This is a genomic window from Devosia sp. YR412, from assembly GCF_900110945.1.
Lineage (GTDB): Bacteria > Pseudomonadota > Alphaproteobacteria > Rhizobiales > Devosiaceae > Devosia.
Genome location: NZ_FOFL01000005.1, coordinates 1 through 115343 on the forward strand (window position 1 = coordinate 1; position 115343 = coordinate 115343).

The window sequence follows — 115343 nt, forward strand, 5'->3', positions numbered from 1 at the left end:
CGTGGGTTCACGCCCGGGCCGTCGGTATGCGAGGTTATGCCGGCCGCCTGACGCGGTTCATAAAACCGGACGTCCCGAGGCGGTAATCGTCTCACTATTCAAATCTCAAGAGGCGAAAGCCGTCTCGGGATCCGCTTCGCAGCTGTTCTGCGCAGCAGATGAAAGGCTCCGGTGGAGCCTTTCAAAGCAAGAAGGCCATGAGAGCTACGCTCGAATGGCAAATGAAACCCGCATCCAGGCGGCGCCTTGGCACGCCTCTTGCCTTTGCGGTCCTCTTCCCCTATATGCGCCATGCGTTCGACTGCGTGTCGGCGCGATTTCACACACGAGGCAGGCGTTTCCGAGCAATTGGAACACCATCCGGTGGCGGGCGACCGTCGCAATGCATCGTGGAGGCATCAACCGGTAAACAGGAGCAGCCATCATGGCACTGCCCGATTTTTCTATGCGTCAACTGCTCGAAGCAGGCGTTCACTTTGGTCACCAGAAGCACCGCTGGAACCCCAAGATGGAGCGCTATATTTTCGGCGTTCGCAATGACATCCATATTCTTGATCTCAGCCAGACCGTGCCGGCCCTCAGCCGCGCGCTGCAGCTGATCTCCGACACCGTTGCTGACGGTGGCCGCGTGCTGTTCGTTGGCACCAAGCGCCAGGCCGCTCCGCTGGTTGCCGAGGCTGCCAAGCAGTCCGCCCAGTATTTCGTCAACTCCCGTTGGCTCGGCGGCACGCTGACCAACTGGCAGACCATTTCGAACTCGATCTCGCGTCTCCGCACGCTGGAATCGATGAGCGAAGACGATCTCGCGCTGCGCACCAAGAAGGAGCGCCTGATGATGAGCCGCGAGCAGGAACGCCTTGAGCGTGACCTCGGCGGCATCAAGGACATGGGCAACCTGCCGTCCCTGCTGTTCGTCATCGACACCAACAAGGAAGCCAATGCGATCAAGGAAGCCCGTCGTCTGGGCATCCCGGTCATCGCCATCGTCGACACCAATTGCGATCCCGACACTGTCGATTACGCAATCCCCGGCAATGACGACGCTTCGCGCGCTCTGGAACTCTATGTGTCGCTGGTCTCCAAGGCTGCGATCGACGGCATCGGCCGTTCGTCCTCGGCTCTCGGTGCTGACCTCGGCGCCCAGGACCGTGCTCCGGCCGAAGACCTGCCGGCTGAAGACGCCGCAGCTCCAGTCGCCAACTAAGTCCGTCACACGGATTTCGTTCTGATCTGAAACCATGCGGCCCCAAGGGTGGGGTCGCCGAAAGGTATTATCATGGTTGAAATTACTGCAGGCCTGGTCAAGCAGCTCCGCGACTCGACTGGCGTCGGGATGATGGACTGCAAGAAGGCCCTGGCCGAGACCAATGGCGACATGGAAGCAGCGGTCGACTGGCTGCGCACCCGTGGCCTGGCCAAGGCTGCCAAGAAGGCTGACCGCGTTGCCGCCGAAGGCCTCGTTGGCGTCGCAACCGCCGGCACCAAGGCTTCGGTCGTCGAAGTGAACTCTGAAACCGACTTCGTTGCCCGCAACGAGCAGTTCCAGAACATCGTCAGCGCCATTGCCAAGCTCTCGCTCGATGCCGACAGCGATGTCGTCAAGCTCGGCGAAATGCCGTTCCCCGGTTCGGGCCATTCGGTTTCGGCCGAGCTGACCGAAGCGATCGCCAAGATCGGCGAGAACATGAGCCTGCGCCGCACCGAGACCGTTTCGGTCTCCGATGGCGTGGTGGAAAGCTATGTCCACAATGCCGTCAAGGCTGGCCTGGGCAAGATTGGCATTCTCGTCGCTCTCGAATCGACCGGCGACAAGGCTGCCCTGTCGGCTCTCGGCAAGCAGCTGGCCATGCACATCGCAGCGACCAACCCGCTGTCGATCGACCCCGAAGACCTCGACCAGGCCGTCGTTGCTCGCGAACGCGCGATCATCCTCGAGCAGGTCAAGGAATCCGGCAAGTCGGCCGAGATCGCTGAAAAGATGGTCGACGGCCGCATGCGCAAGTACTTCGAAGAAGTCACCCTGCTGGCCCAGACCTTCGTGATCGATGGCGAGACCAAGGTCCGCGATGCGATCAAGAATGCCGAAAAGGACGCAGGCGCCCCGATCAAGCTGACCAAGTTCGTGCGCTATGCGCTCGGCGAGGGCATTGAAAAGGTCGAGACCGACTTCGCCGCCGAAGTCGCTGCCACCGCTGGCGTTAAGAAGTAATCTCGTTTCGTCTTTGCGGGCGGGCCCACGGGCCCGTTCGCCGCTCTCCCCGTCAGAGCGCTTTCAGCAAAAGTGGTACCGGTTTTGCGGTTCGAAAGCGCGCCTTCCGGCGCCTTGATTTGGCCGGGATCGAGCGCAAAACCCTGCCGTAGTTTTAATTCCACCGGTGTAACGCCTTCTGTTGAGGGGCGTTTTGCCATAGGGTCTGCCCGGTTTCCGGATTCGGACCCGCGCGTCATTGTCCAGTAAAGGGGTTTGCCGATGGCACCTGCCTATAAACGCATTCTCCTCAAGGTTTCGGGCGAGGCGCTGGCAGGAGACAACTCCTTCGGAATTGAACCGGCATTCCTGCAGGGCATTGCCAAGCAGATCGCCGATGTCGCCAATACCGGCGTGCAGATCGCCATCGTGGTCGGCGGCGGCAATATCTTCCGCGGCATGGCCGGCGCTGCCGAGGGTACCGACCGCGTCACCGCCGACCTGATGGGTATGCTGGGCACCATGATCAATGCCCTCGCCCTGTCCAATGCCATTTCCCGCCAGGGCGCCAAGTGCAAGCCCTATAGCGCCGCTTCCATGCCATCGGTTGCCGACACCTTTACCGCTCGCGACGCCAAGCTGGCGCTGGAAGACGGTTTCGTTGTCGTGCTCGGCGGCGGCACCGGCAACCCGTTCTTTACCACCGATACCGCCTCCACCTTGCGCGCCATCGAGCTGGAATGCGACGTGGTGCTCAAGGGCACCAAGGTCGACGGCGTCTATTCCGAAGACCCGATGAAGAATCCGAATGCCACCCGCTATGACTTCGTCAGCTATGACGAAGTCATCGGCAAGAATTTGCGCGTCATGGATACCGCGGCATTTGCCCTTGCCCGCGACAACGCCATGCCGATAATCGTATATGCGCTAGATGACGCAGCCGGTCTCTCCGGCGTTTTGGCCGGCTCCACCCGGTCGACCCGCGTCGGCAAGCAGAACTAGCCTGGAAGGACGACCAATGGCCTATGATCTCGCAGACCTGAAAACCCGCATGCAGAAGTCCATCACGTCGCTGCGCGACGAATTGGGCGGCCTGCGGACCGGCCGGGCCAGCGCAAGCCTCCTGGAGCCCGTGTCGGTGGAAGCCTATGGCTCCCGCACCCCGCTCAGCCAGCTGGCCACGGTGACCGTACCCGAGCCGCGCATGCTGAGTGTCCAGGTCTGGGATCGTTCCTTGGCCAACGCCGTCGAAAAGGCCATCCGCGACAGCGGTCTCGGCCTCAACCCGATGGGCGAGGGCCAGATCATCCGCGTCCCGCTGCCCGAGCTTAACGAGCAGCGCCGCAAGGAACTCGCCAAGGTCGCGCACAACTATGCCGAGGCTGCCCGCGTTGCCGTGCGCCACATCCGTCGCGATGGCATGGACGATCTCAAGAAAGCCCAGAAGGATGGCCTCAGCGAGGACGATGCCCGCGTGCAGTCGGATCTCGTACAGAAGGCCACCGATGCGGCCGTGACCGAGATCGATCACCTGGCGGCCGCCAAAGAAGCTGAAATCCTGCAGGTCTAAGTCGGCTGAACTGCGCCGGGAGGGCGTAGATGTCCATTGATCAAGCCATGAATGTCGACGTTGCGCAGCGCCCGCGCTTGCGCATTCCGTCGCATCTTGGCGTGATCATGGATGGCAATGGCCGTTGGGCCAAGGCCCGCGGCAAGCGCCGCACCGAAGGCCATATCGAGGGCGTCAAAGCCCTGCGCAATCTCGTCGAATATTGCATCAACTACGGCGTCGGCCATGTGACGGTGTTCAGCTTCTCCTCCGAGAACTGGACCCGGCCCAAGGACGAGATTTCCTTCATCTTCAATCTCCTCCGCCGCTTTGTTGCTTCCGATCTGCAAAAGCTGATCCGCAACAATGTCCGCGTCCGCATCATCGGCAGCCGCGACGGGCTGGAGCCCAGCCTGATCAGGCTGATCGATGATGTCGAAGCCAAGACCGAGGCTAATTCTGGCCTCGTGCTGGTCGTCGCCTTCAACTATGGCGCCAAGGCTGAAATCGCCGATGCCACGCGCCATCTGGCGCGCGAAGTCGCTGCCGGACGCCTGTCGCCGGAAGACATCACCGAGGAGCGCATTTCCGCCGCCCTCTATACGGCTGGCATGCCTGATCCGGACCTGATCATCCGCACCAGCGGCGAGCAGCGCATCTCCAATTTCCTGCTCTGGCAGGCAGCCTATGCCGAATTCGTCTTCCTCGACGAGAACTGGCCCGATTTCAACGAGGCCAGCTTCGTGCGGGTGCTCGAGACCTTTGCCCAACGCGATCGACGCTTCGGCGGCATCGAGGCGGCGCAATCTTGAGCGATCCGGGCCACCCCGTTCCAGACACCACACCCAATCGCCGCCGAAGCTGGGCCGATCTCGGGCCCCGCCTTCTCTCCGCCGCCGTGCTGATCGCCCTGACGGTTAGCGCGCTCTATATTGGCGGCTATGTCTTTGCTGCCGTGGTCGGCGCGGTGTTTGCCGGCGCCTACCGCGAGTGGGAAACCATGGTCACCCGCGCGCCGCTTACCCCCGGCGGCTGGCTGCTGATCGGCCTCGTTGCCGTCTCAGGCCTGATCTATCCGATGTTCGGCCCGCTGGGCACGCTGTCCGCCATTGCTCTGGCTGCCATCGTGGCCATTGCCATGCGCGGCGAGGCAGCGCCGTGGCGCGTGCTGGGCCTTGTCATCTATGGCGCCATCATCATTGCGGCTCTGGCCATGCGCGGCGACAGCATGGCGGGTGTTCTCGCCGGCGCCTATCTCGGAACGGTGGTCTGGATGACCGATTCTGCCGCCTTCTTCACCGGCCGCCAGATCGGCGGCGAAAAGCTGGCGCCCGATATCTCGCCCTCCAAAACCTGGTCCGGCGCCGCCGGTGGGCTGGCGCTAGGGACCGGGGCAGGGCTGGTGCTGTGGATCATTGCAACGGATTCGCCTTGGTGGATCGGCCTGCTGCTCTCCGCGACGATCAGCCTGCTTGGCCAATTGGGCGATCTGGCCGAAAGTGCCATCAAGCGGCATTTCCGCATCAAGGACAGCGGCGATCTCATCCCCGGCCATGGCGGCCTGATGGATCGTCTCGACAGCCTTACATTCGGCATCTTGCTGGTGCTGCTGGTCGGCGCCTGGCACGCCGGATTTGGTGCCGTCGCCGAAGGCCTGCTCTACTGGTAAGACGCTGCCGCGCCTGCCCAATCTAGGAAGACCATGTTCGATTTCATCTATTGGATTCTGTCCTATGTCGTGCCATTCTTGGCCGTCCTGACGGTTATCGTCTTCGTCCACGAAATGGGCCACTACCTTGTCGCCCGCTGGAATGGCGTCGCCATCCAGGCCTTCTCTATCGGCTTCGGTCGCGAGATTTTCGGCTGGAATGACAATCACGGCACCCGCTGGAAGCTCTCGGCCATTCCGCTCGGCGGCTATGTCCGCTTCGTCGGCGACATGAATGCCGCCAGCGTGCCGGATCCGGATGCCGTGGCCAATGTCGATCCGGCGCTGGCGCCACATCTCTTCGCCAACAAGAATGTCTGGCAACGCATCTCGGTCGTCGCCGCAGGCCCGCTGGCCAATGTGCTGCTGACCTTTCTCATCCTCTACGCGCTACTGCTCGGCTATGGCCGCTACACCATCCCGCCCGTCGTCGGCGAGGTGATCACCGGATCGGTCGCCGAAGCGTCGGGCCTGCAGCCGGGCGACGTCATCGTCTCGGTGGACGGCTATGTCGTGCGCGGTTTCGAGGATTTCCAGCGCATGGTCGCCACCAGCCCGGCGCGGCAGGTGACGGTGGGAATCGAACGCGGTGCCGAAGCCCAGACGCTGACTATGGTGCCCGACGTTGCCGAGGTGGAAGACCGTTTCGGCAATATGCAGAAGATCGGCAGAATCGGCGTCAGCCGCAACGTCGCCGACGGCGATGTGACTATCTACCGGCCCGGTCCGATCGAAGCCATCGGCATGACCGTGGAAGAGATTCGCTTCATCATTCAGCGCACCGGTGCCTTCCTCGGTGATTTCTTCGTCGGCCGCGGCGATGTCGAGCAACTGGGCGGCCCGGTCAAGGTCGCCAGGGTTTCCGGGGAAGTCGCGACCCTGGGCATCGTGGCGCTGATCAATCTGACTGCGCTGCTGTCGCTAAATATCGGAATTTTCAATCTATTGCCGGTACCTATGCTCGACGGCGGCCACCTTCTGTACTATCTGGTGGAAGCTGTCAGAGGGCGTCCGCTCAGCATGAAGGTGCAGGAAATTGGGTTTCGCTTCGGCTTTGCCCTGGTCATGGCCTTGATGGTTTTCACGCTCTTTAACGATACGATCTTTGCGTATTTTGGAATCCTGCGTTAAGGCGCAGTTAACCTTGGTTCGTAAGGTGTTGCAGGAATACAAGGGCACCAAGCTTTTGCTAACCGCGTCAGGTCTTACGGCTTGTCGTTGGTTAAAAAGGCGGTAAAACGGTGCAATGGAGTTAGCTTGGGGGAGCGCTGTGCATGGCGATTCCCTTGGCCTGGTCGCAGAAGGCAATAATAATATGATCCATCCCACTAAGCTGATGCGTGGCGCTGTTTTGGCGCTTGCCATTATGGGTGCGGCGCCGCTCGCAGGTTCCAGCATTCCGCTCATCGGCGTTGTGACGGCTCAGGCCCAGGAGCAGCTCGTTGGTTCGGTGCTCTTCGAGGGCAACCGGCGTTTCTCCGACTCCCAGCTTCTCGCCATGGTCGATATCTCGGCCTCCGGCATTTTCACCCAGCAGCGTCTGGCCTCGGATATCGAAAGCATCCGTCAGGCCTATGATCGCGACGGGTTCCTCACCGTTTCCGTAACCTCGCGCACCGAGCAGACCGCCGATGGTCGTGTTCGCGTCGTCTTCGTGGTCAACGAAGGTAATCGCGCCGGTGTGGCCGGCATCAATTTCACCGGCAACAATGCCATGGGTACCAACAGCCTGAAGAGCGCCATGCTCACCAAGGAAACCGGTATCCTGAGCTGGCTGCTCAAGGACGATGGCTACGACGAGCAGAAGCTTGCCGTCGATCGCGAACGCGTCCGTCTCTACTACGCAAACCGCGGCTATCCTGATGCTCAGGTGACCTCGGTTGGCGAGTATGACGCTGCCAAGAACGCCTACTTCATCAACTTCACCATCAATGAAGGCCAGAAGTACGAATTCGGCAATGTCGGCATCGAGACCAGCATCAACGGCCTGAACACCGAAGCCCTCAAGGGCTCCGTGCGCACCGGCGACGGTCGCAACTATTCGGCTGCCGATCTGCAGAAGTCGATCGAGGACATGGCTTACGAAGCCACCGTCCAGGGCTATTCCTTCGCCGACGTGCGCGCTCGCCTCGACCGCGATGTCACCAATGGCACGTTCAACGTGACCTACTTGGTTGACGAAGGTGCGCGCCTCTATGTCGAGCGCATCAACATCACCGGCAATACCAAGACCCGCGACTTCGTGATCCGTCGTGAGCTGGAGTTCGCTGAAGGCGACCCCTTCAACCGTTCGCTGGTCATCCGTGGTCGCAAGAACATCGACAATCTCGGTTTCTTCTCCGCCGTCAACGTCACCACTGTGCAGGGCTCTTCGGCCGACAAGGTTGTGATCAACGTTGCCGTCACCGAAACCTCGACCGGTGAGTATGGTGCCACGGCCGGTTACTCGACCGCCGACGGTATCCTGGGTGAAATCTCGCTGACCGAACGGAACTTCCTGGGTCGTGGCCAGTATCTGCGCGCTGCCATCGGTGCCTCGCAGGCCGGCCGTACCTTCGACTTCTCCTTCACCGAGCCCCGCTTCATGGGTCTCAAGGTTGCCGCGGGCGTCGACGTCTACCATCGCATCGCCGACGAAACGACCTCGAGCATCTATGGCTCGCAGTCCACCGGTGGCCAGCTCCGTGCCGGCGTTCCGATCACCAGTGCTCTGTCTACCACGCTGTTCGTGGGTGCCGAGCGCAAGGTCATCAAGGACACTGACGCGCCGTTCTCGACCCTCGTCACCAATGGCCAGGAATTCTACAAGGCTTTTGGCGGCTACACCCTGACCTGGAACGGTCTTGACGATGTCAAGAAGCCGACCGAAGGCCTCTACGCAACCTTCACCCAGCAGTACATCGGCTGGGATCACAGCCTGATCAAGTCGGAAGCCCGTGCTCGCTATTACGTGCCGGTCATCCAGGACAGCGGCATGGTCGCCAGCCTTCGTGGCCAGGCCGGCGTCGTCAACGACCTGAGCGGCAATGGCGTCAGCACCGTGGAAGCCTTTGTCCCCGGCGCTGCCCTGATCCGTGGCTTCGAAGGTGGCGGTCTTGGCCCGCGCATCCAGAACGGCCAGTATCTCGGCGCCGTTGCTTATGCTGGTGTCTCGGCTGAACTGATGTTCCCGATCCCCGGCCTGCCGGAAAGCTACGGCCTGTCCGGCGCTCTGTGGGCCGACGCGGCCTGGATCGACGGTACCAACGTGCCGCGCCTGGGTGCCAATACGGTTGACCCGAACAGCGTCGACGTCCCATGGCGCACTTCGATCGGTGCCTCGCTGATCTGGGACTCGCCGTTTGGCCCGCTGCGTGGCGACGTTGCCCACGTGCTGAACAAGTCGACGGCAGACCGTACTCAGGTCTTCCAGATCACGATGCAGAGCTTGTTCTAGTCACTACGGCGTGAGACAGTTCTATGAGCCGCGGGGCGGTAGCGCCGCGGCTCAATTCTTTTTAAGTGACACTTATGGTCGATACCCGTTTCCATCGCTTCGCCGGTCCGCATACGGTCGGCAGCATTCTCGCTGCGCTCAAGCGGGACGACCTTCTGGCTGGTCTTGTCGGCGCCGAATTGTCGATCTCGGGCGCCAGCGAGCTTGAACTGGCCGGGGCAGGCGACCTGGCCCTCGCGGCCCATACCAATTACATTGAAGAACTCCGTTCGACCTCCGCCGGCGCCGTCATCGTGCTGCCCGCTTTGCGTGACGTGGTCCCCGCTGGCAGCCTGGCCATTGTCAGCGACAAGCCGCATTACCTGTTTTCCGAAATTCTAGATCACCTCTATCCGTCCAACACCCGCGCCGTGATCAGCGGCGGCCGTGACGACCTTGGCGCGCCGATCGTCGAGCGCGAGGTGGTCATCGGCGCCAATGTGGTGATTGGACCCGGCGTTGAGATCGGCCGCGGCACGTTGATCGGCGCCAATACCGTCATCGGCGCTGGCGTCACCATCGGCCGCAACAGCACCATCGCCGCCAATTGCACTATCGACTGCGCCCATCTCGGCAATGAAGTCGTGATCCATTCCGGCGTCCGCATCGGCACCGAGGGTTTTGGCTGGCTCGACTACGGCCAGTCCAACCGCAAGGTGCCCCAGCTTGGTCGCGTGCTGATCCAGGATCGCGTCGAGATCGGCGCCAATTCGACCATTGACCGCGGGGCTCTCGGCGACACGGTGATTGGTGAAGGCACCAAGATCGATAACCTCGTGCAGATCGGCCATAACTGCAAGATTGGCCGCAATTGCCTGATCGTCGCCATGTGCGGCTTGGCCGGATCGACCACGCTGGGTGATGGTGTCGTGCTGGCCGGCAATGTCGGCACCTCCGGTCACCTGACCATCGGCGCTGGCTCGCTGGTGCATGGCCGTTCTGCGGTCACCAAGGATTGGCCGCCGGGCAGCAAACTTGCCGGTGCGCCGGCACAGGATATAAGAGATTTTTGGCGAGAACTCGCCACAATGCGTAAACTTTCCAAGGGGGACAAGCGGGGATGACCGACAGCGCACCAGCGAGCACCGAGCTCACGGCAATGAACATTGCCGAGATTCTGAAGAGCCTGCCGCACCGCTATCCGTTCCTGATGATCGACAAGATCATCAAGATCGATGGCGACGAAACTGCCGTTGGCATCAAGAATGTCACCTTCAACGAACCGATCTTCCAGGGCCACTTCCCGGAAAACCCGATTTTCCCAGGCGTGCTGATCATCGAAGGCATGGCCCAGACGGCCGGCGCCATCGTCATCAAGCATGACTCCGGCGGCGGCAAGAAGAACATCGTGCTGATGCTCGGCGTCGACAAGGCGAAATTCCGCAAGCCGGCCGGTCCGGGCGACGTGATCGAATTCCACATCGCCAAGATCCAGCGGCGCCGCAATGTTGGGCGCTATGAGGCCAAGGCCATCGTGGACGGGAAGATCATTGCCGAGGCGGAAATCACCGCCATGATCGTCGAGGCCACAGCGTGAGCTCTGCCGAGGTCCACCCGACAGCCATCGTTGCCCCTGGCGCCAGCCTGGGCAATGGCGTCAAGATCGGTCCCTATTGCATCGTCGGCGGCAATGTCGTGCTGCATGACAATGTCGAGCTGGTCTCCCATGTCTCGATCGACGGGCATACCGAGATCGGCGCAGGCACGCAGATCTATCCCTTCGCCTCTATCGGCCACAAGCCGCAGGATCTGAAATACCATGGCGAGGCCTCGCGGCTGGTGATCGGCGAGCGCTGCACCATCCGGGAATCGGTGACCATCAATCCCGGCACCGAGAATGGCGGCATGCTGACCAAGATCGGCAATGATTGCCTGATCATGGCCAGCGCCCATGTCGCGCATGACGCGATCCTCGGCAACAATGTCATCATGGCCAACTATGTCGGCATCGCGGGTCATTGCCACATTGGCGACAACGTGATTTTCGGCGGCACCTGTGTGGTGCACCAGTTCACCCGCATCGGCGCCCATGCCTTCATCGGCGCGCAGTCCATGGTCGATGGCGATGTCATTCCCTATGGCATGGCGATCGGCAATCGTGCCACGCTGACCGGTCTCAACCTGATCGGCCTCAAGCGTCGCGGCTTTGATCGCGAAGCGATCCACCAACTGCGCGCGGCCTATCGGCAGATCTTTGCCAGCGAAGGCACCTTACGCGAGCGCGTCGAGGATGCGGCCGACCTGTTCAAGGATCAGCCTCTGGTGCAGGAAGTCGTGGCCTTTATCGCCGCAGCCTCCGACCGCCCGATCCTGTTGCCGCGCAACGGCAGCAGCACGCCCGAATAGATGAGCGACCCGGCCGAGCGGCTGAAGATGTTCATTCTCGCCGGCGAGCCATCTGGCGATCGCATCGCCGCTGACCTGATCCGCCGGCTTAAGCTGCGCGTGCCGCTCGCCTTAATCGGCGTCGGCGGGCGTGAGCTGGCCGACGAGGGGCTGAAGTCGCTATTCCCGATGAGCGATCTGTCGGTGATGGGCGTCAACGACGTCCTGCTGCGCCTGCCGCTGCTGCTGTGGCGCGTCGAACAGACTGCCCGCACCATACGCAAGGCCAAGCCCGATATCGTCGTGCTGGTCGATTCCCAGGATTTTTCCAAGCTGGTCGCCAAACGGCTGAAGCAGATGCGCTTCGCGGGCAAGCTGATCCTCTATGTCGCACCCTCGGTCTGGGCCCGGGCGCCGCAGCGCGCCGCCAAGCTCAAGCCACTGTTCGAAGAAGTGCTCGCCGTGCTGCCCTTCGAGCCGGCCGTCATGCAGCGCCTTGATGGCCCGCCAACCTATTATGTCGGCCATCCCGCCCTCAATGAACGCTTGGCCCGCCCGGCCGTCGAGCGCGGCCCGGTCGTCCTGATGCCCGGCAGCCGCGACGGCGAGCTGCGCCGCCATTTGCCGCTGTTCCGCCAGCTGGCCGAACAGATCGCTGGCAACCCAGCCGTGCACGGTTTCGTCATTCCCACTTTGCCCGCCCTCAAGGAGCGCATCGAGCGCGCCGTGGCCGATTGGCCGGTGCCGGCACAAGTCGTCGCTGACCGCGCCGCGCGCACCACGCTCTACCGCGACGCCTTACTTGCCGTCGTCGTCTCCGGCACAGCCACGCTGGAGCTGGGCCTGGCCCAGGTCCCGATGGTCGTCAGCTACGTCCTCGACACGCCGCAGGCGCGCGTCTTCGAAAAGCTTGGCCGTCCAGTCGTGTCATTGCCCAATATCGTGTTGGGCCGCAGCGTAGTGCCCGAGCTAGTGCAAGCTACGCCAGACCTCCAAGCGCTCGTGGCCGCCGTCGAAACGCTGCTCAACAGCAAAAAAGCTCGCCAGGACCAGATCGAGGCCTTTGGCAAGCTTTCGGAATTGATGGAGCATGGCGCCGAGGGCCATCTCCGTCAGGACCCGGCTGACCGGGTCCTAACGCATTGGAATCAGCGGGCGGTAAGCGCTTCGTAGTCGCGAGCCGGCGATCCGTCATAGAGCTGGCGCGGACGGCCAATCTTCTTCTGCGGATCGGCGATCATTTCCTTCCACTGGCTGATCCAGCCAACGGTGCGGGCGACCGAGAACAGCACGGTGAACATCGAGGTCGGGAAGCCGATCGCCTCGAGAATGATGCCCGAGTAGAAGTCGACGTTCGGATACAGCTTGCGCTCAACGAAATAGGGGTCTTCCAGCGCGATCTTTTCGAGTTCCTGGGCAACTTGCAGCGTCGGGTTATTGTGCACGCCCAACAGGTCGAGCACTTCCTTGGCGGTTTTCTGCATCACGGTCGCGCGCGGGTCGAAGTTCTTGTAGACGCGGTGACCAAAGCCCATCAGCTTGAAGCTGTCGGACTTGTCCTTGGCGCGGGCGATATACTCTGGAATGCGGTCGACGGTGCCGATTTCCTTGAGCATGTTGAGCGCCGCTTCATTGGCGCCGCCATGAGCCGGGCCCCAAAGGCAAGCCACGCCGGCCGCGATACAGGCGAACGGATTGGCATCGGACGAACCGGCGAGGCGCACCGTGGACGTGGAAGCGTTCTGCTCGTGATCGGCATGCAGGGTGAAAATCAGGTCCATGGCCTTCGCAATGGTGGGATTCACCTGATAATTTTCGGCCGGAACCGAGAAGCACATGTGCAGGAAATTTGACGCATAATCGAGGTCATTGCGTGGATAGACGAAGGGCTGGCCCACTGAGTACTTGTAGGCCATGGCAGCGATCGTCGGCATCTTGGCGATCATGCGGATCGAGGCGATCTCGCGCTGTTGCGGATCGGTGATGTCGGTCGAGTCGTGGTAGAAGGCGGCCATGGCGCCGACCACGCCGGTCATGATGGCCATCGGATGCGCATCGCGACGGAAGCCACGGTAGAAATAGTGCATCTGCTCATGCACCATGGTGTGGCGCGTCACCAATTCCTCGAACTCTGCCAGCTGCGTCTTGTTCGGCAGTTCGCCGTAGAGCAGCAGGTAGCAGACTTCGATATAGGTGCTCTTTTCGGAGAGCTGGTCGATAGGATAGCCACGATACAGCAGCTGGCCCTTGTCGCCGTCAATATAGGTGATGGCACTGTCGCAGGCCGCAGTCGAGGTAAAGCCGGGGTCGTAGGTGAACATTCCGGTCTTGGCGTAGAGCGATCGGATATCGATCACGTCCGGCCCTATGGAACCCGACAACACCGGAAATTCGTGCGTCTGGTCCCCGATGACGAGTTTGGCGACTTTATCGGTCATTGAGCTCTCCTCGAGGGCCCCTTGCCAGACCGCGCGGATGCGGTCGCCGGGGCCAAAAACTGGGCAGTCATAGCTGCTTCGGACAGGTATCGCTTTTGCCGGCCCGAAGCAACCAAAGGGTAAGCAAGGCTTACCCTCCTTTTAGCACTAGACAGTGACGGTTTGATCTTCCAGACGCGCCATGCTCTCGTCGCGGCCGATCAGCACCATTACCTCGAAAATGCCAGGCGAAACGGTACGGCCGGTCAACGCTGCGCGCAGCGGCTGCGCCAGCTTGCCGAGCTTCAGCCCCTTGGTCTCGGCGAGTGTGCGCATGGCGCCGTCGATCGCCGGCACCGACCATTCATTGAGCCCGCGCAGAACTTCGGCCATATCCTTGAGCACGGCCCTTGTGTCCGTGGTCAACAGCGCCGATGCGGCAGCATCGATGGTCAGCGGACGCGTCGCATAGATGAACTGGGCCAGGTCGATCAGCTCCAGTACGGTCTTGGCGCGCGGCTGCAACTCGGGCAAGGCGGTGAGCACCGTGTCCTTGTTGGCAGTCAGGCCATCGACGTCGACCTGGCGGCCAACTTCGGCCGACGTCGCCAGCATCACGTCATAGAGATAATCCGGCTTGGCTTCGCGGATATAGTGGCCGTTGATATTCTCGAGCTTGACGAAATCGAAGCGTGCCGCGCCCTTATTCAGCCCATCCAGGCTGAACCATTCGACCATCTGCTCGGTCGAAAAGATCTCGTCATCACCATGGCTCCAGCCAAGCCGCGCCAGATAATTGCGCACAGCTTCAGGCAGATAGCCCATCTGGCGATAGGCTTCCACACCCAGCGCGCCGTGGCGCTTGGAAAGCTTGGCGCCATCGGGGCCATGGATCAGGGGGATATGCGCCATCTCCGGCACGGTCCAGCCCATGGCATTGTAGATGACGATCTGGCGGGCAGCATTGGTCAGGTGATCGTCGCCGCGGATGATATGGGTGACGCCCATGTCGTGATCGTCCACCACCACGGCATGCATATAAGTCGGGGTGCCGTCCGAGCGCAGGATGATGAAATCATCGAGGTTCTCGGTCTTGAACACCACCTTGCCCTGCACATGGTCGTCGACGACGATGTCGCCGGTGAGCGGCGCCTTGATGCGGACCACCGGCGATACACCCTCGGGGGCCTCGCTCTGGTCGCGATCGCGCCAATAACCGTTGTAGCGCGGGGGCTTACCCGCAGCGCGAGCCTCTTCGCGCATCTGGTCGAGCTCGGCCGGCGAGCAATAGCAATAATAGGCATGGCCCATTTTCACCAGCTCATGGGCCACTTCGGCATGGCGTGCGGCGCGGCCGAATTGCGAAATTGGCTCGCCATCCCAGGTCAGGCCGAGCCACTTGAGGCCATCGACCAGCGCTACGACGGCCGCTTCGGTGGAGCGTTCGCGATCGGTATCCTCGATGCGCAACAGCATTTTGCCGCCCTTGTTCTGAGCATAAGCCCATGAAAACAAAGCGGTTCTGGCGCCACCAATATGGAGGTAGCCGGTGGGTGAGGGGGCGAAGCGGGTGACGACCTGGGACATGAGACCGGAATGCTTGGAGGATCTGTTGGGCGTGTGTAGCATAGAGCCGCACGAGCGCAAGGGCGGGGGCTGGAGCGGTGCTGGGCGCGGAGACACGCGAGCGCAGGATTGGCACGGAGGTTGTGCCGCTGAGCCCGGCTTTGCCTCACGCTATCGCGTTGAAACCGCTGGCCTTTCCCAAGCTCGACCTCGCCGACGTGGTGACCTCCCGGCGGATGTTCGTGCTGCTGCCCTTTGGCATGATCGCTGGATTGATCGCCTATGCCGGCCTGCCGTTCGAGCCGGAAGGCTGGGCCTTAGCCGCTGTAGCAACGACCCTGCTAATCGCAATCTTGGGGCTGCAAACCACCAGTTTGCTTGCGGTTTGCAGCCTGCTTTCGTCCATTTGGCTTGGTTTCTGCCTGCTGCCGCTGCATGGCCTGTGGTTTGGCACCACGATGATGGCACGACCGGCTTTCGGATATTACGAAGCTCGGGTCGAAGAGATCATTTCAGCAACGGACGAAGCGCGGCGGATCGTCGTTTCCGGTATCACGCCGGTTACCGATGATCGTCCGGTTTTGATAGCCAAGGCCCGTCTCGTGGTGCCGCCCAATCCGCCGCTGGCGCCGGGCGACTTCATCCGCGGGCAGATGCGGCTGGCGCCGGTGCCGGGACCGATCCTGCCCGGGGCCTTCGATAGCCAGTTCCACGCCTATTTTGCCGGTATCGGTGCCTATGGCAATGTGACGGGCGACTTCAGCCGCGTTGCTGAGGGCGGGGCGTTGGACGCCACGCGCGCCGTGGAGGGGCTGCGCATGGCGATCGGCAGCCGGATCGATGCGGTACTGGACGGGTCGTCGGCGGCTATCGGCCGGGCCATGGTGGTGGGCGACCAGAGCCTGATCGATGACGAGACCCGCGAGGTGATGGCGGCGTCGGGACTGGCGCATATCTATTCCATCTCGGGGCTGCATCTCTCCATCGTCGCGGGCGGCATGTTCTTCCTGTTGCGGCTTGGGCTGGCCTCGCTCCCCGGCGTGGCGAGCCGCTGGCCGGTCAAGAAGATCGCGGCGATCGGTGGCATTATCGCCGCTATGGCCTATCTGCTACTGGCGGGAGGCTTGGCGAATGTGCCAGCGCTGCGCTCGACTATCATGCTGGGGCTAATCTTTGGGGCGGTCATAGCGGGAAGGCGGGCTCTGACCATGCGCAATGTCGCCATTGCGGCACTGGCCATCATTCTGATCGACCCGGCTAGCGTGTTTCGCGCCAGCTTCCAATTGTCCTTTGCCGCCGTGGTGGCGCTGATCGGGATTTATGAAATCCCGCGCCGGGCGCCGGAGGGCGAGCGGACCTGGGGGCGGCGGCTATGGGATACGGTCTGGGCGACGGCGGCCACCAGCTTTATCGCCGGCACCGCCACGCTGCTGTTTTCGGCCTATCACTTCCAGCAGACGGCGCCGCTCGGCGTGCTGGGCAATGTGCTGGTGCTGCCGGTGGTCAGCTTGGTCATCATGCCTTTTGCCGTACTCTCGGTCCTCGCCATGCCGTTCGGCATGGAAGCGCCGTTCATCCGGGTGATGGGCTGGGGCATTGATCGCATGGTGGACGGCGCGACACTGGTCGCTGGCTGGAGCGAGGGGTGGACCGGTAACCCGTTGCTGACCAGTTCGGCGCTGCTCATCGGCCTTGGCGCGCTGGCGTGGTTTGCCTTCGTCAATTCATGGTGGCGGCTGGCCGGACCGATCGTGGCCTTGCCGCTGATCCTGCTGGTCGGCCTCGACCAGCGGCCGGACATACTGATTGCCGATACCACGCAGGCCGTGGCGATGCGGACGGACGCAGGCATGGGCCTGATCAGCGGCAAGGTCGGCAGCTTTGCCGTCGATGTCTGGGGCGAGCATTATCAGGAGGTGATCGCTGCGGAGGTGCCCGGCATGCGCTGCGATGAGCTGGGCTGTATTGCGCAGACCAGTCAATTCTCGGTGGCAATAGTCCGCAATGCGGCAGCCTTTGCCGAGGATTGCGGGAGGCACGATCTGATCATCGCCCGGGTGCGGGCTCCGAATACATGCGCCGGCCAGGTGATCGACGCCGATGATCTGGCATCCGGCGGCGTGCATTGGCTGCGCTGGGACGAAACGGCGGCGCGGTTCGAAATCCGCGCCGCCATTCCCAATCTCACGCGCCCGTGGCGAGTTTCGCCACGGTAACGCCGGCAGCCGCCATGTCGCCCGTGCCTAGCACATAGCCGGCTTCGTCCGCGGCAGGCACCAGCGTTGCCGGCCCGGCGCCGTAGTTCACATAGATGCGGAAACCATTGCGGGTGCGGCAACGCACGCCGGCGGGCAGGGTGATGGTCGGCAGATCGGTCTCGGCGATCAGGTAATCGACGACGCGCTGGACCAGCGCCTTGGTGCCGCTGGCGCCGAGGTAGAACAGCTTGCCCTGGTTGACCAGTACCGGCCAGCTATCGACATCCTCGATGACCACGTTGGCCCGAGTCTCCAGCCGCTCGCGCCAGTGATGCACCGCGCCGCTGCCCTTGACCTCCACCTCCTGCGAGGGATCGACGCTGTCGATCCGCATCACCTTCACGTCGAGCAGATTGCTTGGCAGGTCGGGCGCGAGGCCGGTGGGAATCGAGAAATTCTGCGTCTTGGAGCCCGAACGCGGGCCAATCAGCAGATGGCCCTCAAAATCGGCAATAGCCGTGCGCAAATCATCATTCCAGGCAAACAGCGCCGGGATGGCGACAATGTCATAGCCGGCAAAGCTCGTGGTGCTGGGCGGCAGCACGTCGATGTCGACGCCATGCTTACGGAAGGCGGCGTAAAGCGCGCGGACATGGGCGCCATGGCTAAAGCCCTTGGCCTGCGGCTGGATCTCCCAGGCCCATTCGCTCTGATAGTCATAGACCACGGCGACGCGGCCCTTGGTGGCCTGGCCATCGAGATCAATGCCCTTGAGCTCCTCGGCGACCTGCATGGCCTCGTGATAGGCCGGCGCCGGTTCACTGTCGGGCCGCAACAGGCCGGCATGCATCTGTTCCTGCGCAAAGGGTGCCTGGCGCCAGCGGAAATAGGTCACCACCTCAGCGCCATGGGCAAAGGCTTCCCAGGCCCAGAGACGGGCCATGCCGGGCAGGGGATCTGGATTGAACTGCGCCCAGTTCACCGGACCGGGCTGCTGCTCCATGATCCACCAGCGGCCATGGCCGACGGCGCGATAGAGATCGTGGTGGAAGGCAGCATTGTCCGGATCGCCCTGGCGCATGTACTGGCGCTTGAGCTCGTCGGATTCATTGCTGACCGCCAGATGGCCGAGCGGATAGCTGTCCCAGGAGGCGATATCGAGCGTCTTGGCCACATCGTAGTGATCGAAGTCGCTGGTTCGGCTCATGAAGTTGTGAATCACTGGGAGGTCCGGCCGGACTTGCTTCAGGATATCGAACTGCACCGCGTTGAATGCGGCAACTTGATCCGAGGCATAGCGCCGGAAATCCAGCACATGCGCCGGGGCGGCTTCGGTGACCAGAAGGTTCGGCAGCTCGACCTGATCGAAGCGATTGTATTCCATCGACCAGAACACATTGCCCCAGGCCTGGTTCAGCGCATCGACCGAGCCATATTTGTCCTGCAGCCAAAGCTGGAAGCCCTGCTTGGCGGCCGGCGAATAGGAATAGGTCGTGTCGTGGCAGCCATATTCATTGTCGGTCTGCCAGGCGCCGAGCGCCGGATGCTGGCCGACGGCTTCGGCCAGCAGGCGGGTGATGCGGCCGGCTTCCTCACGATAGGGCAGGTGGCTGAAATCATAGTGACGGCGTGAGCCAAAGCCCTTGCGCTGGCCATGAATATCCACGGCCAGCATGTCTGGGTGTTTGTCGACCATCCAGCGGGGCGGTGTCGCCGTGGGCGTGCCGACCACGACTTGGATGCCATGGCGATGGAACACATCCATCGCCCGTATGATCCAATCGAAATGCATTTCCCCGGGCGTCGGCTCAAAGCGCGACCAGGCGAATTCGCCGATGCGCACCCAGGTGATGCCAACCTCGGCCATGCGCGACGCATCGCGCTCCCACCAGTCCTCGGGCCAATGTTCGGGATAATAGCAGACGCCGAGGGCTGGTGCGGTCATGGCAAGTCTCAGAGGGTGATGAGCGTTTCAGGCTGGCCGGCGATGTCGAGATCCACAACGAACAAACTGCCTGCATGTTTTTCAGATGCAAGCTGTATGTCGGTGAGATTCTTGGCAGCCGTGGTGATGAAAAGGGTCTTCAAATCCGGTCCGCCAAAGGCAGGGCAGGTGACCTGGCTGACTGGAACTTCGACGATCCGGTCGATGGAGCCGTCCGGCGCATGGCGCACCACGCAGGAGCCGCCCCATTTGGCGTTCCAGAGATAGCCCTCGCTATCGACAACCGCACCATCGGGATAGCCGCGGCCTTCGGAGACGTCGGCAAACACCGTCCACTCGCCAACCGGTAGGCCGGTGGCGGGATCGGTTGCCACCTGCATGATCTTCTTGGTCGGCGTGTCGGTCCAGTAAGCAATCTTGCCATCAGGCGAGAAGCAGGTGGCATTGGGCACCCTGGCGCCGGTTTTTAGCGTGGTCAGCTCACCAGCGCGATAGTGATAGAGCGCGCCGATCGGGCCCTCTTCCTCAGTGCGATCCATGGTGCCGATCCAGAAGGCTCCGGAGGGATGCACGCGGCTGTCATTGCCACGCGTTCCCGGCTTGTCGGCCTCGATCTCGTTGATCCGGTTCATGCCGCCGGTGCCGATATCGAAATGCTTGAGGCCAGTGTCGGTAAGCAGGGCCAAGGTGTCGTTGTCGACGATGGCGGCGGCCGAGACGATCTCGTTGAACAGCCAGCTATCGACCACTTCGCCCTTGTCGGTGACGGCAAACAGCGTCTGCTCGTTGATGTCGAAGAAGAACAGCTGCTGGCGGCCGGGATGCCAGATCGGGCCTTCGCCGAGCTGGCACTGCGAATCGAGCAGGAGACGGGCGGTCTGGCTCATCGGGCTTTTCCTGCGTCATAGGCGGCGACGGCAGTCTTGGCGCGTTCGGCCACGTCGGCGGCACTCATGCCCGGCTTGTAGATATAAGTACCGAGGCCAAAGCCGGTGCAGCCGACGTCGAAATAGTCGTTGAAATTGTCCGGATTGGCGCCGCCCACGGCATAGATCGGCAGCTCGGGCGGCAGCACCGCCTTGATCGCCTTGATGCCCTTGGGGCCGAGCACTTCTGCCGGGAAGAATTTCAGCCCCGTCGCGCCGGCCTTGATGGCGCGGAAGCAGTCGCTTGGGGTGAAGACGCCGGGATAGGACAGCATCTGCAGCCGGACGGTTTCCTCGATCACCTGCTTGTTGGTGTCGGGCGAGACGACGAACGTGCCGCCGGCATCGGACACGGCCCAGACCTGCTTCTTGGTCAGCACGGTGCCGGCCCCGATGGCCGCCTGTTCGCTCAAGGAATTGGAAGCCAGCGCAATGGAGGTCAAGGCGTCGGGCGAATTGAGCGGCACTTCGATCATGGTGATGCCGGCGGCGATCAGCGCCTGGCAGACATCGACGGTTTCGGGCGGAGTGATGCCACGCAGGATGGCGATGATGTGGCGGTGTTCCATAGGGTCTACTCCGGTCTAGACGGCAAAGCTGCGCGCGGCCTTGAGGCCGGCGAGCACGATTTCGGTGGCATCCTGGGGGGCGCCGCTGGCGGCGGCCATGGCCAGCACCTGCGCATAGAGTGCGCAGAGGGCCGGCGCGCCGATCAATGGCACAGGCGCCTCGCCGATCAGATGACGGTTGCTGCCCACTTCGGTGCCGATCAACAGGCCGGAGAGAAAGCCGGCGCACCAGTCGGGCTGGCGGCCCGAGAGCAGCGACGAGGCGCGGACCTGGAACAGCGTGCCGAGCAATTGCTCGGGATGGGCGAGGCCCGCTTCGGCGCCGGCCACAAAGCCTTCGGCACGGCCGGGGCCATCGAGATCGCCACCCAGTGAATGGCGCAGCACGGAATGGGTGCGCAGCAGTTCGAACATTTCCCCGGTCATCGCCGTGGAAAAATGCTCGATGCGGGTGCCCGAGAGCTGGGCCCATTTTGAATGGGTGCCGGGCATGCAGACCATGCCGGAATAGTTTGGATGCAGCGCTGCCAGACCCAGCAACTGGGTTTCCTCGCCGCGCATCACATTGTCGGCGCCGGCCTTCTGGCAAACGCCGGGCAGGATCGACGCGCGAATGGCGCTGTCGCCCATGTCTGGATGCACCGCGCCTTCAAGCAGGCCGCGCAGATCGGTCGGGGCTTCGAGATAGGGGGCTTCAAGCCAGCCCTGGCGGGCGCCGGCCATGCCGCAAATCAGAACCTCCAGCGGGCCGGAGCGGTTTGCCGTCACACCCTCGAGCAATTCGGCCAGCGCTGCGGGAAACTCCTCGCGCGTCAGCTTGCCCATGCCTTTGGGCGATGCCTTTTCGAACACCGCTGCACCATCGGGGCCAATGCCCCAGCCGCGGAGGTTGGATGTCCCCCAGTCCACGGCAACCCAATCAACGCTCTCAGTCACGAAAAAATCCTCACCGCGCAGTCTGTCGCGGCGGACCCTAATGGCTGGCTTGCGTTTCAGCCAGTACGATTCTGTGGTCAGCGCGGTGGCGCACACCTGCGCCTATCACCGGATTTGGTCCCCTCGTTTGGTAAGATTTTCAGCGCGTTGAGGAAGGTCCTTGGTGGCAAATTCATCACGGCCTTCATTTGTATGATTTTTTCTTGCGAAGGGCATTCACAGCGGCTGTTTGCATGTTAGAACGACTCCAAACGCGGGCACGCGCACGCGGTCTCAAGAGGAACATCACATGACGGCAGACAACGCCGGTTCGGCCCCCAAGAAACTGCGTTCGCGCGCCTGGTTCGACAATCCGGACAATCCGGACATGACCGCGCTCTATCTCGAGCGCTACATGAATTTCGGCGTGTCGCGCGAAGAGCTGCAGTCGGATAAGCCGATCATCGGCATTGCCCAGACCGGCTCGGACCTCAGCCCCTGCAACCGTCATCACATCGTCCTGGCCGAGCGCGTGCGTGAAGGCATCCGTGAAGCCGGTGGCATTGCCATCGAATTCCCGGTGCATCCGATCCAAGAAACCGGCAAGCGCCCGACCGCCGGCCTTGACCGTAACCTGGCCTATCTTGGCCTGGTGGAAGTGCTCTATGGCTATCCGTTGGATGGCGTGGTGCTCACCATCGGCTGCGACAAGACCACTCCGGCCATGCTGATGGGTGCGGCGACGGTGAATATTCCGGCGATCGCGCTGTCGGTTGGGCCCATGCTGAATGGCTGGCACAAGGGCGAGCGCACCGGTTCGGGTACGATCGTCTGGAAGGCGCGCCAGATGATGGCGGCCGGCGAAATCGACTATGCCCAGTTCATCGAACTGGTGGCGTCGTCGGCTCCCTCGACCGGCTATTGCAACACCATGGGCACCGCCACCACGATGAACTCGCTGGCCGAGTCGCTGGGCATGCAGCTGCCGGGTTCGGCCGCCATTCCGGCGCCCTATCGCGACCGTCAGGAAATGGCCTATCGCACCGGCAAGCGCATCGTCGACATGGTGCATGAGGACCTGAGGCCCTCGGACATCCTGACCAAGGACAATTTCATCAACACCATCGTCGTCAATTCGGCGATCGGTGGCTCGACCAATGCGCCGATCCATATCCAGGCCATCGCCAAGCATATCGGTGTGGAACTCGAACTGCAGGACTTCCAGACCCATGGCCACAAGGTGCCGCTGCTGGTCAACCTGCAGCCGGCCGGCGAATATCTGGGCGAAGACTATTACCATGCCGGCGGCGTGCCGGCCGTGGTCAACGAGCTGATGAGCCAGGGCCTGATCCGCGAGAACGCGCCGACGGTCAACGGCAAGACCATTGGCGAGAACTGCCGCAACACGACGATCCAGGACGACAAGGTCATCCGCCGCTTCGACAATCCGCTCAAGACCGATGCGGGCTTCCTCGTGCTGCGCGGCAACCTGTTCGACAATGCCATCATGAAGACCAGCGTGATCTCCACCGAGTTCCGCGATCGATACCTCAACAACCCGGCTAGCCCCGGCGCCTTCGAGGGCAAGGCCGTGGTGTTCGATGGTCCTGAGGATTATCACCACCGGATCGACGATCCCTCGCTCGAGATCGACGAAAACACCCTGCTGTTCATGCGCGGTGCTGGCCCGATCGGCTATCCGGGCGCGGCGGAAGTGGTCAACATGCGGCCACCGGCTTACCTGATCAAGAAGGGCATCCATGCGCTGGCCTGCATCGGTGACGGTCGCCAGTCCGGCACTTCGGGTTCGCCCTCGATCCTCAACGCTTCCCCGGAAGCGGCAGCGGGCGGCAATCTCGCTATCCTCAAGACCGGCGATCGCGTGCGTATCGACCTCAACCTCGGCCAGGCCAATATCCTGATCTCGGACGAGGAAATCGCTACCCGTCGCGCGGCCCTGGAAGCCTCGGGCGGCTACAAGTTCCCCAAGCACCAGACCCCTTGGCAGGAAATCCAGCGCGGTATCGTCGGCCAGCTCGGCGACGGCGCTATCCTCAAGCCCGCCGAAAAGTACCAGCGCATCGCCCAGACCAATGGCATTCCGCGCGACAACCATTGATCGGCAACGATCTTGTTACGAAAGGCCCGCCCCCTGGCGGGCCTTTTTGTTTGTCGGATTGGTCGGATGCCAAAGGCCAAAAGAAAAGGCCACCGCGACGGATCGCGGTGGCCTTAACCGAGCAGCGCCGAAGCGCGCTCGCCAGTTCTAGAAAGACTAGAGCAGGGTCAGGTTGGTTGCCGATTCCTTGCCGTCGCGGCCGGTCTCGAGCTCGTAGGTCACCTTGTCGTTTTCGTACAGGCCCTGCAGGCCCGAACGCTGAACGGCGGAGATGTGGACGAAGGCATCCTTGCCGCCATTTTCAGGCGAAATGAAGCCGAAGCCCTTGGTGGTGTTGAAGAACTTAACGGTGCCGGTGATCAGGGCCATGATAGTATCCTTTTGCTCGAAACGAGCGGTTATCCAGTGGCAACACGCCAAAGGGACATAACGTTCGCATGGTCGAGAAGGAAGCCACGGTCCGGCGAACCGGCATTAGGCAGCCGACTTAGGCTGAAAACGTATGAGACATATGTGGCACGGAACGAAGCCGTCTGCAAGGTCTTGTCTAGCAATGACTTTTGCGTTCTGCCCCGACGCCAAGGAAAGTCATTGCGAACACTGGCAAAAAGTCCGCTCCGGCAAGCAAGTGCGGGTGGAAGCGTCCAGCTCAAAACACAACGGCCCTGCTGCGGGTAAGCGCAACAGAGCCGGGCATGGAGGACTGACAGTAACGTTCAGTATTTCCGTAACAGGCCGACCAGACGGCCCTGCACCTTGACGCGGTCTGGCGGGAAGATACGGGTCTCATAGGCCGGATTGGCGGCTTCCAGCGCTACCGTATTGCCCTTGCGGCGCAGGCGCTTGAGGGTGGCTTCTTCGTCATCGACCAAGGCCACGATGATCTCGCCTGTGGAGGCCTGATCCTGCTTCTTGATGAGAACCGTGTCGCCATCGAAAATGCCGGCATCGATCATCGAGTCGCCGCGCACTTCGAGCGCATAATGCTCGCCAGCCCCCAGCATTTCGGGCGGCACCATGATGGTGTGGGAATGGGTCTGGATCGCCTCGATCGGCGTACCGGCGGCGATGCGACCCATGACCGGAATGGAGATCGGCCGCGCATAATCTTCCTGCACCGTCATCGCCCGCGACACCGGCGCCGCAACCTTGCCGAGACTGCCTTCGATCACCGATGGCTCAAAGCGCGCCTTGCGGCCGCCAAGCGAGGGGTTCATCGAATCGGGGAGCTTCACCACTTCCAGCGCCCGCGCCCGATTGGGCAGGCGGCGGATGAAGCCGCGCTCTTCCAGCGCCGTGATCAGGCGGTGAATGCCCGACTTGGATGCCAGGTCGAGCGCATCCTTCATTTCGTCAAATGATGGCGGGATGCCGCTTTCCTTCATCCGTTCGTGGATGAACATCAGCAGCTCGTGTTGTTTGCGCGTGAGCATGGGCCCCTCGGGGAGAGAATCGGAACGTAGGCAGAACGACCATACGTGTTCTAGTTATGTTCTGCAATATCCCTGCGCAAATTCACAGTATTGGCGCTGTCAGCGCTCAAAAGTGGTCGAGCGGAATGGCTTCCACAATGCTGCCCATGGCTTGGCCGGGGTCGTGTTCGGGCTGGACGATCAACATGTCGGCCTGGGCTAGCGACGAGGTATGGCCGCTATCGGTCTGCGATATCGCCAGGAGCTGCGGGCCGGTCGGCGTGTGCAGCAGTTGCGCGCGCATGAAGTGGCGGCGGGCGGTATTGGGCGGCGTCGGTGCGGCGAGAGGCAGGCGCCAGAGCGCGGGTTCTGGATAGCCGAGCCATTTCCGCAGGGCCGGGCGGATGAACACCATGGCGGTGACCATGGCCGAAACCGGATTGCCGGGCAGACCGAACACCAGCGTCCTGCCGCGCGTGCCGAACATCAGCGGCTTGCCGGGGCGCATGTTGATCTTCCAGAAATCGAGCGTCACGCCGAGATCGAGCAGGATGTCCTGGACGATGTCGTGATCGCCGACGCTGGCGCCGCCGGTGGTGATGACGATGTCCGGGGCGCTGGCAAAGACCTCGTCCAGCTTGGCCCTTAGGTCTTCGCGCGTGTCGCGGGCGATGCCGTGATCCACAACGCTTTCTGCATAAGGAATCAGCATTGGACGGAGGCCAAAGCTGTTGGAGGCGACGATCTGGTCAGCGCCCAGCGACGAGCCGGGCAGTACCAGTTCATCGCCGGTCGCCAAGAGGCTGACGCGCGGGCGCCTGGCCACTTCCAGCGTCGCAGCATTGGCGGCGGCGGCAACGGCGAGTTGCATTGGCGCCAGACGGACACCGGGCTCGATCAGCGACTGCCCGCGGGCAAAATCATTGCCCAAGGGGCGGATGCTATGGCCGAGCCGGGCAGGGGTGGTAAAGGAGACAAAGTCGCCATCGGCAATGGCTTCTTCCTGCATGATCACCGTATCGGCGCCTGACGGTACGGGCGCCCCGGTAAAGATGCGCACGGCCTCGCCAGAGCCAAGCGTGCCGGAAAAGCCGGCGCCGGCCTGCGACATGCCGACGAGCTTTAGCCGCTGGCCGTCCACGACATCGCTTGCACGCATGGCATAGCCGTCCATGGCGCTGGCATTGAAGGGCGGCTGGTCATGGGTGGCAATAACGAGCTTGAGCAGCACGCGGCCGGCCGCATCAGAAAGCGTCACAGTTTCCGACATCGGCGCGGGCACGCGCTTGAGGATCGCAGCAATGGCGTCATCGACGGGAAGCAGGCTCACCGGGAAAAATCGCCGGACTTGCCGCCGGATTTTTCCAGCAGACAGATATCGGTAATGGTCATGGCGCGGTCGATGGCCTTGGCCATGTCATAGAGCGTCAGGGCCGCCGTCGACGCTGCGACCAGCGCTTCCATCTCTACGCCGGTCTGGCCGGTGGTCTCGGCAAGTGCCTGGATCAGAATAGCGGCGTCGCCATCACCCTCGATCTCGACGCTGACCTTGGTCAGCGGAATTGGATGGCACAGCGGGATCAGCTCGGCGGTCTTCTTGGCCGCCATGATGCCTGCAATACGGGCCACGGCCAGCGCATCGCCCTTTTTCAACCCGCCACCGAGAATCGTGCTGATCGTCTCCGGCTTACCGAGAATTCTGGCCTGCGCCACGGCTCGCCGACGGGTAACCGCTTTGTCACCGATATCGACGATATGGGCCTCGCCCCGCTCGTTGAGGTGGGTGAGGCCGCCCGTCATCAGCGCACCGTCTCGGCGGCACCCATCAGCAGCGCGCGGGTGGCGGCCGCGACGTCGTCCTGGCGCATCAGCGATTCACCGACGAGGAAGGTGCCGATATTGGCGCGCTGGTCCAGCATCACGACATGGTCGTGGTTGACGATGCCGCTCTCGCTGACCAGCAACGTGCCCGCGGGCACACCGATAGCGAGGTTGACCGACGTTTCGAGCGTCGTCTCGAAGGTGCGCAGGTTGCGGTTGTTGATGCCGATGAAGGGCGCGCCCAGCGCCAGCGCACGGTCGAGCTCGAGCTGGTCATGCACTTCCACCAGCGCATCCATGCCCCATTCCTCGGCGGCATCGAGCAGGTAGCGGGCGACGTCGTCGCCGACGGCGGCAAGGATGATCAGAATGCAATCGGCGCCCCAGGCGCGGGCTTCGGCGACCTGATAGGTCTCGAACAGAAAGTCCTTGCGCAGCACCGGCAGGTTGGTCGCGGCGCGGGCCTCGATCAGATAGCTGGGCGACCCCTGAAAGCTTGGACGGTCGGTGAGGACAGAAAGACAGGCAGCACCGGCCGATTCATAGGCGCGGGCGATTTCGGCCGGGTTGAAGTCGGCGCGGATCAGGCCCTTGGAGGGGCTGGCCTTCTTCACCTCGGCAATCAGCGCATATTTGCCGGCGGCGCGCTTGGCCTTGATGGATTTGACGAAACCGCGTGGCGCGGGCTGGTCATGCGCCTGGGCCACCACTTCGGCCCAGGGCCGCATGGCCTTGGCGGCAGCGATTTCCTCGCGCTTATAGGCTTCGATCTGCTGGAGAATATCGCTCATCAATCGCGTCCGTTCGATACCGCCACGAGACGGGCGAGTGTCTGTTTGGCCTTCCCGGTGTCGATGGTGTCGCGCGCCAGGGCAATGCCGTCTTCGATGGTTGTGACCTTGTCGGCCACCAGGAGCGCCGCGCCAGCATTGAGCAGCACGGTCTCACGATAGGCGCCCGGCGCCCCATCAAACAATGCGACGATAGCCGCAGCATTGTCGGACGGCTCGCCGCCGAGCAGGTCTTTCGGATCGGTCAGCTTGAGGCCGACCTGTTCGGGATGTAGTTCGAAGCTGCGCAGATCGCCATTGGCAATCTGGGCAACGAAATTGGGCCCCGATGTCGAGAGCTCGTCGAGACCTTCGCTGGAATGGACCACCCAAGCCTTGATGGCGCGGTTTGCGAGCAGCGCCGCGGCGACCGGCTCGACCCATTGCTGGGAATAGACGCCGAGCAAGTAACGGCGGACGCCGGCCGGGTTGGACTGCGGGCCGAGCAGGTTGAACAGGGTGCGGACACCCATTTCGCTGCGCGCCGGGCCGACATGGCGCATGGCGGGGTGGTGGCTGGGCGCGAACATGAAGCCGATGCCGGCATCGGCAATGGTCTTGCCGATCTGTTCGGGCGTCAGGTCGAGCTTGACGCCGAGGGCTTCAAGCGCCTGCGAGGAGCCTGACTTGGAGGACAGTGCCTTGTTGCCATGCTTGGCTACCGGCACGCCGGCTGCCGCCACGACGATCGCCGTGGCCGTCGAAATATTGAGGCTGCCGATCCCGTCGCCGCCGGTGCCGACGATGTCGATGGCATCTTCCGGCGCGACGACCGGCACCATCTGCTCGCGCAGGATCGAAACGGCGGCGGCAATCTCGCCGACGCTTTCACCCTTGATGCGCATGCCCATCAGGAAGGCGCCGATCTGGCTCGGCGTGGCTTCGCCGGCCATGATGATGCGCATGACCGAGCGCATTTCCTCGCCGGTGAGATCCTTGCGGTCGGCGATCTTGTTGAGAGCCTGCTTGATATCCATCACGCGGCCTTCCGGGCGTTGAAGTCGCGGGCGATGTTGAGGAAATTCTGCAAGAGGGCGTGGCCGTTTTCCGAGGCAATGCTCTCGGGATGGAACTGCACGCCATGTACCGGCAGGGTCTTGTGCTGCATTCCCATGATCAGGCCGTCATCGGTCGTTGCTGTCACTTCCAGAACAGTTGGAAGCGTATCCTGCTGCACGATCAGCGAATGATAGCGCGTCGCCTCGAAATCATTGTTGAGGCCACGGAACAGGCCCTGGCCACTGTGGCGGATCTTGGAGGTCTTGCCATGCATCAGATGCGGTGCCCGGATGACATCGCCGCCCATGGCCTGGCCGATGGCCTGATGGCCGAGGCAGACGCCGAGGATTGGCGTGGTCGCGGCAAACCGCTCGATCAGGCCGAGGCAGATGCCGGCCTCATTGGGCGTCGCCGGGCCGGGCGACAGCAGCACGGCCTCGGGGGCCATGGCGGCCACTTCGTCGAGGGTGATCTTGTCATTGCGCACGACGGTAATGTCGGCGCCCAACTCGCCCAGGAAATGGACGAGATTGTAGGTAAAGCTGTCGTAGTTATCGATGACGAGCGTGCGGGTCATATCTGGCTCCAGCGCTTCTATGGGGCAACGGGTTCGGTGTTCAGAACCACGTCCGCCATCGATGTTGATTGGTGATCTGCGCCATCATTGCCCGATCCTCGCCTCGCCGGCATAGCGTAGCGCTTCCTCGGCGGCGCTGAAAAGGGCGCGGGCCTTGTTTTCGCATTCCATATGCTCGAGCGCCGGTACCGAGTCGGCAACAATGCCGGCGCCGGCCTGGGCATAGAGCTTGCCATCTTTCACAATGGCGGTGCGCAGCACGATGCAGGTGTCCATCGTGCCATCGGCGCTGAAATAGCCGACGCAGCCGCCATAGATGCCGCGCTTGGATTTTTCCAGCTCGTCGATGATCTCCATCGCCCGCACCTTTGGGGCGCCGGACACCGTGCCGGCCGGAAAGCCGGCCGAGAGGGCGTCGACGAAGTCATATTTCGGGTCGAGCACGCCGACCACATTGGAGACAATGTGCATGACGTGGGAATAATATTCGAGGAAGAACTTGTCGGTCACCTTGACCGTGCCGGTCTTGGCGACGCGGCCGACGTCGTTGCGGCCGAGGTCGAGCAGCATCAGGTGTTCGGCCAGTTCCTTGGGGTCTGACAGCAGTTCAGCCGCCAGTTCCTGGTCCCGCGTCGGCGTCGCGCCGCGTTTGCGGGTGCCGGCGATCGGCCGAATGGTGACTTCACCATCCTGTACCCGGACGAGGATTTCCGGTGAAGACCCGGCAACGGCAAAATCGCCGAAGTCGAGGAAATACATGTACGGGCTGGGATTGGTCCGGCGCAGCGCGCGATAGAGCGCGGTCGGGGGCAGGGTGAACTCAGCCTCGAAACGCTGGCTCAGCACGACCTGGAAAATGTCGCCGGCCGTGATGTAATCCTTGGCCTTTGCCACCATGCCGAAATACTCGTCTTTCGACGTGTTGCTGGTGATGGCAATGGAAGCGAGGTCGGGCAGGGCGGGTGTTGCCGGCATGGCCTGGCTGAGCCGGGCAATGGCATCGTCGATGCGGGCTTCGGCGGCTTCATAGGCCTGGCGGCCGGAGACGCCGTCGCGGACATAGACCGGGGCGGTGAGATAAAGTTCGTCCTTGAGCGTATCGAAGATCGCCAAGAGCGACGGGCGCATCAGCACGGCTTCGGGGGTCTGCAGATGGTCCGGATTGCTGTCGGGCAGCACTTCCATATAGCGAACCATTTCATAGCCAAGATAGCCATAGATGCCGGCCGATTGCGGCGGCAGTCCGGTCGGCACGTCGATCTTGCTGTCGGCGACCAGATTGCGCAAGGCATCGAGCGGCAGCTCGGCGACGGGCTCGAATGCCGTGTCGTCGATATGGGCAGAGCGGTTGATCGAAGCGGTGCCGCGTTCGACCTTGAGGATCACGTCGGGCTGGGTGCCGATGATCGAATAGCGGCCGCGGATGGCGCCGTCCTGCACCGATTCGAGCAGGTAGGTGTTCTTCCGACCTGCTGCGAGTTTCAGATAGGTGCCGACCGGCGTTTCCAGATCCGCCACGATGCGACGCCATACGATCTGCGACTTTCCAGCGTCATATTGCTCGGAGAAGCGCTGAAAGACGTCGTCGGCCATCGTGTGGTGTCCAGTTTTGGAGGTGGGCGGCCTGTGGTTACAGGCCGGTATTGAGTGCCAGCGCGTCGCTGAGCGCCTGCTGGTTGATGCGGAGGCCGGCATCGTCGCGCACTGCGGTGACGAAGTCGCCATAGATGCCGATGCGCTGCTCGTTTTCGAGACTGTCATTGGCCGGCTTGGCCAGCGGGCCTTCGGCAGCGGTTACGCCGGTCACCTGGAAGACGATGAAGGTACCATCCTGTGCCACCACCGAACCGTGGTGATCGGCGCCACCGGCAAAGGCGGCCGAAGCGACGGCAGCGTCGACCGTGCCGTCCTCGGAGCCGAAGCGGGTGAAGGGCGGGCTGATCTGCGGGAAGACCGTATAGGAAAGCGCCACATCGGCAATCGCCTCACCGGCATCGAGACGGCTGACCGCCTCGGCCTGGGCAGCAAGGATGGCGTTGTTGGTACGCTCGGTGGTGAGAGCGGTGACGACCTCGTCGCGCACTTCGTCCAGCGTCTGGTCGCGGGCCGGCTCGATCGCATTGAGGTCGAACCACAGGTTGCCATTGCCGGCCAGGGTAATGGCCGGCGTCAGCGCGCCTTCGGTGGCGCGGAGGATCGCCTGCGTCACGCGGGGCTGATCTTCCGGCGTCAGGTCCGGGATTACGCTGAGTTCGGCGCCGCTGGCGGTGACATTAGCTTCATAAAGGTCGAGGTTGAAGCGGGCAGCGATTTCGCTCAGCGGGCGGAATGCGGCACGCAGCTCTTCGATCTGGTCCTGCACTTCGGCCAGTTCGGTCCGCGCTGCGGCGAGGCCAAGGTTCTGGATGATCTGATCGCGCGAGGCTTCGAGCGTCGGCTCGCCGCCACCTTCCACGGCCGAAACATGCACGGCGCGCTGGCCGCCAATGCCCGGGATGATGACAAAGCCACCCTGCGCAACGCCAAAGGCAGCGGTCGCGAGATTGGTATCTGTGATCTGTGCCTGGGTCAGGCTGCCGAGATCGGTCGCGGTCAGGCCGGCGTCGGCGACAAGGGTTTCGAACGGCGTGCCGGCGGTCAGGCCGGCCTGGAAGGCGGCAACCTGTTCGTCATTGAGCACGACCTGCTGGATGGTACGACGCTCGGCCTGCACCAGGTTGGCCTTGGTGCGCTCGAATTCGGCGGCAACCTCGTCATCGGTGAAGGTCTTGCTGGCAGCGAGGTCCGCGGCGGTGAGGCGCAGCATCTGCACAGTGCGCGTCTCGACGGTGCGGAACTCGGCTTGATGCTCGGTCAGGTAAGCGGCTAGTTCCTCTTCGGTCGGCGCCGCCGGGGTCTCGATATTGGTCTCGCCCAGCACGAAATAGTCGATGGTGCGCTGGTCGGCAGAATAGCGATTGACCAGGCTCGACGCCGTTTCCGGCAGCTTGGTGTCGCCAAAGAGGCTGAGGATCAGCTGCTGGCGCTTGGCCGCTTCGCTCTGGTCCTCGAAATATTCAGCCTCGGTCAAGCCGCTGGCCTGCAGCACCTGGTTGAAGCTCGAAGCGTCGAACACGCCCAGCGCATTCTGGAACGACGGATCGGCACGCAGCATCTTGCTGAGCTGATCTTCGGAAACGCCGAGACCGAAATTGTCGGCCACCTGATCGAGCGCCGCATCCTGCGCCAGGTTCTGCAGCACCATCGAGGGCACGCCCAGGTTGACGGCTTCCTCGGCAGTCGGGAACGAGCCGATCTGCTGGGCGACCTGGTTCAACTGGTTCTGGTAAGCGCGCAGGAAAGTGCGCGAATTGATTTCTTCATTGCCGACTCGGGCTACGGTATTGCTGCCCAGATCGGTGATGACATTGTTGATGCCAAAGCCGGCAATACCCACGAGCAGGAAACCGCCCATGATCTTACCGGGCCAGGATTTTGCAAAAACACGCAAACTATCGAGCATCTGAGACGTTCCCGTTGGGCAACACAAGGCTTTACCGCAATAGCGGCAGGGCACTAGTAATCCATTTTGACAGCCGGGGTTAGGGCAAAGCCAGCCCCGGTGCAAGAGGCAGTAGGAGCAAAGAGTGACAACGACGATTACGCCGCTGATCGCAGGCAACTGGAAAATGAACGGGCTGCGGGGCTCTCTCGACGAGCTGACAGCGCTTGCAGGCATGCTCACCACCGGTGAAGCTCCAAAGGCGCTGGTCGTCATCTGCCCACCCGCGACCATTCTTGCTGCCGTTGCCCGCCAAGGCGCCAGCGCCGGTATTCTGGCCGGTGGCCAGGATTGCCACGCCAATGCTTCCGGTGCGCACACCGGCGATCTCTCTGCCCCGATGCTGGCCGATGCCGGCGCACAATATGTGATTGTCGGCCATTCCGAACGCCGCGCCAATCATGCCGAGACCGACGAACAGGTTCGCGCCAAGGCCGAAGCCGCCATTGGTGCCGGCCTCAAGCCGATCATCTGCGTGGGTGAAACCGAAGCCGAGCGCGATGGCGGCAAGGCTGATTCCGTCGTCGCGACCCAGCTGGCCGGCTCGATTCCCGACGCCGCCGAGCAGCATGACGTGATCGTCGCCTATGAGCCAGTCTGGGCCATCGGCACCGGCCGCACACCAAGCAATGATGATATCGCCCAGATGCACAATTCCATCCGCCGCCAGCTGGTGGACCGCTTTGGCGACAAGGGTGCCGCTATCCACATTCTCTATGGTGGGTCGCTCAAGCCGCAGAACGCGCGTGAAATTCTCCAGGTGGAAAACGTCAATGGCGGCCTCGTCGGCGGCGCCAGCCTCTTGGCAAAGGACTTTTACACCATTATCTCCGCGGTGTAATTTGTGACGCGAGGCCTTTGGCCGGCCGGAAATTCCGGCTGGCCCTTGGCTTTGCGGTGCGAGGCGTGTAAGACGCGCCATCTTTTGACAGACCAATAGACTGAGACAGAATGGCAAACGTCCTGATTGTGGCCTATTTGCTGATCGTCCTGGCGCTGATTGCGGTGATCCTGCTGCAGCGCTCCGAGGGCGGCGCACTGGGCATTGGCGGTGGCGGCGGCGGCGGTGGTTTCATGACCGCCCGCGGCTCGGCCAACCTGCTGACCCGTACCACGGCGATTCTGGCGACCCTGTTCTTCGCCACGGCGATTGGCCTGACGGTTCTGTCCGAACTCGACCGCACCACTTCGGGCATTCTCGAACGCGCTTCGGCCACCGAAGACGGTGCTGCGCCGACCAGCGTTCTCGATGCACTCAATTCCCTGCAGGGCGGCACGACGTCGGACCTTCCGGTTCCCGCATCCGATCCCGCAGCGCCTGCCGGCACCGATCCGGTGACGCAGGACATTGCACCCGCTCCGGCCGATGCCGCGCCAGCAGCCCCGGCTGCCGGCAGCGACCTGCCAGTGCCGGAAACGCCGGCAACGGCTCCGGCCCAAACGCCGGCCGCTCCGGCGACTAACTAAGCGCCGCAGGGCGAACCAAAGAGGGGGATGGAAACATCCCCTTCTTCTTTTTGTGTAGAGCGCTTCAAGCACTCTACGAATCGACGCTGATGTGATTAAGGTGAACGCCCATGGCTCGGTACGTATTCATCACCGGAGGCGTGGTCTCCTCATTGGGTAAAGGTCTTGCATCGGCGGCGCTTGGCGCCGTGCTGCAAGCACGCGGCTACAAGGTCCGCCTGCGCAAGCTCGACCCCTATCTCAACATTGATCCGGGCACCATGTCGCCCACCCAGCACGGCGAGGTCTTCGTGACCGACGACGGCGCCGAGACCGATCTCGATCTCGGTCACTACGAGCGCTTCACCGGCAGGGCCGCGACCAAGCGCGACAACATCACGACCGGCCGCATCTATTCCGATATTCTCGCCAAGGAACGCCGCGGCGAATATCTCGGCGCCACTGTGCAGGTCATTCCGCACGTGACCGATGCGATCAAGAATTTCGTCATTGAAGGCAACGAAGACTTCGACTTTGTGCTGGTCGAGATTGGCGGCACCGTCGGCGATATCGAGGGCCTGCCGTTCTTCGAGGCGATCCGCCAGTTGGGCAATGACCTGCCGCGCGGCGACACCTGCTATTTGCATCTGACGCTAATGCCGTACATTCCCTCGGCCGGCGAGCTCAAGACCAAGCCGACCCAGCATTCCGTCAAGGAGCTGCGCTCGATTGGCATCGCGCCCGACATCCTGCTGGTCCGTTGCGACCGCCCAATCCCCGATGGCGAGAAGCGCAAGCTTTCCCTGTTCTGCAACGTGCGTGAAAGCGCCGTCATCCAGGGCCTCGACGTCGGTTCGATCTATGATGTGCCGCTGGCCTATCACAAGGAAGGCCTCGACCGCGAAGTGCTCGCCGCCTTCGGCATCAAGGATGCGCCAGAGCCCGACCTCAAGGCCTGGGAAGACGTCTCGGCCCGCCTGCACAATCCCGAAGGCGAAGTGAACATCGCCATCGTCGGCAAGTATACTGGTCTCAAGGACGCCTATAAGTCGCTGAGCGAAGCGCTGACCCATGGCGGCATCGCCAACAAGGTCAAGGTCAACCTGCAGTGGATCGACTCGGAAGTCTTCGAGCGCGACGATCCGGCGCCTTACCTTGAGCACGTGCATGGCATCCTAGTGCCCGGCGGCTTTGGCGAGCGCGGTTCGGCCGGCAAGATCGAGGCCGCCCGCTTTGCCCGCGTCAAGGACGTGCCCTATTTCGGCATCTGCTTCGGCATGCAGATGGCCTGCGTCGAAGCGGCCCGCAACACCGCCGGAATCAAGAATGCCTCGTCGACCGAATTCGGCCCGACCAAAGAGCCGATCGTTGGCATGATGACCGAATGGGTCAAGGGCAACGAGACCGAGACGCGCGGCAAGGAAGGCGACATGGGCGGCACGCTCCGTCTCGGCGCCTATCCGGCCCAGCTGACCCGCGGCTCGCGCGTTGCCGATATCTATGGCTCGACCCGGATCTCAGAGCGCCATCGTCACCGCTATGAGGTGAACATGGACTATCGCAAGCTGCTGGAAAAGAACGGCCTGCTGTTCTCCGGCGTCTCGCCCGACGGCAAGCTGCCCGAGATCGTCGAGCGCACCGACCACCCGTGGTTCATCGGCGTGCAGTTCCACCCGGAGCTGAAGTCGAAGCCGTTCGAGCCGCATCCGCTGTTCACCAGCTTCATCGCTGCCGCGATGGATCAGAGCCGCTTGGTCTAGGCATGGCGGAGATCGTCAATCTCCGGACCGTTCGCAAGCAAAAGGCCCGCGCTTCCAAGGAAGTGCAGGCCGCCGAAAACCGCGTGCTGTTCGGCCGTACCAAGGCCGAGAAACAGCAGCAGGCGGCAGAGAAGGCGCTGGCTGAGAAGAAGATCGACGGCCACAAGCGCGAGGACTGAGCCTTTCTCGCAACCCTTGCCGCGCAGGTGACTTATCGCTGGACACACTTTGTCCAGCAAGGATCATCCCATGCGTCTTCTCATGCTCGGTACCGGCGGAATGGCCCGGCTGCACGTCAAGGGTTTCAACGAGGTGCCCGGCGTCGAGATCGTCGCGGCGGTTGATACCGATGAAGTCAAGCTGACCGAATTCCGCGAATTGCACGGTATTCCGCGCGGCTTCGCCTCGCTCGACGAGGCGCTGGCCTGGGGCGAATTCGACGCGGTGACCAATATCACCCCCGACCGCGTGCATTATGCCACCACCTTGCAGATCCTCGATGCCGGCAGGCATGTGTTCTGCGAAAAGCCCTTGGCCACCGACCATGCCAAGGCGCTGGAGATGACCGAAAAGGCGGAAGGGCTCGGGCTGATCAACATGGTCAACCTGACCTATCGAAATGTGCCGCAATTGCAGAAGGCGCATGAGCTGATCGCGGGCGGCGCCATCGGGGCGGTCAAGCATATCGAGGCCAGCTATCTACAGAGCTGGCTGGTCAGCAAGGCTTGGGGCGACTGGCGCAACTCGCCGACCTGGCTGTGGCGGCTCAGCACCAAGCACGGGTCCAATGGCGTTTTGGGCGATGTCGGCATCCACATCCTCGATTTCGCCGCCTATGCCGCCGGCTGCGACTACAAGACGGCGTTCTTCCGCCTACAGACCTTTGACAAGGCCGAGAATGCGCGCATCGGCGAATATGACCTCGATGCCAACGACACCTTCGTCATGACCGCCGAAATGGACAATGGCGCCATGGCTGCAATCCATGCCACCCGCTGGGGCAGCGGCCATCTCAACGACCTGCGCCTGCGCATCTATGGCGAAAAGGGCGGCATCGAGGTGACCGACACCAATTTCAACCCCAGGCTGATGACATGCCTCGGCGATGACGTCGAAGCCGCCAGATGGACGGAGGCAGCCGTCGAGGCGACGCCGACCAATTATGCGCGCTTCACCGAGGCGGTGCGCAGCGGCACCAATCAGGAACCCAGCTTCCGCCACGCGGCAAACCTGCAGCGCATCATCGACCTGGCGGCGGTGACCGAAAAAGATCGCACGGAACATGCGACGACGGGCAGGGCGGAAAAGCTCGGCCAGCCCTGAGCACTTGACCGACATTAAGGCTTGATCCAAACCGTACCGGAGGTTACACCGCGCAGGCCCGGTCCTCCCTCCGGGTCAGCATTGTCGTTCCCGGGTGCGGGCGGCCGTGTCGCCGACCACGGCGTCTAATCGCAGCACCCAGGACATGAGCATGACCACCGCCACGGCTGCCGCAACCGGCACCGGTGTGCCACCCAAGAATTCTGCCCGCCGCGTTCTCGCCGCGAGCATGATCGGCACCACCATCGAGTTCTTCGACTTCTACATCTATGCCACCGCTGCGGTGATCGTATTCCCGCATCTGTTCTTCCCGGCCGGCGACGACGCCTCGGCCCTGCTGCAGTCGCTGGCCACCTTCGCCATCGCCTTCATGGCCCGCCCGGTAGGTGCTGCCATTTTCGGCCATTTCGGCGACAAGGTTGGCCGCAAGGCAACGCTGGTGGCCGCGCTCCTTACCATGGGTCTTTCGACCGTGTTGATCGGTGCGCTGCCGACCTATGCGCAGATCGGCGTCTGGGCGCCGCTGCTGCTAGCGCTGTGCCGCCTGGGGCAGGGCCTGGGCCTGGGCGGTGAATGGGGCGGCGCCGTGCTGCTTGCTACCGAAAACGCCCCGGAGGGCAAGCGCGCCTGGTATGGCATGTTCCCGCAGCTTGGCGCTCCGGTCGGCTTTTTCTTTGCCACCACCATCTTCCTCGTCTTGGCGCATTTCCTCGGCGATGACGCCTTCATGAGCTGGGGCTGGCGCGTGCCTTTTCTCGCCAGCGCGCTGCTGGTGATCTTTGGCCTGTTCATCCGTCTCAAGATCACCGAGACGCCCGAATTCGCCAAGGCCATCGAAAAGGCCGAGCGCGTCGAAGTGCCGTTCCTTTCGGTCTTCAAGTCGCACAAGCTGAGCCTTTTGCTCGGCACAATGGCGGCGCTGGCCACCTTCGTGCTGTTCTACATCATGACGGTGTTCTCTCTGAGCTATGGCACCGGCAAGCTGGGCTATAGCCGCGAGGAATTCCTCGTCCTCCAGATGGTCGGCGTGCTGTTCTTCGGCGCCTTCATCCCGCTCTCGGCCGTGCTCGCTGACAAGTTCGGCATGCGCAAGGTGATGATCGGTGTTGCCATCGGCATAGGCCTGTTCGGCCTGATCCTTGCCCCACTGCTGGGCGCCGGCAATGTCTATGGCGTGCTCGGCTTCCTCTGCATCGGCTTTGCGCTGATGGGCATGACCTATGGTCCGCTCGGCACGGCGCTTGCCGCGCCATTCCCGACCTCGGTGCGCTATACCGGCGCCTCGCTGACCTTCAACCTCGGTGGCATTTTCGGCGCCAGCTTTGCGCCCTATATCGCCACCTGGCTGGCCAATACCTATGGCCTGCACACGGTCGGATACTACATGATCATCGCCGCCGTGATCACCCTGATCGCCTTCGGCCTGATCCGCCAGTCGTCGGACTGATATCAAAGGGGCCGCGCTGATAGCGCGGCCCTTTTGCCTACCAGGTTACCTGGCACACTGAGCCTGGCGGTTTGAACTGCAGGCTTTCTTCGGTGTACTGGAAAATCTCCATCTTCACACCGTTCGGATCGGCCAGCCACGCCTGCCAGGTGCCGTCGACGCCCAGCTTCTTGTCGGTGATGCTGACGCCTTTCGCCTGCAAATGGGCAACCAGCGCATCGATATCCTCGGTCTCGAGGCAGATGTGGTTGATCTGGTCCGTCTCGGCAAAGCGCGACTCCGCCTTGCGAAACACTTCAATGAAAGTGCGGGCACCGAGGTCGAGATAATAGCCGATCCGCTCCTCGCCCCGCTTGAAGGTGAAGGCCGTCGAAATGCCCAGCACATCGCGATAGAAGGCTTCGGTGGCATCAAGGTCATGCGCGAAGATGCAGGCATGGGCGACCTGCTTGATCAGCGGCTTGGTCATGGTTCCTCCCAGAACTCTTGTTGGTGGCGCCATGAAACTGCCACTCCAACCATGCCAAACCTAGCCTGCTGCGTCACCTTGGCGCATTTTTTTGTCGCAGGCTCTTTCGCTTGTCACGAGGCGCGTCTAGGAGTGGCGCACTCAGTGACAGAACCCATCCGGGAAGGGCTTTACCGATGTCTTCAATCATCCACGTCTCCGGCCGTCAGATCTATGACAGCCGCGGCAATCCCACCGTCGAAGTCGATGTCGTGCTGGATGACGGCAGTTTCGGCCGCGCCATGGTCCCATCGGGCGCTTCCACTGGCGCCCATGAAGCCGTCGAGCTGCGCGATGGCGGCAAGAAGTACAATGGCAAGGGCGTCAACCAGGCCGTCGAGAACGTCAACACGGCGATCTTCGACGAAATCCAGGGCATGGACGCACTGGACCAGCTGGCCGTCGACCAGGCCATGATCGACCTCGATGGCACCCCCAACAAGTCGCGCCTCGGCGCCAATGCCATCCTCGGCGTCTCGCTGGCCGTGGCCAAGGCCGCTGCCGAATCTTCCGAACTGCCGCTCTATCGCTATGTCGGTGGCCCCAACGCCCATGTCCTGCCGGTGCCGATGATGAACATCATCAATGGCGGCGAGCATGCCGACAATCCGATCGACATGCAGGAATTCATGATCCTGCCCGCCGGCGCCGAAAGCCTGGCCGATGCTGTCCGCATCGGTTCGGAAATCTTCCACACCCTCAAGAAGGGTCTGTCGGCCGAAGGCCACAACACCAATGTCGGCGACGAAGGCGGCTTTGCGCCCAACCTCAAGTCGGCCGATGACGCGCTCGGCTTCATCATGCGCTCGATCGAAAAGGCCGGCTACCGTCCGGGCGAGGACGTCTTCCTTGGCCTCGATTGCGCTTCGACCGAATATTACAAGAACGGCAAGTATGAGATGGTCGGCGAGGGCAAGTCGCTCTCTTCCGACGACAACGTCAAGTTCCTGGCCGACCTGGCTGCCCGTTACCCGATTATCACCATCGAAGACGGCATGGCCGAAGACGATTGGGATGGCTGGAAAGCCCTGACCGAAGCCATTGGCAAGAATGTCCAGCTGGTCGGCGACGATCTCTTCGTCACCAACACCAAGCGTCTCGTTTCGGGCATCAAGATGGGCGTCGCCAACTCGATCCTCGTCAAGGTCAACCAGATCGGCTCGCTCTCCGAGACGCTGAACGCCGTCGATACCGCGCATCGCGCTGGCTATACCTCGGTGATGTCGCATCGCTCGGGCGAAACCGAAGACACCACCATCGCCGACCTCGCCGTGGCGCTGAACTGCGGTCAGATCAAGACCGGCTCGCTGTCGCGTTCGGATCGTATCGCCAAGTACAACCAGCTGATCCGCATCGAAGAACAGCTCGGCACCTCGGCCAAATACGCCGGCTACTCGGTGGTCAAGGGCCGCGCATAAGCGGTTCTGATGCAATGCAAAAGCCCGGTGGCGACACCGGGCTTTTTCTTTGGCTGGTCCATCCTGCCGCGCTAGTCGATCGCCTCGATCCCAGCCTGCTTTGCCCGCTCGACATTCTCTTGCATCACCCGCAATTGCTCCGGGTCATGTCCGTCCCAGCTTTCGACCTCTCCGATAATTTCAAGCGGTGACTGGCTGCGGTAGGATTGGGTGATGTTGCCCGGAAATTTCTTGTCGGTCAAATTGGGATCATCGAAAAAAACCCCGGTTGGCCGGACGATATAGATGCGCTGCCGGCCCTCACCCTGCGCCAGTTCGGCATCCCAGATCGCGGCTTCCAGCGTGGCGCTGAAGTAGATCCATGAAGCCGGTGCCCGCTTGCCGAAATTGGAATTGAAGCCGGGCGACATCAGCTCGCCGACGCCAAGGTCCGCCCGTGTCCCATGATAGAAAACCGCGTCAGCCGGCTGTTCGGATGCATACATGGCTCACTCCTTCGAGTATGGAGCCTGCCTTTTACATCGGGTGGACGGGCTTGAAGCAAGCCCGTCGCGATCCATATCTATGAGGTGAGGACGGCGTCCCTCTACTGAAACGCCGTCTCGGCAAAGCTGCGCAGCTTGCGCGAATGCAGCCGTTCCGCCGGCTGGTCGCGCAGGATTTCCATCGCCCGCAGCCCGATCTGCAGATGACGGTTGACCTGCGTCCGGTAAAAGTCCGAGGCCATGCCCGGCAGTTTCAGCTCGCCATGCAGCGGCTTGTCCGACACACACAGCAGCGTCCCGTAGGGTACCCTGAACCGGAAACCATTGGCCGCAATCGTCGCCGATTCCATGTCCAGCGCCACGGCGCGCGACTGGCTCAGCTGGCGGGTGATTTCCACTTGGTCGCGCAATTCCCAGTTGCGGTTGTCGAAGGTCGCCACCGTACCGGTGCGCATGATCTTCTTGGTCTCGACGCCCTGCGTGTCGGTGATCTCATGCACCGCCTGTTCGAGCGCCACCTGGATTTCCGCCAGCGCGGGGATCGGCACCGAGAGCGGCAGATCGGCGTCGAGCACATGGTCCTCACGAACATAGGCGTGGGCCAGCACATAGTCGCCAAGCTCCTGGCTGTTGCGCAGGCCGGCGCAGTGGCCGAGCATGATCCAGGCATGTGGACGCAGCACGGCGATATGGTCGGTGATGGTCTTGGCGTTGGACGGACCGACGCCGATATTGACCATGGTAATGCCGCGACCGCGGTCTGCCGTCAGGTGATAGGCCGGCATCTGCGGCGCGCGCACCGGCGATGTGCCGGCAACCGCGCCACCACGCAGAGCATTGTCGGTCACGACATTGCCCGGCTCGATGAAGCTCTCGTAGTGCGGGTGCCCATCGGCCATGTACTGCTTAGCGATGCGGCAGAACTCGTCGATGTAGAAGGCGTAATTGGTGAAGATGACGAAGTTCTGGAAGTGGCTGGCATCCGTGCCGGTATAGTGGCTGAGCCGGAACAGCGAATAGTCGACGCGCGGCGCGGTAAACGCCGCGAGCGGGTAGGGTCCGCCACGCGGCGGCACGAAAGTGCCATTGGCGATTTCGTCGTCGGTATTGCCGAGGTCCGGCGCATCGAACACGTCGCGCAGCGGAATGTTGAGAGCGTTCAGCGCCTCGCCATCGATCCGCTCATTGGCCTTCACCGCAAAATGCAGCGGGATTGGCGTGTCCGACTCGGTGATGTCGATAGTGCCGCCATGATTCTTCAGGATGACGGTGAACTGTTCCTGGTAATACTGCTTGAACAGGTCCGGCGCCGTCACCGTGGTGCGGTAGAGGCCGGGTGTATGCAGGAAGCCATAGGGCAGGGTGCTTTCGGTGCGGCTGTAGCTGGTGGAGCGCACTTCCACCTGCGGATAGCAGGCGCGGACGCGACCTTCGGGAATTTCGCCCTTGGCCAGGGCATCAAGATGCCCGCGGATAAAGCCGGTATTGCGATGATAGAGCTCCGCCAGATAGTCCCAGGCCTTTTCCGGTTCGGTGAAGGACTGCTTGTCGAGGCGTGGCGGGCTGATCGTGGTCATCTGTTCTCTTTCAAATCGCAGGCCCCGGATTGAGCCTGCTGCGGAATCGCGTTGCTTGGGCAGCAGCGTCTAGCCTTCTCAAATGACAGCTTCGCGGCATGGCTTCAACTGCAGGGCGATTTCGGCCAGATTTCACATCGGTGTGAGCACGCCTTTTATCGCCGCAATTGCTCACCATCTTCATCGTCAGTTCACTGGCACGGCAAGCGACCCATGCAATCCAGTGAGCGAGGAGTGTCGCGCAGGCCGCTTGTCCCCCAAGCCCTCAACAGCGCGGTTGGCCGATGTTCCCCAGGGCCACAGTGGCGAAAGCCATTGTGGTCCTTTTATTTTGCGCCGGGGTAACGCGCCCGGAGTGCCTCAATGGAAACCCCTGCCATTTCTCTCAGGACGGTCATGTCGATGTCGCTGAGGCGTTTCACATAGAGGCAGCCCTTGCCCATCCGGTGCCGGCCCAGGCGCGCCAGCAGAGCGTCGCGCTTCGTCGTATCGCCATCGCCCATCAGATAGATGCTGAACGCCGGTTTGCGCGGTGCAAAACCGATCAGCAAGGCGTCCCCCTCGTGGCCGCTCTCATAACGGTAGTGATAGCGGCCAAAGCCCACCATGCTGCCCCAGAGCACCGGCGGCTCGCCGGAAATCTCCTGCATCATCGTCACCAATGCAGCGCTGTCGCGCTGTTTGACCGGATCATCGAGCTGCGCCAGAAAGCTCTCGACGTCGCCGGTATGCGACCTCGTCTTCTGCTTATACATGGCTGCCCTCCAGCCTATTCGTCGCCTTAAGCTAGACGAAGCGACCGGGGTTTTCTATTGCTGCGCCTTCCACTGCCGCAGGAGCGCCCCATGACCGCAAAAATCATCGACGGAAAGAGCTTTGCCGAGGGTCTGCGCAGCCGCGTTGCCGGCCATGTGGAACGTCTCAAGGCCGAGCATGGCATCACCCCCGGCCTTGCCGTAGTCATCGTCGGCCACGATCCGGCCAGCCAGGTCTATGTGACCAACAAGGCCAAGCAGACGGCCGAAGTCGGCATGGCCTCGTTCAAATACGAACTGCCGGAAGACGCCTCGGAAGCCGAGCTGCTGGAACTGGTCAAGCGCCTCAATGCGGACCAGGCGGTGCATGGCATTCTCGTGCAGCTGCCGGTGCCGAAGCATATCGACGCCAACAAGGTGATCGAGGCCATCGACCCGGCCAAGGACGTGGACAGTTTCACGCCTGCCAATGTCGGCAAGGTGCAGATCGGCCTGCCGGGCCCGGTCTCCTGCACGCCGCTCGGCTGCCTCATGCTGCTGCGCGATGAGCTTGGCTCATTGGCCGGCCTCAATGCCGTGATCATCGGCCGCTCCAACCTCGTCGGCAAGCCGATGATGCAGTTGCTGCTGCGCGACAATTGCACAGTGACGGTAGCCCATTCGCGCACCCAAAACCTCGCCGATGTGGTGCGCCAGGCCGATATCGTCGTGGCCGCTGTCGGCCGTCCCGAAATGATCAAGGGCGACTGGATCAAGCCCGGCGCCACCGTCATCGACGTCGGGATCAACCGTGTTCCTGCGCCGGAAAAGGGTGAGGGCAAGACCCGCCTCGTCGGCGACGTCGACTTCACTTCGGCCAAAGAGGTTGCCGCCGCCATCACCCCGGTCCCCGGCGGCGTTGGTCCAATGACCATTGCCTGCCTGCTGGCCAACACGGTCACCACGGCCTCGCTGATCAACAACCTCGTGCCGCCGAGCGATCTGACGGCATGAGCGTCGACGCGCACGACCCTGGCGGCAAGGTTCGATTGGCGCTGATGCCCGGCGTCAAGGGCGACGCCAGGTTCAGCGCCGACGGCAAATATCGCCAGATGATGCGCCGCTGGGTCGGGGACAGCTTCCCCGACCGCTACGTGCTGTTCATCGGGATGAATCCGTCGACCGCCGATGCGACTGCGAACGATCCGACCTGCGCCCGCGAATGGACCTTTGCCAATCGCGAAGGCTATTCCGCCATGGCCAAGGCCAATGTTGGCGATTATCGCGCCACCGATCCGAAAATGCTGCTGGCGCCCGGCGTCGAGGCTTCATCCGCCGAAAACCTGCCAGCGATCCGCCACGCGGCCAAAGGCGCCGATCTGGTGATCCTTTGCCACGGCAAGCTCAACAAGGCCCTGGCGCCCGCCGGCAAGGCCCTAGTGGGCGCCCTCAAGGCCGATGGCGTAGCGCTCTGGTGCTTCGGCACCAATGCCGACGGCTCGCCCAAGCATCCGCTCTATCTGCGGGCGGATACGCCACTGGTCCGTTTCGAAAGCTAGGCGGCACCGGCCAGATAGAACGAGCGCGCTACCGTATGGTCGCGCAGCGCCTGCGCCGGCAGCTTGCCCATCAGCGCATCGACAACGCGAGCCGTGTCCGTCACCGCACTGGCATCGACCACGACCTTGCTGAAACCCGGCCGCAATCCCTGCCTGGCGCCTTCCAGCATGTCGAACAGCAGCGCCCGCACATCCGTCCGCATGGCGCAGGCCGGGCATTGCGCCCCGTCGTCATGGCCGTGCCCGGTATTGGCGGGCAGGCGGAGCAGGGCGGTATCGGCGTCCAGCGCCAACAGCCGCCCCGGCTCGGTCACCAGCGTCACGGGAATCGGTTCGACCTTGCCCATGCCCTCACTCCGCCGCGATGATCGCAGGACCCGGGATATAGTTCAGGATCGGCCCGAGCCAGCGTTCCACTTCGGCCACCGGCATGTTCTTGCGCTGGGCATAGTCGATGACCTGATCGCGCTCCACCTTGGCCACGCCGAAATAATAGCTTTCGGGGTGGCTGAAATAGATGCCCGAGACCGACGAGCCCGGCCACATGGCATAGCTCTCGGTAAGCGTGACACCGGCATTCTTTTCGGCATCGAGCAGGCGGAACAGCGTGGTCTTTTCCGTGTGGTCTGGCTGCGCCGGATAGCCCGGCGCCGGGCGGATGCCGCGATAGGGTTCGCCGGCCAGCTCGTCGGGTGCAAAGCTCTCTGCCGCGCCATAGCCCCAGTATTCCTTGCGGACGCGCTCATGCATCTGCTCGGCATAGGCCTCGGCAAAGCGGTCGGCCAGAGCCTTCACCAGAATGGACGAATAGTCGTCATTGGCTGCTTCGAACTTGTCGGCGATGGCGACTTCTTCGAGGCCAGCGGTAACGACAAACGCACCCATATAGTCCGGCGTGCCGGCCGGCGCGACGAAGTCGGCCAGCGCCATATGCGGCTTGCCATCGCGCTTGCTGAGCTGCTGGCGCAGGGTGAACAGGGTCGCAATCTCCTCGGCGCGCCCTTCGTCTTTGTAGAGGCGGATATCGTCGCCTGACGCATTGGCCGGCCAGAAGCCCACCACGGCGCGTGGCTTGAACCACTTTTCGTCGATGATCTGCTTGAGCATGGCCTGGGCATCGGCCCAGAGCTGCCGCGCCGCCTCGCCCTGCCGCTCGTCCTGCAGAATCGCCGGATAGCGCCCCTTGAGCTCCCAGGTCTGGAAGAATGGCGTCCAGTCGATGTACTTGGCGATGTCCGCCAGATCGATATCGTCGAACACTTTCGTGCCGATGAAGCTGGGCTTGGGCGGCACATAGCCCGACCAGTCCGGCTTGAAGCTATTGGCACGGGCCTCCGCCAGTGGCACGCGCTTCTTGTCGAGCTCGGCCCGCTCATGCGCCGCCGCCGCCTTGGCATATTCGGCGCGGATGTCGGCGATAAAGCTGACCTTGTTGTCCTTCGAGAGCAGGTTCCCCACCACGCCCACGGCGCGGCTGGCGTCATGCACGTGCACCGCCTGGCCCAGGTTGTAGCGCGGATGGATTTTGACCGCCGTATGCACGCGGCTGGTCGTTGCCCCGCCGATCAGCAGCGGGATGTCAAAGCCCTCGCGCTCCATTTCGGCCGCCACATGCACCATTTCGTCCAGCGATGGCGTGATCAGTCCGGAAAGGCCGATGATATCGACCTTCTCGTCCCGCGCCGTCTGCAGAATCTTGGCCGTCGGCACCATCACGCCGAGATCGATGATCTCGTAATTGTTGCAGGAGAGGACCACGCCGACGATGTTCTTGCCGATGTCATGCACGTCACCCTTGACCGTCGCCATCAGAACCTTGCCGGCGCTCTGGCGGCCGGTGGCATTGCCGTCGGCATTCTTCTCGGCTTCCATATAGGGCAGCAGCAGCGCCACGGCCTGCTTCATCACGCGGGCCGATTTCACCACCTGCGGCAGGAACATCTTGCCCGAGCCGAACAGGTCGCCGACGATCGACATGCCGGCCATCAGCGGGCCCTCGATCACATGCAGCGGCCGCGGCAGTTTCAGCCGCGCCTCGTCGGTATCGGCGTCGATATATTCGGTAATGCCATTGACCAGCGCATGGGCGATCCGGTCCTCCACCGACTTCTCGCGCCAGCTCAGGTCCTTGGCCGCCACTTCCTTGCCGGCGGTGCCGCGATAGCGTTCGGCAATCGCCAGCAGGCGATCGGTCGCTTCCGGGTTACGGTTGAGGATCACGTCCTCGCAGGCGTCGCGCAGTTCGGCGTCGATGCTTTCATAGACCGCCAGCTGCCCGGCATTGACGATGCCCATGTCCATGCCATTCTGGATGGCATAGTACAGAAACACCGCATGCATCGCCTCGCGCACCGGCTCATTGCCGCGGAACGAGAAGCTGAGGTTGGAAATACCGCCCGAGATATGGACATGCGGCAGCGTCTCGGTGATCGTCTTGGTGGCGCCAATGAAATCATTGCCATAATTATTGTGCTCTTCGATGCCGGTCGCCACGGCAAAGACGTTGGGATCGAAGACGATATCTTCCGGCGGAAAGCCGACCACTTCGGTGAGCAGCTTGTAGGCCCGGGTGCAGATTTCCACCTTGCGCGCCTCGGTATCAGCCTGGCCCTTTTCGTCGAAGGCCATCACCACCACGGCGGCGCCATAGGCGCGCACCAGGCGGGCCTGCGCCAGGAACTGCGCCTCGCCTTCCTTCATCGAGATGGAATTGACCAGCGCCTTGCCCTGCACGCATTTCAGCCCCGCCTCGATCACCTCCCACTTGGAGGAGTCGATCATCAGCGGCACCTTGGCGATATCCGGCTCGGCGGCGAGCAGGTTGAGATAGTCGATCATCACCTGCTTACTGTCGATCAGGCCCTCGTCCATGTTGATGTCGATGACCTGGGCGCCATTGGCCACCTGGTCACGGGCAACATCGAGCGCGGCGGTATAGTCGCCGGCGGTGATCAGCTTGCGGAAGCGGGCTGAGCCTGTGACGTTGGTGCGCTCGCCCACATTGACGAAGGGAATGTCCTTGGTCAGCGTGAAAGGCTCGAGGCCTGCCAGCCGCAGCAGCTTTTCATTCTCCGGCACCACGCGCGGCGGGTACTTGCTCACCGCCTTGGCGATGGCCGCAATATGGTCCGGCGTGGAGCCGCAGCAGCCGCCAACAATATTGAGATAGCCAGCCTGGGCAAAACCCTCGACCTGTTCGGCCATGAATTCCGGGCTCTCGTCATACTGGCCAAAGGCATTGGGAAGGCCGGCATTGGGATAGGCGCAGATGAAGGTGTCCGCGGCATCCGACAGCTCGCCCAGATGCGCGCGCATGGCATTGGCGCCCAGCGCGCAGTTGAGCCCGATGGTGATCGGATTTGCATGGCGCACCGAATACCAGAAGGCCGTCGGCGTCTGGCCGGAAAGGGTGCGGCCGCTCAGATCGGTGATCGTGCCCGAGATCATGATCGGCACGTCGATGCCGCGTTCCTCGAACAGCCGCTGCGCGGCAAAAATGCCGGCCTTGGTGTTGAGTGTGTCGGTGATGGTTTCGAACAGCAGCAGGTCGGCGCCGGCATCGACCAGCCCGCGAATGGCCTCGCCATACGCAACGACCAGTTCGTCGAAAGTGATCGATCGAAAGCCCGGGCTCGACACATCCGTCGACATGGACGAAGTCTTGTTGGTCGGCCCGATGGCGCCAGCCACGAAACGACGCCGACCATCTGCCGCCTCCGCCTTCAGCGCGGCGCGGCGGGCGACGACAACGCCTTGGTAATTGATGTCATAGACCGCATCTTCACAGGCATAGTCGGCCTGCGCCACCGAGGTAGCCGAGAAAGTGTTGGTCTCGGCGATATCGGCACCGGCCATGAAATACTGGTAGTGGATATCCTCGATGATCTGCGGCTCGGTGATGACCAGCAGGTCATTATTGCCCTGCAGGGGCAGCTTCCAATCCTTGAAGCGCTCACCGCGGAAATTCTCCTCGGTCAGCTTCTGGCGCTGGATCATGGTGCCCATGGCGCCGTCCAGAATCAGGATGCGCTCGCGCGCCGCCTTGGTCAGCGCGTCGCGGACCTCGTTCCAGTCGGGAATAGGGGCATCTACATGGTGGCTCATCGCCAGGACCTCAACTTCGGCAAATCCGAGGACATAAAGATATCTTTATGTCCGCAATTTCGCAAGCACTGAACCGGACACATGTCCGATTGTGCGCGTAACACCATGGCAGTGCTCAAAACGCAAAAGCGCGCCGCGCTCGGCAGGCCGAGGGCAGCGCGCTCTGTATAGGCCTAACGAAGCCACCAGACTAGAACGGCACGTCTTCCGGCTTGACCGTCTTCTTGGCCGGAGCCTTCTTCGCCGCCGGCTTTTTCTCGGCGGCAGCAGCCTTGGTCGTCGTCGCTTTCTTTGCCGCCGGCTTCTTTGCAGCGGCTTTTTTCGCTGGGGCCTTCTTGACCTTGGTGCCGGTTGCTTCGGCGCGGGCGGCAATCCACTGCACCGCCTGGTCCATGGTCACGGCCTCCGGCGCCACATCTTTGGGGATAGTGGCGTTGATCTTGCCCTGGTTGACATAAGGCCCATAGCGGCCAGCGCGGACCGTGATGGGGCCGTTGTCGTGCTCGAAGGTCTGGATGGCCGCCACAGCCGTGCCGCCGCCGCGCTTGAAGCCGCCGGCAGCCTTTTGGGCCAGCAAGTCAACGGCGCGGTTGAGGCCGACGGTAAAGATTTCCTCGACGTCGGGAAGGTTGGCATATTTGCCGTCATGCAGGATGAAGGGGCCGTAGCGGCCGAGACCGGCAACGATGGGCAGGCCACCCTCGGGATGCGGACCGACTTCGCGCGGCAGCGACAACAGCTTGAGTGCTGATTCCAGCGTCATGGTCGCCGAATCCCAGCCCTTGGGCAGCGAAGAGCGCTTGGGCTCCTTGCCGTCGCCGAGCTGCACATAGGGACCAAAGCGGCCGGACTTGAGGAAGACCTCATCGCCCGATTCTGGATCGGTGCCGAGAATGCCGTCGCCAGCTGCCGCTTCCGAGGACTTGCCTGCGGCTGCGTCGGACAGCTGGGTCGTGTGCTTGCATTCGGGATAGTTGGAGCAGCCGATGAAGGCGCCAAACTTGCCGAGCTTCAGCGAGAGCTGACCCGTGCCGCAGGTCGGGCATTTGCGCGGGTCGCCGCCGTCTTCCTTGGGCGGAAAAATGCGGCTGGCCAAGGCGTCATTCAGCGCATCGAGCACTTCGGAGACACGGAGATCCTTGATCTCCTCAGTCGCAGCGGTGAAATCCTTCCAGAAATCGCGCAGCACCACCTTGTATTCCAACTCGCCCGCCGAAACCTGGTCGAGCTGTTCCTCGAGGCCGGCGGTGAAGCCGTATTCGACATAGCGATTGAAGAAGTTTTCGAGGAAAGCCGTGACGATGCGGCCGCGGTCTTCGGGATGCAGCGCCTTGCCCTCAAGCCGCACATAGTCGCGGTCCTTGAGCGTGGTCAGCGTCGCCGCATAGGTGGAGGGGCGGCCGATGCCGAGCTCTTCCATCTTCTTGATCAGGCTGGCTTCGGTATAGCGGCTTGGCGGCTGGGTGAAATGCTGCTCGATTTCCACCGCCTGCAGCGCCGGCTTGTCGCCAACCGCCATGGCCGGCAGTTCGCGATCGTCATCGTCATCGGTCTCTTCGTCGGACTTGGCCTCGACGCCCCACAGCTTGAGGAAGCCGGGGAAGGTGACGACGGAGCCGACGGCGCGCAGTTCGATGGCGCGACCGGGGACATTGACCGCAATGTCAACGGTGGTGCGGTCGATCTCGGCCGACTTCATCTGCGAAGCCAGCGTGCGGCGCCAGATCAGGCCATAGAGCTTGGACTGGTCGGCATCGAGATGCAGTTGCTCGGGGCGCTTGAACATATCCGTCGGGCGGATCGCCTCATGCGCTTCCTGGGCGTTCTTGGCCTTGGTCTGGTAGATGCGGGCCTTTTCGGGGAGATAGTCCTCGCCGAAATATTTGCCGATCACCGAACGGGCCATGGCAATGCCCTCCGGCGCCATCTGCACGGCGTCGGTACGCATATAGGTGATGAGGCCGTCTTCGTAGAGCCGCTGGGCGATCTGCATGGTGCGCGAGGGCGAGAGGCCGAGGCGCGAGCTCGCATCCTGCTGCAGGCTCGAGGTGGTGAAGGGTGCGTAAGGGTTACGCTTGGTCGGCTTCTTTTCCACCGACGACACATTGAACTGGCCGGCTTCGATCAGCTTCTTCAGCTCAGCGGCATTCTCGCCGGTCTTGATATCGAGCTTGTCGCTCTTCTTGCCATCGACCGAGAACAGCCGGGCCAGGAAGCTCTTGCCGCCCTGGGCCAGCTTGGCTTCCACCGACCAATATTCATCGGCGCGGAACTTTTCGATCTCGGCTTCGCGGTCGGAAACCAGTCGCAGGGCGACAGACTGAACGCGGCCTGCCGAGCGGGAGCCCGGCAGCTTGCGCCAGAGAATCGGCGAGAGGGTGAAGCCGACGAGATAATCGAGCGCGCGGCGGGCCAGATAGGCGTCGACCAGCGGCATGTCGATTTCACGCGGCTTGGCCATCGCGGCGGTGACGGCATCCTTTGTGATGGCGTTGAACACCACACGCTGAACGGTCATGTCCTTCTTGATGGCCTTCTTGCCCTTGAGCACGTCGAGCACGTGCCAGGAAATGGCCTCGCCTTCGCGATCCGGGTCGGTTGCGAGGATCAGGCCATCGGCGCCCTTGAGGGCGTTGGAAATGTCGCTGAGGCGCTTCTTGGAAGCCGTGTCGACCTCCCAGGACATGGCGAAGTCTTCATCGGGACGCACCGAACCGTCCTTGGCCGGCAGGTCGCGGACATGGCCGAAGGAGGCGAGGACTTCATAGCCCGAGCCCAGATACTTGTTGATTGTCTTGGCTTTAGCCGGACTTTCAACGACGACGACCTTCATGGAGTATCCGTTCCGCAACGCTTGATGAGAAGTGGCGCAACATGGTGAAGCCCGGGTGCGGTGTCAACGGGCGGAAAAGCCAGCGCCGGACACTCTCTCTTAGAGAGAGGAATTTTTGCCCGCGATGTCCAGCCGGGGCACAGCGTCTTGCATCTGCCATACAAGAGGTGCATCGCTGGGGAAATCAGAGGAGACAGACATGCAGTATCGCAAGCTCGGTAACAGCGGCGCGGTGGTCTCGGCCTATGCGCTGGGGACCATGACTTTCGGGGCGGAATCGGACGAAGCCACTTCGTTTCGGCTGATGGATGATTATGTTGCCGCCGGCGGCAATTTCATCGACACCGCCAATGTGTATAGCGCCGGCGTATCCGAAGAGATCGTCGGCCGCTGGCTCAAGAGCAAGCCCGGGGCGCTGCGCGATCTGGTGATCACCACCAAGGGCCGCTTTCCCATGGGCGACGGTCCCAACCACCTGGGCCTATCGCGCAAGAACCTCAACGAGGCGCTCGATGCCTCGCTCAAACGTATGGGCGTAGAGCATATCGACCTTTACCAGATGCATGCCTTCGACGCGCTGACGCCGTTGGAGGAGACGCTGCGCTTCCTCGATGATGCGATCCGTAACGGCAAGATTGCCTATTATGGCTTTTCCAACTTCCTCGGTTGGCAGCTCACCAAAGCCGTCTGGCTCGCCAGGGCCAATGGCTATCAGCCGCCGGTGACACTGCAACCGCAGTACAATCTGCTGGTGCGCGACATCGAGCATGAGATCGTGCCGGCCGCGCTGGATGCTGGCATCGGCCTGCTGCCTTGGTCCCCGCTCGGCGGTGGATGGTTGTCGGGAAAATACAAGCGCGACCAGATGCCGACCGGCGCAACGCGGCTAGGCGAAAATCCCAAGCGCGGCATGGAGGCTTTTGAAAAACGCAATGCCCAGGCGCAGACCTGGGATGTGATTGGTGCTGTGGAGGATATCGCGAGGCTCCACCATGCCAGCATGGCGCAGGTGGCGCTGGCCTGGGTCGCGGCGCAACCGGCGGTGACCTCGGTGATCCTCGGCGCGCGAACCACCGAGCAGTTGGCCGATAACCTTGGGGCAGCGAAACTGGTTCTGAGCCATGACGAGATCGCCCGGTTGAGCGCCGTCAGCAAACCGCAGATGGCGGATTATCCCTATGGCGACGGCGGCATCAGCCAGCGCAATCGCAAGCTCGAGGGTGGACGCTAGTACAGTCGCGCTACCAATTGCCCGCTCGACCACTCGATCTGGCCCGCCAGGTCGAGTTCGAGCAGCAGCATCTGCAAAGCCGAGACGCTAAGGCCGGATTGCCGGACCAGTTCGTCGACTTCCACCGGCGTGGATGTCAGCAGCGACAGCAGGCGGGATCGGTCGTCGTCGCTGGGTGGCGGCGCATCGGGGACAAGATCGGGCTCCCAGTCGCGGTCGAACAGGGCCGACCGGGTCGGATCGGCGCTGCCAAGGGTTTCGAGAATGTCCTCGGCGCAGGTGATGAGCCTCGCGCCTTGCTGGATCAGCGCATTGCCGCCTTCGGCGCGCGGATCGAGCGGGGAGCCTGGCACGGCAAAGACGTCGCGGTTTTGCTCCAACGCCAGCCGCGCCGTAATCAGTGAGCCCGAGCGTTTTGCCGCTTCCACGACGACAATGCCGAGCGACAGACCTGATACCAGACGGTTACGCCTCGGGAAGTCGCGGGCCCGCGGCTCCCAGCCCAGCGGCATTTCAGTCAGCAGGGCGCCGCCCTGGTCGAGAATGTCATGCGCCAGCGGGATATTTTCGTCGGGATAGATCTTGTCGAAACCGCCAGCCAGCACGGCGATCGTGCCGGTTGCAAGCGTGGCCTTGTGGGCGGCGGTGTCGATGCCGCGCGCTAGGCCGGACACCACGGTATAGCCACGCTCGCCCATATCCATGGCCAGCGTGCGGGTCATCTTGATGCCCGCTGCCGAAGCATTGCGGGCGCCGACAATGCCGACGGTGCGCTGCCAGTCGAGATTGGTGCCGCCGGCCATGGTGATGAGCGGTGGTGAGGCGGGGATGTAGCGTAGGAGGGCGGGATAATCGTCTTCGCTCGAGGCGACGAGCCGGGCGCCATAGCGCGAGAGTCCGGCAATCTCGTCTTCGGCAGCGCTTTGGCTTGTGATGCGCACAGGTTTTCCCGTGCGTTTCAGCAGGCCGGGCAGGGCGTCTAGTGCCGCCTCGGCTGAGTCGAAGCGGTTGAGCAATTGCCGGAAAGTGGCGGGACCGACATTGTCGGTCCGGATCAGCCGCAGCCAAGAAATGCGCTGCGCATCAGTAAGATTGGCACCCGGGGAAGGTGCCATCGGACTAGCTCGCCTTCTTTTCGGAGCCGATCTTCGGCTCCGTGCCCGCCATCAGCCGGCCGATATTGGCCCGGTGCTGGTAAAACAGCAGGATCGCCAGCACGGCAGCGGTACCAGCAAGCCACTCGTTGACGATGACAAAGGCAAAGATTGGTGCCGTGGCGGCAGCCGTGAGAGCAGCCAGCGAAGACATTTTCTGCGCAAAGGCGATCAGCAGCCAGACGGCGCAGAAGATCAGCCCGACCGGCCAGGCCAGCGCCAGCAGCGAACCGATCATCACGGCAACACCCTTGCCGCCCTTGAAGCCGAGCCAGACCGGGAAGCAATGGCCGAGAAAGGCGAAGATGGCAGCCAGCATGGCGGCATTCTCGCCCCAGAAATAGCGCGCGACGAGGATGGGCAGCGCCGCCTTGGCAGCGTCGAGCACCAGCGTTGCGGCGGCCAGCCAGCGATTGCCGGTGCGCAGCACATTGGTGGCGCCGATATTGCCCGAGCCGATGGCGCGGATATCGCCCAGGCCCGCCGCGCGTGTCAGCAGCAGGCCAAACGGCACCGAGCCGCAGAGATAGGCGAGAACCGCCGCATAGAGCAGATTGATATCCATGGCCTAGTCCTCGTGCAGATGGACGGTTTGCCCGCCCACGATGGTGCGCATCACCTTGCCAGCAAGCCGCGCGCCTTCAAAGCTGGTATTGCGTGATCTCGACCGGATTTCTGGCTCGGACACCTGCCAGGGATAGTCGAGATCGAACAGGACCAGATCGGCCAGCGCCCCTTTGGCAATGCGGCCGGAGGTAAGGCCAAGAATTTCGGCCGGGCGGCTGGTCATGGCGCGCAGGATGGTCTTGAGGTCCACATCGCCGGAATGCACCAGACGAAGCGCCGCCGCGAGCAGGGTTTCGAGGCCGATAGCGCCATCCGATGCCTCGGCGAACGGCTGGCGCTTGACCTCGGTGTCCTGCGGATCGTGATCGGAGTGGATCGTATCGATGGTACCATTGCGCAGGCCCTCGATGACGGCCTGCCGGTCGTCCTCCGAACGTAGCGGCGTCGAGAGCTTGAAGAAGGTTCGGTAGCGGCCGATGTCGTTCTCGTTGAGCGCGAGGTTATTGATGGAAATGCCTGCCGTAACTGTGTTGTTACGCGTCTTGGCCGCCGCCATCAGTTCCACCGAGCCAGCGCAGGAAATCTGCGCCGCGTGGTATTTCGTCTTTGTCAGCGCCGCCAGCTGAAGGTCGCGAGCCAGCGGAATGGTCTCGGCTTCGCGCGGAATGCCCTTGAGGCCGAGCACGGTGGCAAACAGGCCCTCGTTCATCACACCGTCGCCGGTCAGGCTCGTGTCGGAAACGTGGTGCACAACCGTCATGCCGTAATTGGCGGCATAGCTCATTACGGTGCGCAGCAGCGACGCGGACTGGATCGAATGGCGGCCGTCGGTGAGGCAGACCGCGCCAGCCTCCTGCAGCAGGCCGAATTCGGTCATTTCCTGACCGGCCAGACCCTTAGTGATGGCGCCGGCAGGCAGCACATTGACCTTGGAGGTCGCCTTGGCGCGGCGAATGAGGAAATCCACCAACGCGCCGTCGTCCACCACCGGCGCAGTATCGGGCATCATGACAAAGCTAGTGACGCCACCTGCCGCGGCAGCGTCGCCGGCCGATTGCAGAGTTTCGCGATACTCCTTGCCGGGCTCGCCGGTAAAGACGCGCATGTCGATCAGGCCCGGTGCGAGAATCAATCCGCCTGCATTGATGACCTCGGCGCCTTCGGGCACACCGACCGGGCCGTTGAGCGCTACGTCAGAAATCAGGCCGTTTTCGACCAGCACGGCGCCGCGGGCGTCGGTACCCGACGCTGGATCGACGACGCGGGCATTTTCAATCAGCAGCGGCCGGGTCATGCGCGGCCTCCTGCCGGGAGCAGCGCATCTAGCACGGCCATCCGCACGGCGACGCCCATTTCCACCTGTTCGGTAATCACCGACTGCACGCCATCAGCAATGGCCGGGTCGATTTCCACGCCGCGGTTCATCGGCCCAGGATGCATGACGATGGCATCGGGCTTGGCAAAGCTGAGCTTTTCCGCGTCGAGGCCATAGAAGCGGTAATATTCTCGCACCGAGGGGATCATTCGGCCATTGGCGCGCTCATGCTGCAGGCGCAGCATCATCACCACGTCGACGCCCTTGAGGCCTTCGTGCATGTCGGTGAAGACCTCGGTGGCCAAATGTTCGATCCCGGCCGGCAGCAGGTTGCGGGGGGCAATGACGCGGGTGCGCACATTGAGAGCGCCGAGCAGCAGCAGGTTTGAGCGCACAACCCGAGAATTGGCGATATCGCCGCAGATCGCGACGGTGAGGCCAGAAATGCGGCCCTTGTGGCGGCGGATGGTCAGCGCGTCGAGCAGGGCCTGCGTCGGGTGCTCATGGGCGCCGTCGCCGGCGTTGATTACCGCACAGCCTACCTTCTGGCTGAGCAATTCCACCGCCCCGGCCGCCGAATGGCGCACCACGATGACGTCGGGGCGCATGGCATTGAGCGTCGCCGCGGTATCGACCAAGGTTTCGCCCTTCGATACCGAACTCGACTTGACCGACATATTCATCACCAGCGCGCCGAGGCGCTTGCCGGCGATTTCGAATGAACCCTGCGTGCGGGTGGAGGGCTCGAAGAACAGGTTGATCTGCGTCTTGCCGCTCAGCGTCGGATGGCTTTTCCGCTCCTGCCGCGACACCGGCACCATGGCTTCGGCGCGATCCAGCAAGTCCAGGATTTCGTGCTGCTTGAGATCGGCTATGGACAGCAGATGGCGCTGGGCGAATGGGGGAAAATCGCCGGACGAACCGGCGGGCGTGGTGGTGGCTGTCGCCGCGCGTGCTTGGGCCATGCGCTCCCGTCCCTGATGTTTAGCGGGGTGTAGTGGAGGGGGCCAGCAGATTCAATCGTTAGTTGAAAGTATCAACGGCGAAGTCGGTCCAGCGCACCCTGGAGGATATAGCTGGCCGCCAGCTTGTCGACCACTTCGGCGCGGCGGTCGCGGCGCAGGTCGGCCTCGATCATCATGCGGGTGACGGCGCTGGTGGAGAGACGCTCGTCCCAGAAGGCGATTGGAAGCGCGGTCTTTTGCGCCAGATTGCGGGCAAAGGCGCGGGTCGATTGCACGCGCGGACCTTCCGAACCATCCATGTTGAGCGGTAGGCCCAGGATGATGGCGGCGATCTGATTCTCGCCGATCAGCTGGATGATCCGCTCGGCATCCTGGGTGAATTTGGTGCGCCTGATGGTTTCGAGCGGCGTCGCCGAATAGCGCATGCCATCCGAAATCGCGACGCCAATCGTCTTGGTGCCGAGGTCGAGCGCCATGATCCGGCCGGTAGCCGGGATGGATTCGAGGGGATTGGCGAAGTCTTGGGCGGGCTCGTCGGTCATGGTTTCGTCCTATAGGCTGCCGCCCGGTTTGGCGACAGGATAGTGACTCGATGAAACTTACCTGGTTTGGCGGCACGACGATCCGCATTCATATCGGCGGGGCGATTCTGGTGGTTGACCCGGATGGCGCGCCCGCGGGAATCGATTCAGCAGAACTGGTAAGTGGCGCAGATCAGGTGATTGGCGGCTTTGGCGCAGGGCTAGCCTCTGTTGACGGCGCCAGTTGGAAACCGCGCAAGGTACCGAGGCTGCTCGATGAAGGCGAGGAACTGCCTGCGGTCGAGGTCTGGTCTCTGGCGGCAGGGGCCGTGCTGGTGGATGCTATCGGGGAAGCGTCCTTGCTGCTGGTCAGCAGTAACGTCCCGGCGCTCGGGCGCTGGGCCGAGACTGCTGTGGTTGTGCTGTTTGGTACCGGCGAACACATGGCGAGCCTCGGCCAGGTCTTGCTGAGCGACAGCGCGCCGCGCCTGTTGGCGCTGGCTGGCGACGAGCCCGCCATGGACATCGCCATACCAGCCCTGCGCGATGCACTCGACGGAACCGGCCTCGTCGCCCTTGAAGCCGGGCTCGCGCTCGAAGTCTGATCCCGCCCATCTGCCATTTTCATTGTCTTTTGTGGGCGCCCATTGCTAATACGGCCTGCAACGAGCCGTTCTTTTCTGGAGTTTCCCATGTCCGTCGACGCAGCAACCGTAAAGCGCATCGGGCGCCTGGCGCGCATTCGCATCGAAGAAGAGGAAGTGGCAGGCTACCAGAGCGAGCTCAATGCCATCCTGGGCTTTGTCGAACAGCTTAGCGAGATCGATGTCGACGGCGTCGAGCCGATGACTTCGGTAACGCCGATGACTTTGCGCCGCCGCGACGACGTGATTTCCGATGGCGGCTATGCCGACAAGATCGTCGCCAATGCGCCGCTGACCGAAGACAACTTCTTCATGGTGCCCAAGGTGGTCGAATAATGGCGATTTCCATCGCCATCGAGACGGCCTTGCAGGACGATGTGCGCGTGCTTGTCGGCAAGCTCAATGCGCATCTGCAGCCGCTGTCGCCCCCTGAATTCCAGTTCAAGATGACCGTGGAACAGATGGCTGGCGCCGATACCACGGTGTTCGTGGCTCGGGATGAGGCCGGCCGGGCTATCGGCATGGGTGCTCTCAAGGTGCATTCGGCCGAGTTGGGCGAGGTCAAGCGCATGTTCACCGACCCAGCGGTGCGTGGTCAACGCGTCGGTTCGGCGCTACTGGAAGCGATTGTCAGCCTGGCGCGCGACAAGGGTCTGCCGATCGTAATGCTGGAAACGGGCGGCCTGGCAGAAATGCCGGAGGCCCATCGGCTTTACACGAGGGCCGGTTTTACGCAGCGTGGCCCCTTCCTTAACTATCCCGATAGCCAGTGGTCGGCATTTTTCGAAATGCCGCTGAATCAGGAACAGCCCGCATGACGTTTCGCCTCGCGACAGTGCTGATGCTGGCCTCGATCGGCTCCGCCATGGCGGCCGACCAGTATGACGCGGTCTATGCCACCGATCCGGCCGCTTGCGAGCGCACCGGCGAAGACCTCGGCCAGGCGCTGTTCGAGCTGCAGGCTGCGGTGGTGGCACCGCGCGTCGGCATCTGGATGGGCGAGTTGCAGTGCATCTTCAATGATGTGCGCATGAACCCGTCGCCCTGGGGCGCCGTCGAAGACCTCTATGCCACGGCGCGCTGCGACGGCCCCTATCTGGCCTTCATCGACCAGGTCGCGATCACCTCGGATACGAGCAATATCAACCTGGCCTGGGGCGACCAGGACGGCACGCCGCCGGCGAGGGTCGAAGTGCTCTCGATGAAGCACGGTGAAAGCACCGATGCCGAGCGCGACCCGCAGGATTATGCCGGCGTTCATACGCTGTGCGAAGGCCTGACCGCCGCGGACCTCGTGCCATGATGCGGCTGGCGCTGGCCCTTGCGATGCTGGCGACGCCCGTTGTGGCGCAGGAAGACATGGTCATTGATCAGACCAGGATCTATGCCAGCGATGCAAAGGCCTGTGCGGCCATGGAGGCCAAGGGCATTGATGCCTTCATGGACAGCGATTTCCTGGCGCTGAAATTCCCCGACGGCATCCAGTCGATGGAATTTCACTGCAATTTCTATGACATCAAGAGCCGGCCCAATACGCCGCTGCTGCATGTCGATGCCGTGTGCGAGGCGCCGGGCGAGGTCTATCCCGATACGCTGGCCATCGCCCCCTATGATGACAAGACCATTCAAGTCGTTTCCAGCTATGATGCAATGATGGTGACGACTGGCATTTACGAGCCGCCCGGCCCGACCACCAATCCCGGCGTGACCCTCTATACCCGCTGCGACAATCTGAGCGAGATTTCCGTTGACTGACCTGACCAAACTGAGCCTCTCCGATGCGGCCAAGGGCCTCAAGGCCAAGAGCTTCACCGCAACCGAACTGACCGGCGCCTATCTTAAGGCGATCGAGGCAGCCAATCCGAGCCTCAACGCCTATGTGGCGGTGACGCCGGACCAGGCGCTGGAGATGGCCAAGGCCAGCGACGAAAAGCTCGTGCAGGGGCAGGGTGGTCCGCTGGAAGGCATTCCGCTGGGCGTCAAGGACCTGTTCGCCACCAAGGGCGTCCACACCCAGGCGGCCAGCCATATCCTCGACGGCTTCAAGCCGGAGTATGAGTCCACCGTCACCGCGAACCTGTGGCGCGACGGTGCGGTCATGTTGGGCAAGCTCAACATGGACGAATTCGCCATGGGCTCGTCCAACGAAACCTCCTATTACGGCCCCGTCGTCAGCCCGTTCCGCGCCGAAGGCAGCAATGCCAACCTGGTGCCCGGCGGCTCCTCGGGTGGCTCGGCCGCGGCCGTCTCCGCCTGGCTCTGCGCCGGTGCGACGGCAACCGATACCGGCGGCTCGATTCGCCAGCCGGCCGCGTTCACCGGCACCGTCGGCATCAAGCCGACCTATGGCCGTGCCTCGCGCTGGGGTACGGTTGCCTTCGCCTCCTCGCTCGACCAAGCCGGCCCGATCGCCCGCACGGTAGAAGACGCTGCCATGCTGCTGACCTCGATGTCGGGCTATGACGTCAAGGATTCCACCAGCGTCGATCTTGCTGTGCCGGATTTTGCCGCTGCCGTCGAGCGCGGCGTCAAGGGTCTGACCATCGGCGTTCCCAAGGAATACCGCATGGAGGGCATGCCGGCCGAGATCGAAAAGCTCTGGGCCCAGGGCCTCGACTGGCTCAAGGCCGAGGGAGCGACGGTCAAGGACATCTCCCTGCCGCACACCAAATATGCCCTGCCGGCCTATTACATCGTGGCCCCGGCCGAAGCCTCGTCCAACCTCGCCCGCTATGACGGCGTCAAATATGGCCTCCGCGTCAGCGGCAAGGACATTACCGACATGTATGAGCTGACCCGCGCCGCCGGTTTCGGCCGCGAGGTGAAGCGCCGCATCATGATCGGCACCTATGTGCTCAGCGCCGGCTATTTCGACGCCTATTACGTCAAGGCGCAGAAGGTCCGCACACTGATCAAGAAGGATTTCGAGGACGCCTTCCATGCCGGCGTCGACGCTATCCTGACGCCAGCCACGCCATCCGCCGCCTTCGGCATTGGTGACGAGGCGCTGGCAGCTGATCCGGTGGCGATGTATCTCAACGACGTTTTCACCGTGACGGTGAACATGGCGGGCCTGCCGGGCATTGCTGTTCCAGCCGGCAAGGATGCCGCCGGATTGCCGCTTGGCCTGCAGCTGATCGGCAAGCCATTTGACGAAGAAACGCTGTTCGCAGCGGCCCGCGTCATCGAAAAAAGCGCTGGCGGCGACTTCGCGCCCAAGCCCTGGTGGTAAGCATGACGGGCCGTACCACTTGATCGGGACGGCTTTCCGCCTTATTTGGCGCCAATGCACAAATTGAAATTGGTTGTGACGCCGCCAAGGCAGGCGTCCGGGCCGACAAGGGTTTCACCGATGGCCGCTGACATTTTCACCTCGCTCGACTGGTCCGAGCCGCCCAAGGACATGAGCAAGCCGCTCCAGGCCTTGTGGTGGCTGAAGAAGGGCGAGCTGCGCGTCGGCGCTGAATGGGAGCAGGCGCATAACATCGTCCAGGCGATGGAGGGCGTACAGGCTTTCGACTGGGTCCATGCCCTGATGCACTGGATCGAAGCCGACATGGGCAATGCCGACTACTGGTATCGCCGCGCCGGCAAGCGCCGCGCCACGGCCAGCGTCGCCAGCGAGTGGGAACATATCGCCGCAGCGCTGAGCGAAGTCACCAAACACTAAGGCCTAGGCGCGGGTGAAATGCCCGCGCAGGATCAGCGTGCCCGCCACGACATACCAGATCGTATGAGGCCAGGCGGCAATGCGCTCCATGGTGCCGCGGCCAAACCCGAGGTAGAGCTCCAGCGCATAGAGCACGAAGGCGACGAGCGTGATCGCCCCGGTCGCCAGCGTGTATATGGCAAAGCCGCGATACTGGCGCCACAGCACCGCGCTCATCGCCAGCATGCCGAAACCGGCAACGAACAGCGCCAGAACCGCGCCGATCATATGCATCGGCAGCGACACATCGAGCGGGAACAGCCCGACCAGCATGCTACCATCGCCGCCACCGACGGCCAGCAGCCACAGCGCTGCCGTGGTCAGATGCCCCTGCGGCCAGAGCTTGCGCGTGAACCACACGCCCAGCACCACCAGCGCGCCATTGATAAACATGCCCGCGTTGAACACCAGGCTCAGTGGCGAGCAGTCGGCACCGAAGTTGCCTGGGTCAGCGCCATCGCAATTGGTGAGGCCGAGCAGGCTGATGTCCATATGGGCGAGCGAATAGCCCGGGAAGGCGGCTTGCGCCAGCGCTTGGGCGATGAAGAATTCGACGGTCAGCAGCCAAAAAATTGCACCAAGGCGAATCTGGCTGGTCATGGGCGCTCCATCTGGCTTTGGCGCAGTGGGCTATGGAGCAGGGGATTTGTCAAATCACCGCTGCAGGGAACCGCCGCAGCAATTCCGCAAGCCGGGCGGTTGAATTCGTCACGTAGTCGGTGCAAACCAGCAACAGCAAGTAAGCCAGACTGGAAGCCGCCGTGACCGCCACCAAATCACCCGACGCCTGCGCCACCAAGGATGATGTCCGCGCCGAGATCGATCGCATCGATCATGCGCTGCTGGCGCTGTTTGCCGAGCGGCACCAATATGTAACGCGCATGGCCCAGATCAAGACCGATCCGCATGAGGCGCGCGACCCGGCCCGCATCGAGGCGGTGATCGCCAAGGTCCGTGATCGCAGTTTGGCTCTTGATCTTGACGAGGATCAGGCCGAACTTGTCTGGCGGACCCTGATCGATTGGAACATCAATTACGAGAAGGGCATCATCGCGGCGCGGCGCCGCGGCTAGTCGTGCAGGAGGCCAGCATGCCCGGGATCAGCATTCGCAAGGCGGAAAAGACCGACGCCCATCGCCTGGCCGATATCGCCTATCGCGCCTGGGAGGCTGGGATTTATCCGCTGCTGACCAAGCATGACGGCATGCGGGAAGCCGAGCAGAAGCGCCTGTCGCAGGCTGTGGCGGAAACGCTCAACCGCATTATCATCGCTGAAGTGGATGGCATTGTCGTGGCCTGGTGCTCGCGCTCGGCCCGCCGCGCCTATATCCCCTTCCTCTTCGTCATGCCGGAACTGCAGGGGCACGGCATTGGCTCGATGCTGCTGCGCCGCATGGAAAGCATGCTCGAACTGGAAGGCGCCGAACGCGTCCAGCTCGAAACCCCGGCCGATAATGTCCGCGCCGTACGCTTTTACGAAAAGCAGGGCTATCGCATCCTGGCCCTGCGCCCCGATGGCCGCGCCGCGCACGAACCCTTTATGAGCGTCCATCTCGAAAAGCGCCTGGCGCCGTTTTACGGCGAGATCGACGACGACTGACGCCCCGCATCGGCGAATGTGGTGCAAAGCAATTGCATCCGCTTCCCCTAGGCACTATGCGTTTTGCATTGTTTCGCCTTGCCGCGCAGGACCGCTCAATTGACCCTTATCGACACCCGCACGCCCAATCCCAAGAGCTTCATTTCCGGCTCGACCGGTGACTGGGAAGTCATCATCGGCATGGAAGTGCATGCCCAGGTGACCAGCGAGAGCAAGCTCTTCTCGGGCTCGTCGACCGAATTCGGCAATCCGCCCAATTCCAACGTGTCCTTTGTCGATGCCGCCATGCCCGGCATGCTGCCGACCATCAACGAGGAATGCGTTCGCCAGGCCGTGCGCACCGGTCTTGGCCTCAAGGCCGTGATCAACAAGCGTAGCGTCTTTGACCGCAAGAACTACTTCTATCCCGACCTGCCGCAGGGCTATCAGATCTCCCAGTTCAAGGATCCGATCGTCGGCGAAGGCATCGTGCTGCTCGACATGCCCGAAGGCCAGATCGAGATCGGCATCGAGCGCCTGCATCTCGAACAGGACGCCGGCAAGTCGATCCACGACCAGCATCCGTCCATGAGCTTCGTCGACCTCAACCGCTCGGGCGTGGCGCTGATGGAAATCGTCTCCAAGCCCGACCTGCGCTCGTCCGAAGAAGCCAAGGAATACCTCGGCAAGCTGCGCACTATCCTGCGCTACCTGGGCACCTGCGACGGCAATATGGAGCAGGGCTCCATGCGCGCCGACGTCAACGTCTCCGTGCGAAAGCCTGGTGGCGAATTCGGCACGCGCTGCGAGATCAAGAACGTCAATTCCATCCGCTTTGCCGGCCAGGCCATCGAATATGAAGCGCGCCGCCAGATCGATATTCTCGAAGACGGCGGCAAGATCGACCAGGAAACCCGGCTCTACGATCCCAAGACCGGCGAGACGCGCTCGATGCGCTCCAAGGAAGAAGCGCATGACTATCGCTACTTCCCCGATCCCGACCTGCTGCCGCTCGAATTCGACGACGCCTTCATCGCGCAGCTGGCCGAAGGTCTGCCGGAACTGCCAGACGAGAAGAAGGCCCGCTTCGTTGGCGACTACGGCGTAACCGCCTATGACGCCATGGTGCTCACCCTCGATCGCGAGACGGCTGACTTCTATGAAAGCTGCGTGGCCTTCGGCGGCACCAAGCGCGACGGAAAGGCCGTTGCGAACATCCTCAATGCCGACGTCGCCGCCTTTGCCAACAGCCAGGGCCTCGCCGTGTGGGAAACCCATATCAAGCCGAGCCAGATCGCCGGCATCGTAGACCTGGTCGCGGCCGGGACGATCTCGTCCAAGGGCGCCAAGGACCTGCTGCAGGTCATCATCGCCGAGGAGCCCGAGGGCGAGCCGGCCGAGATCGTCGAGCGCCGCGGCATGAAGCAGGTCACCGACATGGGGGCGATCGAAAAGATCGTCGACGAGATCATCGCCGCCAATCCCGACCAAGTGGCCAAGGTGCTGGCCAAGCCGACCATGATCGGCTGGTTCGTCGGCCAGGCCATGAAGGCCTCGGGTGGCAAGGCCAATCCCCAGGCGCTGAATGATCTGATGAAAGCCAAGCTCGGCATCGAGTAGAGACGGAAACGGCGCCCATTGGGCGCCGTTTTTCATTCCCGGATCAGCTGCGCGTCGGCGGCTGGTCGCTACCCGGCCCGGGCACGGGCGCCGGCTGGCCGGGCGTGGGGTCTTCCACCGGCTGCGGCGTGTCAGGCAGCTCCTGCGGATGCGGCGGCACTGGATCGACCGGTTGTGGCTGCGGTGGCTCTGGCTGCGGCACGATTTCCGGCGTCGGGCGCGGATCGATATCGGGTGTATTTGGGGTCATTGAACGCTCCTGTCGGAGCAAAACGGGCCACGCCGGCGGCCCGTTCCATCTCGATGTCAGGCCGGCTTCTTCTGCCAGCGCCGCAGGATGCGGCCATCGATCAGCAGCAGCCCGAGGAAAATCACCGCCATGCCGGCGACATGCACCGGCAGGATGGTTTCGCCCAGCAGCGACACGCCGAGGATGATCGCCACCACCGGCGAAATGAAGGTGTTGGACGCAAAATTGGTGGCGCCGATGCGCGGCAGCAGGCGGTACATGATCTGGAAGGTCAATGCCGTCGAGAACAGGCCCAATGCCAGCCAGGCAGCCCAGGTTTCGATGCGGGTGGCATGCGGCACGCCTTCCACCAGAAACGCCACCGGCACGGACGCAATGGCCGCGCCGGTGATGGCGATAGTGGCCAGGGTCGTCGGATCGACATGGCGGAAGGAGCGCGCGACATTGAGCGTAACCGCGTAGAGAATGGTCGCCATCAGGCAGATCATGATGCCGAGCAACTGGTCGGCGCCCTGCGCCCCCGTGAGCGCTGGCGAGGCCAGCAGCGCCGCCCCGGTAAAGCCGGCGACCACGCCCAGCGCCTTGTTGAACTTTGCCTTTTCGCCACCTGGCCAGAAATGCGAAACGATCACCGTCAGGATGGGCGTCAGCGCATTGATGATGGCCGTCAGCCCACTCGGAATATGCGACTGGCCCAGCGGAAACAGCGTGAAGGGCAGGGCATAGCTGAACACGCCAAGCAGGCCGAGTTGCAGCCAGAGTTTTGGATCGCGTGGCACCGGCTTCTTGAGCACGGCAAATACCACCCAGCTGGCCAGCGCCGCAATGGTCACCCGTCCGGCCGCCACCCAGATCGGCCCCAGTTCGCGGATCAGCACGGCGTTGAACAGGAACGAACAGCCCCAGATCGCGCCGACGAATGCCAGTAATGCCCAATCGCGTGCGGCCATCGAATCTTCTCCCTTTGGAAGTCGGACGCTACGCCCGGGGAGAACAAAGGTCGAACCGATTTTGACGATGGCTCAAATCAATTCGGGTGATTGGCGCTAGTGTGCGCGAATCTCGGCCGACGCCAGCAGGCGCAACGCCTCTGGATAGATGCGATGCTCTTCCACCAAGACGCGAGCCGACAGCGTCTCCGGCGTATCGCCCGGCAGCACCGGTACTTCGGCTTGCAGGATCGGCGAACCCTCGTCGAGCCCCGGCGTCACGAAATGCACCGTACAGCCATGCACCTTGGCGCCGTCGGCCAGCGCGCGCTCGTGGGTGTGGAGGCCCTTGTAGAGCGGCAGGAGCGACGGATGGATGTTGATCATCGTCCCGGCCCAGCGGTTGACGAAATCTTCGCCCAAGATGCGCATGAAGCCGGCAAGGCAGACGATATCGACGTCCCAGCTTTCCAGCATCTGCGTCATGATATCTTCGAACATGTCCCGGCTGGGGAACTTGCTCTGCGCCAGCGACGCCGTGGCAATGCCATGCGCTGCGGCAATCTCGAGCCCCTGCGCGGCGGCCCGGTTGGACAGTACGCCGACCACCTCGGCCGGATAGTCCGGCGCCTTGGCAGCCTCGATCAGCGCCGACATGTTCGAGCCGCGGCCCGAAATCAGGATCGCGACGCGCTTGCGGCTCATAGGCCCAGCTTGCCTTCGAATGTCACCGGCTCGCCGCTGCGCTCGGTGAGCTGGCCGACCACCGAGGCGATCTCGCCGGCTTCGGTGAGATGGGCAACGAGCTTGTCGGCATCTTCCGGTGCCACGGCGACCAGCATGCCGACGCCGCAGTTGAAAGTGCGCAGCATTTCGCGCTCTTCCATGCCACCGACATGGCTTAGCCAGCCAAACACTTTCGGCACGGTGATGGCATTAAGATCGACATGCGCCGCCAGATGGTCGGGCAGTACGCGCGGAATATTGTCGATGAAACCGCCGCCGGTGATATGGGCAAGCGCCTTGATGCCGATGCCGGACTTGAGCGCCGACAGCAGCGGCTTCACATAGATGCGGGTCGGGGTCAGCAGTGCCTCGGACAGCGAGGTACCGGGCTGGAAGGGCGCGTCCATGTACCAGTCGATCCCCGAGAGTTCGACGATCTTGCGCACCAGCGAGTAGCCGTTGGAATGGACACCAGACGAGGCAATGGCAACCAGCGTGTCGCCAGCCGCGATATCGGGCCGCGGCAGCAGCGTGCCGCGCTCGGCGGCGCCGACGGCAAAACCGGCGAGGTCATAGTCCTTGCCATGATACATGCCCGGCATTTCGGCGGTTTCGCCGCCCAGAAGCGCGCAGCCGGCAATGCGGCAGCCTTCGGCAATGCCGGTGACGATGGCGGCGCCCTGTTCGACGTCCAGCTTGCCGGTGGCAAAATAGTCAAGGAAGAACAGCGGCTCGGCGCCTTGCACGATGATGTCATTGACGCACATCGCAACCAGGTCCTGCCCGATGGTCGAATGATTGCCGGTATCGATGGCGATCTTGAGCTTGGTGCCGACGCCGTCATTGGCCGCCACCAGCACCGGATCAGTGAAGCCGGCGGCCTTGAGGTCGAACAACCCGCCGAAGCCGCCGATCTCGCCATCGGCGCCGGAACGGCGCGTCGAGCGAACGGCGGGCTTGATGGCCTCCACCAAGGCATTGCCAGCATCGATATCGACGCCGGCCTGCTTGTATGACAAACCGTTTGATGTCAGGTTTTGCGGATCGGACATTGGCCTCAACACCGTATGGGGAAAGCGTGCGCAAAGCCTCGACCCGAACACCAAGGCGGTTGCCAATTCCGGAGCCTGAAGCTAGACGGCCTGATAGCTTCTCCACCACACCGACGCAAGGGCCGCACGGCACCATGGCACTACGAAATCAAGTGATGATCTGGGTCGGCCTGCTGGTTGCACTCGTCCTGGCACTCTGGGTGTTCCGCGCCATCCTCCTTCCTTTCGTGGTCGGCGCCGCTCTGGCCTATCTGCTCAACCCGCTGGTCAACCAGTTGCAGCGCTGGCGCTTCAACCGCGCCTGGGCCACGACGGTGGTGCTGCTGAGTGTCATCACCATCGTTCTCGGCATCTTCTTCATGTTCGTGCCGCTGATCGGCCAGCAGATCATCGGCCTGATCCAGCGCCTGCCGGGCTATGTGGCGGACCTGCAGGACCTGTTTGCCCGCTGGTCGCCTGAGATCAACGCCTGGCTCGGGCCGGAGCGCGCGGCGCAGCTCGAGTCAACGCTCAACGACATGGCCGGCCAGGTTCTGGTGTTCATCGCCACCATTCCGGGCGAACTGGTCAATATCGGCATTACCGGCGCCACCATGATCGGCGTCACGGTGCTGACCCCCGTTGTCGCCTTCTACCTGCTGCTCGACTGGGAGGGCATGGTGCGCGGCATCGAAGGCCTCCTGCCGCAGGACCACAAGGGCGAGATCAACGCCATCCTCAAGGATATCGACAAGTCCATGGCCGGCGTGATCCGCGGGCAGGGCGGCGTGCTGTTGATCGACGCAGCCTTCTATGCCACCGCGCTGAGCCTGATCGGCCTGAACTTCGGCCTGGTGATCGGCCTTATCGCCGGCCTCTTCAGCTTCGTCCCCTTCGTTGGCTTTGCCGTCGGCTTCGGCCTCTCCGTCGGCATTGCCCTGGTCCAGTTCTGGCCAAACTGGTGGATGGTGGTCCTCGTCGCCGGCATTTTCCTGTTCTGGCAGTTCATCGAGGGCAATATCCTCTATCCCAAGCTCGTCGGCTCCGCGATCAGCATCAACCCGGTCTGGATGATGTTCGCGCTGCTCGCTCTGGGTGCCGTCTTCGGTTTCGTCGGTCTGCTGCTCGCCGTGCCAATGGCCGCCATTGCCTCGGTGCTGGTGCGCTATGGCGTACGGAAATACAAGGAAAGCACGCTTTATCTCGGCCGGAACGGCGGCGCCAATGGCTCTGCCGGCTAATCCTGACAGCGCCAACAAGGGCCAGCTGACGCTGGAGCTTGGCCATGTCTCTGCCCAGGGCGAGGCCGACTTTCTGGTCGGCGAAGGCAATGAGCTGGCCCATGGCCGCATCGTGGCCTTTCCCCATTGGGCGGATCCGATCACCCTGCTCACAGGTCCGGCCAAGTCGGGGAAATCGCATCTGGCGCGAATCTTCGCCGACCGCAGTCATGCGCTGTTTGCCGGCGTCGATGATCTCGAAGGCCTCGCCACCCATGGCGGGACCGCGCCACTGATCGTCGAAGATGTGGACCGCTTGGGCTATGACGAGGCGGGCCTGTTTCACCTGCTCAACCAGTCGATGCGGGAACAGCGACCGCTTTTGCTGACGGCGCGGGAAGACGTTGCGAACTGGCCGCTGGCGACCGATGATGTGCGCTCGCGGATGCGTCGCGCCGCTGCCTTCACGCTGGACCTGTCCGATGACATCCAATTGTCACAGATGTTCGTGAAACTGTTCGGCGACCGCCAGATTGCGGTCGATCCGAAGATCATCGCCTATCTGGTGGCCCGCATGGAGCGGTCGACCGAGGAAGTTGTGATTCTGGCCGACATAATGGATCGGCAGGCACTGGCCAAGGGCACGGCCATCACCCGCAGCATCGCCGCCGACGCGCTGGACCGCAGACGGGTCGCGCGCGGCGAGGCGAGCCACGAAGACAACTGGGAAGAGCACGACGATGAATGAGATGGGTGAATTCGCCGAAGCCGACGTTGCGGCGCCCGATATCGAGGCCCTGCGCAAGAGCCCGGCCCGCTTCGTCAACCGCGAAGTCAGCTGGCTGCAGTTCAACATGCGCGTGCTCGAAGAAGCCGGCAACGTCAACCATCCGCTGCTCGAGCGCCTGCGCTTCGTCTCCATCTCGGCCAATAACCTCGACGAATTCTACATGGTCCGCGTTGCCGGCCTCAAGGGCCAGTTGCGCGCGGGCCTCACCAAGCTCAGCGCCGATGGCCTGACCCCGGCCGAGCAAATGGAAGAAATCGCCACACTCGCCCAGCACCTGCAGCTCGAGCAGCAGGACCAGTGGCAGAGCCTGCGCGAGGAGCTGTTCGCGCAGAATGTGGTGATCCACGAGACCGATGACCTGACGCTCGACCAGATCAACTATCTGCAAAAGCTGTTTCGCGAGGAAATCTTCCCCGTCCTGACGCCGATTGCCGTCGATCCGGCGCATCCTTTCCCCTTCATTCCCAATCTCGGTCTGGCGCTGGCCTTCGAGCTGAAGCGCCCCGACAATGACATTCCGCTGACCGCACTGGTCCGCATCCCCGGCAATCTCGACCGCTTCATCAACCTGCCGAGCGGGCTGGTCTCGGAAGGCCGCAGCGAAGTCGTCACCATCGACACGCTGGTGAAACTGTTCTTCCACAAGATGTTCCCAGGCCATGAAGTGGTCGGCTCGGGCGCCTTCCGTGTCATCCGCGACAGCGAAATCGAAATCGACGACGAGGCGGCAGATCTGGTGGTCGAGTTCGAATCTGCCCTGCGACAGCGTCGTCGCGGTCAGGTGATCCGCCTCGAAATCGAAAGCTCCATGCCGCGCGCCCTCAAGCGCCAGATCAGCGAACAGCTCGGCGTCAAGGATGGCGACGTCTTCGAAGTGCAGGGCTTCCTCGGCTTGGCCGATGCGCGCAAGGTCTGCGATGTCGATCGCCCCGACCTCAAGTTCACGCCCTACCATGCCCGCTTCCCCGAGCGGATTCGCGACTATAATGGCGACAATTTTGCCGCCATTCGCGCCAAGGATATCCTCGTCCACCACCCCTTCGAAAGTTTTGACGTGGTGGCGCAATTCCTGATGCAGGCGGCCCGCGATCCCGATGTCGTGGCCATCAAGCAGACCTTGTACCGCACCTCCGCCGACAGCCCGATCATCAAAGCCTTGGTGCTGGCCGCCGAAGCCGGCAAGTCAGTGACCTGTCTCGTCGAACTCAAGGCGCGCTTCGATGAAGAGGCCAATATTCGCTGGGCGCGCGATCTGGAACGGGCAGGGGCCCAGGTTGTGTTCGGCTTTATCGAGCTGAAAACCCACGCCAAGCTCAGCCAGGTGGTGCGCCGCGAAAAGGGCAAGCTGGTCAGCTATTGCCACATCGGCACCGGCAACTACCACCCGATCACCGCCAAGATATATACCGACCTCAGCTACTTCACTATCGACCCGGCGATCACCCGCGACGTCGCACGTGTCTTCAATTTTATCACCGGCTATGCCCGCCCGACCGAACTCGAAACCATCGCGGTCTCGCCGGTCAATCTGCGCCAGACCCTGCTCGACGACATCGCGCGGGAAATGGAATTTTCGCGGAATGGCCAGCCGGCCAGCATCCTGCTCAAGATGAATTCGCTGGTCGATCCGGCGACAATCGATGCGCTCTATGACGCCAGCCAGGCCGGCGTGAAGATCGACCTGATCGTGCGCGGCATCTGCTGCCTGCGCCCCGGCATTCCGGGATTCTCGGAAAATATCCGCGTCCGCTCGGTAGTTGGCCGCTTCCTCGAGCACAGCCGCATCTATTGCTTCGGAAATGGCGAGGCCATGCCCAATCCGCGCGCCAAGGTCTATATTTCCTCGGCCGACCTGATGGGCCGCAACCTCGATGGGCGCGTCGAAGTCATGGTGCCGATCCTCAACAGGACCGTGCATAAGCAGATCCTCGACAGGATTCTGGTTGCCTATCTGCGCGACAACCAGCAGAGCTGGGAAGTGCTGCCCGATGGCAGTTCGCATCGTCTGCGCGTGGCCGAGGGCGAGGAACCCTTTAATGCGCACGACTATTTCATGACCAACCCCTCGTTGTCCGGTCGCGGCAGCGCCGGCGGTGTTGACGATGAGGCTCTGGCTTGAATCAATTCTGGGGCGTCGATGCCGATCCCACCGCGCAGGGCCGCATCAAGGGTGCCAAGCCCGTCGCCGTGCTCGACATCGGCTCCAACTCCGTCCGCCTAGTGGTCTATGAACGCCACGCCCGGGCGCTGACGCCGCTCTACAACGAAAAATCCGCCTGCGCTCTCGGGCGTGGCGTGGGCCAGACCGGGCGCCTCGCCGACGCCAACATGGCCCAGGCGCTGGAAGCGATCAAACGTTTCGCGCTTGTGGCGCGCATGATGCGGGTCGGCAAGGTGCATGTGCTGGCCACCTCGGCCGTGCGCGACGCCGCCAACCGGCAGGAATTCGTCGATGCCGTCGAGGCCTTAATGGAGAGCAAGGTCAATGTGCTGAGCGGCGAGCAGGAGGCCCATTTCGCCGCCCTTGGCGCCGTTGCCGGCATTCCGGGCTTTCATGGGGTCGTCGGCGACCTCGGCGGCGGCAGCCTCGAACTCTCCAGCATCAGCAATGGCAGCGATACCGACGGCGTTTCCTTTGAGCTGGGCGTCATTCGCCTGCAGGACGACAGCAAGAGCGCGCCGCCCCGGGCCGCCACCATCGTCCGCGAGCAACTGGAGAAATCCGGCCTCACCAAGACGCAGTGCGGCCTGTCCTTCGCTGCCATCGGCGGCACCTGGCGCTCGCTGGCCAAGATGCACCAGATCGTCTCGGGCTACCCGCTGCGCATGGTGCAGCACTATGTCGTGCCGGCCGCCGAGATGATCGCCTTCTGCGAGACCATTGTCGGCGCCAGTTCTCTCAAGGGCTATGACGGCTCCGAGCATGTCAGCTCGTCGCGCCGTGAACTGGTGCCCTTCGGCGCTGCCGTGATGATGGAAGTTCTCAAAGCCGGCCAGTTTGCCGATGTGGTCTTCTCGGCGCTCGGCGTGCGTGAAGGCTATCTCTATGGCCTGCTCGACAAGCGCGAACAGGCGATCGATCCGCTGATCCAGGGCTCGGAAGAGCTCTCGGTGCTGCGCTCGCGCTCACCCGCCCATGCCAATGACCTGATCGAATTCACTGGCCAGTTCCTGACCGCATCCGGAACCGCCGAAACGGCTGACGACGCCCGCCTGCGCACTGTTGCCTGCCTGCTCTCCGACATCGGCTGGCGCGCCCATCCCGACTATCGCGGCCCGCAAAGCGTCGACGCCGTCGCCTATGGGTCGCTGAGCGGCGTCGACCACCCCGGCCGCGCCTTCCTCGCCCAGGTCATTGCCGTGCGCTATGACGGCCTCAAGAGCAAGACCGCGGCACCGCTGGCCGGTCTGAGCTCAGCCGACCTGACGGCCCGCGCAAGGCTGATCGGCGCCATGTTCCGCGTCGCCTATCCCATGTCCGCCGCCATGCCCGGCATCCTGCCACGCATCCGCTTCGAAGTGGACGGCGACGCCCTTTCCCTGGTCTTGCCCAGCGACCTGACCTTCCTCAACGGCGAACACTTGCGCAGCCGACTGGAACAGTTCGCCAATGTGGCAGGCTTCAAGAGTTCGGCGGTGCGGGTGGGATAGATGCGATCATCGCATCGATGACGGCTTCGAGCGGGTCGAGGTCGTCGGAATAGATAGCCCAGATGGCTTCGAATTCTTCCCGATGGTAGGCATGCCGCAGGATGTCGCCGGTCCCGACGACGCTGCGCCATGGAATGCTGGCACCAAAGGTCGTCTTCATTTCGCCGGGGATATGCTTTGAAGCTTCACTGATAATCTCGACACATCGTTCAGTCGCCAATCGAGTGATCTTGTCTGCGACGGCATCTTCGAACGTCCTGTCGTTCAACAGTTCGCGGATCGTGGAGATGGCATTTTTTGATATCGTTCAGACGCTCTTGCAATGAGCGCATCTAGAACACCGGAATGGCATCAAGAAGAATGCGGTCAATGAAGTCATCAGGCGTATAGCGCCTCACCACCACGCTGGACTCAAGTCCAAGGCGATCTTCGATATGGCCATAAACGCCAGCCATATCAAAAAGCGAGAACTTACGATCTGGGTCGACGTCGATCAGAACATCGACATCGCTATCCGCCCGGTTATCACCGCGTGCACGGGATCCGAAGAGCTGCATATGAAAAACGCCATCACGCTCCAGTATCGGCTGAAGCGCGGCCAGTTCCTTCAAAAGATCTTCGCGGCCAATGTCTCGCATGCCACAAGAATAGCAGCCGCAAGTGACATTGCCAATTCGTCCGGCTATTCCGCCGGCGTCGCGTCCTTCACCGAAATCTCCACCACGCCCTTACGGGTCGCGACGAGGCCGATGCGACCATGCTTGATGTCCAGCGCCTTGTCGCCGAACAGCTTGCGACGCCAGCCCTTGAGCGCCGGCACGTCGGCATCGTCATCCAGCACCAGCGCATCGATATCGTCCGAGGTCGCCAGAATCCGCGCGGCAACCCCATGCTGCTCGGCCACCGACTTCAGCAGCACTCGGATCAGGTCACCCACGGCGCCCTTGGGTGACGGGCCTCGATAGCGCTCCGGCATGATCGGCAGGTCGGCCTTGCCGATCTCTTCAACGCCCCTGAGCAAGGCCATGATCTCGGCGGCGGCCGAACTACGTCCGAAACCACGCGGCACGGCGCGCAGCTTCTCAAACGCATCCGGCGTCAGCGGTCGCTGCTGCGCCAGTTCGAACAGCACATCGTCCTTGAGCACGCGGCTGCGTGGCTGGTCGCCATCCTGCGCGCGCTTCTCTCGCCAGGCAGCGAGCTTCTTGAGCGCCGCCAGATCGCGCGGGCGGTTGATCTTCATCTTAAGGCGTTCCCACGCCTGTTCGGGCTGCACCACATAGGTATCGATGCTGCGCAGCACGCCGAGCTCGTCTTCTACCCAGTCCCAGCGCTTGGTGGCGTCCACCTGCTTGCGCAGTTCGCGATAGATGTCGCGCAGATGCGTCACGTCGGCCACTGCGTAAAGCAGCTGCTTTTCGGTGAGGGGGCGAACGGACCAGTCGGTAAAGCGGCTCGACTTGTCGAGCTCCACATTGGTGATCGAGCGCACCAGATTGTCGTAGGAGACGCTGTCGCCAAAACCACAAACGCTGGCAGCAATCTGCGTATCGAAGATATTGACCGGCACCTTGCCCGTCAGCTTGACGAAGATTTCGATATCCTGCCGGGCGGCGTGGAACACCTTGGTTATGTTAGGATTGGCCAAGAGGGCAAAGAAGGAAGAAAGATCCAGCCCCGGCGCCAGCGGGTCAATCAGCACCGCCTCGTCATCGGTGGCCACCTGAACCAGGCAAAGCTTTGGCCAATAAGTGGTTTCGCGCAGGAACTCGGTATCCACCGTCACAAAGTCAAACTTGTCAGCGCGCTCGCAAAACGCCGCGAGCACATCTGTGGAAACTATGAGGTCCATACCGCCGTCCGTCTCAAATTCGTCAATATTCTTCCTAGCAGGTGAGGCGGGTCCACTCCAGACCGGATTTGTTGAGTGGACAAGCAAGCTTATCGGGAGACGCCCGCGGCGCGTGCCGACGTGCCCTTTACCTTGACAAGAACCGGCTCCCATGCGCTTTTCCCGCCCTAGATTCCGGCCTTTTTCCTAGAGTTTCGATCATGACAACACATCGCTACCGCTCGCACACCTGCGGGGCCCTCACTGCCAAGGAAGCCGGCCAGACCGTCCGCCTCAGTGGCTGGGTGCATCGTATTCGCGACCATGGCGGCCTGCTGTTCATCGATCTGCGCGACCATTACGGCGTCACCCAGGCCGTCATTGACCCCGATTCTCCCGCTTTTGCCGCTGCCGAAAAGGTGCGCTCGGAATGGGTGATCCGCATCGATGGCGAGGTGAAGCTGCGCGACGCCTCGGTGGTCAACCCGAACCTGCCGACCGGCACGATCGAAGTCTTCATCCGCGAGATCGAAGTGCTTTCGGCCGCCAAGGAACTGCCGCTGCCGGTGTTCGGCGATCAGGACTATCCCGAAGACGTGCGCCTGCGTTACCGCTTCCTCGACCTGCGCCGCGAGAAGCTGCATGCCAACATCGTCAAGCGCACCAAGGTGATCGCCGCCATGCGCGCCGGCATGACCGAGCAAGGCTTTGCCGAATATTCGACGCCGATCCTGACCGCCTCTTCGCCAGAGGGCGCGCGCGACTTCCTCGTGCCGTCACGCATTCATCCCGGCAAGTTCTTTGCCCTGCCGCAGGCGCCGCAGCAGTATAAGCAGCTGCTGATGGTGGCCGGTTTCGACCGCTACTTCCAGATCGCGCCCTGCTTCCGCGACGAAGACCCGCGCGCCGATCGCCTGCCGGGCGAATTTTACCAGCTCGACCTCGAAATGAGCTTCGTCACCCAGGAAGACGTCTGGAACACCATGACCCCGGTGATCACCGACATTTTCGAGCAGTTTGCCGATGGCAAGCGCGTCACCAAGGATTGGCCGCGCATTCCCTATGACACGGCCATCCGCAAGTATGGCTCCGACAAGCCCGACCTGCGCAACCCAATCGAAATCCAGGCCGTCACCGAGCACTTCACCGGTTCCGGCTTCAAGGTGTTCGCCAACCAGATCGAAGCCGACTCCAAGGTGGAAGTCTGGGCAATTCCGGCCAAGAACAAGGCCGGTGCCGAGCCGATCGGCCGCGCCTTCTGCGATCGCATGAACGCCTGGGCCCAGGGCGAAGGCCAGCCCGGTCTCGGCTATATCTTCTTCAAGGAAGGGCAGGGCTCCGGCCCGATCGCCAAGAACATCGGCGAAGAACGCACGGCTGCGCTCAAGGCCGAGCTTGGCCTCGAGGATGGCGATGCGGTGTTCTTCGTCGCCGGCCTGCCCAACAAGTTCTACAAGTTCGCCGGCGAAGCCCGCACCAAGGTTGGTACCGATCTCGGCGTCATCGACACCGAACAGTTCGCCCTGTGCTGGATCGTCGACTTCCCGTTCTACGAATGGAGCGAAGAGGAAAAGCGCGTCGACTTTGCGCATAACCCCTTCTCCATGCCGCAGGGCGGCATCGATGCGCTCAACAGCCAGGATCCGCTGACCATCAAGGCCTATCAATATGATGCGGTCTGCAATGGCTATGAAATCGCCTCGGGCTCGATCCGTAACCAGCTGCCCGAGACCATGGTCAAGGCCTTCGAGCTGACCGGCAAGAGCCGCGACGAGGTCGAAGAACAGTTCGGCGGGCTCTATCGCGCCTTCCAGTATGGCGCGCCGCCGCATGGCGGCGCAGCCTTCGGCGTCGATCGCATTGTGATGCTGATCTGCGGCGTGGCAAACCTGCGCGAGATCACCGCCTTTCCGATGAACCAGCAGGCCGAAGACCTGCTGATGGGTGCGCCAAGCCCGGCGGCTCCCAAGCAACTGCGCGAGCTGAGCATCCGCCTCAACGTCGCGCAGTAACCTTCGACAAGACGACAAAAGGCGGCCCCACGACGGGCCGCCTTTTGTTTTGCGATCACAGCCAACTATCGCGCGCCGACTGCTTCGAGTTGTTTGCTGACGACCCTGGTCTTTGGAGCCCAGTCGCGGCAGCGAATGCAAAGATCGACAATATTGGCGGCGTGAAACTTCACCATGATGTGCAGGCGATGCACTTCAACGGTTCTTGGGGAAATTCCCAGTATCGCTCCAATTCGTTTGTTGGTGTTCCCAGCCAGGATAAGGCCAAGCACTTCCTCCTCGCGCGGCGTCAGTTCGTGTTCTAGGACGATCGTTGTTTCCATTGCTGCACCTCGACCTAAAGACTAACTTAGATAGGTGCTTTGGCTATCGGCGGTTTTACCTACTGAGTTTTGACGAGGGCAAATCCTGCAGAGGCTATCCCAGATTTGCGTGCCGCCGGCGGGGCATTTGCAATCAGTTAATCAGCGTTAATGATCCGTTAAATGCTGGTCACTACCGATAAGACGTCAAAAGCTCTTTTCGGATTCGCGTTTTGAAGTCGAGATACTCTCATATCCTGACGCTGATCGGTGCGCTTCTCGCGTTCGTGCCGATTGTCGCCGTGGATTACCTGCTGGACAGCTATGTCCGCGTGAGAGAGAAAATCAATACCGAGCAATATGTTCGCTCCGTCAGTTCACAAATCGAAATCGGTGTGAATGACGCCATCACCTCGCTGCGGCGCATTCTCGCCGAAAGCCCGTCCCTCTGTACACCGACCTTTGTCGCCAATGTGCAGCGCGAAATCGAGTCGAGCCTCAACCTCAAGCAGGTGCTGGTCGAAAATGCCGACGGCGTCCAATATTGCGACGCGGTCGGCCGCACGGTGACCTATTCACCGCTCTCGGCCAGCCTGCCGATTCCTGGCCACACCGAGACCATAACCGTGGTCAAGCTCGGCGAAATGCCCATGCCGGCGCTCAAGATCACGCAGACGTTTGGCGAGACGCGTAGGGTTTCGGCCTTTGTGCCGCTGGTCGGCCAGACGCAGGGCGGGCTGGCGCAGGGCATTGCCAATGCGGCGATGATGCAGATCGAGCTGACCAATGGCACATCGGTCCTGGCGATTGGCGACACCACGGCCTTCGAGCGCCGCGATGCTGCTGCCGACTTTATCTACGCCCAGGGTTTCGCCGGCGAGCTGCCGCTCAAGGTCGAATATGCCATTCCCTTTGCCATGGCGCGCGCCAGCTATTCCGACCTCGACGTCAGCTTTACTGTCATCGCCTGCATCATGAGTGCGGCCTTCCTGATCCTGTCGTTGAACTATGTGCGCCGCTCGCGCGTGCCGGCCTTCGACCTCGAACGCGCCATCGCTCGCGGCGAGATCAAGCCCTATTACCAACCAGTGATCAACCTGCGCACAGGCGAGCTGATGGGCTGCGAGGTGCTGTGCCGCTGGGAGAAAAAGAACGGCCAGGTCGTGCCGCCCGGCGCCTTCATCGACTATGCCGAGGTCACCGGCCTTGCCATTCCCATGACCCTCTCGCTGATGCAGCAGGTCAAGTTCGACCTCGGCGATCTCAGCCAGATGATGCCGGACATGAAAATCTCGATCAATCTGTTCGAGGGCCATTTCCGCGACGACAGTATCGTCGAGGACGTCCAGGCGATCTTCGGCAATTCCAAGATCGGCTTCCGCCAGCTGGTGTTTGAAATCACCGAGCGCCATCCACTCGGCAATTCGCAAGTCGCCCAGACCGTTATCGCCGGCCTGCATGCCCTCGGCTGCAAGCTGGCGCTCGACGACGCCGGCACGGGCCATTCCAACCTGGCCTATATCGGCACCCTGGGCTGCGACGTTATCAAGATCGACCGCGTCTTCGTCGATATGGTCAAGCCGGGCACCACGCAGGTGCCGGTGCTCGATGGACTCATCACCATGGCCAAGGATCTTGATTGCGAGATCGTCGCCGAGGGCGTCGAGACCGAAGAACAGGCACTTTACCTGCGCGCTCGCGGCGTCATTCAAGCCCAGGGCTATATCTTCGCCCCCGCACTCAAGGTCGGCGCCTTCCGCGATCTGGCAACCGCGCTGCACGCCACCCACGAGCCCCGCAGCCGCATCCAGAACATCGTCGCCAGCGCCGCCTAAGCCCGATCGCAACTTTAGTCGTACAGCACCACTGACATAGAGACTTTTCATTGGCGTGGTTTGATGGCACCTACGCTGCCAGAAACTTAGCCAGCCGCACCAGCATGCGGGCCAGGAGGACTCTGTGACGACCGACGTCAACGAACAGCGCAAGGCCCTGCGCGAAGCGGCGCTGCATTTCCATGAATTCCCCAAGCCCGGCAAGCTGGAAATCCAGCCGACCAAGCCGCTCGGCAACCAGCGCGATCTGGCGCTGGCCTATTCGCCGGGCGTCGCCGCGCCTTGCGAGGAAATCGCCGAAAACCCGGATTCGGTCTCGAAATACACCTCGCGCCAGAACCTTGTCGCCGTCATCTCTAACGGCACCGCCGTGCTCGGCCTCGGCAATATCGGCGCGCTGGCCAGTAAGCCGGTGATGGAAGGCAAGGCAGTCCTCTTCAAGAAGTTCGCCGGCATTGACGTCTTCGATCTCGAGATCGACGAAACCGATCCGCAGAAATTCATCGACGCCGTGGCGCCGCTGTGGCCGACCTTTGGCGGCATCAATCTCGAAGACATCCGCGCGCCAGACTGTTTCGAGATCGAGGAAACCCTACGCGCCCGCATGCCGATCCCGGTGTTCCATGACGACCAGCATGGCACCGCCATCATTGTCGGCGCCGCTGTGCTCAACGGGCTGGAGCTCAAAGGCAAAAAGATCGAGGACGTCAAAATCTGCGCCTCCGGGGCAGGGGCCGCCGCCATTGCCTGCCTCAACGTGCTGGTCGCCTTGGGCGCCAAGCATGAAAATATCTGGGTCGCCGACAAGGATGGCCTCGTCACCCACAAGCGCAATGACGTCAACGACAAGTGGCGCGGCCAGTATCGCCGCCAGTCCGAAGCCACCACTTTGGCCGAGGTCATCGATGGTGCTGACGTCTTCCTCGGCCTGTCGGCTGCCGGTGCGCTGAAGCCCGAAATGCTGCTCAAGATGGCCCCCAAGCCGCTGATTCTGGCGCTGGCCAATCCGAACCCGGAAATCACGCCGGAACTGGCCAAGGCGACCCGTCCCGATGCTATGATCTGCACCGGTCGCTCGGACTATGCCAATCAGGTCAACAACGTCCTCTGCTTCCCCTTCATCTTCCGCGGTGCGCTCGACGTCAGTGCCACCACGATCAACGAAGAGATGAAGCTGGCCGCCGTTCGCGCCATCGCCAAGCTGGCGCATGAGCCGGGCCTTGAAGTCTCGCCCTCCGGCGCCCCGGCGGTGTTCGGTCCCGACCACATCATTCCCAACCCCTTCGATCAGCGGCTGATTCTGCGCATTGCCCCCGCCGTGGCGCGGGCCGCCATGGAATCCGGCGTCGCCAAGAAGCCGATCACCGACTGGAACGCCTATCAGGACAGCCTGAACCGCTTCGTCTTCCGCTCGGGCCTCGTGATGAAGCCGATCATCGATCGCGCCCAGGGCCAGAACAAGCGCATCGCCTTTGCCGATGGCGAAGACGAGCGCGTGTTGCGCGCCACTCAGGTGCTGCTCGAAGAGCGCATTGCCCGCCCGATCCTGATCGGCCGCCCGGCCGTCATCGAGCAGCGCATCGAGCGCTTCGGCCTCAACCTGCGCCCCGGTACGGACTTCGAGATCATCAATCCCGAAGACGATCCGCGCTATCGCGACTATGTCACGCTGTTCCATTCGCTGGTCGGCCGTGACGGCGTCACCCCCGACACCGCCCGGCAGGTGGTTCGTACCAATACCACCGTCATCGGTGCGCTGGCGGTCAAGCGCGGCGAAGCCGATGCGCTGATCTGCGGCCTCCAGGGGCGCTTCATCAAGCATGTCCGCGACATCCGCTCAGTGATCGGCCTGCAGGATGGCGTGGCCGATGCGTCGGCCCTCTCCATGCTAATCATGCCGCGCGGCGCCTTTTTCCTCGCCGACACCTATGTGAACCCGGACCCGACGCCCGACGAGATCGTTGGCATCGCGCTGCAGGCCCGTAACCACCTCAAGCGCTTCAATATCGAGGCCAGGGTTGCACTGTTGAGCTATTCCAACTTCGGCTCGCGTGACGGCGATAGCGCCTTCAAGATGCGCGAGGCCTATAACAAGCTCAAGGCCGTGGCCCCGGACATGATCGTCGAAGGCGAAATGCAGGGCGATCTGGCGCTCAGCCAGGAGCTGCGCGAACGCTATGTGCCCGACAGCGTTCTCACTGGCGAAGCCAACCTCTTGATCTTCCCCAATCTCGACGCTGCAAACCTCTCCATGACGCTGCTCAAGGAGATGAACAACGCCTTGTCGGTTGGCCCCATCCTGATGGGGCCGAAATCGCCGGCCCATATCTTGGCGCCGTCGACCACCAGCCGCGGCATCGTCAACATGGCCGCCATTGCCGCCACTGAGTCGATCGGAACCGAAGCATGATCCGCCACACCGTCGTCTTCACCCTCAAGCATGCCAAGGGCTCAGCGGAGGAGGGCACCTTCCTCCGCGACGCGAAGGTGCTGGCATCGATTCCGGGCGTCGAAAACTTTGAGCAGCTGCGCCAGGTCAGTCCCAAGAACGACTATAGCTTCGGCTTCTCGATGGAGTTCGCCGACCAGGCCGCCTACACCGGCTACAATGATCATCCCGATCACGTGGCCTTCGTGCAGACCCGCTGGATTCCCGAAGTCGCGGCTTTCCTTGAGATCGACTACGCGCCGATTTGAGCCTATGGTTACCGCGCTAGCCTATTGAGCGCGTTCAAGATTGCGCTGCGGGGTGACATACGTGTGAACCCGTAGCCCGGTTGTCTCGCACTTCGTTATATGCGCTCATGAGCTGCGGTGACGACGACCAGACAACGAGAAGCACCGAGATGGAGATCGTTTTTAGACGGCTCGAATCCTGGGGATTTCCAAGAGCCGGAACCGACTGGCTGAGACGCCGCAGGCTCGTGACCATCCTCGTGCTGGCGATCCTCTCCTGGGTCCTGTTCATCGGGGTGGGCGTTTTGTCCTATCGCCTGGTCTTCGGCTAGCTGCCGCAAATCGGGTCCATGGCAACCCCGCGTTAAACCCTGATCAGCCATAGTGGGCAGGTTCAGTTTTGGTTTGCCCATGCCCACCCGTCTCAAACGTCCTGCTATCTGGCGCCCTTTGGCGCTGACCGTGGCATTGCTGGGGTTTCAGGGCTATTTGGGCTTTTCCGCCATCGGCGGCCAGTTCGGCATCGAGAACAAGACCCAGATCCTGCTCGATATCGATCAGCTCAAGGGCAAGTCAGCTGCGCTTCAGGCCGAAATCGACGTCTATCGCCATCGCGCCACGCTGATGGACACCCGTCGCCTCGATCCAGATATCGTCACCGAGCGGGCGCGGGCGCTGCTGAACATGGCCAATGCCGACGATGTCATCGTTATGATTGATCCGGTGTCCGGTAAACCGCTTTCCGGTAAATTTGAAGAATTACCCGCAGATCAGTTAACTCAACTTCTCGAAGCAAATTCAATCCTTTAGACTAGGATTGAACCCTGCCAAGGGCATTGCTTTCCGCCATTGCCTTGCACTATGATGTCGATATGTGGCCAGATCGGGCCAAGCGGCAATTCCATTCCGATGCGGAGCGTTCTCTCATGGCGCGTAAAGCTGTGGCCACTCAGGCCAAGACGCAATCCAATATTCCCCAGTTCACCAAGGAACAGGACCTCGAGGCCTACCGCGAAATGCTGCTGATCCGGCGTTTCGAGGAAAAGGCCGGCCAGATGTATGGCATGGGTCTGATTGGTGGCTTCTGCCATCTTTATATCGGCCAGGAAGCGGTCGTCACCGGTATCACCATGGCCAGCGAAAAGGGCAAGGACGCCCAGATCACCGGCTATCGCGACCACGGCCACATGCTGGTCATGGGTCTCGACCCCAAGGGTGTCATGGCCGAACTGACCGGCCGCTCGGGTGGCCTCAGCAAGGGCAAGGGCGGCTCGATGCATATGTTCAGCAATGAGCATCGCTTCTATGGCGGCAATGGTATCGTCGGCGCCCAGGTCTCGCTCGGCGCGGGCCTGGCTTTCGCTGCCAAGTACAAGGGCGACGGCTCCGTCTCGCTCGCCTATTTCGGCGACGGTGCCGCCAACCAGGGCCAGGTCTATGAGACCTTCAACATGGCCAAGCTCTGGAACCTGCCGGTGGTTTTCGTCATCGAAAACAACAAATACGCCATGGGCACCGCAATCGAGCGGGCTTCGGCCACCACCGACTTCTCCATGCGCGGCGCCTCGTTCAACATTCCCGGCGAACAGGTCGACGGCATGGATGTCCGCATGGTCCATGATGCCGCCAAGCGGGCTATCGAACATGCCCGCTCCGGCAAGGGTCCGTTCATCCTCGAAATGCTGACCTATCGCTATCGCGGCCACTCCATGTCCGATCCGGCAAAATACCGGACCAAGGAAGAAGTGACGCAATATCGTCAGGAGCGCGACCCGATCGAACAGGTCAAGGCGCGTCTGCTCGAAAGCGGATTCCAGACCGAGGAAGACCTCAAGACCATTGAAAACGGCATCCGCGCTATCGTCACAGAGGCCGCTGATTTCGCCACCAATGATCCAGAGCCCGCTGCTGCCGAGCTCTGGACCGACATCACCATCAGCGCCTGAGGCGATCCATGAGCGTTCTGCTCGGAGTCATCCTGCTGTTCGCGGTGCTCACGCTGGTCGTGGCGGTCATGCAGGCCGTTGCTATCGTGCGTGTCGCCCCGGCCAGCGCGAATCTCGCCGGTTTCATGCCTCTAGGCTGGTGGAAATTCCGCCAGCTCGAGCAGAAGGCCGGTCCGGCCGCCGCCCAGCCGCTCAATATCTACAAGCGCGCCGTCATCGCCTTTCTCGTCTTCCTGGTGCTGGGCCTCGTGCTCAGCGGCTGGACGGTGAACCAGGCCGGCGGCTCGACCGACACCGCTTTCAATTCTGACCTTCGCCGCGTGGCCACCATGCCCGGCGCACCAAAAATCCTGGAGAGCTGATATGCCCCAAATCCTGATGCCCGCGCTGTCGCCCACCATGGAAGAGGGCAAGCTGAGCAAGTGGCTGGTCAAGGTCGGCGACACCGTGTCGTCCGGCGACGTGCTGGCCGAGATCGAAACCGACAAGGCCACCATGGAAGTCGAGTCGATCGATGCCGGCGTGGTCAAGGAACTGCTGGTTGCCGAAGGCACCGAAGGCGTCCTGGTCAACACCCCGATCGCGCTGATCCTGGCCGAAGGCGAAACCGCCGAGGCCGCACCGGTCGCCAAGACGGCTCCAGAGCCATCCGAAGCGCCGGTTGTGCCGGCGGAGAAGGCTGCGGAAGCCGCGCCGTCGCAGGCTGCCGTGCCGGCCGCCCCGAAATTTGTCGCCGACAGTGACCCCGACCTGCCCGAAGGCGTCGAAATGGTCGAAATGACCGTCCGCCAGGCCCTGAACGAAGCCATGGCCGAAGAGCTGCGCCGCGACCCCGACGTTTTCGTTATGGGCGAGGAAGTCGCCGAATATCAGGGTGCCTACAAGATCACCCAGAACCTGCTGCAGGAGTTCGGCCCCCAGCGCATTATCGATACCCCGATCACCGAGCACGGCTTTGCCGGTCTGGCCGTCGGCGCGGCCTTTGCCGGCCTCAAGCCGATCGTCGAATTCATGACCTGGAACTTCGCCATGCAGGCAATCGACCAGATCATCAACTCGGCCGCCAAGCAGCTCTATATGTCCGGCGGCCAGGTCAAGGCGCCGATGGTGTTCCGCGGCCCCAACGGCGCGGCGGCCCGCGTCGGTGCCCAGCATTCGCAGGACTATTCGGCCTGGTACAGCTCTGTCCCCGGCCTCACCGTCATCGCGCCTTATAGCGCCGCCGACGCCAAGGGCCTGCTCAAAGCAGCGATCCGTTCGCCCAACCCCGTCGTCTTCCTCGAGAACGAAATTCTCTATGGTTCCACCGGCCTCGTGCCCAAGGTCGACGATTTCGTGCTGCCGATCGGCAAGGCCCGCATTGCCCGCAAGGGCAAGGACGTCACCATCGTCTCCTTCTCCATGGGCATGCGCTACGCCACCCAGGCGACCGAGAAGCTGGTTGCCGCCGGCGTCGACGTGGAACTGATCGACCTGCGCACCCTGCGCCCGCTCGACAGCGATACCGTCATCGAATCGGTCAAGAAGACCGGTCGTCTGGTGACCGTCGAAGAAGGCTGGCCGCAGAACGGCATCGGCGCCGAAATCTCGGCCCGCGTCATGGAACAGGCCTTCGACTATCTCGATGCGCCCGTGATCCGCGTCACCGGCAAGGACGTGCCCATGCCCTATGCCGCCAACCTCGAAAAGCTGGCGCTGCCGAACGTCGATGAAGTGATCGCGGCCGTCAATGCCGTGACCTACCGCTCGTAAGGAGAACCGGGATGCCAATCGATATCACCATGCCGGCGCTCTCTCCGACGATGGAAGAGGGCAAGCTTGCCAAGTGGCACGTCAAGGAGGGCGATACCGTCTCTTCCGGTGACGTGATCGCCGAAATCGAGACCGACAAGGCCACCATGGAAGTGGAAGCCGTGGACGAGGGCAAGATCGGTAAGATTCTCGTGGCCGAAGGCACCGAGAATGTGAAGGTCAACGCTGTCATAGCCGTGCTGCTGCAGGATGGCGAAAGCGCCGACGCAGCGCCTGCGCCCAAGGCTGAAGCCCCAAAGCCCGCTCCGGCTGCCGCTGAAGCCCCCAAGACCGAGGCGCCCAAGCCTGCGGCTGCACCAGCGCCCGTCGCAACCAATTCCAATACCGGCTCCAGCGCACCCGCTGCCGCGCCGGCCAAGTCCGACGGCGGCAAGGTCTTCGCCTCGCCGCTGGCCCGACGCCTGGCCAAGGAAGCGGCGATCGATATTTCAGCCATTTCCGGCACCGGCCCTAAGGGTCGCGTCGTCAAGTCCGACGTCGAAGCCGCCAAGTCTGGCAAGACGCCACTCAAGGCGGCAAGCACATCTGCATCGGCCCCGGCCGCCGGCGGCGCTGCACCCGTGGGCATGACCAAGGCCCAGGTTCTGGCGCTCTATCCCGAAGGCTCCTACGAGCTGATCCCCAACGATGGCATGCGCAAGGTCGTGGCCGCGCGCCTCACCGAGAGCAAGCAGACCGTTCCGCATTTCTATCTGTCGCTCGATTGCAAGATCGATGCGCTGCTCGCCGCCCGCGAGCAGATCAATGCCGGCGCACCCAAATCCAAGGACGGCAAGCCGGCCTTCAAGCTCTCTGTCAATGACTTCGTCATGAAGGCCTGGGCCGTCGCGCTGCAGCGTGTCCCCATGGCCAATGCCACCTGGGCCGGCGACTCGATCCTCTACCACAAGCGCTCGGACGTCGCGGTTGCCGTGGCCGTGCCCGGCGGCCTCTTCACCCCCGTGGTCAAGAGCGCCGATACCAAGACGCTTCGCGAAATCTCCGAAGAGGTCAAGGATCTGGCCGGTCGCGCCAAGTCCAAGAAGCTCGCCCCGCACGAGTACCAGGGCGGCGCCTCGTCGGTGTCCAACCTCGGCATGTTCGGCATCAAGACCTTCTCAGCCGTGATCAACCCGCCGCATGGCACGATCCTCGCGGTCGGCGCCGGCGAAGAGCGCGTCTATGCCGAAGCCGGTCAGGTCAAGATCGCCAATTTCATGACCGTGACGCTGTCCTGCGATCACCGCGCCGTCGATGGTGCCCTGGGCGCCGAACTGCTCGGCGTGTTCAAGGGCCTGATCGAAAACCCGGTGATGATGCTGGCCTAGGGGCAGGGGCATGAAAACCATTCTCGCCTATGGCGACAGCCTGACCTACGGCGCCAATCCGCGGCCGGACGGGCTGCGCCATGCCTATGAGAACCGCTGGCCCAGCGTGCTGGAACAGGGGCTGGGCGACAATGTGCGGGTGATCGCCGAGGGTCTCGGCGGTCGCACCACGGCCTTCGACGATGGTTCGGCCAGCTCGGATCGCAATGGCGCCCGCATCCTGCCGGTGCTGCTCGACAGCCACAAGCCGCTCGACCTCGTCATCGTCATGCTGGGGTCCAATGATCTGAAGCCGGCCATTCATGGCCGGGCGATTACCGCCTCCTATGGCATTCGCAAGCTGATCCAGGTGGTGCGCGGTCATTTTGTCAATCCTGGCGAAGTGACCCCGAAACTCCTGATCGTCAGCCCGCCGCATCTGGTGCCGACCAGACACGCCGAAATGGGCCTGCACTTCGGTGGCGACGCGGCCATTGCCGAGTCAAAGCTGATGGCCGGCTATTATCGCACTCGCGCCCAAGAATATGGCGCCGAATTCTATGACGCCGCCGACGTGGCCCATGCGGACCCGCTCGATGGCGTCCATCTCGACCCTGCCAATACCCGCGCCATCGGCACGGGCCTGGTCCCGGTCGTCAAATCCCTGCTCGGCCTCTAGGCCGGGATACTCAGACTTTCTGGAGGCCCAAATGGCTGACCAATACGATCTTCTCGTCATCGGCGCCGGTCCCGGCGGCTATGTGGCCGCCATTCGCGGTGCGCAGCTCGGCATGAAGGTGGGCATTATCGAGCGCGAGCATATGGCCGGCATCTGCTCCAACTGGGGCTGTATCCCGACCAAGGCGCTGCTGCGCTCGGCCGAAATCTACGGCCACATGGGCCATGCCAAGGACTATGGCCTGACCGCCGAAAAGTTCGGTTTCGACATGGACGGCATCGTCAAGCGTTCGCGCGCCATTGCGGCGCAGATGAACAATGGCGTGCAGTTCCTGATGAAGAAGAACAAGGTCGATATCATCTGGGGCGAGGCCGTCATCACCAAGCCAGGTGAAGTCAAGGTCGCGCCCACCAAGAAGGCTATCGTGCAGCCGCAGGGCCCGGTGCCGAAGAACCCGCTGGGCGAGGGCACCTACAAAGCAAAAAATATCATTATCGCCACCGGCGCCCGCCCGCGCGTGCTGCCCGGCATCGAGCCCGATGGCGACAAGATCTGGACCTATTTCGAGGCCATGAAGCCGGCCGCCATGCCCAAGTCGCTGGTCGTCATGGGCTCGGGCGCCATCGGCGTCGAGTTTGCCTCCTTCTATCGTTCGATGGGCGCTGAAGTGACCATCATCGAACTGCTGCCGCAGATCATGCCGGTGGAGGATGCCGAGGTCGCGGGGCTTGCCCGCAAGCGGCTTGAAAAGCGCGGCATCAAGATCCTGACCGATGCCAAGGTCGCCAAGGTCGAAAAGACCGCGTCGGGCGTCACCGCCCATGTCGAGCTCAAGGACGGCAGTAAGCAGCAAATTTCCGGCGAGAAGCTGATCTCGGCTGTCGGCGTCATGTGCAATATCGAAGGCCTCGGGCTCGAGACGGTCGGCGTCAAGACCGAGCGCGGCGCCATCGTCATCGATGGCTATGGCAAGACCAATGTCGACGGCATCTGGGCCATCGGCGACGTTGCCGGCCCGCCCATGCTGGCCCACAAGGCGGAGCATGAAGCCGTCATCACCGTGGAAAAGATCGCCGGCCTCAAGGTGCATGGCCTCGACAAGTCCAAGGTCCCTGGCTGCACCTATTGTGAGCCCCAAGTGGCCAGCGTTGGCCTCACCGAAGCCAAGGCCAAGGAAGCTGGTCGCGAGATCAAGGTTGGCCGCTTCCCCTTCGTCGGCAATGGCAAGGCGATTGCGCTGGGCGAGCCCGATGGCTTGGTGAAGACCATTTTCGATGCCAAGACCGGCGAGCTGCTCGGCGCCCACATGGTGGGTGCCGAAGTCACCGAACTGATCCAGGGCTTCGTCATCGCCATGAACCTCGAAACCACCGAGGAAGAGCTGATCCACACCATCTTCCCGCATCCGACGTTGAGCGAATCCATGAAGGAAAGCGTTCTCGATGCCTATGGTCGCGCGCTGAACATCTAGGGCGCGGCTTTTCCACAGGCTGTCCACAGGTTCTCAAGGAGTTATCCACATGGTCAAAGCGATTCAGGTCGGGCTCGGACACTGGGGATTCAGCTGGACCAAGGAAGTTATCCCCAAAGTTCCCAACATTCACATGGTGGGCTATGTGGATAGCAATCCGGATGCCATCAAGCGGGTGCAGGACGAGCTCGGGATCGACGAGAAGCGTTGCTTCACCAGTCTCGAAGAGGCGGTCAAGGGCGTCGAGGCCGACCTCGCCATCTGCACCCTGCGCACCGAGGCGCACTATCCAGTCGTCAAACGCTGCCTTGAGCTCGGGCTCAACGTCATCGTCGAAAAGCCCTTCGCCTCGACCATTGCCCAGGCCAAGGAACTGGTGGAGCTGGCCCGCGCCAATGGCCGCGTGCTGATGGTGTCGCAGAACTACCGCTTCCAGCCGGCGCCGATCGCCGCCGCCGAACTGATCGGCGCGCAGAAGTTCGGCCCGGTGAACCTGGTGTCCATCGAATTCCGCCGCCATGCACCGAGCCAGGGCTACCGCTATTGGGACATGCCGGACCCGCTGCTGGCCGATATGTCGATCCACCATTTCGACCTGATGCGCATGGTACTGGGTGACGAACCCAAGCGCGTCTCCTGCCGCACCTGGAATCCCGCCGCCAGCCCCTTCGGCCATCACCCGATCGGCGTGGCAACGCTGGAATTCGAAAAAGGCACTATCGTCTCCTACCGCGGCTCCTGGATGAGCTCCGGCCCGGTAACGCCCTGGGCCGGCGAATGGACCATGGATTGTTCGGAAGGCGAAATCATCTGGAGCTCGCGCGACCATTTCATGGGCAAGGCCGGTCCCGACAAGCTCAGCCTTCGCGAACGCGATCATGACCTCGTGCCCGTCGAACTTCCGGCCATCGATCTGGCCGACCGCACCGGTACCCTGGGCGCCGTCGCCAAGGTAATCGAGACCGGCTCCATTCCAGCCCGCTTCAGCTCCGGCGAGGATAATCTCCACTCTCTCGCATTGGTGCAGGCGACGATCATGTCGGCCTCGCGCGGCGGCGACTGGGTCGAGATCGCCGAGATCATGCAGTAAGAGACCAGAAGCTAAGCAAAAAGGCCGGGTTGAACTGGCACCCTTCGGGAGCGATATAACGGGCACACTGCCCAGTCAGGACCAAAATTGGTTACGCTCATTGATAATTCGGCGCTGAAGCCGCGCCACCCGGAAAAGGCCAATCGGCCCGACAGCGTGGTGCTGCGCAAGCCGGACTGGATCCGCGTCAAGGCGCCGGGATCCCCGATCTACAAGGAAACCCAGCAGATCGTGCGCGAGCATGGTCTGGTGACGGTCTGCGAAGAGGCTGGCTGCCCCAATATCGGGGAATGCTGGTCCAAAAAGCACGCCACCATGATGATCATGGGCGAGATCTGCACCCGCGCCTGCGCTTTCTGCAACGTCCGCACTGGCATGCCCGGGCCGCTGGATGCCAGCGAGCCGGAAAAGGTCGCTTTGGCCGTGCAGAAGCTCGGTCTCGAACACGTCGTCATCACCTCGGTTGACCGTGACGATCTCGCCGATGGCGGTGCCCAGCACTTTGCCAATGTGATCCTCGCCATCCGCGCCGCGACGCCCAAGACGACCATCGAAATCCTGACGCCGGACTTCCTGCGCAAGGAAGGCGCGCTCGAAATCGTCGTGGCCGCCAAGCCCGACGTCTTCAACCACAATCTAGAGACCGTGCCGTCGAAATATCTCAAGGTCCGTCCCGGCGCGCGCTACTTCCACTCGATCCGTCTGCTTCAGAAGGTCAAGGAACTCGACCCCACCATGTTCACCAAGTCCGGCATCATGGTCGGCCTTGGCGAAGAGCGGAACGAAGTGCTGCAGTTGATGGATGACCTGCGCTCGGCCGACGTTGATTTCCTGACCATCGGCCAGTATCTGCAGCCGACCAAGAAGCACTATCCGCTGCAGCGCTTCGTGACCCCGGACGAGTTCAAGTCCTATGCCACGGTCGCCACGGCAAAGGGTTTTGGTCTGGTCTCCTCCAGCCCGCTGACCCGTTCCTCCCACCATGCCGGCGAAGATTTCGCCCGCCTCAAGGCGGCCCGCATGGCCAAGATGGGTCACTGATGAAGCGCTTCTTCGAGCGGCACGTGCCGCACCTGCCGCAGCGCATGTTCGAGATCGTTGCCGATCTCGGCGACTATCCGCGCTTCATTCCCAATTGCAAGGCGATGGAGCTCCGCAAGGACCCCGCCGCCGGCGATGCCGACGTGTGGCTGGCCAAGATGACGCTGTTCTTCGGCCCGATCACCCAGGCCTATACCAGCCGCGTCACCCTCGACCATCAGGCGCTGACCATCAAGGCCAAGGCCGTCGACGGGCCCTTTGCCTATCTCGATAGCGTCTGGAGCTTCGAGCCCGAAGGCATGGGCACGCGCGTCAAGTTCGAGATCGACTTCAAGATCTCCAACCCCTTCATCGCCGCCGTGGCCGAACCGGCCTTCGCGGCGAAGCAGGAAGAGATCATGCGCGCCTTCGCCGACGAGGCTGACATGCGGCTCGGGGACTAGCCCTCGACGCCGCTCAGCACCTGCAGCACGAGATCCAGCGCAGCAGCGACGCCGGCCTTGCGAATGCCGTCGCGGCCCAGATCGCCAAAGCGATGTTCGATGACCACGGTCGCGAGTTCCGACGATACGGCAATATAGACCAGCCCGACCGGCTTCTTCTCGCTGCCGCCATCCGGCCCGGCGATACCGGTCACCGCCACGGCATAGTCGGCATGGGCGGTATTGCGCGCGCCATCGGCCATCGCCCGGGCCACCTGATTGCTGACCGCGCCATAATCGCGGATTAGCCGGGCCTGCACATGGATCATCCGCGACTTGGCGGTATTGGCATAGGTGACATAGCCACCGTAGACCGCCGCCGAGGCGCCCGGAATATCGGTCAGCGCCGCGGCGATCATGCCGCCGGTGCAGCTTTCCGCCGTAACGATGGTCTGCTTCTTCTCGGTCAGAAGGTCGACGATCTGTTTGCCCGGATCGGGCTGATTTGCCGTCTTGCCTGCCATTAATCCCCCCTTGGCATCTCGACACTGGCGCTGGCCATGGCCACGATGCCTTCCTCTCGCCCGGTAAACCCGAGTTGCTCGCTTGTGGTTGCCTTGACCGCGATTCTGGATGTCGCGATTCCCAGAACTGTTCCGATGACGTCCCGCATGGCGGGAACATGCGCAGCGATCCTCGGCGCTTCGCAAACAATTGTCACGTCCAGATTGACGATCCGCCCGCCGGCTTCAAGAACAAGTTTTCCGGCATGGGCGAGGAACACCGTCGAGGCCGCTCCCTTCCACTGCATGTCTGATGGCGGGAAGTGCACGCCGATGTCGCCTTCGCCAATCGCGCCCAGGATGGCATCGGTCAGCGCATGCAGCGCCACGTCGGCATCCGAATGCCCCTTGAGCTTCTTGTCATGGGCGATTTTGACCCCACCCAGCCACACGGCATCGCCGGGTTCGAAGGGATGGACGTCAAAGCCGGTTCCGACGCGGGTTTCCATGGCATTGTCTCCAGCAAGAATGCGTTCGGCCCGGGCAAAATCCTCGGGATGGGTAATCTTGATATTGTCGCGGTCGCCCATCACCATGGCAACGCGCAGGCCGGCCCATTCGGCGATCTCGGCGTCGTCGGTGAACTGGCGGCGAATGGTCGAGGCGCGCATATGCGCCGAAAAGATCTGTCCGAAGCGAAAGCCCTGCGGCGTCTGCGCAGCAAACAGCTGGCTCCGGTCCTCGGTGGTCGCCACCTGCCGGCCATCCAGCGCCCGCTTGATTGTATCGGTGACGGGCAGGGTGGGCAGGGCGCCATCATACTGCTCCAACACCGCCACCACGTCGCCGATCACCTCCGGCGTTGCGAATGGTCGCGCCGCATCCTGAATGAGCACCAGGTCGGGCCGCGATGGTGCCAGGGCTTTGAGCCCCTCCAGCACCGACGCCTGGCGCGAAACGCCGCCGGTAACGGCGTTCAGAATCCGTTCATCTGCAAGGTTCAGCGCCGCATAACGCGCCTCATGCTCCGGATGGATCACCACCGTCACCGAGGTCACATATGGCAATGCCAGAAAGCTCTCCACGGTCCGCGCCAGCACCGGCTGACCGCCAACCAACTGATACTGCTTGGGATCTCCCCCGGCGCGTTCGCCCTTGCCTGCGGCAACGATGATGACTGCAATAGACTTCTGACGCATGGAAACCGGGCACTCTCGACTTGAAACCGTCACAGGCTCGTGGTCTAGCGCTCGCTCTGTCATGCGGCAAGTGCAGGGCTGCCGCCCCCGCGGTTTGGGCATTTAAGGTGTTGCGCAGGCCATGGTTTTGACTATTGTGCGGGCAATATTTCAAAAATGACCATTTCTGGGGCAGTTTGTGTCTGACAGTGCCTGCAAGTTGAGCATCGGCAACCACGCGGTTCGCAACAATGCTTTTCTGGCACCGATGGCCGGAATCACCGATCGCCCGATGCGCAAGCTGGCAGAGCGTTTTGGCGCCGGCATGGTAGTGTCTGAAATGATCGCCAGCAACGCCTTGGCCGTCGGCAATCAGGACATGGCCAGAAAACTCGGCAAGCCAGGCACGCTGCCGCATATGGTGCAACTGGCCGGCTGCGAAGCCGAATGGATGACCCGCGGCGCCAAGATGGCGCAGGACGCCGGCGCCGACATCATCGACATCAATTTCGGCTGCCCCGCCAAGCGCGTCACCAATGGCTTTTCCGGCTCGGCCCTGATGCGCGTTCCCGATCATGCCATGACGCTGATTGACGCAGTGGTCTCAGCCACGCCGCTCCCCGTCACCGTCAAGATGCGTCTCGGCTGGGACGATGATAGCCTCAATGCCGCCGACATGGCGCGCCGTGCCGTCGATGCAGGTGTGCAGATGATCACCGTGCATGGCCGCACCCGCCAGCAGTTCTACAAGGGCACCGCCCGCTGGGAACTGGTCCGTGCTGTTGTGGAAGCCGTCAACGTGCCCGTAGTGGTCAATGGCGACATCATCGACCTGGCCAGCGCCCGCGAAGCCCTGAGGCTTTCCGGAGCCGCAGCGGTCATGCTGGGCCGCGGCGCGCAGGGCCGTCCATGGGCTGTGGCGCAGATCGGGGCAGGGCTGTCTGGTCAGGCCGCCCCCGAGGCACTACAGGGCGCTGCGCTGGCCGCACTGGTCGCCGAGCATTACGAAGACATGCTGGTCGAATATGGCGTGCAGGTTGGCCTGCGCGCCGCACGCAAGCATCTCGATTGGTACACCGAGGCGGCCGGCATCGTGCTCGACAAGCCGGCCCGCAACGCCTTCCTCAACAATGAAGCGCCCGCTGACGTCCTGCGTCAGATCGAGGCCATCTTCAGCAACGAACAAAGGGCGGCCGCATGAGTGCAATCGAGGCTGCGTCACCCTCATCCATGATCGAATCCGTTCCGTCGACCGCCGTGCTGCAGGCCCTGCCGCAACCCATCATCGTCTGTGCTGAAGATCGCCAGATCACCTTCGTCAACTATGCTGCCGAAGCCTTTTTCGGCGCATCGCTGAGCGTACTCACCCGCCAGCGCCTGGACGACCTCATCGCCTTCGGCTCGCCTATCATCGGCCTAGTCGAAACCGTCGCTGCCCGCCGCGCCCCGATGACCGAATATCGTGTCCGCGTTGGCTCCTCGCGCTTCGGCGACGAGCGCATTGCCGACGTTTTTGCCAGCCCGCTATCCGATAATGACGGCCGCGTCGCTCTCCTCATCCAGGAGCGCACCATGGCCGACAAGATCGACCGCCAGATGGTGTCGCGCGGCGCCGCCCGCTCGGTGACCGGCCTCGCCTCCATGCTGGCCCACGAGATCAAGAACCCGCTCTCCGGCATCCGCGGCGCGGCCCAGCTATTGGAACAGACCGTCAGCAGCGACGAAATCCCGCTCGCCCGGCTGATCCGCGAAGAGACCGACCGCATCGTCCATCTGATCGATCGCGTCGAAGTGTTCGGCGACGAGCGCCCGATGGAGCGCGAGCCGATCAACATCCACGTGGTGCTTGACCGGGTGAAACTCCTGGCCCGCAATGGCGTCGCACGCGGCATCGCCTTCTCGGAAGAATACGATCCCTCGCTGCCGCCGGTCTTCGGCAACCGTGACCAGTTGATCCAGGTCTTCCTAAACCTGGTGAAGAACGCCTCGGAAGCCCTTGAGCGGACTCAAAAACCCGAAATCAAATTCTCCACGGCCTTCCGCCCCGGCATCCGCATTGCCGTCATGGGCGTCTCCGAGCGCATCTCGCTGCCGCTCGAAATCGTCATCGAGGACAATGGTCCCGGCGTGCCGCCCGATATCCTGCCTTTCCTCTTCGATCCCTTCGTCACTACCAAGACCAATGGCTCTGGCCTTGGCCTGGCGCTGGTAGCCAAGATCGTCGGCGATCATGGCGGCGTCATCGACTGCGAGAGCCGCCCCGGCCGCACCAAATTCCGCATCCTTCTCCCCGTCGCGAGTGGGGCATTCCAGGCACCAATTGAAGAGGAAGTGGCAAAATGAGCCATGTTGTCCTGCTCGCCGATGACGACGCCGCAATCCGCATGGTGCTCAACCAGGCGCTGACCCGCGCCGGCTATGAAGTGCGTCCCACCGGCAATATTTCCACCATGTGGAACTGGGTCAGCCGCGGCGAAGGCGATATCCTGATCACCGACGTGGCCATGCCCGACGGCAATGCCTTCGAGGTGATGCCCAAGATCAAGAAGCTGCGCCCCGACCTGCCGATGATCGTCATGTCGGCGCAAAACACCTTCATGACCGCCATTCGCGCCTCGGAAGTCGGCGCTTACGAATATCTGCCTAAACCCTTCGACATCACCGAAGTCCTCTCGGTTGTCGCCCGCGCCCTGGCCGATGCCAAAAAGCCCACCAATGCCGAGCGCAAGGCCGACGAACCGGGCGAGACCATGCCGCTGGTCGGCCGTTCCACCGCCATGCAGGACATCTACCGCGCCCTCGCGCGGCTGATGCAGACCGACCTCACGGTGATGATCACCGGCGAGAGCGGCACAGGCAAGGAATTGGTCGCCCGCGCGCTGCACGACTTCGGCAAGCGTCGTAACGGTCCCTTCGTCGCCATCAACATGGCCGCCATTCCCCGTGACCTGATCGAGGCCGAACTGTTCGGCCATGAGAAGGGCGCCTTCACCGGCGCCAACACCCGCTCCTCCGGCCGCTTCGAGCAGGCCGAGGGCGGCACGCTGTTCCTCGACGAAATCGGCGATATGCCGATGGATGCCCAGACCCGCCTGCTGCGCGTGCTGCAGGAGGGCGAATATACCATGGTCGGCGGTCGCTCCTCGATCAAGACCAATGTCCGTATCGTGGCCGCCACTCATCGCGACCTCAGCCAGATGATCCGCCAGGGCCTGTTCCGCGAGGATCTCTACTACCGCCTCAACGTCGTGCCGATCCGCCTGCCGCCGCTGCGCGAGCGTGTCGACGACGTCGGCGATTTGGCGACCCATTTCCTGCGCGTCGCGCAGCGCGAAGGCGAGCCGATCAAGACCATTTCGCCCGAAGCCATCCGGCTGATGCAGAATTATTCCTGGCCGGGCAATGTCCGCGAGCTGGAAAACCTCGTCCGCCGCCTGTCGGCGCTCTATGCCGACGAAAGCATTTCGGCCGAGATCGTCCAGAACGAACTCAACATCGCCGAACGGCCATCAACGCCGGGCGCTGCCGGGCCGATGGATGTCTCCATGGCGGTTGAAACCCATGTCGGACAGCTGTTGCGCGAATATGAGCCCAACCTGCCGCCCGCCGGCCTCTATCAGCGCGTCATTGATCGCGTGGAAGCCCCGCTGATCGCCATGGCGCTCAACGCCTGCGGCGGCAACCAGATCAAGGCGGCCGACCTGCTCGGGCTCAACCGCAATACGCTGCGCAAAAAGATCCGCACGCATAGCATCGAGATCGTCAAGCACAGCCGGCGGAACTAGGGGACGTCGGTAATTTCCCGCCGGTTGCGATGTTCGCTCAAGGCGAGCGTCAGGCCGGCGGCCACGACGAGGAAGGCACCGACATAAACCGTCGGTGCCGGCACTTCGCCGAAGAACAGATAGCCGAAGACAAAGCTCCAGATCAGGGCGGCATATTCCACCGTGCCCAGAACGCTGGCGGGCACTGACCGGGCCGCTTCGACCAGCACGAATTGCGCCATGCCGCCAACCAGGCCGGCGGCCACGCAGATGATGATCTGATGCAGGGTCATGCCCTGCCAGAACGGCAACGTCACCACGCCCATTACCACGACATGGATCAGGTTCTGCGCAAACACCTGCACCACCGTGCGGTCGCTTTTGGAGATCGTGCGCATCAGGATCATCGCCACGGCCCAGAACAGTGCCGCGCCCAAGACCATCACCACCGGCCAGCCAATGCTGAAGCCGCTGGGATTGGCCGCCACGACAATGCCGAAGAAGCCGATGGCCGTCGCACCGACCCGCGCCAGGGTCAGCTGTTCCTTGAGGAAGATCACCGCGAGAACCGTCGTCAACACCGGCGCAACATAGTAGAGTGTCGTCATCTCGGCGAGCTGCAGCTCCCGGCCGGCGGTGTAATACATCACCCAGGCCGCCAGGGTCATCAACCCGCGACCCAGAATCATCATGCGGTTCTTCGATCGCCACAGCTCGGTGACGATGCCGGCCCGGCCAATCACCAGGCAGATGGCGATGACCACCAGGCCGCGCACGAAAAGGATCTGCGGTGCGGGCAGGCTGGTGATGATGCCCTTGATCATCGCGTCATGCACATTGAACAGCGAATAGGCACCAATGCCCATGGCCATGCCAAGCAGGCTAGCGGTTTCGACACGGGCGGGGGCAGGGGCTGTCACGGCGGAGACTCTGGATAATGTTGGCCGGTGATGTGCTCTTTGGCTTAGGGATTGTCTAGGGAGGAGGAGATCGGATTTGCGGGTCGTCTGGGCCCTGCGAGCATAGCTCTCCAGGCCTCATACGCGGAAAACGCTCCACCGGAGCGTTTTCTCTGCGCGAATGAGTGTCACATTTTGGCAACATTTATCTTGAAGGGTCGGCGGAATTGGGTCAGACTCTGTCTTTGCGACGGAGACGGAGTGCCTTGCGGCATTGATGAGTGAACTAACCGCGACAGACGACAGCGGCCCCAAGGGCATCAAGAGCGACAAGGCCAAGCCGCGTCCGTCGCTGTTTGCCGCTGCCCACACCAATCGCCCGCTGCGTATTCTCGGCTTCATCGTGGTCTTTGCCTCGGTGCTGATGTCGTCGATCTCCTTCCTGATCCTGACCCGCGCCACCAATATCGAGCCGTCCACCACCATGTGGACCATCATCTGGATCGTCACCGGCATCCTGGTGCTGCTGGTGATGGCTTTGGTGCTGACCGAAGCGGCGCTGCTGATCCAGGCCCGCATCCAGCGCCAGCCCGGCGCCGGCATGCAGATCCGCATGGTCACCATGTTTGCTTTGGTCGCCGCACTGCCGGCGGCGCTGGTCGCCATCGTTGCCACCATCGCCCTCAACCAGGGGCTAGATCAGTGGTTCTCCGAGCGCACCCGTGCCATGGTGGAAAGCTCGCGCCTCGTCGCCCGTTCCTATCTGCTAGAACACGCCCAGGTGCTGCGCGACGACGTCATCTGGGTCGCCTCCGAGCTGGAACAGGCGCATGCCACCTATGACGAGGACCAGGAGCGTTTCCAGCGTATCCTGACCGCCCTGGCCGTCACCCGCTCGCTGCCCTTCACCTCGCTGGTCAACGCCCGTGGCGAGACTTTGATGCGCGCCCAGATCGCCGTGCAGGGCGCCTACCCGCAATTGCCCGAGGGCATCACCGCCGGCATGGTGGAAGGCATTCCGGAGGCCATCGCCCCCGGCCGCATCAATCTCGTCGGCTCGGTCATCAAGCTGCGCGGCTATGACGACACTTTCCTCTTCGTCGCCCGGCCGGTCGAAGCCGAAGTGCTCGAATATATGCAGCTCACCGACGAGAACATCACCGAATACCGGCAGTATGCCTCTAACCGGCTGGTGTTCCAGATCACCTTCACCATCCTCTATGTCGGCCTCGCCGTGGTGCTGCTACTGGCCGCCCTATGGATCGGTATCGCTTTAGCCAACCGCTTCGTCGACCCGATCCGAAACCTGATGGTCGCCTCCAACCGCGTCAGCAATGGCGACCTCGATGTGCAGGTCCCGGTGCAGGAGGGCAGGGGCGATCTGCGCGACCTCTCCAATGGCTTCAACCGCATGACCCAGCAATTGCGCAGCCAGCGCGAGGCCCTGCTCACCGCCAGCGAGATGAACGAGAAACGCCGCCAGTTCACCGAGGCCGTGGTGGAGGGCGTGTCGGCCGGCATTATCGGGCTCGATGCCTTTGGCGCGGTCAACCTCGTCAATGCCCGCGCCTGCGAAATGCTCGACCGCAACGAAATCGACCTGATGGGCGAGCCGATGGAAAAGGTCATGCCGCAGCTGGCGCCCACCCTCGAGCGCGCGCGTTCGGCCCGCCGCGGCCAGGTACGCGACCAGATCCAGCTCGGCAACGAGACCGACAAGCGCACCTATCAGGTCCAGCTCACCCGCGAAGGCTCGATCACCGAGTCCAAGGGCTATGTGCTGACCTTCGACGATATTACCGATCTGGAATCCGCCCAGCGCACCTCCGCCTGGGCCGACGTCGCCCGCCGTATCGCCCATGAGATCAAGAACCCGCTGACCCCGATCCAGCTCTCTGCCGAACGCCTGCGCCGCCGCTATGGCAGCCGGCTGGAAGACGATCGAGACGTCTTCGACAAATGTATCAACACCATCGTCCGCCAGGTCGGCGATATCGGCCGCATGGTCGATGAATTCTCGGCTTTCGCGCGCATGCCCGAGGCGGCGCCGGAAATGACCGATCTCAGCGATACCGTGCGCCAAGCCGTTTTCCTCGAAAGCGTCCGCCTGCCGGAAATCACCATCCGCACCCTGTTGCCGGAAGACGCCATTTACGCTTGGTTTGACAATCGCCTGATCGCCCAGTCGCTAACAAACCTGATCAAGAACGCCGTAGAAGCCTTTGAATCGGTTGATCTGACCGAAGGTTTTGAGCCGACCATCACTGTCGAAGCCCAGATCGAGGACAAGCACGCCCGCGTCGCCGTCTCCGACAATGGCAAAGGCTGGCCCAAGGACAATCGCCAGCGCCTGCTCGAGCCCTATATGACCACCCGCGAAAAGGGCACCGGACTTGGCCTCGCCATCGTCGCCAAGATCATCGAACAGCATGGCGGCATCGTCGAACTCATCGATGCCGAGCCCGACCCCTATGGGCGCGTCGGCGCCTGCGTCACCTTCACATTACCGTTGCAATCGCCCAGCAAGACATCAGCGGCCATGAGTTCCAGCCACTCGGAGCCCACATTGGCCCAACAGGAGGAACCGCTGACGCCAGCGGTGGTTCATAAATAATGGCACTCGACATTCTCATCATCGACGACGAAGACGACATTCGCGACCTCATCGCCGGCATCCTGGAAGACGAGGGTTTCGAGACGCGACAGGCGCATGACGCCGATAGCGGTCTCAACGAAATTGCCCGTCGCCGCCCCAGCCTGGTCTTCCTCGACATCTGGATGCAGGGCTCGCGCCTCGATGGTCTGCAACTGCTTGATGTCTTCCAGAGCCAGCACCCGGATATGCCGGTGGTGATGATCTCCGGCCATGGCAATGTCGAAACCGCCGTCTCGGCCATCCGCCGCGGCGCTTATGACTATATCGAAAAGCCCTTCAAGATTGACCGGCTGCTGCACATCACCCAGCGCGCCATGGAGGCGACCCGCCTGCGCAGCGAAGTGGCCGAACTCAAGGAGCGTTCCGCCAGCAAGAATGCCGAACTGGTCGGCACCTCGCCGGCTCTGCAGCAAGTGCGCGGCATCATCGAAAAATCCGCGCCAACCAATTCGCGTATTTTCATCTCCGGCCCCTCCGGTGCCGGCAAGGGGCAGGTGGCCCGCCTCGTGCATCAGCGCAGCCCGCGCACCGACTCGCCCTTCGTCGAGATCAACGCCTCGCTCTATGCCCCCGAAGAAGTGCCGGTGGTGCTGTTCGGTCGCGAAACCCGCGAAAAGACCGGCATCCTCAAGGTCGAGGTCGGCGCCCTGGAAAAGGCCCATGGCGGCACGCTCTACCTCTCCGAGGTGACGACCCTGCCGCCCCAGACCCAGGCGGCCCTACTGCGCACGCTCGTCGAAAACCGCTTCAACCGCGTCGGCGGCACCCAGGCCGTGCCGATCGACGTGCGCATTATTTCCTCCAGCTCGCAGAATGTCGCGGCACAGATCGAAAGTGGCGAGTTCCGCTCCGACCTGTTCCATCGCCTCTCCATCGTGCCGCTGCCGCTGACCCCGCTCAAGGAGCGTCGCGAGGACGTGCCGCCGCTGGTCAATGTCTTCATCGAGCAGGTCGCCCGCATGCACAACCTGCAGCGCCTGACCGTCGGCGACGATGCCATTGCCGTGCTGCAGGCCCAGGAATGGCCCGGCAATGCTCGCCAGCTGCGCAATTCCATTGAGCGCCTGCTGATCCTGATGAAGGATCAGCAGCCCGACGATGGCATCATTACCGCCGCCATGCTGCCGTCCGACATTGGCGAAGTGCTGCCCACTGTTGGCGACACCGATGCTTCGGCCCATCTGATGAGCCTGCCATTGCGTGACGCGCGCGAAGTCTTCGAGCGGCAATATCTGCTTGCCCAGATCGAGCGCTTCGGCGGCAATATCTCCAAGACCGCCGAATTCGTCGGCATGGAGCGCAGCGCGCTGCATCGCAAGATCAAGTCGCTGGGTCTCTAGAGCGTTCTCAGCAAAAGTGGGTACCGGTTTTGCGGTTAGAGAACGCGACATTGGGATTCTCCCATGGCAAAATATCCGGCGTGCCATGCAAATGGCGCGGTAGGCATCAAAAATGTTCTGTGCCATACTGCTCGGCGTGTGATGAAGCCATGTTGGCAGGGACTGGGCGGCAGTTCTCGCGCCAGATGACAGCAATTCTCACCGATAACAGCGACAATCAATGCCGCGAAAAAAGAGGCCCGAATGCCCAGCGAAAAACAGCCTAATCTCCAGGATTCCTTCCTCAATCACGTGCGCAAGCAGAAAGTACCGGTCACGATCTTTCTCGTGAACGGCGTGAAATTGCAGGGTGTCATCACCTGGTTCGACAATTTCTGCCTGTTGCTGCGCCGTGATGCGCAGTCGCAGCTGGTCTACAAGCACGCCATCTCGACCATCATGCCTGGCGCGCCGATCCAGCTGTTCGATCCCGAGACCAATACCGACGACTGAAGCGTTTTTCGCGAGGCGAAGACGCCCTAACACCCATGGTCGCTTCGGCCCACCGAAGCGACCCAGCGAGCTGCAATGACAGAATTTGACGACGACGAGGCCGTCCACAAGGGCGGCCCAAAGCCGTTTATCGACCGGCGTTCCCAACAGACCCGCGCCGGCCTCGTCGTGCCCGATGTGCGCGGCCAGATTTCCCAGCATTCCATCGAGGCCCGCCAGGCCGAGTTCGAGGGTCTGGCCGAGGCCATCCATCTCGATGTCGTCTTCTCCGAGATCATCAAGGTCCGCGAGATCAAGCCGGCGACTTTCATCGGCGGCGGTCACACCGAGACATTTGCTGCCCGCGTCAAGGCCGACGATATCGACATCCTTCTCGTCGACGTGTCGCTGACCGCCATCCAGCAGCGCAATCTCGAAAAGGAAACCGGCGCCAAGGTGCTCGACCGCACCGCGCTGATCCTTGAAATCTTCGGCGAGCGCGCCGCGACACGCGAAGGCGTGCTGCAGGTCGAGCTGGCCCATCTCAACTACCAGAAGGGGCGTCTTGTGCGCTCCTGGACTCACCTGGAACGCCAGCGCGGCTCCGGCGGCTATGGCTTCATGGGCGGCCCTGGCGAAACCCAGATCGAAAGCGACCGTCGCCAGATCATGGACCGCATCGTCCTGCTCGAAGACCGGCTGGAAAAGGTCAAAAAGACCCGCGCCCAGCAGCGTCAGCAGCGCTCCGGCACGCCGATCATCGCGCTGGTCGGCTATACCAACGCCGGCAAGTCGAGCCTCTTCAACACGCTGACCGGGGCAGGGGTGTTTGCCGAAGACCTGCTCTTCGCCACCCTCGACACCACCGTGCGCAAGCTCGACCTGCCGCATGGCCGCGAAGTCGTGCTGAGCGACACCGTCGGCTTCGTCGCCGATCTGCCCACCGATCTTGTTGCCGCTTTCCGCGCCACGCTGGAAGAAGTGCTCGATGCCGATGTGATCCTCCACGCCCGCGACATCGCCAATGACGACCATCCCGCTCAGGCGCAGGATGTGCTAAAGGTTCTGGGCGAACTCGGCGTCTCGGCCGAAGCCACGCCGATCATCGAAGTGTGGAACAAGGTCGACCTGGTCAATGAAGCCGATCTCGTCGGCATCGCTCCGGCCAGCAAGGTGGCCGGCGTCGTCCATGCCTCGGCCAAGACCGGTCAGGGCCTTGAAGATCTGAAACTGGCGATCGAAAAGGCGCTGGCCGAAAAGAGCCGCACCTATCACGTCCACGTGCCGCACACTGCCGGCGCCGACATCGGCTGGCTGCATTCCCACGCCGAAATCGTTAGCCGTGACGAGCCCACCGAACAAGGCTCCGGCTTCACCGTCCGCGTCGATCCCCGGCACAAGACGGCCTTCCTCGAACGCTTCAACGGCCGGATTGAAAGCAGCGACGCTTAGAGCGATTTACTGGGCGGTGGAGGGCCTAAGCCTTGTCAGCCGCCCGGATCTCGTTCCAATAGCCATCCAGCCGCTCGAGTCCGGCCTCTTTCGGCTCCACGCCATCCTCGCGGCAGCGCGCCTCGACATGGTGGAAACGCCGGGTAAACTTGAAATTGGCATCGCGCAACGCCGCCTCGGCATCGACCCCGGCGTGGCGCGCCAGATTAGCCACTGCAAACAGCAGGTCGCCGATTTCTTCCTGCACGGCCGCCGCATCGCCAGACGCCTGCGCTTCGCTGACTTCCGCCAGCTCTTCCTCGACCTTTGCCTTGACCGAGGCAAAGTCCGGCCAGTCAAAACCGACCTTCGCCGCCCGCTTGGTCAGCTTGCCGGCGCGTGCCAGGGCAGGGAGGACATTGGGCACATCATCCAGCAGCGACGGCACCTCATCGCCCTTGCGCTCGGCCTTGGCCGCCCGCTCCTGCACCTTGATGGCTTCCCAGCGGTTTTCCGACGCCGCCGCTGTGCCCGCCACCACATCGCCAAACACATGCGGATGTCGCCGGATCATCTTCTCGGTGATCGAATAGATCACGTCGCCGATATCGAAATGCCCGGCCTCGCTGGCCATCTGTGCATGATAGATCGGCTGCAGCAGCAGATCGCCCAACTCTTCGCGCAGATCGGCAAAATCCTGCCGCTCGATCGCATCGGCGACCTCATAGGCCTCCTCGATCGTATAGTGGCGGATCGACGCGAAATCCTGCTCCAGATCCCAAGGGCAGCCGCCATCGGGATTGCGCAGGGCGGCCATGATCTCGATCAGGCGGGAAATGTCGCGGGAGGGCTGCATGATCATCTCGGAGGGAATCGTTGTTTCCGACAGTGTAGCTGCTTGCTCCCGCTTTGAGCGTCAGCCGAACGTCACGGAGACCTTGCCAAGGCCAGCGGCTTCCGCCTCGACCTGATTGCCCCCCAGCGCCACTGGCCCAAGCCGTGCGCCGGTGATGACCACATCACCTGCCTTGAGCGGGAGGCCGATCGAAGCCGCATGCCCAGCCAGCCAGGCCAGCGCTGCCAGCATGTTCTCTGTCGTGGCATTTCCGACCGTCTGTGCCGCTTCGACACCGTCGAAACGCAGCACCATGGCCTGCTGACCAAATTCCGGCAGGTTATCAGCCGGCACGGGCGCACCCAGCACCACGCCGCCATTGTTCTGCAGGTCGGCAATCATCGCCAGCCGCGGCTGCGTCGAGCGATCGACAAAGCGTGTCGCCAGCAGCTCCAGCGCTACGCTTACGCTTCCGATCACCGACTTCACATCCGCCGGCGTGTAACCCTCGGCACGCGCCGGCAGATCCTGGCCAATGATCAGCGCCACCTCGACCTCAATGGCCAGGTCGCTGAAATCTGCTAGAGCCAGCGTCGCCCCACTGGCGACAACGTCCTTGGCCAGGATCGGCGCCGCGAATGGCACGCCGGTCTCCGGCATCGGCGCCAGCTTCCACGCCCCGACTGGACCAAGCCCGGCTACGGTTTCCGCCTGCACCTGATAGGCCTCTTCCACGCTCTGCGGCACGGCCTCCGCCGGGAGATCGACAATCGGCGTGCCCGAAGCACGATGGCTGAGCAGGAGCGACGTAAGAGGATGGGTCATGATGGTCCAGTCTGAAGAGGAATGAGCCGAAGCGTGATATCAGCGTTTGGGCTCGAACAACCGGTCGCGCGAGCCGGTAAGATGGGTTTTCATCAGAATTCGCGCTTGGTCGGCATCACCGGCGGCAATCGCCTCATAGACGGCGGTATGTTCCACAAACACATGCTGCAGCCCATCGCTGGTGCTGCGCAGCGACAGCCCGTGAAAGCGCATGCCGACCGCGATGTGATCCTCCAGCGCCTGCATCGCCGTGGCGAAATAGGGGTTGGACGAGGCTTGGGCGATGCTGAGATGAAACATGAAATCGGCGTCGGCGCGATGGGCCTGGCGATTGGTCGCGTCGCGTAGCAGGCCCAGCGCCGACTTGATCTTCTGCAACGCTTCCGGCGACCGCCGCACCGCCGCCATGGCCGCCGCTTCAGGCTCCATGGTTAGGCGAAAATCATAGCAATGCTGCAGGTCGGACAGGTTTTCCATCTGCCCGAAGCCCAACGGCTCACGCAGCCCCTGTTCGCGCACAAAACTGCCAGCACCCCGCCGCGAATAGATCAGGCCTTGGTCGCGCAGCCGCTGCAGCGCATCGCGGATGACGGGGCGCGACACGCCAAACTCGGCCGCCATGGCATGTTCGGTCGGCAGGCGTTCGTCGACGCCATAGGCGCCCGATTTGATGGCCCGCAGGATACGGTCGAACACCGCGTCCGAAAGACTGCGCCGCACATTGAGAGTTTCCGACATCTAACCGTGACGCTCCCGTTGCAAACCACCGAAGTGACCAAACAAGTCCACCAGCGTCTCGGCATCGCCGAATCCGCCCGACTTGGTGATTATCGTGAAGCCACCGGCCCGGGCAATGGGCAGGCCGGGCAGGGCCTCGCCCAATAGCTCCAGCACAGCAATGCCAAGTTTGCGCAATACGGTCTGCGCCGTTGCGCCGCCGGAAATAAAGAGCGTGGTTCCAGCCTGTGGTTGCAGGCGCAGCAGCGCTTCACCCAAGCGCTCGGCCACCTGCACCGGATCAGCTTTTTCAGTAACGCCCGGCACGGCCTGCAGCAGGGTCAACGGCGCCGATGCCGGCAGTTGCTCGGGCAATTGCCCATCCGGCGCCGCGATATACGAAAGCTCCGGGCTCTGCGCCCGCAGCCGCTCGATCTGCGCCAGCGTAATCGGATCGATCGAACCAATCACGCAAATCGCCGGCGCCTCCATTGACCAGCCCGGGACAAGAACCGCACTCGGCGCCATGTCTGCCGCCACAGCCTCAGCCAGCGCCCGTGCGCCAATCAACAGGTCATGTTCCAGCCCGGCGACCGCATGCTCGATCTCGATCTGGCTCGTCGCATCTGGAATGATCGCCGCCTGCGCATGCCGACCCAGCCGGCTGGCAATGTCGATCGGTTCGGCTACGCCAAAGCCCTCAACGCGCCCGTCCCGCACCACCCGTCCAAAGGCCGGAATGGCCGGTACTACCAGTGCGCGCTCGAAGCGCAACGCATCCAGCTCTTCGGCAATATTGCCCTTGAGCCGGGAATCCACCTTTTTGAAAATCTCCAGACCCGCTGGCAACCGCGACACGCATTCTGCCACGGCCTGCTGCGCCAGTTCCGGCGCAATCTCCCGGCTATCGGTCGAAACGCCGATCACCGCAGCGCCACTGGCCAGCGCCGCCTCCAACCCGTCCACGCCCAGCGCCACCACAGTGGACAGCCCCCGCGCCGCAAAGGGCGCGGCAGCATCCAGCGCCCCCGTCAGGTCATCGGCAACCACGGCCAGCCGTGTCATGGAGTGGCGCCGGCCAGCCGGCGTTGCGCCTGGATTTCGGGATCGGGATCCAGATTGGCGGCCAGCAGCCGCTGCGTATAGGCATGCTGCGGCGCCTCGAAAATCTGCCGCGTCGGCCCGCGTTCGACGATTTCGCCCGCCTTCATCACGATCACCGTATCGGCAAAATCGCGCACCACGCCCAGGTCATGGGCAATGAACAGGAAAGAAATGCCAAGGCGCTTGCGCAGGTCGTCGAGCAGGGCGATCACCTGCGCCTGAATCGACACGTCGAGTGCCGAAACCGCCTCGTCGCAGATGATCAGTTCAGGCTCGAGCGCCAGCGCCCGGGCAATGGCGATACGCTGCCGCTGCCCGCCCGAAAACTGGTGCGGATAGCGTGCCGCATGTTCGGGCGCGAGGCCCACCTGCGCCAACAGTTCAGCCACGCGCGTCTGCCGTGCCGCCTTGTCCGGCATCAGCTTGTGAATGTCCCAGCCTTCGGAAATCAGCTGATAGACCGACATGCGCGGATTGAGCGACTGCGTCGGGTCCTGGAACACCATCTGGATTTCGCGCCGCATGCCCAAGAGGTCACGTGCATTCATCGCCAGTAGGTCCTTGCCTTTCCACAGCGCCTCGCCGCTATCGGCCTTCTCAAGCCGCAGGATCGAACGCGCGAGGGTCGACTTGCCCGAGCCGCTTTCGCCCACTACGGCCAGACACTGTCCGCGGTGCAGCACCAAGGACACATCCTTGAGCGCGGTGAACTCGCCATAGGTCTTGCAGAGCTTCTTGGTCTCCAGCAGCACCGGTTCGGCGCTGTCGAGCAGCTTGATCTCGCCCTTGCCCGGCGCGGCGCCGATCAGCTGGCGCGTATAGGGATGCTGGGCATTGTGATAGACGTCGCGCGGCGTGCCCGCCTCGACGATCTCGCCCTTGCTCATCACCACGACGCGGTCGGCAATCTCGGCCACCACACCCAGGTCATGGGTGATCAGCACCAGGCCCATGCCCGTCTCGGCCTGCAATTCCTTGAGCAGGGCCAGCACATCGGCCTGGATGGTCACATCCAGCGCCGTCGTCGGCTCGTCGGCAATGAGAATGTCGGGCTTCAGCATCAGCGCCATGGCGATCATCAGCCGCTGGCGCTGGCCACCGGAGAACTGATGCGGATACTTGTGCAGCGCCGCTTCCGGGTCAGGAATACCGACGCGCTTGATCAGCTCCAGCGCCCGGGCCCGCGCCATATCGGCGGGACGGCCATGCGCCGTCATCATCTCCACGATCTGCCATCCCACGGTATAGACCGGGTTGAGATGGCTCAGCGGGTCCTGGAAGATCATCGCGATCTTCTTGCCGTTGAGCGCACGATGCGTCTCGTAGCTGACCTTGAGCAGGTCCTGCCCGTCATAGAATATCTCGCCGGAGACGATATGGGCCGGCGGCATGTCGAGAATATTCATCACGGCCGAGGCCGAGACGGACTTGCCCGAACCACTTTCGCCCAGGATCGCCAGCGTTTCGCCGCGGTTGACGCTCCAGGATACATTTTTCACCGCATGCACGGTCCCGCGCGCCGTGTGGAAATCCACCGACAAGTTGCGCACTTCGAGCAAAGCATTATTCATCTTTGGTGCTCCGGGCTTCGAGGCGCCAGCGCTGGGCGGGGTCGAGGGCAATGCGCATCCAGTTGCTGAGCAGGTTCAGCGCCAGCGTGGTGATGACGATGCAGACGCCGGGCCACAGCGCCAGCCACCATGCGGTGGTGAGGTACGGCCGGCCCTGGCTGACCATCAGGCCCCAGGTGATATCGGGCGGCTGGATGCCGATGCCGAGGAAGGACAGCGAGCTTTCCGCCAGCATGACGAAGGCGAAGTCGAGCGTCGCAATGGTCACCAGCGTCGGCGCCACCACCGGCAGGATATGTCGCGCAATGATGCGCCAATGGCTGGCGCCCATCACCACTGCCGCCTGCACGAACATGCGCTCGCGCACTTCCAGCACTTCGGCCCGCGTGGTGCGCAGGTAAATCGGGATACGGGTAATCGCCAGCACCAGGATCATATTGGGAATCGATGGCCCCAGCACATAGAGCACCACCACGGCGATCAGCAGCGACGGGAAGCTCATGATCACGTCGGCCAGACGCATGATCACCTGCGAAGTGGTCTTGCCCATATAGCCGGCAACAAGGCCCAGCAGCGCGCCGACAGCCAGGGCGGCGACAACCGCACCGGCGGCCACCATCATGGTGCTGCGCGCCGCCACGATCAGCCGCGCCAGCATCGGCCGGCCCAGCGAGTCGCCACCGAGAAAGAAGGCCCAGCCACGCGCCAGATCGAAAGGCGGGCTGTTGCGGCCGCGCAGGTTCTGGCTGGTTGCCAGGTCACCTAGGAGGGCCGGGCCCAGCAGAGCGCAGAGCACGATCAGCAGCAGGACGACGGCGGAACAGAAGGCCAGCTTGTCGCGCCACAGCATGGACAGCATGGAGGTGCTGCGCGGCTCGGCAATAGCGGGCGTTTTGGAAAGGGACTGGTCGGTCATGGCTTTGCCCTAGTGCCGGATACGCGGATCGAGCAGGCCATAGGCCAGGTCGATCAAAACGTTCATGATGAAAATGGCGATGGCGGTGACCATGATGGCGGCCAGCACGACGTTGAAATCGCGCTGCAGGATGGAATCGATCATCAGCTTGCCGATCCCGGGGAAGCCGAAGATCGTCTCGACGATCACCGCGCCGTTCAGCAGGGCCGCAGCCTGATCGCCGATCACCGTAATGACCGGCAGCATGGCATTGCGCAGCGTGTGCACGAAGATCAGCGGCAGGTTCTTGACGCCCTTGGCCCGCGCCGTCTTCACATAGGCGGCAGACAGCGCCGACAGCATCGAGCCGCGCACCACCTGGACGATCAGCCCGAACGGTCGGATGAACAGCACCGAAACCGGCAGGATCCAGTGCCAAGGCGTGCCGACGCCGGAGGTGGGCAGCCAGCCGAGGTTGATCGAAAACAGCACGATGGCGACAATGGCGATCCAGAAGTCCGGTGCCGAAGCGCCGATCAGCGAGACGATCGACACCAGCCGGTCAAAGAAGCCGCCGACATTGAAGGCGGCCAGCGAACCCAGGATCACGGCAGCAACAACCACCAGGCCCATGGTGATGCCGGCCAGCGGCAGCGTCCAGGCATAGGCTTCCAGAACGATATCGATGGCGGGCCGCGCCTTGCGCAGGCTCTCGCCGAAATCCAGATGCGCCAGGTCCCAGACATAGCGGCCGAATTGTTCGAAAAGCGGGAGGTCGAGGCCATGCAGCGTGCGGAACTGCGACTTCATCTCTTCGGTCGCATCGATCGGCAGGAACAGCACGGCGGGGTCGCCAGTAAGGCGCGACAAGAAGAACACCAGGATCATCAATCCCAGCAGCGACAGCAGGCTGGCGATAACACGCTGGCCGATCAGTTTGGTCATGACGATCGTCCGATCTTGCAGGAAAACTGCGATGCCGGGGAAGGCCCCGGCATCGCCATTATGGACCTGTGAGGGTCTTACTTGAAGCCGATCTCGGCCAGCTGCAGTTGCTGGTTGGTCGCGATGGTCGGCGTGAAGTCGAGGCGTTCGCTGACGCGGCTGAGGCCAACCATGTGGAACAGCAGGACGTCGGCAACGATGTCGTCATGGACATACTTGAACACGTCGGACCAGAGGGCCGCACGTTCGTCGCCGGTAGCGGCTGAAGCCTTGGCGATCAGCTCGTCGACCTTGGGGTCGTTGACGCCCGACTGGGTGCCCTGGCTGCTGTACTTGAAGAACATCGAGAACACCGGGTCGCCGCGGCTGTTGTCATGCTGTGCAAGGACGAGACGCGTGCCTTCGCTCTCGGGATAGGGCTTGGAGTAATACTGCTCGTGCTCGGCAACTTCGACCATGCGCAACGTCGCCTTGAAGCCGACTTCGTTGAACATCTGCACCAGGGCTTCGGAAACCTCGGTCACATTGGGGAAGTTCTCGGTACGGGCAACCACTTCGATCGGCAGGCTGACATCGACGCCATCGGCCTGGGCTTCGGCGAGCAGCTTCTTGGCCAGTTCCGGATCATAGGCGGGCGGCGACAGGTCCGGGTTCCAGCCCAGGGTCGTCGGCGGCACCATGGCCACGGCCAGCTCGGTACCTTCTGGCAGGACGGTGCCGATAAAGGCCTCGCGATCGATAGCAGCATTCAGCGCCTGGCGAACGCGGATATCGCTCGTCGGGGCATCCTGGCTGTCGATGCGCAGATAGACGGTTTCAGAATTGAGATAGCTGAAGTCGGTCGCCTTGTTGTCAGCCACTTCGGCGGTGATCTGCGGCGCGATATCGGCTTCACCGGCGGCAACCATGCCCGCACGAACGGCTGGCTCGGAGCGGAACAGATAGGTGGCCTTGGTCACGGCAGGCTGGGTGCCCCAATAGTCTTCGCGGCGGTCGAGCACGATCTGCTGGCCGGCTGTCCATTCGCTCATCACGTAAGGACCGGTGCCGATCGGATCACGCACGAATTCCATCGGCGTTTCCGACGGAACGATGGTGACGAGGCTCATCAGCAGCGGCAGCACGGGCTGGGCCGGCTCGGCCTTGACGTCCACGGTCAGGTCGTCGACCACGGTGAAGGTCAGGGCGGTGTCGGCAAAGTAGCGCTTGCTCTCGCAGGTCAGCTGGTCGGAGAACACGCGGTCGAAGGAATGCTTGACGTCGGCCGCATCGAACGTGGTGCCGTCGGAGAACTTGACGCCATCACGCAGCTTGAACTGCCAGGTGCCGTCACCCTTGTCTTCCCAGCTGTCGGCCAGGCGAGGCATCAGGCCCTTGTCGCCACGCACGTCCAGCTCGGTCAGCGTTTCGCTGATATTCTGCAGCACGACGCGGCCGATATTGGAACGGGTCGCCATGCAGGGCTCGACCAGATCAAGCTCTTCGCTCAGCACGACGGTGATATCGGTGTCTGCCTGCGCCATGGCTGGCGCGACAGCGCTCGACGCGAGCAACGCGCCGATCAAAACATGCTTCAAGATCAATTCTACTCTCCCATCGCAGCTGCAGTTCGCGGCATGGGCGGCGCTGCGGAGCGCCCATGCAAATTCCTCCTGGCCGTCCCCAACGGGTATTCCGGCGTGACCGCACTATCTCGTTACAACCATAAGTTGTCAAACAAAAATCCAGATAGGCACTTCGAGCACGGTAGACATTCAATTAAACCATTGTTTCTTAATTATAAAAGTTCTGACTTGCGCGCCATCTAGCAATCTCGGCGTCAAATAATAACTTGACAACAAAGGCGTCGATGTAATGTTTGGGTCAACCAAAAGAGGAGGTGGCATGACACCGGAGGAGATCGAGATTCGCATGACGGGGCAGGTGACTGCCCTGCCGCACGGGCTGTCCGAGGCCTATCTGTCATCGCCCATGGTGCAGAACCATGCCGCCTTCATCGAACTGCTTGATGACGGTTCGCTGGCCTGCCTGTGGTTCGGCGGCACGCTCGAGGGCAAGTCCGATATCTCGATCTATGGCTCCACTCTGGCGCCCGGCGCCGATCGCTGGTCAGCGCCCGCGCGTCTCAGCCATGATCCCGATCGCAGCGAACAAAACCCGGTGCTGACCCGCAACGGGCAGGGGCAGTGGCAATTGATCCATACCGCCCAGCCCTCCGGCAATCAGGACGAGTGCCTGCTGCGCCGTCGCGATATCGGCTTCAGCCATGGCGCCTTTACCGCTGGTGAACCCGACCTGATCGATCTGCCGCTCGGCACCTTCGTGCGCGGCCGCCTCGTGCGCCGCACCGATGGCGCTTGGATGATGCCGGTGTTTCGCTGCATTTCGCGTCCCGGCCAGCGCTGGAACGGCAGCCACGATACCGCCGGCGTAGCCGTCAGCCAGGACGACGGCAAGAGCTGGTCGCTGAGCGAAGTGCCCGGCTCGATCGGCTCGGTGCATATGACCATCGTGCCGCTCGACGGCGATCACATGGTCGCCTTCTACCGCCGCCGTCAGTCGGACTTCGTGCATCGCTCGGAAAGCCTTGATGGAGGCGTCACCTGGTCGGCACCCGAGGCGACCGACGTGCCCAACAACAATTCCTCCATCAACGTCGTGCGCCTTGCCGACAGGCGGCTTGCCATGGTGTGCAACCCGATCTCGGCAGCCACCTCCGACGATCGCCGCGTCTCGCTCTATGACGAGATCGAGGAGGGCGACGACCGCCCCGACGCCACCGGCGGCTGCGCGCCGATCTGGGGCGTGCCACGAGCGCCAATGACGCTCTGCATTTCATCCGATGGCGGCCTGACCTGGCCACTGCGCAAGATCATCGACCACAGTCCCGGCACCTGCCTTTCGAACAATTCGCTCGATGGCCGCAATAAGGAACTGTCCTACCCCTATCTGCTGGAAGGTCCGGACGGCGCAATCCACGTCGCCTACACCTATTTCCGGCGCGCCATCAAATATGTCCGTCTCCCTGCGGGATGGATCGACGGAGAACAAAAGTGAGCGACATTATCGGCATCACCATGGGCGACCCGGCAGGCGTCGGCCCCGAGATCGCGGTTCGCGCCCTGGCGCAGATGAGCGCTGAAGACCGCGCTCGCACCCGCATCTATGGCAATCGCGCCACGCTCGATCTCGCCAAGGCCGCCACCGGCGCCGACATCGACCTCGATGGCTTCGTCGAAGACCTGCCCATCGAAGGCGGCCCGCTGCCCTGGGGCAAGCTCGATCCGCGCGCCGGCGACGCCGCCTTCCGCTTCATCGAAAAGGCCGTGCGCGATGCCGAAGCCGGCAAGATCGGCTGCGTCGTCACCGCACCGATCAACAAGGAAGCGCTTAACCTCGCTGGCCACCACTATGATGGTCACACTGGCATGCTGACTGCGCTGACCGGCCAGAAATCGGCCTTCATGCTGCTGGCTTCCGAGCGCCTTAAGGTCATCCACGTCTCGACCCACGTCTCGCTTAAAACCGCCATCGATCGCGCCACGCCCGAACGCATCCTCGCCACCATCCGCGCCGGCAATGACCACCTCAAGCGTATCGGCTATGCCAGCCCGCGCATTGCCGTCGCCG

The 115343-nt window shown here is 62.6% G+C and carries 109 protein-coding genes (1 of these 109 running past the window's edge); 62 read left to right on the forward strand and 47 right to left on the reverse strand.

Annotation, left to right across the window (positions count from 1 at the left end; all coding sequences use genetic code 11):
* The first annotated feature begins 424 nt into the window (after positions 1-424).
* The 12 genes from rpsB (at position 425) to BM045_RS15485 (ending at position 12418) form a co-directional block, all read left to right on the forward strand.
* A complete protein-coding gene (gene rpsB / locus BM045_RS15430) occupies positions 425-1204 on the forward strand; it encodes a 30S ribosomal protein S2 (RefSeq protein ID WP_092184843.1) in 780 nt (259 codons plus the stop codon).
* A 72-nt stretch (positions 1205-1276) separates the two neighbouring features.
* A complete protein-coding gene (gene tsf / locus BM045_RS15435; protein WP_092184844.1) occupies positions 1277-2209 on the forward strand; it encodes a translation elongation factor Ts in 933 nt (310 codons plus the stop codon).
* A 261-nt stretch (positions 2210-2470) separates the two neighbouring features.
* On the forward strand, positions 2471-3190 hold the full coding sequence (gene pyrH, locus BM045_RS15440) for a UMP kinase (protein WP_092184845.1): 720 nt from the start codon (positions 2471-2473) through the stop codon (positions 3188-3190).
* Positions 3191-3206: 16 nt separating this feature from the next.
* The gene (gene frr / locus BM045_RS15445) at positions 3207-3758 is read left to right on the forward strand and encodes a ribosome recycling factor (RefSeq protein ID WP_092184847.1); all 552 of its coding nucleotides are present in this window, start codon (positions 3207-3209) and stop codon (positions 3756-3758) included.
* A 29-nt stretch (positions 3759-3787) separates the two neighbouring features.
* Positions 3788-4549 carry an isoprenyl transferase gene (locus BM045_RS15450; RefSeq protein ID WP_092184849.1) on the forward strand — a complete coding sequence of 254 codons (762 nt, stop codon included), beginning with the start codon at positions 3788-3790 and terminating at the stop codon, positions 4547-4549.
* Positions 4546-5406, forward strand: a complete 861-nt coding sequence (locus tag BM045_RS15455) for a phosphatidate cytidylyltransferase (protein WP_170848535.1) — start codon at positions 4546-4548, stop codon at positions 5404-5406. Before BM045_RS15450 ends, BM045_RS15455 begins: the two co-directional genes overlap by 4 nt.
* A 33-nt stretch (positions 5407-5439) precedes the next feature.
* Positions 5440-6576 carry an RIP metalloprotease RseP gene (gene rseP, locus BM045_RS15460; RefSeq protein ID WP_092184853.1) on the forward strand — a complete coding sequence of 379 codons (1137 nt, stop codon included), beginning with the start codon at positions 5440-5442 and terminating at the stop codon, positions 6574-6576.
* Between the two features lie 184 nt (positions 6577-6760).
* Positions 6761-8881 carry an outer membrane protein assembly factor BamA gene (gene bamA, locus BM045_RS15465; protein WP_170848536.1) on the forward strand — a complete coding sequence of 707 codons (2121 nt, stop codon included), beginning with the start codon at positions 6761-6763 and terminating at the stop codon, positions 8879-8881.
* Between the two features lie 74 nt (positions 8882-8955).
* Positions 8956-9984 carry a UDP-3-O-(3-hydroxymyristoyl)glucosamine N-acyltransferase gene (lpxD, locus tag BM045_RS15470; protein WP_092184857.1) on the forward strand — a complete coding sequence of 343 codons (1029 nt, stop codon included), beginning with the start codon at positions 8956-8958 and terminating at the stop codon, positions 9982-9984.
* The gene (gene fabZ / locus BM045_RS15475) at positions 9981-10457 is read left to right on the forward strand and encodes a 3-hydroxyacyl-ACP dehydratase FabZ (RefSeq protein ID WP_092184859.1); all 477 of its coding nucleotides are present in this window, start codon (positions 9981-9983) and stop codon (positions 10455-10457) included. Before lpxD ends, fabZ begins: the two co-directional genes overlap by 4 nt.
* Positions 10454-11266: an acyl-ACP--UDP-N-acetylglucosamine O-acyltransferase gene (gene lpxA / locus BM045_RS15480; RefSeq protein ID WP_092184860.1), complete on the forward strand. Its 813-nt coding sequence runs from the start codon at positions 10454-10456 to the stop codon at positions 11264-11266. The genes fabZ and lpxA overlap by 4 nt, the downstream gene beginning before the upstream one ends.
* Complete coding sequence (locus BM045_RS15485; RefSeq protein ID WP_092184862.1) at positions 11267-12418, forward strand: lipid-A-disaccharide synthase; 1152 nt, start codon at positions 11267-11269, stop codon at positions 12416-12418.
* Here the strand turns inward: BM045_RS15485 and gltA are convergent.
* The gene (gltA, locus tag BM045_RS15490) at positions 12394-13683 is read right to left on the reverse strand and encodes a citrate synthase (protein ID WP_092184864.1); all 1290 of its coding nucleotides are present in this window, start codon (positions 13681-13683) and stop codon (positions 12394-12396) included. The two genes, BM045_RS15485 and gltA, sit on opposite strands and share 25 nt — an antisense overlap.
* A gap of 147 nt (positions 13684-13830) precedes the next feature.
* Positions 13831-15291 (reverse strand): glutamate--tRNA ligase, encoded by a 1461-nt coding sequence (gltX, locus tag BM045_RS15495; RefSeq protein ID WP_092184866.1) that lies wholly within the window; start codon positions 15289-15291, stop codon positions 13831-13833.
* Between the two features lie 98 nt (positions 15292-15389).
* Between gltX and BM045_RS15500 the strand changes: the two genes are divergently transcribed.
* Positions 15390-17444, forward strand: a complete 2055-nt coding sequence (locus tag BM045_RS15500; protein ID WP_139198815.1) for a ComEC/Rec2 family competence protein — start codon at positions 15390-15392, stop codon at positions 17442-17444.
* Here BM045_RS15500 and BM045_RS15505 read toward each other — a convergent pair.
* From BM045_RS15505 to BM045_RS15520, 4 genes are read right to left on the reverse strand one after another with little or no spacing between them, the layout of a single operon-like run.
* Positions 17413-19371, reverse strand: a complete 1959-nt coding sequence (locus tag BM045_RS15505; protein ID WP_092184870.1) for a beta-galactosidase — start codon at positions 19369-19371, stop codon at positions 17413-17415. The genes BM045_RS15500 and BM045_RS15505 overlap by 32 nt on opposite strands.
* A gap of 8 nt (positions 19372-19379) precedes the next feature.
* A complete protein-coding gene (locus BM045_RS15510) occupies positions 19380-20258 on the reverse strand; it encodes an SMP-30/gluconolactonase/LRE family protein (protein WP_092184872.1) in 879 nt (292 codons plus the stop codon).
* Positions 20255-20866 (reverse strand): 2-dehydro-3-deoxy-6-phosphogalactonate aldolase, encoded by a 612-nt coding sequence (locus BM045_RS15515; protein WP_092184874.1) that lies wholly within the window; start codon positions 20864-20866, stop codon positions 20255-20257. The genes BM045_RS15510 and BM045_RS15515 overlap by 4 nt, the downstream gene beginning before the upstream one ends.
* Positions 20867-20881: 15 nt before the next feature.
* Positions 20882-21802 (reverse strand): 2-dehydro-3-deoxygalactonokinase, encoded by a 921-nt coding sequence (locus BM045_RS15520; RefSeq protein WP_170848537.1) that lies wholly within the window; start codon positions 21800-21802, stop codon positions 20882-20884.
* A gap of 289 nt (positions 21803-22091) precedes the next feature.
* On the opposite strand from BM045_RS15520, the gene BM045_RS15525 reads away from it, so the two are divergent.
* Complete coding sequence (locus BM045_RS15525) at positions 22092-23900, forward strand: IlvD/Edd family dehydratase (protein ID WP_092184879.1); 1809 nt, start codon at positions 22092-22094, stop codon at positions 23898-23900.
* A gap of 156 nt (positions 23901-24056) precedes the next feature.
* Here the strand turns inward: BM045_RS15525 and BM045_RS15530 are convergent, their stop codons facing one another.
* The 9 genes from BM045_RS15530 to BM045_RS15570 form a co-directional block, all read right to left on the reverse strand.
* Positions 24057-24263 carry a cold-shock protein gene (locus BM045_RS15530; protein ID WP_092185213.1) on the reverse strand — a complete coding sequence of 69 codons (207 nt, stop codon included), beginning with the start codon at positions 24261-24263 and terminating at the stop codon, positions 24057-24059.
* Positions 24264-24616: 353 nt separating this feature from the next.
* The gene (lexA, locus tag BM045_RS15535) at positions 24617-25333 is read right to left on the reverse strand and encodes a transcriptional repressor LexA (RefSeq protein ID WP_092184881.1); all 717 of its coding nucleotides are present in this window, start codon (positions 25331-25333) and stop codon (positions 24617-24619) included.
* Positions 25334-25439: 106 nt separating this feature from the next.
* Entirely contained in the window at positions 25440-26642 is a 1203-nt protein-coding gene (gene glp, locus BM045_RS15540; protein ID WP_210185032.1) for a molybdopterin molybdotransferase MoeA, read from the reverse strand.
* Complete coding sequence (gene moaC, locus BM045_RS15545; protein ID WP_092184883.1) at positions 26639-27112, reverse strand: cyclic pyranopterin monophosphate synthase MoaC; 474 nt, start codon at positions 27110-27112, stop codon at positions 26639-26641. Before moaC ends, glp begins: the two co-directional genes overlap by 4 nt.
* Positions 27112-27924: an indole-3-glycerol phosphate synthase TrpC gene (gene trpC / locus BM045_RS15550; protein WP_092184885.1), complete on the reverse strand. Its 813-nt coding sequence runs from the start codon at positions 27922-27924 to the stop codon at positions 27112-27114. Before trpC ends, moaC begins: the two co-directional genes overlap by 1 nt.
* Positions 27924-28940, reverse strand: a complete 1017-nt coding sequence (gene trpD, locus BM045_RS15555) for an anthranilate phosphoribosyltransferase (RefSeq protein WP_092184888.1) — start codon at positions 28938-28940, stop codon at positions 27924-27926. Before trpD ends, trpC begins: the two co-directional genes overlap by 1 nt.
* Positions 28940-29539: an anthranilate synthase component II gene (locus tag BM045_RS15560; RefSeq protein ID WP_092184890.1), complete on the reverse strand. Its 600-nt coding sequence runs from the start codon at positions 29537-29539 to the stop codon at positions 28940-28942. The genes trpD and BM045_RS15560 overlap by 1 nt, the downstream gene beginning before the upstream one ends.
* 84 nt (positions 29540-29623) lie before the next feature.
* On the reverse strand, positions 29624-31132 hold the full coding sequence (gene trpE / locus BM045_RS15565; protein ID WP_092184892.1) for an anthranilate synthase component I: 1509 nt from the start codon (positions 31130-31132) through the stop codon (positions 29624-29626).
* 37 nt (positions 31133-31169) lie between these two features.
* The gene (locus BM045_RS15570) at positions 31170-33041 is read right to left on the reverse strand and encodes a peptidylprolyl isomerase (RefSeq protein WP_170848538.1); all 1872 of its coding nucleotides are present in this window, start codon (positions 33039-33041) and stop codon (positions 31170-31172) included.
* 124 nt (positions 33042-33165) lie between these two features.
* Between BM045_RS15570 and tpiA the strand changes: the two genes are divergently transcribed.
* The 6 genes from tpiA (at position 33166) to BM045_RS15600 (ending at position 39056) form a co-directional block, all read left to right on the forward strand.
* Positions 33166-33921, forward strand: a complete 756-nt coding sequence (tpiA, locus tag BM045_RS15575) for a triose-phosphate isomerase (protein ID WP_092184896.1) — start codon at positions 33166-33168, stop codon at positions 33919-33921.
* 110 nt (positions 33922-34031) lie between these two features.
* A complete protein-coding gene (gene secG / locus BM045_RS15580) occupies positions 34032-34547 on the forward strand; it encodes a preprotein translocase subunit SecG (RefSeq protein WP_092184898.1) in 516 nt (171 codons plus the stop codon).
* Positions 34548-34657: 110 nt separating this feature from the next.
* A complete protein-coding gene (locus BM045_RS15585; protein ID WP_092184900.1) occupies positions 34658-36286 on the forward strand; it encodes a CTP synthase in 1629 nt (542 codons plus the stop codon).
* Positions 36287-36288: 2 nt separating this feature from the next.
* Positions 36289-36465 (forward strand): DUF4169 family protein, encoded by a 177-nt coding sequence (locus BM045_RS15590; protein ID WP_092184902.1) that lies wholly within the window; start codon positions 36289-36291, stop codon positions 36463-36465.
* A gap of 70 nt (positions 36466-36535) precedes the next feature.
* Entirely contained in the window at positions 36536-37609 is a 1074-nt protein-coding gene (locus tag BM045_RS15595) for a Gfo/Idh/MocA family protein (protein WP_092184904.1), read from the forward strand.
* A 151-nt stretch (positions 37610-37760) separates the two neighbouring features.
* Entirely contained in the window at positions 37761-39056 is a 1296-nt protein-coding gene (locus BM045_RS15600; RefSeq protein ID WP_244523022.1) for an MFS transporter, read from the forward strand.
* Between the two features lie 37 nt (positions 39057-39093).
* On the opposite strand, the gene BM045_RS15605 is transcribed toward BM045_RS15600, so the two are convergent.
* Positions 39094-39525: a VOC family protein gene (locus BM045_RS15605; RefSeq protein ID WP_092184907.1), complete on the reverse strand. Its 432-nt coding sequence runs from the start codon at positions 39523-39525 to the stop codon at positions 39094-39096.
* 176 nt (positions 39526-39701) lie between these two features.
* Here BM045_RS15605 and eno point away from each other — a divergent pair, with 176 nt between their 5' ends.
* Positions 39702-40982, forward strand: coding sequence for a phosphopyruvate hydratase (gene eno, locus BM045_RS15610; protein WP_092184909.1), 1281 nt, complete (start codon positions 39702-39704; stop codon positions 40980-40982).
* 71 nt (positions 40983-41053) lie between these two features.
* Here the strand turns inward: eno and arr are convergent, their stop codons facing one another.
* The 3 genes from arr to BM045_RS15625 form a co-directional block, all read right to left on the reverse strand.
* The gene (gene arr, locus BM045_RS15615) at positions 41054-41467 is read right to left on the reverse strand and encodes an NAD(+)--rifampin ADP-ribosyltransferase (protein WP_092184911.1); all 414 of its coding nucleotides are present in this window, start codon (positions 41465-41467) and stop codon (positions 41054-41056) included.
* Positions 41468-41568: 101 nt separating this feature from the next.
* Positions 41569-43044 (reverse strand): AMP nucleosidase, encoded by a 1476-nt coding sequence (locus BM045_RS15620; RefSeq protein WP_092184913.1) that lies wholly within the window; start codon positions 43042-43044, stop codon positions 41569-41571.
* Between the two features lie 326 nt (positions 43045-43370).
* Positions 43371-43799 carry a DUF1801 domain-containing protein gene (locus BM045_RS15625; RefSeq protein WP_092184915.1) on the reverse strand — a complete coding sequence of 143 codons (429 nt, stop codon included), beginning with the start codon at positions 43797-43799 and terminating at the stop codon, positions 43371-43373.
* A 90-nt stretch (positions 43800-43889) separates the two neighbouring features.
* Between BM045_RS15625 and folD the strand changes: the two genes are divergently transcribed.
* Both folD and BM045_RS15635 read left to right on the forward strand, forming a co-directional pair.
* Positions 43890-44792 carry a bifunctional methylenetetrahydrofolate dehydrogenase/methenyltetrahydrofolate cyclohydrolase FolD gene (gene folD, locus BM045_RS15630; protein WP_092185215.1) on the forward strand — a complete coding sequence of 301 codons (903 nt, stop codon included), beginning with the start codon at positions 43890-43892 and terminating at the stop codon, positions 44790-44792.
* Positions 44789-45337 carry a DUF1643 domain-containing protein gene (locus tag BM045_RS15635; protein WP_092184917.1) on the forward strand — a complete coding sequence of 183 codons (549 nt, stop codon included), beginning with the start codon at positions 44789-44791 and terminating at the stop codon, positions 45335-45337. The genes folD and BM045_RS15635 overlap by 4 nt, the downstream gene beginning before the upstream one ends.
* Here BM045_RS15635 and BM045_RS15640 read toward each other — a convergent pair.
* From BM045_RS15640 to topA, 3 genes are all read right to left on the reverse strand, one after another.
* Positions 45334-45684 carry a hypothetical protein gene (locus BM045_RS15640; RefSeq protein WP_092184919.1) on the reverse strand — a complete coding sequence of 117 codons (351 nt, stop codon included), beginning with the start codon at positions 45682-45684 and terminating at the stop codon, positions 45334-45336. The genes BM045_RS15635 and BM045_RS15640 overlap by 4 nt on opposite strands.
* Before the next feature lie 4 nt (positions 45685-45688).
* Positions 45689-49441: a methionine synthase gene (gene metH / locus BM045_RS15645; RefSeq protein ID WP_092184921.1), complete on the reverse strand. Its 3753-nt coding sequence runs from the start codon at positions 49439-49441 to the stop codon at positions 45689-45691.
* A gap of 190 nt (positions 49442-49631) precedes the next feature.
* Positions 49632-52274: a type I DNA topoisomerase gene (gene topA, locus BM045_RS15650; protein WP_092184923.1), complete on the reverse strand. Its 2643-nt coding sequence runs from the start codon at positions 52272-52274 to the stop codon at positions 49632-49634.
* Between the two features lie 199 nt (positions 52275-52473).
* Between topA and BM045_RS15655 the strand changes: the two genes are divergently transcribed.
* Entirely contained in the window at positions 52474-53505 is a 1032-nt protein-coding gene (locus BM045_RS15655; RefSeq protein WP_092184925.1) for an aldo/keto reductase, read from the forward strand.
* On the opposite strand, the gene dprA is transcribed toward BM045_RS15655, so the two are convergent.
* From dprA to ruvX, 5 genes are all read right to left on the reverse strand, one after another.
* Positions 53502-54620, reverse strand: a complete 1119-nt coding sequence (gene dprA / locus BM045_RS15660; RefSeq protein ID WP_092184927.1) for a DNA-processing protein DprA — start codon at positions 54618-54620, stop codon at positions 53502-53504. The genes BM045_RS15655 and dprA overlap by 4 nt on opposite strands.
* Before the next feature lie 4 nt (positions 54621-54624).
* Complete coding sequence (plsY, locus tag BM045_RS15665) at positions 54625-55224, reverse strand: glycerol-3-phosphate 1-O-acyltransferase PlsY (RefSeq protein ID WP_092184929.1); 600 nt, start codon at positions 55222-55224, stop codon at positions 54625-54627.
* A 3-nt stretch (positions 55225-55227) separates the two neighbouring features.
* On the reverse strand, positions 55228-56520 hold the full coding sequence (gene pyrC, locus BM045_RS15670; RefSeq protein ID WP_092184931.1) for a dihydroorotase: 1293 nt from the start codon (positions 56518-56520) through the stop codon (positions 55228-55230).
* A complete protein-coding gene (locus BM045_RS15675; protein ID WP_092184933.1) occupies positions 56517-57506 on the reverse strand; it encodes an aspartate carbamoyltransferase catalytic subunit in 990 nt (329 codons plus the stop codon). Before BM045_RS15675 ends, pyrC begins: the two co-directional genes overlap by 4 nt.
* A gap of 71 nt (positions 57507-57577) precedes the next feature.
* Entirely contained in the window at positions 57578-58048 is a 471-nt protein-coding gene (ruvX, locus tag BM045_RS15680) for a Holliday junction resolvase RuvX (protein ID WP_092184935.1), read from the reverse strand.
* Positions 58049-58098: 50 nt separating this feature from the next.
* On the opposite strand from ruvX, the gene BM045_RS15685 reads away from it, so the two are divergent.
* The 7 genes from BM045_RS15685 (at position 58099) to BM045_RS15715 (ending at position 62341) form a co-directional block, all read left to right on the forward strand.
* Positions 58099-58632: a hypothetical protein gene (locus BM045_RS15685; RefSeq protein ID WP_092184937.1), complete on the forward strand. Its 534-nt coding sequence runs from the start codon at positions 58099-58101 to the stop codon at positions 58630-58632.
* 87 nt (positions 58633-58719) lie between these two features.
* Complete coding sequence (gatC, locus tag BM045_RS15690; RefSeq protein WP_092184939.1) at positions 58720-59007, forward strand: Asp-tRNA(Asn)/Glu-tRNA(Gln) amidotransferase subunit GatC; 288 nt, start codon at positions 58720-58722, stop codon at positions 59005-59007.
* Positions 59007-59489 carry a GNAT family N-acetyltransferase gene (locus BM045_RS15695; RefSeq protein WP_092184940.1) on the forward strand — a complete coding sequence of 161 codons (483 nt, stop codon included), beginning with the start codon at positions 59007-59009 and terminating at the stop codon, positions 59487-59489. The genes gatC and BM045_RS15695 overlap by 1 nt, the downstream gene beginning before the upstream one ends.
* On the forward strand, positions 59486-59974 hold the full coding sequence (locus BM045_RS15700; RefSeq protein WP_092184942.1) for a hypothetical protein: 489 nt from the start codon (positions 59486-59488) through the stop codon (positions 59972-59974). Before BM045_RS15695 ends, BM045_RS15700 begins: the two co-directional genes overlap by 4 nt.
* On the forward strand, positions 59971-60426 hold the full coding sequence (locus BM045_RS15705; protein WP_139198816.1) for a hypothetical protein: 456 nt from the start codon (positions 59971-59973) through the stop codon (positions 60424-60426). Before BM045_RS15700 ends, BM045_RS15705 begins: the two co-directional genes overlap by 4 nt.
* Entirely contained in the window at positions 60419-61903 is a 1485-nt protein-coding gene (gene gatA, locus BM045_RS15710) for an Asp-tRNA(Asn)/Glu-tRNA(Gln) amidotransferase subunit GatA (protein ID WP_092184946.1), read from the forward strand. Before BM045_RS15705 ends, gatA begins: the two co-directional genes overlap by 8 nt.
* Before the next feature lie 120 nt (positions 61904-62023).
* Entirely contained in the window at positions 62024-62341 is a 318-nt protein-coding gene (locus BM045_RS15715) for a hypothetical protein (RefSeq protein ID WP_092184948.1), read from the forward strand.
* 3 nt (positions 62342-62344) lie between these two features.
* Here BM045_RS15715 and BM045_RS15720 read toward each other — a convergent pair whose 3' ends face one another.
* Positions 62345-62980, reverse strand: a complete 636-nt coding sequence (locus tag BM045_RS15720; protein WP_092184950.1) for a DUF998 domain-containing protein — start codon at positions 62978-62980, stop codon at positions 62345-62347.
* Between the two features lie 161 nt (positions 62981-63141).
* On the opposite strand from BM045_RS15720, the gene BM045_RS15725 reads away from it, so the two are divergent.
* From BM045_RS15725 to gatB, 3 genes are all read left to right on the forward strand, one after another.
* Positions 63142-63453: a chorismate mutase gene (locus tag BM045_RS15725; RefSeq protein ID WP_092184952.1), complete on the forward strand. Its 312-nt coding sequence runs from the start codon at positions 63142-63144 to the stop codon at positions 63451-63453.
* A 17-nt stretch (positions 63454-63470) separates the two neighbouring features.
* Complete coding sequence (locus BM045_RS15730; RefSeq protein ID WP_139198817.1) at positions 63471-63980, forward strand: GNAT family N-acetyltransferase; 510 nt, start codon at positions 63471-63473, stop codon at positions 63978-63980.
* A 99-nt stretch (positions 63981-64079) separates the two neighbouring features.
* Positions 64080-65579, forward strand: a complete 1500-nt coding sequence (gene gatB, locus BM045_RS15735; protein WP_092184956.1) for an Asp-tRNA(Asn)/Glu-tRNA(Gln) amidotransferase subunit GatB — start codon at positions 64080-64082, stop codon at positions 65577-65579.
* 43 nt (positions 65580-65622) lie between these two features.
* Here the strand turns inward: gatB and BM045_RS18765 are convergent, their stop codons facing one another.
* The 4 genes from BM045_RS18765 to purM all read right to left on the reverse strand — a co-directional run bounded on the left by BM045_RS18765 (position 65623) and on the right by purM (position 68536).
* Positions 65623-65829: a hypothetical protein gene (locus BM045_RS18765; protein ID WP_139198818.1), complete on the reverse strand. Its 207-nt coding sequence runs from the start codon at positions 65827-65829 to the stop codon at positions 65623-65625.
* 56 nt (positions 65830-65885) lie between these two features.
* Positions 65886-66779, reverse strand: coding sequence for a DMT family transporter (locus BM045_RS15745; protein ID WP_092184957.1), 894 nt, complete (start codon positions 66777-66779; stop codon positions 65886-65888).
* Positions 66780-66875: 96 nt separating this feature from the next.
* Positions 66876-67463 (reverse strand): phosphoribosylglycinamide formyltransferase, encoded by a 588-nt coding sequence (gene purN, locus BM045_RS15750; RefSeq protein WP_092184959.1) that lies wholly within the window; start codon positions 67461-67463, stop codon positions 66876-66878.
* Entirely contained in the window at positions 67460-68536 is a 1077-nt protein-coding gene (gene purM / locus BM045_RS15755) for a phosphoribosylformylglycinamidine cyclo-ligase (RefSeq protein ID WP_092185216.1), read from the reverse strand. The genes purN and purM overlap by 4 nt, the downstream gene beginning before the upstream one ends.
* 155 nt (positions 68537-68691) lie before the next feature.
* Here purM and BM045_RS15760 point away from each other — a divergent pair, with 155 nt between their 5' ends.
* The 4 genes from BM045_RS15760 to BM045_RS15775 are packed head-to-tail and all read left to right on the forward strand — an operon-like array spanning position 68692 to position 74176.
* The gene (locus tag BM045_RS15760; protein ID WP_244523029.1) at positions 68692-69756 is read left to right on the forward strand and encodes an AI-2E family transporter; all 1065 of its coding nucleotides are present in this window, start codon (positions 68692-68694) and stop codon (positions 69754-69756) included.
* On the forward strand, positions 69740-70483 hold the full coding sequence (locus BM045_RS15765; RefSeq protein ID WP_092184963.1) for a P-loop NTPase family protein: 744 nt from the start codon (positions 69740-69742) through the stop codon (positions 70481-70483). Before BM045_RS15760 ends, BM045_RS15765 begins: the two co-directional genes overlap by 17 nt.
* Positions 70476-72644, forward strand: coding sequence for an RNA degradosome polyphosphate kinase (locus tag BM045_RS15770; protein WP_092184965.1), 2169 nt, complete (start codon positions 70476-70478; stop codon positions 72642-72644). The genes BM045_RS15765 and BM045_RS15770 overlap by 8 nt, the downstream gene beginning before the upstream one ends.
* Positions 72641-74176 (forward strand): Ppx/GppA phosphatase family protein, encoded by a 1536-nt coding sequence (locus BM045_RS15775; protein WP_092184967.1) that lies wholly within the window; start codon positions 72641-72643, stop codon positions 74174-74176. Before BM045_RS15770 ends, BM045_RS15775 begins: the two co-directional genes overlap by 4 nt.
* Here BM045_RS15775 and BM045_RS15780 read toward each other — a convergent pair.
* From BM045_RS15780 to rnd, 3 genes are all read right to left on the reverse strand, one after another.
* The gene (locus BM045_RS15780) at positions 74148-74480 is read right to left on the reverse strand and encodes a HepT-like ribonuclease domain-containing protein (protein ID WP_092184969.1); all 333 of its coding nucleotides are present in this window, start codon (positions 74478-74480) and stop codon (positions 74148-74150) included. The two genes, BM045_RS15775 and BM045_RS15780, sit on opposite strands and share 29 nt — an antisense overlap.
* 28 nt (positions 74481-74508) lie before the next feature.
* Positions 74509-74787, reverse strand: a complete 279-nt coding sequence (locus BM045_RS15785; RefSeq protein WP_170848542.1) for a nucleotidyltransferase family protein — start codon at positions 74785-74787, stop codon at positions 74509-74511.
* 71 nt (positions 74788-74858) lie between these two features.
* Positions 74859-76028: a ribonuclease D gene (gene rnd, locus BM045_RS15790; protein WP_092184973.1), complete on the reverse strand. Its 1170-nt coding sequence runs from the start codon at positions 76026-76028 to the stop codon at positions 74859-74861.
* Positions 76029-76228: 200 nt separating this feature from the next.
* On the opposite strand from rnd, the gene aspS reads away from it, so the two are divergent.
* Positions 76229-78019 carry an aspartate--tRNA ligase gene (gene aspS / locus BM045_RS15795; RefSeq protein ID WP_092184975.1) on the forward strand — a complete coding sequence of 597 codons (1791 nt, stop codon included), beginning with the start codon at positions 76229-76231 and terminating at the stop codon, positions 78017-78019.
* Positions 78020-78084: 65 nt separating this feature from the next.
* Here the strand turns inward: aspS and BM045_RS15800 are convergent, their stop codons facing one another.
* Complete coding sequence (locus tag BM045_RS15800) at positions 78085-78342, reverse strand: LuxR C-terminal-related transcriptional regulator (RefSeq protein ID WP_092184977.1); 258 nt, start codon at positions 78340-78342, stop codon at positions 78085-78087.
* 212 nt (positions 78343-78554) lie between these two features.
* On the opposite strand from BM045_RS15800, the gene BM045_RS15805 reads away from it, so the two are divergent.
* The 14 genes from BM045_RS15805 to BM045_RS15870 all read left to right on the forward strand — a co-directional run bounded on the left by BM045_RS15805 (position 78555) and on the right by BM045_RS15870 (position 92600).
* A complete protein-coding gene (locus BM045_RS15805) occupies positions 78555-80156 on the forward strand; it encodes an EAL domain-containing protein (protein WP_092184979.1) in 1602 nt (533 codons plus the stop codon).
* Positions 80157-80280: 124 nt separating this feature from the next.
* A complete protein-coding gene (locus BM045_RS15810; protein ID WP_092184981.1) occupies positions 80281-82566 on the forward strand; it encodes an NADP-dependent malic enzyme in 2286 nt (761 codons plus the stop codon).
* Positions 82563-82853, forward strand: a complete 291-nt coding sequence (locus BM045_RS15815; RefSeq protein WP_092184983.1) for a Dabb family protein — start codon at positions 82563-82565, stop codon at positions 82851-82853. Before BM045_RS15810 ends, BM045_RS15815 begins: the two co-directional genes overlap by 4 nt.
* 149 nt (positions 82854-83002) lie before the next feature.
* Positions 83003-83164 carry a hypothetical protein gene (locus BM045_RS18970; protein WP_170848543.1) on the forward strand — a complete coding sequence of 54 codons (162 nt, stop codon included), beginning with the start codon at positions 83003-83005 and terminating at the stop codon, positions 83162-83164.
* Between the two features lie 79 nt (positions 83165-83243).
* A complete protein-coding gene (locus BM045_RS15825) occupies positions 83244-83642 on the forward strand; it encodes an FtsB family cell division protein (RefSeq protein WP_092184987.1) in 399 nt (132 codons plus the stop codon).
* A gap of 116 nt (positions 83643-83758) precedes the next feature.
* On the forward strand, positions 83759-84778 hold the full coding sequence (gene pdhA, locus BM045_RS15830) for a pyruvate dehydrogenase (acetyl-transferring) E1 component subunit alpha (protein ID WP_092185217.1): 1020 nt from the start codon (positions 83759-83761) through the stop codon (positions 84776-84778).
* Positions 84779-84786: 8 nt separating this feature from the next.
* Positions 84787-85140 carry a hypothetical protein gene (locus tag BM045_RS15835; protein ID WP_092184988.1) on the forward strand — a complete coding sequence of 118 codons (354 nt, stop codon included), beginning with the start codon at positions 84787-84789 and terminating at the stop codon, positions 85138-85140.
* 1 nt (position 85141) lies between these two features.
* Positions 85142-86530 (forward strand): pyruvate dehydrogenase complex E1 component subunit beta, encoded by a 1389-nt coding sequence (locus tag BM045_RS15840; RefSeq protein ID WP_092184990.1) that lies wholly within the window; start codon positions 85142-85144, stop codon positions 86528-86530.
* 11 nt (positions 86531-86541) lie between these two features.
* Positions 86542-87897 (forward strand): pyruvate dehydrogenase complex dihydrolipoamide acetyltransferase, encoded by a 1356-nt coding sequence (locus BM045_RS15845; RefSeq protein ID WP_092184992.1) that lies wholly within the window; start codon positions 86542-86544, stop codon positions 87895-87897.
* A gap of 10 nt (positions 87898-87907) precedes the next feature.
* Positions 87908-88555, forward strand: a complete 648-nt coding sequence (locus BM045_RS15850; RefSeq protein ID WP_092184994.1) for an SGNH/GDSL hydrolase family protein — start codon at positions 87908-87910, stop codon at positions 88553-88555.
* A gap of 31 nt (positions 88556-88586) precedes the next feature.
* Positions 88587-90026 carry a dihydrolipoyl dehydrogenase gene (gene lpdA / locus BM045_RS15855; RefSeq protein ID WP_092184996.1) on the forward strand — a complete coding sequence of 480 codons (1440 nt, stop codon included), beginning with the start codon at positions 88587-88589 and terminating at the stop codon, positions 90024-90026.
* A 49-nt stretch (positions 90027-90075) separates the two neighbouring features.
* Positions 90076-91116, forward strand: coding sequence for a Gfo/Idh/MocA family protein (locus BM045_RS15860; protein ID WP_092184997.1), 1041 nt, complete (start codon positions 90076-90078; stop codon positions 91114-91116).
* Between the two features lie 87 nt (positions 91117-91203).
* Positions 91204-92157 (forward strand): lipoyl synthase, encoded by a 954-nt coding sequence (gene lipA, locus BM045_RS15865; protein ID WP_092184999.1) that lies wholly within the window; start codon positions 91204-91206, stop codon positions 92155-92157.
* Positions 92157-92600, forward strand: a complete 444-nt coding sequence (locus tag BM045_RS15870; protein ID WP_092185001.1) for a type II toxin-antitoxin system RatA family toxin — start codon at positions 92157-92159, stop codon at positions 92598-92600. The genes lipA and BM045_RS15870 overlap by 1 nt, the downstream gene beginning before the upstream one ends.
* Here BM045_RS15870 and BM045_RS15875 read toward each other — a convergent pair.
* On the reverse strand, positions 92597-93103 hold the full coding sequence (locus BM045_RS15875; protein WP_092185003.1) for a CinA family protein: 507 nt from the start codon (positions 93101-93103) through the stop codon (positions 92597-92599). The genes BM045_RS15870 and BM045_RS15875 overlap by 4 nt on opposite strands.
* Entirely contained in the window at positions 93103-94281 is a 1179-nt protein-coding gene (locus tag BM045_RS15880) for a bifunctional 2-C-methyl-D-erythritol 4-phosphate cytidylyltransferase/2-C-methyl-D-erythritol 2,4-cyclodiphosphate synthase (RefSeq protein WP_092185005.1), read from the reverse strand. The genes BM045_RS15875 and BM045_RS15880 overlap by 1 nt, the downstream gene beginning before the upstream one ends.
* Before the next feature lie 178 nt (positions 94282-94459).
* Between BM045_RS15880 and dusB the strand changes: the two genes are divergently transcribed.
* The 3 genes from dusB to ntrC are packed head-to-tail and all read left to right on the forward strand — an operon-like array spanning position 94460 to position 98045.
* On the forward strand, positions 94460-95461 hold the full coding sequence (gene dusB, locus BM045_RS15885; protein ID WP_092185007.1) for a tRNA dihydrouridine synthase DusB: 1002 nt from the start codon (positions 94460-94462) through the stop codon (positions 95459-95461).
* A complete protein-coding gene (locus BM045_RS15890) occupies positions 95458-96603 on the forward strand; it encodes a two-component system sensor histidine kinase NtrB (protein WP_092185009.1) in 1146 nt (381 codons plus the stop codon). Before dusB ends, BM045_RS15890 begins: the two co-directional genes overlap by 4 nt.
* Positions 96600-98045, forward strand: coding sequence for a nitrogen regulation protein NR(I) (gene ntrC / locus BM045_RS15895; RefSeq protein WP_092185011.1), 1446 nt, complete (start codon positions 96600-96602; stop codon positions 98043-98045). Before BM045_RS15890 ends, ntrC begins: the two co-directional genes overlap by 4 nt.
* Here ntrC and BM045_RS15900 read toward each other — a convergent pair.
* Positions 98042-98944: a DMT family transporter gene (locus BM045_RS15900; protein ID WP_139198819.1), complete on the reverse strand. Its 903-nt coding sequence runs from the start codon at positions 98942-98944 to the stop codon at positions 98042-98044. The two genes, ntrC and BM045_RS15900, sit on opposite strands and share 4 nt — an antisense overlap.
* 256 nt (positions 98945-99200) lie before the next feature.
* On the opposite strand from BM045_RS15900, the gene BM045_RS15905 reads away from it, so the two are divergent.
* From BM045_RS15905 to hflX, 4 genes are all read left to right on the forward strand, one after another.
* Entirely contained in the window at positions 99201-101537 is a 2337-nt protein-coding gene (locus BM045_RS15905; RefSeq protein WP_092185015.1) for a sensor histidine kinase NtrY-like, read from the forward strand.
* Positions 101537-102919, forward strand: coding sequence for a nitrogen assimilation response regulator NtrX (locus BM045_RS15910; protein ID WP_092185017.1), 1383 nt, complete (start codon positions 101537-101539; stop codon positions 102917-102919). The genes BM045_RS15905 and BM045_RS15910 overlap by 1 nt, the downstream gene beginning before the upstream one ends.
* Before the next feature lie 243 nt (positions 102920-103162).
* The gene (gene hfq, locus BM045_RS15915; RefSeq protein ID WP_046169187.1) at positions 103163-103411 is read left to right on the forward strand and encodes an RNA chaperone Hfq; all 249 of its coding nucleotides are present in this window, start codon (positions 103163-103165) and stop codon (positions 103409-103411) included.
* 75 nt (positions 103412-103486) lie between these two features.
* Positions 103487-104842, forward strand: coding sequence for a GTPase HflX (hflX, locus tag BM045_RS15920; protein WP_092185018.1), 1356 nt, complete (start codon positions 103487-103489; stop codon positions 104840-104842).
* Positions 104843-104867: 25 nt separating this feature from the next.
* On the opposite strand, the gene mazG is transcribed toward hflX, so the two are convergent.
* From mazG to BM045_RS15960, 8 genes are all read right to left on the reverse strand, one after another.
* Complete coding sequence (gene mazG / locus BM045_RS15925) at positions 104868-105677, reverse strand: nucleoside triphosphate pyrophosphohydrolase (RefSeq protein ID WP_092185218.1); 810 nt, start codon at positions 105675-105677, stop codon at positions 104868-104870.
* A 60-nt stretch (positions 105678-105737) separates the two neighbouring features.
* On the reverse strand, positions 105738-106481 hold the full coding sequence (locus tag BM045_RS15930) for a 2-keto-4-pentenoate hydratase (protein ID WP_092185020.1): 744 nt from the start codon (positions 106479-106481) through the stop codon (positions 105738-105740).
* Positions 106482-106520: 39 nt separating this feature from the next.
* Positions 106521-107219 carry a FadR/GntR family transcriptional regulator gene (locus BM045_RS15935; protein WP_092185022.1) on the reverse strand — a complete coding sequence of 233 codons (699 nt, stop codon included), beginning with the start codon at positions 107217-107219 and terminating at the stop codon, positions 106521-106523.
* Positions 107220-108263: a four-carbon acid sugar kinase family protein gene (locus BM045_RS15940; RefSeq protein WP_092185024.1), complete on the reverse strand. Its 1044-nt coding sequence runs from the start codon at positions 108261-108263 to the stop codon at positions 107220-107222.
* A complete protein-coding gene (locus BM045_RS15945; protein ID WP_092185026.1) occupies positions 108260-109873 on the reverse strand; it encodes an ABC transporter ATP-binding protein in 1614 nt (537 codons plus the stop codon). The genes BM045_RS15940 and BM045_RS15945 overlap by 4 nt, the downstream gene beginning before the upstream one ends.
* Positions 109866-110789, reverse strand: a complete 924-nt coding sequence (locus tag BM045_RS15950; protein ID WP_092185028.1) for an ABC transporter permease — start codon at positions 110787-110789, stop codon at positions 109866-109868. Before BM045_RS15950 ends, BM045_RS15945 begins: the two co-directional genes overlap by 8 nt.
* 9 nt (positions 110790-110798) lie before the next feature.
* On the reverse strand, positions 110799-111713 hold the full coding sequence (locus tag BM045_RS15955; RefSeq protein ID WP_092185030.1) for an ABC transporter permease: 915 nt from the start codon (positions 111711-111713) through the stop codon (positions 110799-110801).
* A 77-nt stretch (positions 111714-111790) separates the two neighbouring features.
* Entirely contained in the window at positions 111791-113236 is a 1446-nt protein-coding gene (locus BM045_RS15960; RefSeq protein WP_092185219.1) for an ABC transporter substrate-binding protein, read from the reverse strand.
* 361 nt (positions 113237-113597) lie between these two features.
* On the opposite strand from BM045_RS15960, the gene BM045_RS15965 reads away from it, so the two are divergent.
* Together BM045_RS15965 and pdxA are read left to right on the forward strand one after the other, a co-directional pair.
* Positions 113598-114770 (forward strand): sialidase family protein, encoded by a 1173-nt coding sequence (locus BM045_RS15965; RefSeq protein ID WP_092185032.1) that lies wholly within the window; start codon positions 113598-113600, stop codon positions 114768-114770.
* Positions 114767-115343, forward strand: partial view of a 4-hydroxythreonine-4-phosphate dehydrogenase PdxA gene (gene pdxA / locus BM045_RS15970; RefSeq protein ID WP_092185034.1) — the 5' portion only. Its footprint extends 374 nt past the window's final position; the window shows 577 of its 951 coding nt (coding positions 1-577); the start codon lies at positions 114767-114769; its stop codon lies off the right edge, out of view. Before BM045_RS15965 ends, pdxA begins: the two co-directional genes overlap by 4 nt.

Coding starts and splice junctions, on each gene's coding strand:
- rpsB (WP_092184843.1), top strand. CDS start 425: ATGGCACTGCCCGATTTTTCTATGCGTCAACTGCTCGAAGCAGGCGTT.
- tsf (WP_092184844.1), top strand. CDS start 1,277: ATGGTTGAAATTACTGCAGGCCTGGTCAAGCAGCTCCGCGACTCGACT.
- pyrH (WP_092184845.1), top strand. CDS start 2,471: ATGGCACCTGCCTATAAACGCATTCTCCTCAAGGTTTCGGGCGAGGCG.
- frr (WP_092184847.1), top strand. CDS start 3,207: ATGGCCTATGATCTCGCAGACCTGAAAACCCGCATGCAGAAGTCCATC.
- BM045_RS15450 (WP_092184849.1), top strand. CDS start 3,788: ATGTCCATTGATCAAGCCATGAATGTCGACGTTGCGCAGCGCCCGCGC.
- rseP (WP_092184853.1), top strand. CDS start 5,440: ATGTTCGATTTCATCTATTGGATTCTGTCCTATGTCGTGCCATTCTTG.
- bamA (WP_170848536.1), top strand. CDS start 6,761: ATGATCCATCCCACTAAGCTGATGCGTGGCGCTGTTTTGGCGCTTGCC.
- lpxD (WP_092184857.1), top strand. CDS start 8,956: ATGGTCGATACCCGTTTCCATCGCTTCGCCGGTCCGCATACGGTCGGC.
- fabZ (WP_092184859.1), top strand. CDS start 9,981: ATGACCGACAGCGCACCAGCGAGCACCGAGCTCACGGCAATGAACATT.
- BM045_RS15485 (WP_092184862.1), top strand. CDS start 11,267: ATGAGCGACCCGGCCGAGCGGCTGAAGATGTTCATTCTCGCCGGCGAG.
- gltA (WP_092184864.1), bottom strand. CDS start 13,683: ATGACCGATAAAGTCGCCAAACTCGTCATCGGGGACCAGACGCACGAA.
- gltX (WP_092184866.1), bottom strand. CDS start 15,291: ATGCTACACACGCCCAACAGATCCTCCAAGCATTCCGGTCTCATGTCC.
- BM045_RS15505 (WP_092184870.1), bottom strand. CDS start 19,371: ATGACCGCACCAGCCCTCGGCGTCTGCTATTATCCCGAACATTGGCCC.
- BM045_RS15510 (WP_092184872.1), bottom strand. CDS start 20,258: ATGAGCCAGACCGCCCGTCTCCTGCTCGATTCGCAGTGCCAGCTCGGC.
- BM045_RS15515 (WP_092184874.1), bottom strand. CDS start 20,866: ATGGAACACCGCCACATCATCGCCATCCTGCGTGGCATCACTCCGCCC.
- BM045_RS15525 (WP_092184879.1), top strand. CDS start 22,092: ATGACGGCAGACAACGCCGGTTCGGCCCCCAAGAAACTGCGTTCGCGC.
- lexA (WP_092184881.1), bottom strand. CDS start 25,333: ATGCTCACGCGCAAACAACACGAGCTGCTGATGTTCATCCACGAACGG.
- moaC (WP_092184883.1), bottom strand. CDS start 27,112: ATGACGGGCGGCCTCACCCACCTCAACGAGCGGGGCGAGGCCCATATC.
- trpC (WP_092184885.1), bottom strand. CDS start 27,924: ATGAGCGATATTCTCCAGCAGATCGAAGCCTATAAGCGCGAGGAAATC.
- trpD (WP_092184888.1), bottom strand. CDS start 28,940: ATGGATATCAAGCAGGCTCTCAACAAGATCGCCGACCGCAAGGATCTC.
- BM045_RS15560 (WP_092184890.1), bottom strand. CDS start 29,539: ATGACCCGCACGCTCGTCATCGATAACTACGACAGCTTTACCTACAAT.
- trpE (WP_092184892.1), bottom strand. CDS start 31,132: ATGGCCGACGACGTCTTTCAGCGCTTCTCCGAGCAATATGACGCTGGA.
- BM045_RS15570 (WP_170848538.1), bottom strand. CDS start 33,041: ATGCTCGATAGTTTGCGTGTTTTTGCAAAATCCTGGCCCGGTAAGATC.
- secG (WP_092184898.1), top strand. CDS start 34,032: ATGGCAAACGTCCTGATTGTGGCCTATTTGCTGATCGTCCTGGCGCTG.
- BM045_RS15585 (WP_092184900.1), top strand. CDS start 34,658: ATGGCTCGGTACGTATTCATCACCGGAGGCGTGGTCTCCTCATTGGGT.
- BM045_RS15590 (WP_092184902.1), top strand. CDS start 36,289: ATGGCGGAGATCGTCAATCTCCGGACCGTTCGCAAGCAAAAGGCCCGC.
- BM045_RS15595 (WP_092184904.1), top strand. CDS start 36,536: ATGCGTCTTCTCATGCTCGGTACCGGCGGAATGGCCCGGCTGCACGTC.
- BM045_RS15600 (WP_244523022.1), top strand. CDS start 37,761: ATGACCACCGCCACGGCTGCCGCAACCGGCACCGGTGTGCCACCCAAG.
- BM045_RS15605 (WP_092184907.1), bottom strand. CDS start 39,525: ATGACCAAGCCGCTGATCAAGCAGGTCGCCCATGCCTGCATCTTCGCG.
- eno (WP_092184909.1), top strand. CDS start 39,702: ATGTCTTCAATCATCCACGTCTCCGGCCGTCAGATCTATGACAGCCGC.
- arr (WP_092184911.1), bottom strand. CDS start 41,467: ATGTATGCATCCGAACAGCCGGCTGACGCGGTTTTCTATCATGGGACA.
- BM045_RS15620 (WP_092184913.1), bottom strand. CDS start 43,044: ATGACCACGATCAGCCCGCCACGCCTCGACAAGCAGTCCTTCACCGAA.
- BM045_RS15625 (WP_092184915.1), bottom strand. CDS start 43,799: ATGTATAAGCAGAAGACGAGGTCGCATACCGGCGACGTCGAGAGCTTT.
- folD (WP_092185215.1), top strand. CDS start 43,890: ATGACCGCAAAAATCATCGACGGAAAGAGCTTTGCCGAGGGTCTGCGC.
- BM045_RS15635 (WP_092184917.1), top strand. CDS start 44,789: ATGAGCGTCGACGCGCACGACCCTGGCGGCAAGGTTCGATTGGCGCTG.
- BM045_RS15640 (WP_092184919.1), bottom strand. CDS start 45,684: ATGGGCAAGGTCGAACCGATTCCCGTGACGCTGGTGACCGAGCCGGGG.
- metH (WP_092184921.1), bottom strand. CDS start 49,441: ATGAGCCACCATGTAGATGCCCCTATTCCCGACTGGAACGAGGTCCGC.
- topA (WP_092184923.1), bottom strand. CDS start 52,274: ATGAAGGTCGTCGTCGTTGAAAGTCCGGCTAAAGCCAAGACAATCAAC.
- BM045_RS15655 (WP_092184925.1), top strand. CDS start 52,474: ATGCAGTATCGCAAGCTCGGTAACAGCGGCGCGGTGGTCTCGGCCTAT.
- dprA (WP_092184927.1), bottom strand. CDS start 54,620: ATGGCACCTTCCCCGGGTGCCAATCTTACTGATGCGCAGCGCATTTCT.
- plsY (WP_092184929.1), bottom strand. CDS start 55,224: ATGGATATCAATCTGCTCTATGCGGCGGTTCTCGCCTATCTCTGCGGC.
- pyrC (WP_092184931.1), bottom strand. CDS start 56,520: ATGACCCGGCCGCTGCTGATTGAAAATGCCCGCGTCGTCGATCCAGCG.
- BM045_RS15675 (WP_092184933.1), bottom strand. CDS start 57,506: ATGGCCCAAGCACGCGCGGCGACAGCCACCACCACGCCCGCCGGTTCG.
- ruvX (WP_092184935.1), bottom strand. CDS start 58,048: ATGACCGACGAGCCCGCCCAAGACTTCGCCAATCCCCTCGAATCCATC.
- BM045_RS15685 (WP_092184937.1), top strand. CDS start 58,099: ATGAAACTTACCTGGTTTGGCGGCACGACGATCCGCATTCATATCGGC.
- gatC (WP_092184939.1), top strand. CDS start 58,720: ATGTCCGTCGACGCAGCAACCGTAAAGCGCATCGGGCGCCTGGCGCGC.
- BM045_RS15695 (WP_092184940.1), top strand. CDS start 59,007: ATGGCGATTTCCATCGCCATCGAGACGGCCTTGCAGGACGATGTGCGC.
- BM045_RS15700 (WP_092184942.1), top strand. CDS start 59,486: ATGACGTTTCGCCTCGCGACAGTGCTGATGCTGGCCTCGATCGGCTCC.
- BM045_RS15705 (WP_139198816.1), top strand. CDS start 59,971: ATGATGCGGCTGGCGCTGGCCCTTGCGATGCTGGCGACGCCCGTTGTG.
- BM045_RS15715 (WP_092184948.1), top strand. CDS start 62,024: ATGGCCGCTGACATTTTCACCTCGCTCGACTGGTCCGAGCCGCCCAAG.
- BM045_RS15720 (WP_092184950.1), bottom strand. CDS start 62,980: ATGACCAGCCAGATTCGCCTTGGTGCAATTTTTTGGCTGCTGACCGTC.
- BM045_RS15730 (WP_139198817.1), top strand. CDS start 63,471: ATGCCCGGGATCAGCATTCGCAAGGCGGAAAAGACCGACGCCCATCGC.
- BM045_RS18765 (WP_139198818.1), bottom strand. CDS start 65,829: ATGACCCCAAATACACCCGATATCGATCCGCGCCCGACGCCGGAAATC.
- BM045_RS15745 (WP_092184957.1), bottom strand. CDS start 66,779: ATGGCCGCACGCGATTGGGCATTACTGGCATTCGTCGGCGCGATCTGG.
- purN (WP_092184959.1), bottom strand. CDS start 67,463: ATGAGCCGCAAGCGCGTCGCGATCCTGATTTCGGGCCGCGGCTCGAAC.
- purM (WP_092185216.1), bottom strand. CDS start 68,536: ATGTCCGATCCGCAAAACCTGACATCAAACGGTTTGTCATACAAGCAG.
- BM045_RS15760 (WP_244523029.1), top strand. CDS start 68,692: ATGATCTGGGTCGGCCTGCTGGTTGCACTCGTCCTGGCACTCTGGGTG.
- BM045_RS15765 (WP_092184963.1), top strand. CDS start 69,740: ATGGCTCTGCCGGCTAATCCTGACAGCGCCAACAAGGGCCAGCTGACG.
- BM045_RS15770 (WP_092184965.1), top strand. CDS start 70,476: ATGAATGAGATGGGTGAATTCGCCGAAGCCGACGTTGCGGCGCCCGAT.
- rnd (WP_092184973.1), bottom strand. CDS start 76,028: ATGGACCTCATAGTTTCCACAGATGTGCTCGCGGCGTTTTGCGAGCGC.
- aspS (WP_092184975.1), top strand. CDS start 76,229: ATGACAACACATCGCTACCGCTCGCACACCTGCGGGGCCCTCACTGCC.
- BM045_RS15800 (WP_092184977.1), bottom strand. CDS start 78,342: ATGGAAACAACGATCGTCCTAGAACACGAACTGACGCCGCGCGAGGAG.
- BM045_RS15815 (WP_092184983.1), top strand. CDS start 82,563: ATGATCCGCCACACCGTCGTCTTCACCCTCAAGCATGCCAAGGGCTCA.
- BM045_RS18970 (WP_170848543.1), top strand. CDS start 83,003: ATGGAGATCGTTTTTAGACGGCTCGAATCCTGGGGATTTCCAAGAGCC.
- BM045_RS15825 (WP_092184987.1), top strand. CDS start 83,244: ATGCCCACCCGTCTCAAACGTCCTGCTATCTGGCGCCCTTTGGCGCTG.
- pdhA (WP_092185217.1), top strand. CDS start 83,759: ATGGCGCGTAAAGCTGTGGCCACTCAGGCCAAGACGCAATCCAATATT.
- BM045_RS15835 (WP_092184988.1), top strand. CDS start 84,787: ATGAGCGTTCTGCTCGGAGTCATCCTGCTGTTCGCGGTGCTCACGCTG.
- BM045_RS15840 (WP_092184990.1), top strand. CDS start 85,142: ATGCCCCAAATCCTGATGCCCGCGCTGTCGCCCACCATGGAAGAGGGC.
- BM045_RS15845 (WP_092184992.1), top strand. CDS start 86,542: ATGCCAATCGATATCACCATGCCGGCGCTCTCTCCGACGATGGAAGAG.
- BM045_RS15850 (WP_092184994.1), top strand. CDS start 87,908: ATGAAAACCATTCTCGCCTATGGCGACAGCCTGACCTACGGCGCCAAT.
- lpdA (WP_092184996.1), top strand. CDS start 88,587: ATGGCTGACCAATACGATCTTCTCGTCATCGGCGCCGGTCCCGGCGGC.
- BM045_RS15860 (WP_092184997.1), top strand. CDS start 90,076: ATGGTCAAAGCGATTCAGGTCGGGCTCGGACACTGGGGATTCAGCTGG.
- BM045_RS15870 (WP_092185001.1), top strand. CDS start 92,157: ATGAAGCGCTTCTTCGAGCGGCACGTGCCGCACCTGCCGCAGCGCATG.
- BM045_RS15875 (WP_092185003.1), bottom strand. CDS start 93,103: ATGGCAGGCAAGACGGCAAATCAGCCCGATCCGGGCAAACAGATCGTC.
- BM045_RS15880 (WP_092185005.1), bottom strand. CDS start 94,281: ATGCGTCAGAAGTCTATTGCAGTCATCATCGTTGCCGCAGGCAAGGGC.
- BM045_RS15890 (WP_092185009.1), top strand. CDS start 95,458: ATGAGTGCAATCGAGGCTGCGTCACCCTCATCCATGATCGAATCCGTT.
- ntrC (WP_092185011.1), top strand. CDS start 96,600: ATGAGCCATGTTGTCCTGCTCGCCGATGACGACGCCGCAATCCGCATG.
- BM045_RS15905 (WP_092185015.1), top strand. CDS start 99,201: ATGAGTGAACTAACCGCGACAGACGACAGCGGCCCCAAGGGCATCAAG.
- BM045_RS15910 (WP_092185017.1), top strand. CDS start 101,537: ATGGCACTCGACATTCTCATCATCGACGACGAAGACGACATTCGCGAC.
- hfq (WP_046169187.1), top strand. CDS start 103,163: ATGCCCAGCGAAAAACAGCCTAATCTCCAGGATTCCTTCCTCAATCAC.
- hflX (WP_092185018.1), top strand. CDS start 103,487: ATGACAGAATTTGACGACGACGAGGCCGTCCACAAGGGCGGCCCAAAG.
- mazG (WP_092185218.1), bottom strand. CDS start 105,677: ATGCAGCCCTCCCGCGACATTTCCCGCCTGATCGAGATCATGGCCGCC.
- BM045_RS15930 (WP_092185020.1), bottom strand. CDS start 106,481: ATGACCCATCCTCTTACGTCGCTCCTGCTCAGCCATCGTGCTTCGGGC.
- BM045_RS15935 (WP_092185022.1), bottom strand. CDS start 107,219: ATGTCGGAAACTCTCAATGTGCGGCGCAGTCTTTCGGACGCGGTGTTC.
- BM045_RS15940 (WP_092185024.1), bottom strand. CDS start 108,263: ATGACACGGCTGGCCGTGGTTGCCGATGACCTGACGGGGGCGCTGGAT.
- BM045_RS15945 (WP_092185026.1), bottom strand. CDS start 109,873: ATGAATAATGCTTTGCTCGAAGTGCGCAACTTGTCGGTGGATTTCCAC.
- BM045_RS15950 (WP_092185028.1), bottom strand. CDS start 110,789: ATGACCGACCAGTCCCTTTCCAAAACGCCCGCTATTGCCGAGCCGCGC.
- BM045_RS15955 (WP_092185030.1), bottom strand. CDS start 111,713: ATGACCAAACTGATCGGCCAGCGTGTTATCGCCAGCCTGCTGTCGCTG.
- BM045_RS15960 (WP_092185219.1), bottom strand. CDS start 113,236: ATGGCGCAGGCAGACACCGATATCACCGTCGTGCTGAGCGAAGAGCTT.
- BM045_RS15965 (WP_092185032.1), top strand. CDS start 113,598: ATGACACCGGAGGAGATCGAGATTCGCATGACGGGGCAGGTGACTGCC.